The sequence below is a fragment of the Conexibacter arvalis genome (genome assembly GCF_014199525.1).
Lineage (GTDB): Bacteria > Actinomycetota > Thermoleophilia > Solirubrobacterales > Solirubrobacteraceae > Conexibacter > Conexibacter arvalis.
Map to the genome: position 1 here is coordinate 1,405,500 of NZ_JACHNU010000001.1, position 109,915 is coordinate 1,515,414.

At 72.3% G+C, this 109,915-nt stretch carries 112 protein-coding genes, 2 tRNA genes and 1 pseudogene (2 of these 115 only partly in view); 79 read left to right on the top strand and 36 right to left on the bottom strand.

Going from position 1 to position 109,915, the window contains the following annotated elements:
- Both BDZ31_RS06560 and BDZ31_RS24480 read left to right on the top strand, forming a co-directional pair.
- Window positions 1-39 carry the final stretch of a hypothetical protein gene (locus BDZ31_RS06560; RefSeq protein ID WP_246344452.1) on the top strand. 276 nt of this gene lie to the left of the window's left edge, so 39 of the gene's 315 nt are visible here — the last part of the coding sequence; the start codon falls outside the window, past its left edge; its stop codon occupies window positions 37-39.
- Window positions 40-170: 131 nt separating this feature from the next.
- Window positions 171-2,702 (top strand): esterase/lipase family protein, encoded by a 2,532-nt coding sequence (locus BDZ31_RS24480; protein WP_221242830.1) that lies wholly within the window; start codon window positions 171-173, stop codon window positions 2,700-2,702.
- Window positions 2,703-2,747: 45 nt separating this feature from the next.
- Here BDZ31_RS24480 and BDZ31_RS06570 read toward each other — a convergent pair whose 3' ends face one another.
- Complete coding sequence (locus BDZ31_RS06570; RefSeq protein WP_183340149.1) at window positions 2,748-3,023, bottom strand: DUF4235 domain-containing protein; 276 nt, start codon at window positions 3,021-3,023, stop codon at window positions 2,748-2,750.
- A gap of 89 nt (window positions 3,024-3,112) precedes the next feature.
- Between BDZ31_RS06570 and BDZ31_RS06575 the strand changes: the two genes are divergently transcribed.
- The 3 genes from BDZ31_RS06575 (at window position 3,113) to BDZ31_RS06585 (ending at window position 6,458) form a co-directional block, all read left to right on the top strand.
- Entirely contained in the window at window positions 3,113-3,832 is a 720-nt protein-coding gene (locus BDZ31_RS06575) for a hypothetical protein (RefSeq protein WP_183340151.1), read from the top strand.
- 62 nt (window positions 3,833-3,894) lie between these two features.
- Window positions 3,895-4,344: a hypothetical protein gene (locus BDZ31_RS06580; RefSeq protein ID WP_183340153.1), complete on the top strand. Its 450-nt coding sequence runs from the start codon at window positions 3,895-3,897 to the stop codon at window positions 4,342-4,344.
- A gap of 146 nt (window positions 4,345-4,490) precedes the next feature.
- Window positions 4,491-6,458: a glycoside hydrolase family 2 protein gene (locus BDZ31_RS06585; RefSeq protein WP_183340155.1), complete on the top strand. Its 1,968-nt coding sequence runs from the start codon at window positions 4,491-4,493 to the stop codon at window positions 6,456-6,458.
- 48 nt (window positions 6,459-6,506) lie between these two features.
- On the opposite strand, the gene BDZ31_RS06590 is transcribed toward BDZ31_RS06585, so the two are convergent.
- Entirely contained in the window at window positions 6,507-6,842 is a 336-nt protein-coding gene (locus BDZ31_RS06590) for a hypothetical protein (protein WP_183340157.1), read from the bottom strand.
- A gap of 104 nt (window positions 6,843-6,946) precedes the next feature.
- Here BDZ31_RS06590 and BDZ31_RS06595 point away from each other — a divergent pair, with 104 nt between their 5' ends.
- The 8 genes from BDZ31_RS06595 to BDZ31_RS06630 all read left to right on the top strand — a co-directional run bounded on the left by BDZ31_RS06595 (window position 6,947) and on the right by BDZ31_RS06630 (window position 16,021).
- A complete protein-coding gene (locus BDZ31_RS06595) occupies window positions 6,947-7,603 on the top strand; it encodes a 50S ribosomal protein L25 (protein ID WP_183340159.1) in 657 nt (218 codons plus the stop codon).
- 6 nt (window positions 7,604-7,609) lie between these two features.
- Complete coding sequence (gene pth / locus BDZ31_RS06600; RefSeq protein ID WP_183340161.1) at window positions 7,610-8,209, top strand: aminoacyl-tRNA hydrolase; 600 nt, start codon at window positions 7,610-7,612, stop codon at window positions 8,207-8,209.
- Window positions 8,210-8,344: 135 nt separating this feature from the next.
- Entirely contained in the window at window positions 8,345-11,692 is a 3,348-nt protein-coding gene (gene mfd / locus BDZ31_RS06605; protein WP_183340163.1) for a transcription-repair coupling factor, read from the top strand.
- 92 nt (window positions 11,693-11,784) lie between these two features.
- The gene (locus BDZ31_RS06610; RefSeq protein WP_343075529.1) at window positions 11,785-12,936 is read left to right on the top strand and encodes a peptidyl-prolyl cis-trans isomerase; all 1,152 of its coding nucleotides are present in this window, start codon (window positions 11,785-11,787) and stop codon (window positions 12,934-12,936) included.
- A gap of 46 nt (window positions 12,937-12,982) precedes the next feature.
- On the top strand, window positions 12,983-13,834 hold the full coding sequence (mazG, locus tag BDZ31_RS06615; RefSeq protein ID WP_183340167.1) for a nucleoside triphosphate pyrophosphohydrolase: 852 nt from the start codon (window positions 12,983-12,985) through the stop codon (window positions 13,832-13,834).
- Entirely contained in the window at window positions 13,831-15,108 is a 1,278-nt protein-coding gene (gene eno, locus BDZ31_RS06620; protein WP_183340169.1) for a phosphopyruvate hydratase, read from the top strand. Before mazG ends, eno begins: the two co-directional genes overlap by 4 nt.
- 130 nt (window positions 15,109-15,238) lie before the next feature.
- Window positions 15,239-15,595, top strand: a complete 357-nt coding sequence (locus BDZ31_RS06625) for a septum formation initiator family protein (protein ID WP_183340171.1) — start codon at window positions 15,239-15,241, stop codon at window positions 15,593-15,595.
- Between the two features lie 66 nt (window positions 15,596-15,661).
- Complete coding sequence (locus BDZ31_RS06630) at window positions 15,662-16,021, top strand: hypothetical protein (protein ID WP_183340174.1); 360 nt, start codon at window positions 15,662-15,664, stop codon at window positions 16,019-16,021.
- Between the two features lie 38 nt (window positions 16,022-16,059).
- On the opposite strand, the gene BDZ31_RS06635 is transcribed toward BDZ31_RS06630, so the two are convergent.
- Window positions 16,060-16,644 (bottom strand): hypothetical protein, encoded by a 585-nt coding sequence (locus tag BDZ31_RS06635; RefSeq protein ID WP_183340176.1) that lies wholly within the window; start codon window positions 16,642-16,644, stop codon window positions 16,060-16,062.
- A 186-nt stretch (window positions 16,645-16,830) separates the two neighbouring features.
- Between BDZ31_RS06635 and csrA the strand changes: the two genes are divergently transcribed.
- On the top strand, window positions 16,831-17,070 hold the full coding sequence (gene csrA, locus BDZ31_RS06640; protein ID WP_183340178.1) for a carbon storage regulator CsrA: 240 nt from the start codon (window positions 16,831-16,833) through the stop codon (window positions 17,068-17,070).
- 69 nt (window positions 17,071-17,139) lie between these two features.
- Here csrA and BDZ31_RS06645 read toward each other — a convergent pair whose 3' ends face one another.
- The 3 genes from BDZ31_RS06645 to BDZ31_RS06655 form a co-directional block, all read right to left on the bottom strand.
- On the bottom strand, window positions 17,140-17,379 hold the full coding sequence (locus tag BDZ31_RS06645; RefSeq protein ID WP_183340180.1) for a hypothetical protein: 240 nt from the start codon (window positions 17,377-17,379) through the stop codon (window positions 17,140-17,142).
- 147 nt (window positions 17,380-17,526) lie between these two features.
- The gene (locus tag BDZ31_RS06650; RefSeq protein WP_221242831.1) at window positions 17,527-18,054 is read right to left on the bottom strand and encodes a thermonuclease family protein; all 528 of its coding nucleotides are present in this window, start codon (window positions 18,052-18,054) and stop codon (window positions 17,527-17,529) included.
- Window positions 18,055-18,189: 135 nt separating this feature from the next.
- The gene (locus BDZ31_RS06655) at window positions 18,190-19,110 is read right to left on the bottom strand and encodes a 2-deoxy-5-keto-D-gluconate 6-phosphate aldolase domain-containing protein (protein WP_183340182.1); all 921 of its coding nucleotides are present in this window, start codon (window positions 19,108-19,110) and stop codon (window positions 18,190-18,192) included.
- A 37-nt stretch (window positions 19,111-19,147) separates the two neighbouring features.
- Between BDZ31_RS06655 and BDZ31_RS06660 the strand changes: the two genes are divergently transcribed.
- The 7 genes from BDZ31_RS06660 (at window position 19,148) to BDZ31_RS06690 (ending at window position 24,867) form a co-directional block, all read left to right on the top strand.
- The gene (locus BDZ31_RS06660) at window positions 19,148-20,314 is read left to right on the top strand and encodes a carboxylate-amine ligase (RefSeq protein ID WP_343075530.1); all 1,167 of its coding nucleotides are present in this window, start codon (window positions 19,148-19,150) and stop codon (window positions 20,312-20,314) included.
- A 64-nt stretch (window positions 20,315-20,378) separates the two neighbouring features.
- A complete protein-coding gene (locus BDZ31_RS25860) occupies window positions 20,379-21,158 on the top strand; it encodes a rhomboid family intramembrane serine protease (RefSeq protein WP_183340184.1) in 780 nt (259 codons plus the stop codon).
- A 60-nt stretch (window positions 21,159-21,218) separates the two neighbouring features.
- Entirely contained in the window at window positions 21,219-21,554 is a 336-nt protein-coding gene (locus BDZ31_RS06670) for a hypothetical protein (RefSeq protein WP_183340186.1), read from the top strand.
- A gap of 5 nt (window positions 21,555-21,559) precedes the next feature.
- Window positions 21,560-22,234 (top strand): metal-dependent hydrolase, encoded by a 675-nt coding sequence (locus BDZ31_RS06675; protein WP_183340188.1) that lies wholly within the window; start codon window positions 21,560-21,562, stop codon window positions 22,232-22,234.
- Window positions 22,231-22,506 (top strand): Lrp/AsnC family transcriptional regulator, encoded by a 276-nt coding sequence (locus BDZ31_RS06680; RefSeq protein WP_183340190.1) that lies wholly within the window; start codon window positions 22,231-22,233, stop codon window positions 22,504-22,506. Before BDZ31_RS06675 ends, BDZ31_RS06680 begins: the two co-directional genes overlap by 4 nt.
- A 7-nt stretch (window positions 22,507-22,513) precedes the next feature.
- Window positions 22,514-23,671, top strand: coding sequence for a glycosyltransferase (locus BDZ31_RS06685; RefSeq protein ID WP_183340192.1), 1,158 nt, complete (start codon window positions 22,514-22,516; stop codon window positions 23,669-23,671).
- A complete protein-coding gene (locus BDZ31_RS06690; RefSeq protein ID WP_183340194.1) occupies window positions 23,668-24,867 on the top strand; it encodes a glycosyltransferase family 4 protein in 1,200 nt (399 codons plus the stop codon). The genes BDZ31_RS06685 and BDZ31_RS06690 overlap by 4 nt, the downstream gene beginning before the upstream one ends.
- Window positions 24,868-24,973: 106 nt before the next feature.
- Here the strand turns inward: BDZ31_RS06690 and BDZ31_RS25865 are convergent, their stop codons facing one another.
- Together BDZ31_RS25865 and BDZ31_RS06700 are read right to left on the bottom strand one after the other, a co-directional pair.
- Window positions 24,974-26,020, bottom strand: coding sequence for a glycosyltransferase (locus BDZ31_RS25865; protein ID WP_183340196.1), 1,047 nt, complete (start codon window positions 26,018-26,020; stop codon window positions 24,974-24,976).
- A 58-nt stretch (window positions 26,021-26,078) separates the two neighbouring features.
- Window positions 26,079-27,338, bottom strand: a complete 1,260-nt coding sequence (locus BDZ31_RS06700) for a glycosyltransferase (protein WP_183340198.1) — start codon at window positions 27,336-27,338, stop codon at window positions 26,079-26,081.
- Window positions 27,339-27,401: 63 nt separating this feature from the next.
- Between BDZ31_RS06700 and BDZ31_RS06705 the strand changes: the two genes are divergently transcribed.
- Complete coding sequence (locus BDZ31_RS06705; protein WP_183340200.1) at window positions 27,402-27,968, top strand: cupredoxin domain-containing protein; 567 nt, start codon at window positions 27,402-27,404, stop codon at window positions 27,966-27,968.
- Between the two features lie 108 nt (window positions 27,969-28,076).
- Here the strand turns inward: BDZ31_RS06705 and BDZ31_RS06710 are convergent, their stop codons facing one another.
- Window positions 28,077-29,684, bottom strand: coding sequence for a sigma-70 family RNA polymerase sigma factor (locus tag BDZ31_RS06710; protein ID WP_183340202.1), 1,608 nt, complete (start codon window positions 29,682-29,684; stop codon window positions 28,077-28,079).
- A gap of 81 nt (window positions 29,685-29,765) precedes the next feature.
- Window positions 29,766-30,560, bottom strand: coding sequence for a hypothetical protein (locus BDZ31_RS06715; RefSeq protein ID WP_183340204.1), 795 nt, complete (start codon window positions 30,558-30,560; stop codon window positions 29,766-29,768).
- 318 nt (window positions 30,561-30,878) lie between these two features.
- On the opposite strand from BDZ31_RS06715, the gene BDZ31_RS06720 reads away from it, so the two are divergent.
- Together BDZ31_RS06720 and BDZ31_RS06725 are read left to right on the top strand one after the other, a co-directional pair.
- A complete protein-coding gene (locus BDZ31_RS06720; protein ID WP_183340206.1) occupies window positions 30,879-31,886 on the top strand; it encodes a thiamine pyrophosphate-dependent dehydrogenase E1 component subunit alpha in 1,008 nt (335 codons plus the stop codon).
- Window positions 31,883-32,914, top strand: coding sequence for an alpha-ketoacid dehydrogenase subunit beta (locus BDZ31_RS06725; protein ID WP_183340209.1), 1,032 nt, complete (start codon window positions 31,883-31,885; stop codon window positions 32,912-32,914). Before BDZ31_RS06720 ends, BDZ31_RS06725 begins: the two co-directional genes overlap by 4 nt.
- Before the next feature lie 71 nt (window positions 32,915-32,985).
- Here BDZ31_RS06725 and BDZ31_RS06730 read toward each other — a convergent pair.
- Window positions 32,986-33,069: transfer RNA gene (locus BDZ31_RS06730), tRNA-Leu, on the bottom strand.
- 42 nt (window positions 33,070-33,111) lie between these two features.
- Between BDZ31_RS06730 and BDZ31_RS06735 the strand changes: the two genes are divergently transcribed.
- The gene (locus BDZ31_RS06735) at window positions 33,112-33,378 is read left to right on the top strand and encodes a DUF167 domain-containing protein (protein ID WP_183340211.1); all 267 of its coding nucleotides are present in this window, start codon (window positions 33,112-33,114) and stop codon (window positions 33,376-33,378) included.
- Between the two features lie 177 nt (window positions 33,379-33,555).
- On the opposite strand, the gene BDZ31_RS24485 is transcribed toward BDZ31_RS06735, so the two are convergent.
- Window positions 33,556-34,245 (bottom strand): winged helix-turn-helix transcriptional regulator, encoded by a 690-nt coding sequence (locus tag BDZ31_RS24485; protein WP_343075548.1) that lies wholly within the window; start codon window positions 34,243-34,245, stop codon window positions 33,556-33,558.
- Window positions 34,246-34,472: 227 nt separating this feature from the next.
- On the opposite strand from BDZ31_RS24485, the gene BDZ31_RS06745 reads away from it, so the two are divergent.
- From BDZ31_RS06745 to BDZ31_RS06755, 3 genes are all read left to right on the top strand, one after another.
- Complete coding sequence (locus BDZ31_RS06745) at window positions 34,473-35,114, top strand: DsbA family protein (RefSeq protein ID WP_183340213.1); 642 nt, start codon at window positions 34,473-34,475, stop codon at window positions 35,112-35,114.
- A 77-nt stretch (window positions 35,115-35,191) separates the two neighbouring features.
- A complete protein-coding gene (locus BDZ31_RS06750) occupies window positions 35,192-36,874 on the top strand; it encodes an adenylate/guanylate cyclase domain-containing protein (RefSeq protein ID WP_183340215.1) in 1,683 nt (560 codons plus the stop codon).
- Between the two features lie 334 nt (window positions 36,875-37,208).
- Complete coding sequence (locus BDZ31_RS06755) at window positions 37,209-38,858, top strand: acetolactate synthase (protein WP_183340217.1); 1,650 nt, start codon at window positions 37,209-37,211, stop codon at window positions 38,856-38,858.
- A gap of 357 nt (window positions 38,859-39,215) precedes the next feature.
- Here BDZ31_RS06755 and BDZ31_RS06760 read toward each other — a convergent pair whose 3' ends face one another.
- Together BDZ31_RS06760 and BDZ31_RS06765 are read right to left on the bottom strand one after the other, a co-directional pair.
- Window positions 39,216-40,151, bottom strand: coding sequence for a Ppx/GppA phosphatase family protein (locus tag BDZ31_RS06760; RefSeq protein ID WP_183340219.1), 936 nt, complete (start codon window positions 40,149-40,151; stop codon window positions 39,216-39,218).
- A gap of 30 nt (window positions 40,152-40,181) precedes the next feature.
- Window positions 40,182-41,120 carry a 2-hydroxyacid dehydrogenase gene (locus BDZ31_RS06765; protein ID WP_183340221.1) on the bottom strand — a complete coding sequence of 313 codons (939 nt, stop codon included), beginning with the start codon at window positions 41,118-41,120 and terminating at the stop codon, window positions 40,182-40,184.
- A gap of 101 nt (window positions 41,121-41,221) precedes the next feature.
- On the opposite strand from BDZ31_RS06765, the gene BDZ31_RS06770 reads away from it, so the two are divergent.
- Window positions 41,222-41,295 (top strand) — tRNA-Met (locus BDZ31_RS06770).
- Here the strand turns inward: BDZ31_RS06770 and BDZ31_RS06775 are convergent.
- From BDZ31_RS06775 to BDZ31_RS06790, 5 genes and pseudogenes are all read right to left on the bottom strand, one after another.
- A complete protein-coding gene (locus BDZ31_RS06775; protein WP_183340223.1) occupies window positions 41,293-43,068 on the bottom strand; it encodes a recombinase family protein in 1,776 nt (591 codons plus the stop codon). The two genes, BDZ31_RS06770 and BDZ31_RS06775, sit on opposite strands and share 3 nt — an antisense overlap.
- A gap of 217 nt (window positions 43,069-43,285) precedes the next feature.
- Complete coding sequence (locus BDZ31_RS06780) at window positions 43,286-43,771, bottom strand: XF1762 family protein (RefSeq protein WP_183340225.1); 486 nt, start codon at window positions 43,769-43,771, stop codon at window positions 43,286-43,288.
- A gap of 90 nt (window positions 43,772-43,861) precedes the next feature.
- Window positions 43,862-44,923 (bottom strand): hypothetical protein, encoded by a 1,062-nt coding sequence (locus BDZ31_RS06785; RefSeq protein ID WP_246344454.1) that lies wholly within the window; start codon window positions 44,921-44,923, stop codon window positions 43,862-43,864.
- A 213-nt stretch (window positions 44,924-45,136) separates the two neighbouring features.
- Window positions 45,137-45,211: pseudogene (locus BDZ31_RS25870) on the bottom strand (SEC-C metal-binding domain-containing protein); the annotation flags it as partial.
- 29 nt (window positions 45,212-45,240) lie between these two features.
- Complete coding sequence (locus BDZ31_RS06790) at window positions 45,241-46,845, bottom strand: hypothetical protein (protein WP_183340227.1); 1,605 nt, start codon at window positions 46,843-46,845, stop codon at window positions 45,241-45,243.
- A 570-nt stretch (window positions 46,846-47,415) separates the two neighbouring features.
- Between BDZ31_RS06790 and BDZ31_RS26185 the strand changes: the two genes are divergently transcribed.
- Together BDZ31_RS26185 and BDZ31_RS06800 are read left to right on the top strand one after the other, a co-directional pair.
- Window positions 47,416-48,105, top strand: coding sequence for a very short patch repair endonuclease (locus BDZ31_RS26185; protein ID WP_183340229.1), 690 nt, complete (start codon window positions 47,416-47,418; stop codon window positions 48,103-48,105).
- A gap of 492 nt (window positions 48,106-48,597) precedes the next feature.
- Window positions 48,598-49,980: an ApeA N-terminal domain 1-containing protein gene (locus BDZ31_RS06800; RefSeq protein ID WP_183340230.1), complete on the top strand. Its 1,383-nt coding sequence runs from the start codon at window positions 48,598-48,600 to the stop codon at window positions 49,978-49,980.
- 12 nt (window positions 49,981-49,992) lie between these two features.
- On the opposite strand, the gene BDZ31_RS06805 is transcribed toward BDZ31_RS06800, so the two are convergent.
- On the bottom strand, window positions 49,993-51,453 hold the full coding sequence (locus tag BDZ31_RS06805; protein WP_183340232.1) for a type I restriction enzyme HsdR N-terminal domain-containing protein: 1,461 nt from the start codon (window positions 51,451-51,453) through the stop codon (window positions 49,993-49,995).
- A gap of 315 nt (window positions 51,454-51,768) precedes the next feature.
- On the opposite strand from BDZ31_RS06805, the gene BDZ31_RS06810 reads away from it, so the two are divergent.
- A complete protein-coding gene (locus BDZ31_RS06810; RefSeq protein WP_183340234.1) occupies window positions 51,769-52,248 on the top strand; it encodes a hypothetical protein in 480 nt (159 codons plus the stop codon).
- Window positions 52,230-52,649 carry a hypothetical protein gene (locus BDZ31_RS06815; protein WP_183340236.1) on the top strand — a complete coding sequence of 140 codons (420 nt, stop codon included), beginning with the start codon at window positions 52,230-52,232 and terminating at the stop codon, window positions 52,647-52,649. The genes BDZ31_RS06810 and BDZ31_RS06815 overlap by 19 nt, the downstream gene beginning before the upstream one ends.
- Before the next feature lie 81 nt (window positions 52,650-52,730).
- Here BDZ31_RS06815 and BDZ31_RS06820 read toward each other — a convergent pair whose 3' ends face one another.
- The 6 genes from BDZ31_RS06820 to BDZ31_RS06845 all read right to left on the bottom strand — a co-directional run bounded on the left by BDZ31_RS06820 (window position 52,731) and on the right by BDZ31_RS06845 (window position 55,899).
- On the bottom strand, window positions 52,731-53,483 hold the full coding sequence (locus BDZ31_RS06820; protein ID WP_183340238.1) for a hypothetical protein: 753 nt from the start codon (window positions 53,481-53,483) through the stop codon (window positions 52,731-52,733).
- A 508-nt stretch (window positions 53,484-53,991) separates the two neighbouring features.
- Entirely contained in the window at window positions 53,992-54,219 is a 228-nt protein-coding gene (locus tag BDZ31_RS06825; protein ID WP_221242833.1) for a hypothetical protein, read from the bottom strand.
- A 2-nt stretch (window positions 54,220-54,221) separates the two neighbouring features.
- Window positions 54,222-54,506, bottom strand: coding sequence for a DUF4258 domain-containing protein (locus BDZ31_RS06830; RefSeq protein ID WP_183340242.1), 285 nt, complete (start codon window positions 54,504-54,506; stop codon window positions 54,222-54,224).
- Window positions 54,507-54,920: 414 nt separating this feature from the next.
- Window positions 54,921-55,109, bottom strand: coding sequence for a hypothetical protein (locus BDZ31_RS06835; RefSeq protein ID WP_183340244.1), 189 nt, complete (start codon window positions 55,107-55,109; stop codon window positions 54,921-54,923).
- Between the two features lie 104 nt (window positions 55,110-55,213).
- On the bottom strand, window positions 55,214-55,465 hold the full coding sequence (locus BDZ31_RS06840; protein ID WP_183340246.1) for a hypothetical protein: 252 nt from the start codon (window positions 55,463-55,465) through the stop codon (window positions 55,214-55,216).
- Window positions 55,466-55,509: 44 nt separating this feature from the next.
- Entirely contained in the window at window positions 55,510-55,899 is a 390-nt protein-coding gene (locus tag BDZ31_RS06845) for a hypothetical protein (RefSeq protein ID WP_183340248.1), read from the bottom strand.
- A 53-nt stretch (window positions 55,900-55,952) separates the two neighbouring features.
- Here BDZ31_RS06845 and BDZ31_RS06850 point away from each other — a divergent pair, with 53 nt between their 5' ends.
- The 4 genes from BDZ31_RS06850 (at window position 55,953) to BDZ31_RS25880 (ending at window position 57,702) form a co-directional block, all read left to right on the top strand.
- Window positions 55,953-56,372 (top strand): MerR family transcriptional regulator, encoded by a 420-nt coding sequence (locus BDZ31_RS06850; RefSeq protein ID WP_183340250.1) that lies wholly within the window; start codon window positions 55,953-55,955, stop codon window positions 56,370-56,372.
- A gap of 212 nt (window positions 56,373-56,584) precedes the next feature.
- Window positions 56,585-56,950 carry an ArsR/SmtB family transcription factor gene (locus BDZ31_RS06855; protein ID WP_183340251.1) on the top strand — a complete coding sequence of 122 codons (366 nt, stop codon included), beginning with the start codon at window positions 56,585-56,587 and terminating at the stop codon, window positions 56,948-56,950.
- Window positions 56,947-57,090 carry a hypothetical protein gene (locus BDZ31_RS06860; RefSeq protein WP_183340254.1) on the top strand — a complete coding sequence of 48 codons (144 nt, stop codon included), beginning with the start codon at window positions 56,947-56,949 and terminating at the stop codon, window positions 57,088-57,090. Before BDZ31_RS06855 ends, BDZ31_RS06860 begins: the two co-directional genes overlap by 4 nt.
- A 3-nt stretch (window positions 57,091-57,093) precedes the next feature.
- Entirely contained in the window at window positions 57,094-57,702 is a 609-nt protein-coding gene (locus BDZ31_RS25880) for a methyltransferase (protein ID WP_183340257.1), read from the top strand.
- A 254-nt stretch (window positions 57,703-57,956) separates the two neighbouring features.
- Here BDZ31_RS25880 and BDZ31_RS06870 read toward each other — a convergent pair whose 3' ends face one another.
- Window positions 57,957-59,264: a ferric reductase-like transmembrane domain-containing protein gene (locus BDZ31_RS06870; protein ID WP_183340259.1), complete on the bottom strand. Its 1,308-nt coding sequence runs from the start codon at window positions 59,262-59,264 to the stop codon at window positions 57,957-57,959.
- A gap of 263 nt (window positions 59,265-59,527) precedes the next feature.
- Between BDZ31_RS06870 and rph the strand changes: the two genes are divergently transcribed.
- Window positions 59,528-62,164 carry a rifamycin-inactivating phosphotransferase gene (gene rph, locus BDZ31_RS06875; RefSeq protein WP_183341053.1) on the top strand — a complete coding sequence of 879 codons (2,637 nt, stop codon included), beginning with the start codon at window positions 59,528-59,530 and terminating at the stop codon, window positions 62,162-62,164.
- Here rph and BDZ31_RS06880 read toward each other — a convergent pair.
- The 3 genes from BDZ31_RS06880 to BDZ31_RS06890 form a co-directional block, all read right to left on the bottom strand.
- Window positions 62,161-63,567, bottom strand: a complete 1,407-nt coding sequence (locus BDZ31_RS06880; RefSeq protein WP_183340261.1) for a DHA2 family efflux MFS transporter permease subunit — start codon at window positions 63,565-63,567, stop codon at window positions 62,161-62,163. The genes rph and BDZ31_RS06880 overlap by 4 nt on opposite strands.
- A gap of 183 nt (window positions 63,568-63,750) precedes the next feature.
- A complete protein-coding gene (gene fmdA, locus BDZ31_RS06885) occupies window positions 63,751-64,992 on the bottom strand; it encodes a formamidase (protein ID WP_183340263.1) in 1,242 nt (413 codons plus the stop codon).
- Window positions 64,993-65,025: 33 nt separating this feature from the next.
- On the bottom strand, window positions 65,026-65,304 hold the full coding sequence (locus BDZ31_RS06890; protein WP_183340265.1) for an FmdB family zinc ribbon protein: 279 nt from the start codon (window positions 65,302-65,304) through the stop codon (window positions 65,026-65,028).
- 170 nt (window positions 65,305-65,474) lie between these two features.
- On the opposite strand from BDZ31_RS06890, the gene BDZ31_RS06895 reads away from it, so the two are divergent.
- Window positions 65,475-66,041, top strand: a complete 567-nt coding sequence (locus BDZ31_RS06895; RefSeq protein ID WP_183340267.1) for a dihydrofolate reductase family protein — start codon at window positions 65,475-65,477, stop codon at window positions 66,039-66,041.
- Between the two features lie 29 nt (window positions 66,042-66,070).
- Here the strand turns inward: BDZ31_RS06895 and BDZ31_RS06900 are convergent, their stop codons facing one another.
- Window positions 66,071-66,715, bottom strand: a complete 645-nt coding sequence (locus tag BDZ31_RS06900; protein WP_183340269.1) for a histidine phosphatase family protein — start codon at window positions 66,713-66,715, stop codon at window positions 66,071-66,073.
- Window positions 66,708-66,953: a cupin domain-containing protein gene (locus BDZ31_RS25885; RefSeq protein WP_221242835.1), complete on the bottom strand. Its 246-nt coding sequence runs from the start codon at window positions 66,951-66,953 to the stop codon at window positions 66,708-66,710. The genes BDZ31_RS06900 and BDZ31_RS25885 overlap by 8 nt, the downstream gene beginning before the upstream one ends.
- 97 nt (window positions 66,954-67,050) lie before the next feature.
- Here BDZ31_RS25885 and BDZ31_RS06910 point away from each other — a divergent pair, with 97 nt between their 5' ends.
- On the top strand, window positions 67,051-67,965 hold the full coding sequence (locus tag BDZ31_RS06910) for an alpha/beta fold hydrolase (RefSeq protein WP_343075532.1): 915 nt from the start codon (window positions 67,051-67,053) through the stop codon (window positions 67,963-67,965).
- A gap of 30 nt (window positions 67,966-67,995) precedes the next feature.
- Here BDZ31_RS06910 and BDZ31_RS06915 read toward each other — a convergent pair whose 3' ends face one another.
- The gene (locus tag BDZ31_RS06915; RefSeq protein WP_183340274.1) at window positions 67,996-68,898 is read right to left on the bottom strand and encodes a bifunctional helix-turn-helix transcriptional regulator/GNAT family N-acetyltransferase; all 903 of its coding nucleotides are present in this window, start codon (window positions 68,896-68,898) and stop codon (window positions 67,996-67,998) included.
- A gap of 99 nt (window positions 68,899-68,997) precedes the next feature.
- Between BDZ31_RS06915 and BDZ31_RS06920 the strand changes: the two genes are divergently transcribed.
- A complete protein-coding gene (locus BDZ31_RS06920) occupies window positions 68,998-69,351 on the top strand; it encodes a DUF488 domain-containing protein (protein WP_183340276.1) in 354 nt (117 codons plus the stop codon).
- Window positions 69,352-69,915: 564 nt separating this feature from the next.
- Window positions 69,916-71,304, top strand: a complete 1,389-nt coding sequence (locus tag BDZ31_RS06925) for a UbiD family decarboxylase (protein ID WP_183340278.1) — start codon at window positions 69,916-69,918, stop codon at window positions 71,302-71,304.
- Between the two features lie 108 nt (window positions 71,305-71,412).
- Here the strand turns inward: BDZ31_RS06925 and BDZ31_RS06930 are convergent, their stop codons facing one another.
- A complete protein-coding gene (locus tag BDZ31_RS06930; protein ID WP_183340280.1) occupies window positions 71,413-72,105 on the bottom strand; it encodes a GntR family transcriptional regulator in 693 nt (230 codons plus the stop codon).
- Window positions 72,106-72,208: 103 nt separating this feature from the next.
- Between BDZ31_RS06930 and BDZ31_RS06935 the strand changes: the two genes are divergently transcribed.
- From BDZ31_RS06935 to BDZ31_RS06950, 4 genes are read left to right on the top strand one after another with little or no spacing between them, the layout of a single operon-like run.
- Window positions 72,209-73,090 carry an FAD binding domain-containing protein gene (locus BDZ31_RS06935; RefSeq protein WP_183340281.1) on the top strand — a complete coding sequence of 294 codons (882 nt, stop codon included), beginning with the start codon at window positions 72,209-72,211 and terminating at the stop codon, window positions 73,088-73,090.
- Window positions 73,083-73,586 (top strand): 2Fe-2S iron-sulfur cluster-binding protein, encoded by a 504-nt coding sequence (locus BDZ31_RS25890; protein WP_183340283.1) that lies wholly within the window; start codon window positions 73,083-73,085, stop codon window positions 73,584-73,586. The genes BDZ31_RS06935 and BDZ31_RS25890 overlap by 8 nt, the downstream gene beginning before the upstream one ends.
- Window positions 73,579-75,957, top strand: coding sequence for a xanthine dehydrogenase family protein molybdopterin-binding subunit (locus BDZ31_RS06945; protein WP_183340285.1), 2,379 nt, complete (start codon window positions 73,579-73,581; stop codon window positions 75,955-75,957). Before BDZ31_RS25890 ends, BDZ31_RS06945 begins: the two co-directional genes overlap by 8 nt.
- On the top strand, window positions 75,954-77,156 hold the full coding sequence (locus tag BDZ31_RS06950; RefSeq protein WP_183340287.1) for an NAD(P)/FAD-dependent oxidoreductase: 1,203 nt from the start codon (window positions 75,954-75,956) through the stop codon (window positions 77,154-77,156). Before BDZ31_RS06945 ends, BDZ31_RS06950 begins: the two co-directional genes overlap by 4 nt.
- 166 nt (window positions 77,157-77,322) lie before the next feature.
- Here BDZ31_RS06950 and BDZ31_RS06955 read toward each other — a convergent pair whose 3' ends face one another.
- The gene (locus BDZ31_RS06955) at window positions 77,323-78,096 is read right to left on the bottom strand and encodes an SRPBCC family protein (RefSeq protein WP_183340289.1); all 774 of its coding nucleotides are present in this window, start codon (window positions 78,094-78,096) and stop codon (window positions 77,323-77,325) included.
- 42 nt (window positions 78,097-78,138) lie between these two features.
- Between BDZ31_RS06955 and BDZ31_RS24490 the strand changes: the two genes are divergently transcribed.
- The 29 genes from BDZ31_RS24490 to BDZ31_RS07100 all read left to right on the top strand — a co-directional run bounded on the left by BDZ31_RS24490 (window position 78,139) and on the right by BDZ31_RS07100 (window position 104,553).
- A complete protein-coding gene (locus tag BDZ31_RS24490) occupies window positions 78,139-78,522 on the top strand; it encodes a hypothetical protein (RefSeq protein ID WP_221242836.1) in 384 nt (127 codons plus the stop codon).
- A complete protein-coding gene (locus tag BDZ31_RS06965) occupies window positions 78,519-79,712 on the top strand; it encodes a Rieske 2Fe-2S domain-containing protein (protein WP_183340291.1) in 1,194 nt (397 codons plus the stop codon). Before BDZ31_RS24490 ends, BDZ31_RS06965 begins: the two co-directional genes overlap by 4 nt.
- A complete protein-coding gene (locus BDZ31_RS06970) occupies window positions 79,709-80,233 on the top strand; it encodes an aromatic-ring-hydroxylating dioxygenase subunit beta (protein WP_183340293.1) in 525 nt (174 codons plus the stop codon). Before BDZ31_RS06965 ends, BDZ31_RS06970 begins: the two co-directional genes overlap by 4 nt.
- A 166-nt stretch (window positions 80,234-80,399) precedes the next feature.
- Window positions 80,400-81,101: an FCD domain-containing protein gene (locus BDZ31_RS06975; RefSeq protein WP_183340295.1), complete on the top strand. Its 702-nt coding sequence runs from the start codon at window positions 80,400-80,402 to the stop codon at window positions 81,099-81,101.
- A gap of 243 nt (window positions 81,102-81,344) precedes the next feature.
- On the top strand, window positions 81,345-81,923 hold the full coding sequence (locus tag BDZ31_RS06980) for an amino acid synthesis family protein (RefSeq protein ID WP_183340297.1): 579 nt from the start codon (window positions 81,345-81,347) through the stop codon (window positions 81,921-81,923).
- Window positions 81,920-82,603 (top strand): EthD domain-containing protein, encoded by a 684-nt coding sequence (locus tag BDZ31_RS06985; RefSeq protein WP_183340299.1) that lies wholly within the window; start codon window positions 81,920-81,922, stop codon window positions 82,601-82,603. The genes BDZ31_RS06980 and BDZ31_RS06985 overlap by 4 nt, the downstream gene beginning before the upstream one ends.
- A gap of 43 nt (window positions 82,604-82,646) precedes the next feature.
- Window positions 82,647-83,660, top strand: a complete 1,014-nt coding sequence (locus BDZ31_RS06990; RefSeq protein ID WP_183340301.1) for a dihydrodipicolinate synthase family protein — start codon at window positions 82,647-82,649, stop codon at window positions 83,658-83,660.
- A 41-nt stretch (window positions 83,661-83,701) separates the two neighbouring features.
- Window positions 83,702-84,730, top strand: a complete 1,029-nt coding sequence (locus BDZ31_RS06995) for an ornithine cyclodeaminase family protein (RefSeq protein ID WP_183340303.1) — start codon at window positions 83,702-83,704, stop codon at window positions 84,728-84,730.
- Window positions 84,731-84,866: 136 nt separating this feature from the next.
- Window positions 84,867-85,757 (top strand): VOC family protein, encoded by an 891-nt coding sequence (locus tag BDZ31_RS07000; RefSeq protein WP_183340305.1) that lies wholly within the window; start codon window positions 84,867-84,869, stop codon window positions 85,755-85,757.
- Window positions 85,754-86,494, top strand: coding sequence for an SDR family NAD(P)-dependent oxidoreductase (locus BDZ31_RS07005; RefSeq protein ID WP_183340307.1), 741 nt, complete (start codon window positions 85,754-85,756; stop codon window positions 86,492-86,494). The genes BDZ31_RS07000 and BDZ31_RS07005 overlap by 4 nt, the downstream gene beginning before the upstream one ends.
- A gap of 26 nt (window positions 86,495-86,520) precedes the next feature.
- On the top strand, window positions 86,521-87,471 hold the full coding sequence (locus BDZ31_RS07010; protein WP_183340309.1) for an alpha/beta fold hydrolase: 951 nt from the start codon (window positions 86,521-86,523) through the stop codon (window positions 87,469-87,471).
- On the top strand, window positions 87,468-89,201 hold the full coding sequence (locus tag BDZ31_RS07015) for a thiamine pyrophosphate-dependent enzyme (RefSeq protein WP_183340311.1): 1,734 nt from the start codon (window positions 87,468-87,470) through the stop codon (window positions 89,199-89,201). Before BDZ31_RS07010 ends, BDZ31_RS07015 begins: the two co-directional genes overlap by 4 nt.
- Before the next feature lie 25 nt (window positions 89,202-89,226).
- Window positions 89,227-90,747, top strand: coding sequence for an aldehyde dehydrogenase family protein (locus BDZ31_RS07020; protein ID WP_183340313.1), 1,521 nt, complete (start codon window positions 89,227-89,229; stop codon window positions 90,745-90,747).
- A gap of 23 nt (window positions 90,748-90,770) precedes the next feature.
- Window positions 90,771-91,658, top strand: coding sequence for a polysaccharide deacetylase family protein (locus BDZ31_RS07025; protein WP_183340317.1), 888 nt, complete (start codon window positions 90,771-90,773; stop codon window positions 91,656-91,658).
- A complete protein-coding gene (locus tag BDZ31_RS07030) occupies window positions 91,655-92,131 on the top strand; it encodes an ester cyclase (protein WP_183340319.1) in 477 nt (158 codons plus the stop codon). Before BDZ31_RS07025 ends, BDZ31_RS07030 begins: the two co-directional genes overlap by 4 nt.
- Window positions 92,128-92,994, top strand: coding sequence for an SDR family NAD(P)-dependent oxidoreductase (locus BDZ31_RS07035; RefSeq protein WP_183340320.1), 867 nt, complete (start codon window positions 92,128-92,130; stop codon window positions 92,992-92,994). The genes BDZ31_RS07030 and BDZ31_RS07035 overlap by 4 nt, the downstream gene beginning before the upstream one ends.
- A 44-nt stretch (window positions 92,995-93,038) precedes the next feature.
- Entirely contained in the window at window positions 93,039-94,343 is a 1,305-nt protein-coding gene (locus tag BDZ31_RS07040; RefSeq protein ID WP_183340322.1) for an aromatic ring-hydroxylating dioxygenase subunit alpha, read from the top strand.
- A complete protein-coding gene (locus BDZ31_RS07045) occupies window positions 94,340-94,879 on the top strand; it encodes an aromatic-ring-hydroxylating dioxygenase subunit beta (RefSeq protein ID WP_183340323.1) in 540 nt (179 codons plus the stop codon). Before BDZ31_RS07040 ends, BDZ31_RS07045 begins: the two co-directional genes overlap by 4 nt.
- Complete coding sequence (locus tag BDZ31_RS07050) at window positions 94,876-95,070, top strand: ferredoxin (RefSeq protein WP_221242837.1); 195 nt, start codon at window positions 94,876-94,878, stop codon at window positions 95,068-95,070. Before BDZ31_RS07045 ends, BDZ31_RS07050 begins: the two co-directional genes overlap by 4 nt.
- Window positions 95,071-95,074: 4 nt before the next feature.
- Window positions 95,075-95,818 carry an SDR family NAD(P)-dependent oxidoreductase gene (locus BDZ31_RS07055; RefSeq protein WP_183340325.1) on the top strand — a complete coding sequence of 248 codons (744 nt, stop codon included), beginning with the start codon at window positions 95,075-95,077 and terminating at the stop codon, window positions 95,816-95,818.
- Window positions 95,815-96,960 carry a type 2 isopentenyl-diphosphate Delta-isomerase gene (gene fni, locus BDZ31_RS07060; RefSeq protein WP_183340327.1) on the top strand — a complete coding sequence of 382 codons (1,146 nt, stop codon included), beginning with the start codon at window positions 95,815-95,817 and terminating at the stop codon, window positions 96,958-96,960. The genes BDZ31_RS07055 and fni overlap by 4 nt, the downstream gene beginning before the upstream one ends.
- Entirely contained in the window at window positions 96,957-97,430 is a 474-nt protein-coding gene (locus BDZ31_RS07065) for a pyridoxamine 5'-phosphate oxidase family protein (RefSeq protein ID WP_183340329.1), read from the top strand. The genes fni and BDZ31_RS07065 overlap by 4 nt, the downstream gene beginning before the upstream one ends.
- Before the next feature lie 87 nt (window positions 97,431-97,517).
- Window positions 97,518-98,117, top strand: coding sequence for a UbiX family flavin prenyltransferase (locus tag BDZ31_RS07070; RefSeq protein ID WP_183340331.1), 600 nt, complete (start codon window positions 97,518-97,520; stop codon window positions 98,115-98,117).
- 158 nt (window positions 98,118-98,275) lie between these two features.
- On the top strand, window positions 98,276-99,100 hold the full coding sequence (locus tag BDZ31_RS07075) for an ABC transporter ATP-binding protein (protein WP_183340332.1): 825 nt from the start codon (window positions 98,276-98,278) through the stop codon (window positions 99,098-99,100).
- Window positions 99,097-99,900 (top strand): ABC transporter permease, encoded by an 804-nt coding sequence (locus BDZ31_RS07080; protein WP_183340335.1) that lies wholly within the window; start codon window positions 99,097-99,099, stop codon window positions 99,898-99,900. Before BDZ31_RS07075 ends, BDZ31_RS07080 begins: the two co-directional genes overlap by 4 nt.
- A gap of 1 nt (window position 99,901) precedes the next feature.
- Window positions 99,902-100,681 (top strand): ABC transporter permease, encoded by a 780-nt coding sequence (locus BDZ31_RS07085; RefSeq protein ID WP_183340337.1) that lies wholly within the window; start codon window positions 99,902-99,904, stop codon window positions 100,679-100,681.
- Between the two features lie 51 nt (window positions 100,682-100,732).
- Complete coding sequence (locus BDZ31_RS07090; protein WP_183340340.1) at window positions 100,733-101,821, top strand: ABC transporter substrate-binding protein; 1,089 nt, start codon at window positions 100,733-100,735, stop codon at window positions 101,819-101,821.
- Window positions 101,822-101,835: 14 nt separating this feature from the next.
- Window positions 101,836-103,071: an MFS transporter gene (locus BDZ31_RS07095; protein ID WP_183340342.1), complete on the top strand. Its 1,236-nt coding sequence runs from the start codon at window positions 101,836-101,838 to the stop codon at window positions 103,069-103,071.
- Between the two features lie 108 nt (window positions 103,072-103,179).
- Window positions 103,180-104,553 carry an NAD-dependent succinate-semialdehyde dehydrogenase gene (locus BDZ31_RS07100; RefSeq protein WP_183340344.1) on the top strand — a complete coding sequence of 458 codons (1,374 nt, stop codon included), beginning with the start codon at window positions 103,180-103,182 and terminating at the stop codon, window positions 104,551-104,553.
- A 75-nt stretch (window positions 104,554-104,628) separates the two neighbouring features.
- On the opposite strand, the gene BDZ31_RS07105 is transcribed toward BDZ31_RS07100, so the two are convergent.
- Window positions 104,629-106,731, bottom strand: coding sequence for a methyl-accepting chemotaxis protein (locus BDZ31_RS07105; RefSeq protein WP_183340352.1), 2,103 nt, complete (start codon window positions 106,729-106,731; stop codon window positions 104,629-104,631).
- A 146-nt stretch (window positions 106,732-106,877) separates the two neighbouring features.
- Here BDZ31_RS07105 and BDZ31_RS07110 point away from each other — a divergent pair, with 146 nt between their 5' ends.
- The 4 genes in view from BDZ31_RS07110 to BDZ31_RS07125 are tightly spaced (at most 14 nt apart) and all read left to right on the top strand, a layout consistent with a single transcriptional unit that may run on beyond the window.
- On the top strand, window positions 106,878-107,900 hold the full coding sequence (locus tag BDZ31_RS07110; RefSeq protein ID WP_183340353.1) for an ABC transporter substrate-binding protein: 1,023 nt from the start codon (window positions 106,878-106,880) through the stop codon (window positions 107,898-107,900).
- 2 nt (window positions 107,901-107,902) lie between these two features.
- Window positions 107,903-108,706: an ABC transporter permease gene (locus BDZ31_RS07115; protein WP_221242839.1), complete on the top strand. Its 804-nt coding sequence runs from the start codon at window positions 107,903-107,905 to the stop codon at window positions 108,704-108,706.
- On the top strand, window positions 108,703-109,473 hold the full coding sequence (locus BDZ31_RS07120) for an ABC transporter permease (protein WP_183340355.1): 771 nt from the start codon (window positions 108,703-108,705) through the stop codon (window positions 109,471-109,473). Before BDZ31_RS07115 ends, BDZ31_RS07120 begins: the two co-directional genes overlap by 4 nt.
- Before the next feature lie 14 nt (window positions 109,474-109,487).
- A protein-coding gene (locus tag BDZ31_RS07125) for an ATP-binding cassette domain-containing protein (protein ID WP_183340357.1) crosses the window boundary here: on the top strand, window positions 109,488-109,915 show its 5' portion. It continues 346 nt past the right edge of the window; 428 of the gene's 774 nt are visible here — the first part of the coding sequence; the start codon lies at window positions 109,488-109,490; its stop codon lies beyond the right edge, outside the window.

The window sequence follows — 109,915 nt, forward strand, 5'->3', positions numbered from 1 at the left end:
GCGCAGCACGGCTTCGTGCTGCGCGGCGGCGGCGCCTGACTCGCCCGCGCCGCCGCCGGCCGGGGTGCGTCGACCGGACCCGCTCGACGCACCCCGTCGGCCGGGCGCCGGGCAAATGCTGGGGTGGCGCCCCGATGCGGCAGGGGCCCACCGCCGCCAAGCTCGCCGGCATGTTCCGACCGACTTCCAGAGCGCGGCGGCGCGGCCGGTCGGCCGCCGCGCTGATCGCCACCCTCGCCGCGCTGCTGCCCGCGCTCGCCGCCGTCTCCGCCGCGCCGGCCGCGGCCGCCGAGGCGCCGCTCGTCCCGCTCCTGACCGGCGGCCTGTTGACCTACCGCGGCGTCGCCGACGTCGACTACCGCTGGGAGTGGGAGACGCCCGGCTACGTGAAGGCGTTTCAAGGCGCGGAGGCGACGGCCGCCCGCACCGCCCACGTCGACTTCGAGACGGCGTGGCTGGTCGAGGGCCGCTACGCCGACGCGCCGGTCGTCAGACCGATCGAGGAGATCGCCCGGGCGTGGGAGCACCGCGCCGAGATCGGCAGCGGCACCGCCCGGCGCACCCAGCAGGTCTACGACAGAGGCAGGCTCGTCGCGACCGTCGACGCCTCCTGCGCGTGGGAGATCGCGCTCGACGCCGAGCCGCTCTCCGCGCCGCTCGACGAGACCGGCCGCGCGCTCCAGCTCGAGCCGATCCTCGAGCGCGAGGAGACCGAGCGCGGCGGCTGCGGCCCCGAGGAGGGGACCTTCGACCTCTTCACCTCCTTCGACGACCCGATCTCGCAGCTGTACGTGCTCCCGCCCGAGCCGGCGCGGGCGAGCAGAGCGACGACGCCCGTCGACCTCACGCGCGACAACCCGCGCTGCGACGTGCCCAACGCCGTCACGCTGCTGTGCCGCAACAGCATCTCCGGGGCCGGCGAGATCGAGCTGAGATGCGCGCTCTGCGTCGAGGAGATCAGATACGAGCACCACGTCCCGCGGGGCGGCGTCGAGGTCGTCGGAGCCGACGGCACGTGGGACGGCAACAGAGTCCGCATCACCGCGAAGGTGACCAACACGACGAGCAAGCCGATCGCCGCGCCGGTCAGGTTCCGCGACTTGACGCACAGAAGGGACCTGACCGGCGAGGGCCCGCGGGAGCCGATCGCGTTCGCCCCCGGCCAGACGGTCGAGGTCGTCTTCGAGTGGGACAGCGACGGCTACGCCTGGGAGCACGGCCCGGCCGAGGCGACGCTCGACCACGACATCGGCGTCGTCACGCCCTACGGCGGCGCGCAGAGACAGATCAAGGTGATGCCCAAGCCGGTCGTGCTCGTCCACGGCTGGAACAGCGACGCCGCGACGTGGGCGCCCTATCCCGGCTTCCTGAGAGCGCAGAGCCCGCGCTGGCTGTCGCTGGCCGCCAGAACGCTCGACACCGATCCCTTCGGCACCCGTTCGGTCTTCGACAACGCCCAGGCGCTCGCGCACGAGGTTCGCGGCCTGCGCGAGCGGCTCGGCGCCGACCACGTCGACATCGTCGCCCATTCGATGGGCGGGCTGATCGCGCGCGCCTACGTCCATCGCCACGTCGGCAAGGGGGCTGACGGCCGGCCGTGGGTCAGACACCTCGTGATGCTCGGGACGCCGAACATGGGCTCGCCGTGCGGCACGCTGATCTACGCCGCCGCCTCCGGCCGCCCGACGCTGGAGCTGTCGCCGGCCTACGTGAATGGGCCGTTCAACCGCTCGGTCACCGATCGCAAGGGCGTGCGCTTCTCGATCCTCGCCGGCACGATCGTCAACTCGACCTGCGGGGTGCCCGGTCCGAGCGACCTCGTCGTCCAGCAGTCGAGCGCGTACTGGCAGATCGCCGACCGCGACTGGCGCGTGATCGAGCACACGCACATGACCGGCTCGCGGCCGACCTTCGAGCGGTTCGTCAGACCGCGCCTGGCCGTCGGCCCGGGCGGCCTCGGCGGCCCGGGCGCGGGCGCGGCGCGCTCGGACGGGGCGCCCCGCGCGGCCGCGGGTGCTGCCGCCGCGGTTCGCGCGGGTCGGAAGCGGGCCGGGGCCGGCGCGAGCGGCCGCGCACGCGCCGCCGCCGGCGCGGCCGCGAAGGGGGCCGCCTCCGCCCAGCTGCTGGCGGCGCGGCGCGCGGCGCTCGCGGCCGGGCGCACGCTGCGCGTCCCGCTGTCGCCGGGGCGCGGGGCGGTCCTCCGCGCGACGCTGATCGCGCCCGCCGACGTGACCAGCGAGCTGGTCGCGCCCGGCGGCAAGGTGCTGGCGGCGGTCAGAGCCGGGTCGAGCGCCGCCGCCCAGCCGCTGCGCTCGCTCGCCGCCATGGCCGGCCGCGGCGGTCGGTTGACGCTGCGGCTGCGCGGCGGCAGACGGGCGGCGACGGTTGCCTGGACGGCGGCGGTCAGCGGCTCGCGCCTGCGGCTGGCGGCGACCGCGCGGCAGGCGAGGGCCGGCGCGAAGGTGGCGATCTCGGCCCGCTTCACCGCCGCGGGACGGGCGGTGCGCGGCGGGCGGCTGGTCGCGACCGTGCGCGGCGCCGGTGGGCGCGCGGCGCGCGTGACGCTGCGGCGCGATCGGCGCGGCGGCTGGCGGGGGACGACCCGCCGCGGCGTGGCGGGCGCGGGCGCCGGCGTCGTCGTGCGCGCCTCTGCGCCCGGCGCCGGGGAGCGGATCGCCGCGCTCGTGGCGGCGCCCCGCTGAGCGAGACGCGGACGGGCGCGGCGACGTCGCCGCGCCCGTCCGCGCTCACTTGCGGTCCGGCCGCTTCTCGCCGGGCCAGACTCCGAACAGGTGCTCGAAGCCTCTGGCGCCGGCGCGATCGACGACCGCCTTGGTGACCGCGAAGGTCAGGCCCTGGACACCGGCCGCGGTGACGACCTTCGTCCAGGTCGCCTCCTCGGTCGTCGGTCCCGGCGGCTCCTCGTCGTCGATCTTGCTCCAGATCGCGTCGAAGATCCGGCGTGCGAGCAGGCCGGCGATGATGCCGACGACGATCCCGATCGGCTTGTAGGCGAGCTTCATGCCGGCAATCTACCCATGCGCCGCCCGCTCGATCCCGCTCGACAGGCCCACTATGCTGAAACGAGGAACGTCGAGGGACAGGTGGTCGCATGAGCGGCGAAGGGGCACGGCACGAGGACGGCGCGGAGGAGCTGCTCCGCCGGGCCCTGTTGGACGCCTCGGACGCCGCCGCCGTCTCGCTCGCGATCGGCGACCTCCCGCTCAGCGAGGTCGTGACCGTCATCTTCCACGGCCGCCGCGACCTCGGCACGATCCAGACCTACGTCGCGCGCGGCCGCCACGGCGCCGGCACCACCGTCTCGGCGCGTGAGCTGATGCGCGTCCCGTGCGACCTCGACCTCGGCGACGCGGCCGACCGCGAGCAGGCGCAGGAGCTGTACCTGCAGCAGGCGACCGCGCTGCGCGAGGCGCTCGTCGGCGCCGACACGGTGCTCGACGTCTGGCGGGAGCCGCTCGGCGACGTCGCCGGCGGCACGATCACGATCGAGCGCTCGGTCGAGCTGGACGTGCCGCTGCCGGCCCATCGCGTGCTGCCGGTCGCGCTCGTCGCGCCCGAGCGCCAGCTCGTGGTCGCGCCGGTCTGCGGCGCGCGGACGCTGGCGGAGGGGCGGCCGCCGCTCGGGATCGCCTGCGCCCAGCAGGACCTCGCGCGGATCTACCCGCTCCCGGACGATCCGGTGCGCTGCCTGGAGGAGTTCCTCGACGCCGCGGCCGGCCACGCGCGCGAGCTGGCGGAGCGGCTCGCCCACCAGGAGGCGTCGGTCGCCCGCTTCCTCGAGCTGAGCGGCGAGGAGCCGCCGCTCCACTGACCGGCGGCGGCGCCCGCTCCCACTGGCGTGCCCACCGGCCGATCGGCGATGATGGCGCGGCGATGAGCCGCTCCCGGAGGATCCTCGTCATCGCGGTCGCGGTGGTCGCGTTCCTGCTCGTCAGCGCCGCGCTCGCGCGCGTGCTGAGTGCCAACGGCGCCGAGCGCGCCGCGATCCGCGACGTGCTGGAGGCGCAGGCCAGCGGCGACGCCGCCGCGCTGGCCGAGCGGATCGACGGCTGCGCCGAGGACCCGGCCTGCCGCGCCACGGCCGCCCGCAACGCCGCGCGGCTGAGATCGGAGGGCGAGCTGGAGGTCGTCCGCCTCGACCTCTCGACCGACTTCTCGCTCGGCGGCACCACCGGAACCGCGCGGGTCGTCTGGAAGACGCCGACCCGCCTGACGGTCGTCCAATGCGCCCGCGTCCGCCGCGGCGGCGACGTGATCGGCGGCCTCGACGTCCGCGTCCTCGCCCTCAGCCGCCCGATCGACCGCGAGAGCAGCTGCCCGTAGCGCCGCCGGCAAGCGCCTGCCGATCGGCGTCGTCGGAAGCGGCGAGCGACGAGCGTCTGTCAGATTGCTGACGTCACTCTGGTCGCGCCGCAACTGTCGAGTGCCTCCCGTACTCTCCACCAGCGTCGATGCGGATCCGCCAGTCGTTGCCTGCCATCCTGAGCGTCCTGCTGCTCGCCTTCGCGGCGGCGCTGCTGCCCGCATCCGCGGGTGCCGAGGAGACGCCTGACGGCGGCGGCCCCGGCGGCGCGATCACGCCGGTCGGGTCGACGGCGCCGCCCTCGACGCAGGTCACCGTCCCCGGCGGCAGACCGCTCTTCCTCGACGGCCAGGACGGCCGCCGCCTGATCGACGGTCCCTGGCTGTTCCGCTTCGACCCGACCGACGTCGGCGTCGCCCAGCGCTTCTTCGCCCAGACCTCCGTCAGCGGCTGGTTCGGCACGACGGCGCCGAACGTCTGGAACGTCGGCGGCACCTCGAAGGTCTCCTACGAGGGCGCGATCGGCTGGTACCGCAAGGACTTCCGCCTGCCAAGAGGCGCCAGAGCCGACGCCTGGATCGCCCGCTTCGAGGCGGTCAACTTCCGCGCCACGGTCTGGCTCAACGGCCGCAAGCTCGGCGAGCACGTCGGCGGCTACACGCCGTTCGAGGTCGTCCTCAGGGGGATCAGGAGAAACGGCGTCAACCGGCTCGTCGTCCGCGCCGACAACCGCCGCGCGATGCCGCCCGGCGTCGCCAGCCAGCCGATCCCGCCGACCGGCTGGTGGAACTACGGCGGCCTCCAGCGCGAGGTCTACCTGCGCGGCGTCGAGCGCGTCGATATCCAGGACGTCTTCGTCGACCCGAGATTGTCGCCGTCGCGCGCGACCGCCGTCGTCAACGCGACCGCGACCGTCCGCAACTTCACCCGCACCAGCCAGCTGGTGACCCTCACCGGCCGCTTCGGCAGACAGGCGATCGCGTTCGGCTCGCTCTCGGTGCCGGCCGGCCAGAGCGCGACCTTCGCCGGCAGAGTGACCGTCAGACGGCCGAAGCTGTGGTCGCCGGCGAAGCCCAACCTCTACCGCGTGCGGCTCGCCGCGAGCGCGATGGCGCCGAGAGAGAGAAGAGCGACGCCGGTCGCCGGCTACACGCTCGAGACGGGCATCCGCTCGCTCGTCGTCTCCAGATCCGGCCAGCTCCTGCTCAACGGCCAGATCGTCCGCTTCCGCGGCGTCGCGATCCACGAGGACACGATCGCGCGCGGCTCGGCGATGACGAACGCCGACCGCGCCAAGCTCGTCGACCTGGTGCGCGACTCCGGCTCGACGCTCCTGCGCGCGCACTACCCACTCCACCCGCACTTCCAGGAGCTGGCCAATCGCAGAGGCCTGCTGATCTGGTCGGAGATCCCCTCGACCTACCAGCTGATGGAGCCCGACCTCGGCCGCCCCGTCTTCAGACGGCTGGCGCTGCAGGAGCTGAGAGAGGACGTGCTCGCCAACCGCAACCACCCGTCGGTCGCGGTCTGGTCGGTCGGCAACGAGATGGCGAGCAACGCGGGCCGCAACCAGACCTGGTACCTGAGAGCGGGCGCCGACCTGATCAAGCAGCTGAAGCCCGGCGCGCTCGTCGGCCTCGCCTTCGCCGGCCACCCCGAGACCGCCTGCCAGCCCGGCTACGCCCCGATCGACGTGATCGGCATGAACGACTACTTCGGCTGGTACACGGGCTACAACGGCAACATCGCCGACCGCGAGCTGCTCGAGCCCTACCTCGACTACCTGCGCAAGTGCTACCCGCGTCAGGCGCTCGCCGTGACCGAGTACGGCGCCGAGGCCAACCGCGACGGCCCGGCCGACGAGAAGGGCACGTACGAGTTCCAGAGAGAGTTCCTGCAGTACCACCTCGCGACGTTCGCCCGCAAGCCGTGGCTCAGCGGCAGCGTCTACTGGGCGCTGCAGGAGTTCCGCATCCGCAACGGCTGGGGCGGCGGCAACCCGTGGTCGTCCCCGCCGATCCACCAGAAGGGGCTCGTGCGGCTCGACTTCTCGCGCAAGCCCGCCTACGACGTGCTGCGGACCAGCTCCCGCTCGGCCCGCCAGTACGTGCCGCGCGGCCGCGCCGGCAAATAGCGGCCGGGCCGCTCGCCGGCAGCGCTCGCCGCCGCGGCGAGCGGCCGGCTACGGCACCTGCTCGGGCGTCCGCTCCGGCGCCGGGACGTGCTCGCGCCGGCGGGCCGGCGGCGGCGTCAGGTCGCCGAGGCGGACGGTGCCGCGCAGGCGCACGCGCGCGGGAACCGCGTCGGGAAGCGGCAGGCCGCCCGGCGTCGGATCGCGCGGCGGCTCCGGCGTGACGCGGTCGTTGCCGCCGCCGCCGCTGTCGTCCTCCTCCGGCGGCGCCCAGGTGGAGACGACGCGCTCGTCGCGCAGCAGCGGGAGCAGCAGCAGCATCGCGAAGCCGATGCCCAGCAGATGCAGTCCTCCGAAGATGACGACGATCAGCGTCTCTTCGCCCATGCATGCAGGGTACCGCCGTGGAGCGGCCCGCGGTGGCTTTTGGGACGCGGCGCATGAAGGGCGCGGCCCGCGATGTCCGAATGCTCTACCCTTGTTCGCCGCTCATGGCTGCTGAAGAGACCACACTCACCGTCGCTCCCCGCGAGATCGAGGGCTCACGCGCTGTCCGCCGCCTCCGTCGCAGCGGGCTCGTGCCGGGCATCGTCTACGGCGGGGACGCTGACCCCGTCCCGTTCCAGGTCGACGCCCGCGAGCTGCGGAATGCCCTGGCTCACGGCGGCGCCGTCATCCAGCTGACGCTCGATGGCGCGAAGACCCCGGTCGTCCTCAAGGACCATCACCGCCACCCGGTGTCGGGGAACATGCTGCACGTCGACCTGCTCCGCGTCGACCTCTCCCAGAGAATCACCGCGACCACGATCGTCGAGCTGATCAACGCCGAGGACGCGCCGGGCATCAAGACCGGCGGCGTGCTCGAGCAGGTCACGCGCGAGATCAACATAGAGGCGCTGCCGACCGAGATCCCCGAGGTCATCGAGCTGGACGTCTCGCATCTCGCGATCGGCGACAGCGTCTACCTGTCGGACCTGAAGCCGCCGGAGGGCGTCGCGCTGCTCGACGACCTCGACGAGACGGTGCTCGCCAGCGTCCTCGCGCCGCGGCTGTCGGTCGAGTCCGAGGACGAGATCGAGACGGAGACCGAGGTCGCGGGCGAAAAGCCGGCCGAGGCGGCCTCCGAGGGCGAGGGCTCCGAGGGGTAGCCGACGATGCGCCTGGGGCGGTCCGCCGCGGGCGCGTCGCCGGTCGACTGGCTCGTCGTCGGGCTGGGCAACCCCGGCTCGCAGTACGCCGCGACGCGCCACAACATCGGCTTCGAGGTCGCGAACCTGCTCGCGCAGCGCTGGCAGCTGCCGCGCGCGAAGAGAAAGTTCGCCGGCCTCGTCACCGACGGCCGGATCGGGGCGGGCGGAGGCGTCTCGCCGCGCGTCGCCGTCATCCTGCCGCAGACCTACATGAACGAGTCGGGCCGCTCCGTCGGCCCGGCCCGCGGCGCCTACAAGGTGCCGCTGGAGAGAGTGCTCGTGCTGCACGACGAGATCGATCTGCCGTTCGGCGACATCCGCGCCCGCGTCGGCGGCGGCCTCGCCGGCCACAACGGCCTCAAGTCGCTCAAGCGCGAGCTGGGCAGCGCTGACTTCGGACGCGTCCGGATCGGCGTCGACCGGCCCGACAGCACCGATCCCGACCGCGTCGCCGCCTACGTGCTCGGCAGATTCCGCGAGCCGAAGGCCGACGTCGAGTCGCTGATCGAACGCTCCGCCGACGTCGCCGAGCGGATCGTGCTCGGCGAGACCGAGCTGGGATAGCGGCGGCGCGCCCTCCGCAGGCCCCGCGCCGGCGGGGGCCGCGGTCCGGTTGCTTAGCCCCGGATGAGAATCACGCCCTAGACTTAGCGCAAGGCGCCGGCCGCTCCTCGCGGTCGCTGCGCCTGTCCTCGTTCAATGCTGAAGCCACTCCTCGCATACGCCGCCGACGACCCTGCGGCGACCGCGCTCGGGCGCGACGGCGGTCGCGCCTTCGTCTCGCAGTCGCTGCGCCCGTACGTCGTCGCGGCGCTCGCCGAGCAGGACGCCGCCCGCCCGCTGCTCGTCGTCGCGGGTGACGACCGCCAGGCGCGCGACCTCGCCGCCGACCTGCGCACGTGGCTCCATCCCCGCCCGGTCCGCATCTATCCCTCCCGCGGCGTCGCCTACGAGTCCCACCTCGCGCCGCCGCCGCACCTCGTCGGCCTCCGCGTCGCGGCGCTCGACGCGCTCGTCGGCGAGCGGCCGGCCGACGCGGCGGCGCCGGTCGTCGTCGTCTCCGCGGTCGCGCTGTCGGAGAAGGTCCCCGACCCGGCGCTGCGCCCGCACGGCTTCACGCTGACCGTCGGCGAGCTGCTCGACCTCGACGAGACCGCCGAGGATCTCGTCGCGGCCGGCTACGAGCGCGTCGACCAGGTCGAGGACCGCGGCCAGTTCGCGATCCGCGGCGGCCTGCTCGACCTCTACCCGGCGACCGAGGACCGCGCGGTCCGCGTCGACCTGTTCGGCGACGAGATCGAGTCGCTGCGGTGGTTCTCGACCTTCACGCAGCGCTCGCTCGGCGACGCCGAGACGGTCGAGGTCGCGCCGGCCGCCGAGCTCGCCGCCGAGCATCGCGAGCTGGCCGAGATCGCCGCGCTCGAGGACCCGGACGCCCGCCCCGACGTCGCCGAGCTGCTGCCGGTCAAGGACTTCCACGCGATGCTCGAGCTGGTCCCCGACGCGGCCGTGCTGATCGCCGCCGAGGAGGAGATCGCGCCGGCGCTGAAGGACCACTGGCAGGACGTCTGCACCGCCTTCCACGCCGACGACGCGCACGACCTCTACGTCGCGCCGGAGGCGGTCGAGGCGGCGCTCGGCGAGCGCGCGAGAATCCACCTCTCCTCGATCGACTCCGGCCAGTCGCTCGCGTTCCGCGGACAGACCGCCGACGTCGCCGCGCGCGGCGTCAAGGAGGCCGAGCCGGAGCTGGAGAAGCTCGTCCGCTCCGGCTACCGCACGGTCGTCGCGTTCGGCCGCAGAGGGGAGGGCGAGCGCGCCGCCTACAACCTCGGCCGCATGAAGGTCCGCTGGGTCGACGGCGATGCCCCGCGCGGCGCCGACCTCGCGTTCGTCGAGGCGCGGCTGCGCGACGGCTTCGTCGCCCCCGGCTTCAGACTGGCGGTGCTGCCCGAGCACCGGCTGTTCCACCGCCGCCCGGCCCGCACCGCCGGCCGCGGCGCCGCCGGCACGCGCCGCGGCGCGCTGCGCTCCTTCACCGACCTGCGCACCGGCGACATCGTCGTCCACGAGGACCACGGCCTCGCCCGCTTCGCCGGCTTCGACACCAAGACGGTCGCCGGCGTCACGCGCGACTACCTCGAGCTCGAGTACGCCGGCAGCGACAAGGTCTTCATGCCGGTCGACCAGTTCGCGAAGATCTCGCGCTACGTCGGCGCCGGCGGCGACCACCCGCCGCTCTCGAAGCTCGGCGGCAGACGCTGGGACACGCTCAAGGCGCGGGCACGCAGGGCGGCGCAGGAGATGGCCGGCGAGCTGCTCAACCTCTACGCCGAGCGCAAGCGCCGCGAGGGCCACGCCTTCCCGCCCGACAGCGACTGGATGCGCGAGTTCGAGGACGCCTGGCCCTACCGCGAGACACCCGACCAGCGCGAGGCGATCGACCAGGTCAAGGCCGACATGGAGACGGCCCGCCCGATGGACCGCCTGATCTGCGGCGACGTCGGCTACGGCAAGACGGAGGTGGCGCTGCGGGCCGCCTTCAAGGCCGCCAACGACGGCAGACAGGTGATGGTCCTTGTCCCCACGACGATCCTCGCCCAACAGCACTACGGCACCTTCTCGGAGCGGTTGAAGGACTACCCGTTCACGATCGAGCACGTCTCGCGCTTCCGCCCGGTGGCGGAGCAGAGAGCGGCGATCAACGCCTTCGTCGAGGGCAGGGTCGACATCCTCGTCGGCACCCACCGGCTGCTGTCGCGCGACGTGCGCCCGAAGGACCTCGGCCTGCTGATCGTCGACGAGGAGCAGCGCTTCGGCGTCAAGCAGAAGGAGCTGCTGCGCCAGCTGAAGCTGAAGGTCGACGTGATAGCGATGTCGGCGACCCCGATCCCGCGCACGCTGCAGATGTCGATCGCCGGCATCCGCGACATCTCGGTGATCGAGACGCCGCCGGAGGGGCGGCGGCCGGTCAAGACCTACGTCGGCGAGTACGACGAGCAGCTCGTGAAGGCGGCGATCGAGCGCGAGCGAACGCGCGGCGGCCAGGCGTTCTTCCTCCACAATCGCGTCGAGTCGATCGACGAGACGGCCGAGCGTCTGCGCGGCCTCTGCCCGGAGGCGACCTTCGAGGTCGCCCACGGCCAGCTCGACGAGAGGGAGCTGGAGAAGCGGATGCTGCGCTTCCTGCGCGGCGAGGCCGACGTGCTCGTCGCCACCTCGATCATCGAGTCCGGGATCGACATCCCGCAGGCGAACACGTTGATCGTCGAGCGCGCCGACATGTTCGGCCTCTCGCAGCTCTACCAGATCCGCGGCCGCGTCGGCCGCTCGCGCGAGCGCGCCTACGCCTACCTGCTCTACCCCTCCGCCGCCTCGCTGACCGCCGACGCGGCGCAGCGGCTGTCGGCGCTGTCGGACTACACCGAGCTCGGCGCCGGCTTCAAGGTCGCGATGCGCGACCTCGAGATCCGCGGCGCCGGCAACCTGCTCGGCGACGAGCAGTCCGGCCACGTCGCCGCGCTCGGCTTCGAGCTGTACATGCAGATGCTCGACGAGGCCGTCGCGGAGCTCGACGGCGACGGCCGCCGCGAGGAGGCGCCGGAGCCGGTCCGGCTCGACGTCAACGTCGACGCCTACGTGCCGGCCGACTACATCCCCTACGAGCAGGCGAAGATCGACGTCCACCGCCGGATCGCGGGCGCGCGCGAGGTCGCCGAGCTGCACGAGCTCAAGTCCGAGCTGGCCGACCGCTTCGGCGAGCCGCCCGAGCCGCTGCACAACCTGCTGCTGCTGCAGCAGGCCCGCATCAAGCTCGGCGAGGCTGGCGCTCGCGCGGTGAGCTTCCGAGCCGGTAGGCTCGCCGTCACGCCGATCGAGCTCGACTCGCGCAGGGCGAAGCGGATGCGCGAGGAGATCCCGGAGGCGTTGTACGAATCGGGGAAGTCGCAGTTGTCTGTGCGCGTGCCGGACGATCCGGCCGCGCGTTTTCCGGCGGTCGTGCGCGCTGCCGACGTGCTGCTCGCGGTCACTCGCGAGGCAGCCTGAATGGCACGTCAGCGGGCAATCACTAAAGATCGTCTAATAATCGGTTGAACTGACGCAACGAGCAAGGAGAGTCCTGTACAGTGCTCACGCCCGTGACCAAGACAGTGCGCATCTTCCTGGCGCTCAGCGCCTTTTTCATGCTCTCGTTCACCGTCGCCGCCTGCGGCGGTGACGACGACAGCAACGACATTCCCAGCAACGCCGTCGCTTCAGTCGACGGCACGCCCGTCACCAAGGCTGAATACGAGCGCTGGGTCGGCATCATGGCCAGAAGCAACGGTGCGCCGGTCGTCCCGGATCCGCCCTCCTACGCGAGATGCGTCGCCGGCATCCAGGAGCAGGCGAGAAGAGTCAGAGGACAGAGAGTCCCGAGCGACTCGGCCGCCAGAGCGCAGTGCAGACAGCTCGACGAGCAGGTCAGAAACCAGGTCATGGCGACGCTGATCCAGGCGATCTGGTTCGAGGACGAGGCCGAGGAGCTCGGCATCAGAGTCACCGACGCCGAGGTTCAGAGAAGACTCGACGAGGCCAAGAGAGCGCAGTTCCCGAGAAGAGGGGACTACGAGAGATTCCTCAGAAGCAGCGGCATGACGGAGGAGGACCTGCTGTTCCAGATGCGCCTCCAGGAGCTGCCGGCGAGAATCACCGAGAAGATCCAGAGAGAGGCCGGCGACGTCACGCAGGCCGACATCACCGAGTACTACAACAGAAACAGAGAGCAGTTCGCCGTTCCGGAGCGCCGTGACCTCGAGATCGTCCTGACGAGAACCGAGGCGCAGGCCGAGGAGGCCAAGAGAGCGATCGAGGGCGGCATGAGATGGGCCGAGGCGGCGAGAAGATTCTCGACCGACGCGCTCTCCAGAGGCAACGGCGGCAGACTGCTCGGCGTCGCCAGAGGCCAGCAGGACAGAGCGCTCGACACGGCCGCCTTCAACGCCAGAGTCGACACGATCGTCGGTCCGGTGAGAGGTCAGTTCGGCTGGTACATCGTGCGCGTGACGAGAGTGACGCCCGCGAGACAGAACTCGCTGGAGGACTCCAGAGAGGCGATCAGAGCGCAGCTCGAGCAGACCAAGGGCCAGGCCGAGCTGACGAGATTCGGCAGAGAGTTCCAGGAGCGGTGGTCGGAGAAGACCAACTGCCGCACCGGCTACGTGATCCCGCAGATCTGCGGCAACGCTCCGAGACCGAGAACCACCTCGACGGCCGGCGGCGAAGTCGTCCCGTCGAGAGAAGACAGATAGCCCTCGCGGCGACGGCGCGGCAGGCCGCTGGGTAGTCTGCCGCGTCGTGAGCCGATCGGAGATCCAGGAGGCGCTGCTGCGCCTCGACGAGCTGACCCGCCGCCTGCGGCGGGAATGCCCGTGGGACCGCGAGCAGGACGAGCGCTCGATCGTCCCGCACACGGTCGAGGAGGCGTACGAGCTCGCCGACGCCGCCAACCGTCGCGACGACGGCAAGCTGCTCGACGAGCTCGGCGACGTCCTCTTCCAGGTCCACTTCCTCTCGCTCCTGCTCGAGGAGCGCGGCGCCGGCGACCTCGCCGCGGTCGCCGACAACACGCGGCGGAAGCTGATCCGCCGCCACCCGCACATCTTTCCGCCCGACAGCGATGAGACGGCCGCCGCGCTGGCCGTCGACGCCGACAGCGTCAGCACCGCCGGCGAGGTGCTGCGCAACTGGGACAAGATCAAGCAGGGCGAGGAGGGGCGCGAGCGGGGCATCTTCGCCGAGGTGCCCGAGAACCTCCCGTCGCTGCTGCACGCGCGCAAGGTCCAGCGCCGCGCCGCGACGAGCGGCTTCGACTTCCCCGGCGTGGAGGGGCCGCTGCAGTCGGTCCGCGACGAGCTCGACGAGCTGGGCGAGGTCGCCGGCGCCGAGGGCGAGCGGGCGCGCGACGCGCGCTTCCACGAGGTCGGCGACGTGCTGTTCGCCGCCGTCAACGTCGCCCGCAAGCTGAAGGTCGATCCGGAGCTGGCGCTGCGCGCCGCGAGCGAGCGGTTCCGCGGGCGCGTCGAGCACGCCGCGGCGCTGGCGGAGCGCTCCGGGCACGACTGGAACGAGCTGACCCCCGACGAGCAGCTCGCCCTCTACGCGCGGGCGCGCATGAACGAACATCAACCAGGAGACCGAGACGCATGAGCCAGATCGAGCACGTCCACGCTCGTCAGATCCTCGACAGCCGCGGCAACCCGACGGTCGAGGTCGAGCTGAGCCTCCGCTCGGGGGCGTGGGGCCGCGCCGCGGTCCCCTCGGGCGCCTCGACGGGCGAGTACGAAGCGACCGAGCTGCGCGACGGCGGCGACGCCTGGGTCGGCAAGGGCGTCTCCAAGGCGGTCGCGAACGTCAACGGCGAGATCGCCACCGCCGTCCGCGGCAAGGACGCGACCAACCAGGCGGGCATCGACCGGCTGCTGATCGACCTCGACGGCACGCCGAGCAAGTCCCGCCTCGGCGCCAACGCGACGCTCGCGGTCTCGCTGGCGGCGGCCCACGCGGCCGCGGCGGAGGAGCGCCAGCCGCTGTGGCGCTACCTCGGCGGCGACGCCGCGCACATCCTGCCGGTGCCGATGATGAACGTCCTCAACGGTGGCGCGCACGCCGACAACAAGGTCGACTTTCAGGAGTTCATGATCGTGCCGTGGGGCGCCTCCTCCTTCGCGGAGTCGCTCCAGTGGGGGACCGAGATCTACCACCACCTGAAGAAGCAGCTGCACGACCGGGGCCTGAGCACCGCCGTCGGCGACGAGGGCGGCTTCGCGCCCGACCTCGGCTCCAACGAGGAGGCGCTGCAGGTGCTGGTGCGCGGCATCGAGGCGGCCGGCTACACGCCGGGCGAGCAGGTCGCGATCGCGCTCGACCCGGCGACCAGCGAGATCTACTCCAACGGCCGCTACGTGCTCGAGCACGAGAACCGCAGCCTGACCGCCGAGGAGATGGCCGCCTACTGGGCCGAGATGGCCGGCCGCTACCCGATCGTCTCGATCGAGGACGGCATGGACGAGGGCGACTGGGGCGGCTGGTCGACGCTGACCGACCGGCTCGGGGCCAAGATCCAGCTCGTCGGCGACGACCTCTTCGTCACCAACAGCCAGCGGCTCAAGCGCGGCATCGACGCCGGCGTCGCCAACTCGATCCTCATCAAGGTCAACCAGATCGGCACGCTGACCGAGACGCTCGACGCGATCAAGCTCGCGCGCGAGAACGGCTACACGGCGGTGATGTCCCACCGCTCCGGCGAGACCGAGGACGTGACGATCTCCGACCTCGCCGTCGCGACCGGCTGCGGCCAGATCAAGACCGGCGCGCCGGCCCGCTCCGACCGCGTCGCGAAGTACAACCAGCTGCTGCGGATCGAGGAGGCGCTCGGCGCCGACGCCGTCTTCCCCGGCCGCACCGCGTTCAAGGGTCAGTAACCGAGCGCATCGCCGTGCGGCGGCGCATCGCGCGCCGCCGCGTCGGCGCTCGGACGGGCGGCCCGTTGCATCGTCCAGGCGCGGGAGGAGATCGCGGGAGGCGGGCGAAGGGTGGGGGATGCCGCCCGCCGTGCCGCCCCGCCGAGACCGTCGCCGCGCCGAGCCGCGCCCGCCCGCCCAGACCGCGATCGGCGCCGCCGCGATGCGCGTCCGCTGGGACCGCGTCGGGCGGGTCGCGCTCCTGCTGTTGCTCGTGGCGGTGGTGGCGCTGTACGTGCAGCCGGCGCGCTCGTACGTGTCGACCTGGCGCGACTCCAACGCCAAGCAGGCGGAGCTGGAGCGGCTCGAGCGCGAGCACGAGGCGCTCGTCGAGCGCACGCGCGAGCTGAAGGACCCCCGCACCGTCGAGACCGAGGCGCGGCGCCTCGGGATGGTGAGGCCGGGCGAGCGGCCGTACGTCGTCAGCGGCCTGCCCGACGACGAGTGAGCGTCCGGCGCGCCGGCGTCTGAGACCGCCGGTCGCCGACGCGGCGGCGCGGGTACCCTGGAGCCGATGGAGACCGACACCGCTCTGCAGCTGTGGGACGAGGGCCAGCGCCGGCTGCGCGCGGCCGACCCCGCGGAGCGCGCGAAGCTCGAGCGGGTGACCGACGCGGTCGTCGACGAGCTGCGCCGGCGCCTCGGCGGGGCCTTCACGACCGACGAGCTGGCGGCGCTCTACAGCGCCGGCAGCGACTGGGTGCTCGACGTCGCGATGCGCACCGTCCCGCACGACCCCGACGCGTGGGATGCGCAGACGGTCGGCGGAGCCGCCTTCTCGCGCTACGTGCGCGAGGCGGTCGACTGGTCCGGCGGCCGGCGCCGCACGCGCGAGGAGCTCGACGAGCAGGCTGAGCCGCTCGACCGTGGATGAGGGTTGGCGGGGCTCCCCAGAGCCCCGCGCGCCCTGTGCTACTCGTCGTCGTCTTCGCCGACGCGGCGGATCACGATCTGATCTTCCTCGATCGTGATCTCGATCGGGCGGTGACCCGCCCAGTGCTCGGCGTAGACCGGATCGTCCTGGACGGCGGGATCGAGCCACAGACCGTAGCCCTCCTCGCCGTGGTCGAACGTTCCCTCGAGCGGGCCCGTGTGCGCCTTGCGGCGCCCACGCCCGCCACGGCGACCGCGGCGACGCGACGGCTTCTCGCCGTCCTCGTCGTCGGACGCCTGCTGCTTCCGGGCCTTGGCCTTTGCGGCCTCTTCCTTGGCCTTCGCCTCGGCGGCTTCCGCCTCGGCCTTGGCCTTGGCGGCCTGCGCGGCTTCGAGTTCAGCGGCGATCAGCGCGTCGTCCTCCGCGCGGAGATCGATCTCGTCGTCGAAATCGGCACCCGCTTCGGTGTCGACCTCGTCGGCGACGAGTTCGTTCTCCTTCTTGAAGGAGGCGATCTGCTGCGTCGTGACTTCGAGCTGGTGCGCGATCCACGCATCAGTGCGGCCCTGACGGACCCACTGGCGGATCTGATTGAGCTGGGGACGAAGTGAACGTCGTGCCATCGCGCGCGGACACTAGCGGAAAGTGCGTTGCGGACGACCCGCCCCGAGGCAGAAGGAAAGCGGGAGGAAATGTCAAGAGCGCTGCATCTGCTCGTTATGCTTGGTTCCTGAGCGACCGGTTGTCACGTTTGACTCGCCCTCCCCGGTCGCGTCCGGCCACCATGCAGCAGGGAGGCAGAGAGCGCAATGCTGGTCCTTACGCGCAAGTCCAACCAGAGCATCATGATCGGCGACGACATAGAGGTGTCGGTGCTGGCGATCATGGGAGAGAAGGTCCGGATCGGAATCCAGGCGCCGCGTGACGTCCCGGTCTTCCGCAGGGAGGTCTACCTCGAGATCCAGCAGGAGAACCTGGCGGCGGGCGAGGGCGCCAAGGCCGAGGTCGACGCTGCATTGAGGAAGCTGGGAGACGGCGACGACTCCTGAGCTGCGGCACCGCGCGGGCGGGTCAGCACTGCCTGCGGTGACGGTGACGGGCGGGCGGCCGCGAAGCGGTCAGCCCATCACCAGGTACAGCGTCTCGAACATCGCGATCGTGACGACGACGGCCGTCGCGATCAGCGTGAGCACGAGCAGCACGTAGCGGATCGAGCCGCGCTTGTGGATCTTCTCCAGTTCCCGCTGGCGGGTGCGGTGGGCGGCCTTGGAGGCGAGGCGCTCCCGGCGCGAGCGGTCGAGCGCCGCCTCCTCGTAGAAGGCCTGCTCGAACTGGGCGAGGCTTTGACGCACTTTCATGAAGGGCAGAAGCCTAGCATTCGCTCTGACGCCGACGGCTCCGATCGGCAGGATCTCGGCGGCCCGCGTCGACGGTCCCGCATGATGCGCCGAAGGGGCTGCCGGCGCGCCCGCTTGCGAGCGCCGGCGTGCCGACTGCGGCGCCGCTCAGCAGGCGCCCCAGAGGCCGCGCCCGGCGGCGCGGGCGTCGGCCTGCAGCCGCGCGAGCTCCGTCGCGTGGCTCGTGTTCGGGCTGATCTTCAGCGTGCGCGCGGCGCCGGCCGCGACGAGCCGGGCGTTGACCGACTGCGCCTGCCCGTCGCGGTAGACGTAGGCGAGCAGCCGGCCGTACCGGTCGCGCAGCTCGCGATCGAAGCGCAGGACGACCTGCGAGGCGCCGGCGAGCAGACGGGCGTTGAGCTGGTGGGCGGCCTTGCCGAAGCACTCGACCGGCGCATTCGGCTTGACCGTCTCCGGCGTGTCGACGCCGATGTAGCGGACGCGCTCGTCGCGGCCGTCGAGATCGACCGCGATCGTGTCGCCGTCGACGACGCGCGCGACCCGCGCGACGGCGCTGCCGCCCGGTCTGAGGTCGCTGTCGCCGCCGCCGAGCCAGCCGGGGAGCGCGACGTCGCCGAACACGAGCGCGGCGGCGAGCAGGAGGGCGATCCAGGGGAGGGCGCGGGGCCAGGTCACGGCGCCCGAGCCTAATGGGCGTCAGGCGGCCGGAGCGCGACGGCGGCGATCGCGTGCGCGGATCGCCGCGAAGTCGCGCGCAACCCGGCGCACGGCTCCGCGCTTGGGGAACCGGGCGCCGGGGAACGGCGGTACCTAGTGGACTTCCTGCTGCTCGTAGACCTTGATGAAGCGGAGGTAGTTGTCGGCGATCTTCGACGCGGCGTCCTCGCGCGAGACCGAGCCGTCGAGGAAGCCTCTGAGGCTGTCCCACCAGATCGAGCGGCCGATCGCGAAGCCGACGAAGCCGTCGACCGGCGCCGCCTCGCGCAGCCAGTGGTCGACCTTCGCGTCGCTGGCGCCGCGGCCGAGCAGGACGCAGACGACGCCCTCGCGGCCCTCGCCCTTGCGCGTCTGCTCCGCGAGCGTGCGCGCGTCGGCCTGGGCGTCGACGCCCTCGATCTTCCAGATGTCGACCTCGATGCCGAACTCCTGGATCTCCTCGATCGCGCGGCGCATCAGCTCCGGGCGCAGCTCGGCGTCGTAGCGGTCGGTGTCGCCGCCGACGGCCGCCAACTGCGCCTCGGTCGCGGGGACCAGCAGCTCGAACAGGAACTTGCGGCCGTTGGCGTGGAGCCAGTCGGCGAGCGTCTTGAGACGGTCGAGCTGCCGCTTGTTCATCTCGACGTCGGGGTCCTCGGGGTTGTAGCGGACGAGGACCTTGGAGAAGTCGGGGTCGAACTTCTCGATGTGCGCGCCGAACTCCTCGCCGTACTCGAAGTCGAACTCGTTCTGGCCGCTCTTCTCGACCGGCATCGCGAGCTTGAGGCCCTTCGCCTTCGCCTCGGCGGGGATGTCGCCGCCGAACTGCTCGTCGACGAGGACGCCGACCGCGGTGGCCTCGACGCCGCGCTCGGAGGCGAGCGCCATGCCCTCGTAGATCAGCTGCTTCGCGTCGGCGATCGTGGCGGTCTGCTCCGGCGTCGGATCACCCTCGATGCCGAACATCTTCTTCTGGAAGGAACCGCGGTGGTCGAACGCGAGGATGTAGAGCTTGCCGTCGTAGCCGAGAGCCATGAAACCGTCCTCAGTGTCGGTGGAGGAATTGCGCGAAGTGACAGTTGAGTCTAAAGCTCCTGACGGCTCCGAGCAGATCGGTCGCGTTTCGGCTCAGCCGGCCGTCGCGGCGCATTTCACCGGGCCCAACTACACGATCGGCATCGAGGAGGAGCTGATGATCCTCGACGCCGAGACGCTGGAGCTGGTGAACGCGATCGAGGGCCTGCTGGAGGACTCGGCGAGCGAGCAGGTCAAGCCCGAGCTGATGGAGTCGGTGCTGGAGATCGCGACCTCGCCGCAGCCCGACGCGGCCGCCGCCGAGCGCGAGCTGCGGGCGCTGCGGCGCAGAGTGATCGACGCCGCCGCCGGCCGCGGGCTGGCGATCGGCTCGGCCGGCACGCACCCGTTCGCGATGTGGGAGGAGCAGCGGATCGTCGCGCGGACCCGCTACCGCGACCTGATCAGCGACCTCAAGTTCGTCGCGCGCCAGGAGATCATCTTCGGCCAGCACGTCCACGTCGGCCTCGACGACGCCGACAAGGCGATCCACGTCGCCAACGGGATGCGGATCCACCTGCCCGTGCTGCTGGCGCTGTCGGCCAACTCGCCGTTCTGGCGCGCCGACGCGACCGGGCTGGCCTCGACGCGCACGCCGATCTTCCGCGCCTTCCCGCGCAACGGGATCCCGCCGACCTACGACGACTGGGACGACTACGCGGCCAAGATCGCCTTCATGATGCGCTCCAGAGTCATCGAGGATTACACCTACCTCTGGTATGACGTGCGGCCGCATCCCAACCTCGGCACTGTCGAGGTCCGCGTGATGGACGCGCAGACGCGGGTCGAGCACACGATCGGCTTCGCGGCGCTGATCCAGGCGATGGTCAAGGAGCTGGCCGAGCACTTCGAGGCCGGCAAGCGGCTGTCGAAGTACCCGCACCAGATGATCGACGAGAACAAGTGGCTGGCGGCGCGCCACGGGCTCGACGGCGAGCTGGTCGACCTGCCGCGGACCGACCGCGTGCGCACGCGCGACCTCGCGCGCCGGCTGCTCGATCGCCTCCGCGAGCATGCGCAGGACCTCGGCTCGGCGCGGGAGCTGGAGGGCATCGAGGACCTGCTGGAGCGCGGCAACGGCGCCGCGCGCCAGCTGGTCGTGCACGAGGCCAACCAGGACCTGCGCGAGGTCGTCGGCGAGATCGTCGCCGCGACGGCCGTGTGAGCGTTCCGCCGCGAGCGGTCGAGTGAGCGCCCCGGAACCCCCTCCGGGGACTAGACTTGATCGCGTGAGCAGCGGCGGTCCTGACCTGTTCGTCATCTGCAAGAGCTGCGGGTCGGAGGTCAGCCCGTACATCACCGAATGCCCGTACTGCGGCAACCGGCTGCGCAAGCGCGCGCCGAAGCTCGACAGAGGCGGCCGCCCGAAGGAGAAGCCGAGAAAGGCGCGGCGCGCGCCGTCGCCGTCGCTCGGACCGCTGCGGCGGGGCGAGATCCCCGGGATCCGCATCGACTCGCGGCCGTACGCGACCGCCGCGATCGTGCTCGCCAGCGCCGTCCTCTTCATCCTGCTGCGCTCCGACGTCATCTCGCCGCGTCACTTCGTCGTCGCCGGCGACGCCGTCATCGGCGGCCCGAGCGAGTGGTGGACCGTCCTCACCGCCGCGTTCTCCTACGAGAGCACCGGCTACGCCTTCGTCACGATCGCGGCGATCGCCGTCTTCGGCTGGCTGCTGGAGCGCCGCCACGGGCCGCTCGTCGTGCTCGCGCTGTTCCTGCTCGGCGCCGCCGGCGGCCTCGCCGTCGTGTGGGCGACCGACTCGTCGCTGATCGCGATGGGCGGCAACGGCGGCGCGCTCGCCCTCGTCGCGGCGTGGGCCGTGCCCGACATGCTCGACCTGCGGCGCGGCCGCGAGATCGAGGGCGACCTGCTCGGCGCCGCGACGATCGCCGTCGTGCTGCTGCTCCTCCCCGTCGTGGTGACGACCGCCGACGCGCTCGCCGGGGCGACGGGGCTGCTCGTCGGCCTGCTGCTCGGCCTGCCGCTCTCGCGCCGCCGCGCCGGCTGACGGCGCCGCCGCGCCGGACCGGACGCGGCGCGAGGGCGCCGCGACGCTACGATGCTCGCAATGGCCGACCGCGCCTACACCGATGCCGAGATCGACGCCGCGGTCGCATCGCTGACGGACGAGGAGCGCCTGCGCCACGCGCAGGAGCTGGTCACCCGCGCGGCGCCGCAGCTCCAGAGAGTGCTCAACGAGGCGCTGTCGCAGGGCGGCTGGTTCGGCGACGTCCACGACCAGGCGGTCGGCGCCGCGGCCGGCGAGCCCGACGTCGAGCAGCGCAAGGTCGCGATCAGCACGCTCGTGGCGGAGGAGACCCGCCTCGGGATGCTCGTCGGCGTCGCGGTGGGCTTCGAGCTGGCGCGCACGCTCGAAGCGAACGAGAACTCCGACGAAGGGTGAGTGAGATGGAGCTTCGATTCCTCGGCCACGCCGCGATCTCGCTGCGGGAGGGCGACACGACCGTGCTCGTCGACCCGTTCCTGAGCGGAAACCCGAGAGCCGCCGTCAGCGCCGACGAGCTCGACGCGACGGCGATCCTGCTGTCGCACGGCCACGGCGACCACCTCGGCGACGCCGTCGCGATCGCGCAGCGGACCGGGGCGACGGTCGTCGCGATCGTCGAGCTGGCCAACGAGATCGGCGGGCAGGGGGTCGACGTCCGCGACCCCAACCTCGGCGGGACGATCGCCTTCGACTGGGGCTCGGTCAAGCTCGTGCCGGCGTGGCACACCGGCGTCAGCCCCAGCGGCACCGCCCACACGCCGGCCGGCCTCGTGATCGAGCTCGGCGGCAAGACGATCTACCACCTCGGCGACACCTGCCTCTTCTCCGACCTCGCGCTGGTCGGCCGCAACCGCGAGATCGACGTCGCGCTCGTGCCGATCGGCGGCCACTACACGATGGACCGCCACGACGCCGTCGAGGCCGTCAAGCTGGTCGGCGCCAAGACCGTGATCCCCGTCCACTACGACACCTTCCCGCCGATCGAGACCGACGTGCAGGCGTTCAAGGCCGACGCCGAGGCGGCCAGCTCCTCGCAGGTCGTCGTGCTCGCGCCCGGGGAGTCGTGGTCGGCATGACGCACGCGATCGTCCTCGTCCAGGCCGAGCGCACCGCGCTCGCCGACCTCGGCGGCCAGCTCGCCGAGATCCCCGGCGTCGCGGAGGCGTACTCGGTGACCGGCGAGTGGGACTTCGCCGCGATCCTGCGCCTGCGCGAGCAGGACGACCTCGCCCACGTCGTCACGGAGAGGCTGTCGCGCCTGCCGGGGATCGTGAAGACCCAGACGATGGTCGCCTTCGAGGTCTACTCCAGACACGACCTCGAGGCGCTCTTCTCGGTCGGGGAGTAGCGCGGGGGTGTCGCGCCGGGAGCGCGTGCTCCTGCTGCACAACCGCTATCGCGCCGCCGGCGGCGAGGAGCGGGTCGTCGACGAGCTGGAGGCGCTGCTGCGCGACCGCGGGCACGCCGTCGCGCGCTGCGAGCGCGACAGCGCCGAGAGCGGGCGCGTGACGGCCGCGCGGGCGCTCCTGCGCGGGGGCGTCGGGGAGGAGCAGGTGCGCGCGGCGATCGCGGCGCACGGCGCCGACGTGCTCCACGCCCACAACATCCACCCGCTGTTCGGCTGGCGTGCGCTGGCGGCCGGGCGCGACGCCGGTGCGCGGGTCGTCCTGCACCTCCACAACTATCGCTTCACGTGCGCGATCGGGGTCGCCTACCGCGAGGGCCGGCCGTGCCATCGCTGCCACGGGCGCGACACTCGTCCCGGCCTGCGCCACAACTGCCGCGGCTCGCTGCCGGAGGCCGCCGTCTACGCGGCTGCGCTGTCGGCGCAGCAGCCGCGGCTGCTGGAGCTGGTCGACCGCTTCGTCGCCGTCGGCGCGGCGCAGGCCGAGATCCTCGCGGCGTTCGGCGTCCCGCGGTCGCGCGTCGACGTCGTCCCCAACGCCGTCGCCGCGGTCGCGGCTGCGTCGGGCGCGGCGGAGGGCCGCTACGCGCTGGCGTCGGGGCGGCTGGTCGAGGAGAAGGGCTTCGACATGGCGATCGCGGCCGCCCGCGCGGCCGGCGTCCCGCTGCGGATCGCCGGCGAGGGGCCCGACGAGCGGCGTCTGCGGGGACTCGCCGACGGGGCGGAGGTGACGTTCCTCGGCCGGATCGACGGCGAGCGGATGGCGGCCGAGCGACGCGGCGCGGCGGTCGTGCTCGTGCCGTCGCGCTGGGAGGAGGCCTGCCCGATGGCGGTCGTCGAGGCGCTCGCCGACGGCGTGCCGGTGCTCGCGAGCGACCTCGGCGGCCTGCCGGAGCTGGTCGGCCCCGGGGCGGCGCTGCCGGCGCGCGACGAGGCGGCGTGGGCGCGGGCGCTGCGGGCGCTGTGGGACGACCCCGCCGAGCGGGCGAGGCGCGGCGAGGAGGCGCTGGCGCGGGCGCGCGCGCGGCACACGCCGGAGGCGCAGTACGCCGCGCTGGTCGACGCGTACGCCGCGGCGGAACGGGCGGCGCGGGAGCGCGGGCGATGACCCGCGTCGCGGTCGTGCCGCCGGTGCCGATGCCGTACCGGGAGCCGCTGTTCGCGGCGCTGTCGCGCGTCGACGGGATCGATCTGCGGGTCGTCTACCAGGCCCGCCGCCAGCCGGGCTGGGACGCGCCGGGGGAGTGGTTCCCCGAGCGCCACGTCTATCCGGCCGAGCACCTGCGCTCGTGGCAGCGGGCGCGGCCCGGCCGCACGCCGGTCGTCTGGCCGCGCGGACTGGAGCGGGCTCTGTCGCGCTTCGGCGCCGACGCGGTCGTCGCGTGGGAGTACGGGCCGACCTCGCTGCGGACGCTCGCCTGGTGTCGGCTGCGCCGCCGCGGCTACGCGATCTTCTCGGAGCTGACCCCGGAGGCGGAGCGGTCGCTCTCGGACAAGCACCGGCGGCTGCAGCGGCTCGTCGCCGGGCGCGCCGACGTCTGCATCGCCGCCAGCAGCCGCGCCCGCGACCGCTTCCTCGCCCTCGGCGTGCCGCCCGAGCGGGTCTTCGTCAGCGTCCAGAGCGCCGACAGCGCGCCCCTGCGCGCGATCGAGCGACCGCGCGGGGACGCCGGGACGGGGGACGGCGGCGGGGCGGCGGAGGGAGCCGGCGCGGCGGGTGGCGGAGCGGCGCGAAGCGGCCCCGGCGGCGGTGCGGCGCCGGTTCGCTTCGTCGCGGTCGGGCGGCTGGTGCCCGACAAGAACTACGAGCGGCTGATCGACGCCTTCGCCGTGGCGGGGCTGGGACCCGAGCGGGCGCTGCTGGAGGTCCACGGGACGGGGCCGCTGCGCGCCGAGCTGGAGGCGCGCGCGATCCGCGCGGGGGTCGACGTCCGCTTCGCCGGCCACACCGACGCGGCGGCGCTGCCGGCCGCCTACGCCCGCGCCGACGCCTTCGTGCTCGCGAGCAGCTACGAGCCGTTCGGCGTCGTCGTCCGCGAGGCGGCCGCTGCCGCGCTGCCGATCGTCTGCAGCCGCGTCGCCGGCGCGGCCGGCGACGTCGCGCTCGACGGCGAGAACGCGCTGCTCGTCGACCCGCTCGACGTCGACGCGATCGCCGCCGCGCTGCGCCGCCTCGCCGACGACGCGCCCCTGCGCGCCCGCCTCGGCGCCCGCGGCCGCGAGCTCGAGGCGCGGGTCGCGCGCGACGGCGTCGCCGCCTTCGCCGCCGCCGCCCGCCTCGCCGCCGAGCGCGCCGCGAGATGACCGACCGCCGCGGATCGCCCGCCGCCGCCGATCCCCGCGCGATGGCATCGGCGCCGGCCGGGCGGCCAGCTGGCGGAGCAGGCGCAGACGGACGTCGGCGACTGAGCTAGCCGAGCAGGCGCGGGAGGACGTCGGCGGCGAGGCGGGCGACGACGCGGTCGGGGGCGTAGTCGCGCAGCGCCGCGGCGGCGCGGACGCGCAGCCCGGCGGCGGCCGGCTCGGGCAGCGAGAAGGCATGGCGCAGCGCCGCTGCCAGCGAGGCCGGCGCGAGGTCGGCGGCGACGAGCGCGGGGTCGAGCGCACGCGCCAGCGGCAGCGCCTCGTACGCGCCGCCGGCGGGGGAGAGGACCGGCAGCGTCCCGTCGGCCATCGCCTCCAGCGCCGCCTGCCCGTAGTCCTCCCAGCGCGCGGCGCTGACGAACGCCGCGGCCGAGCGCAGCGCCGCGCGGAACTCGCCGGCGGGCACCATGCCGCGCCAGCGCAGCGACCGCGGGGCCGTGACGCCGCGCCGCGCGAGGAACTCCCGCGCGCTCTCCGGCGGGATCCCGTAGACGTCGAGACGCGCGTCGGGGAGGGCGGCCTCGGCCCAGGCGGCGCAGAGCAGGTCGAGGCCCTTCGCGCGCGGGTCCGGGGCGTAGGCGACGGCGACCCGCTCGCGCGGCGCGGCCGGCTCGTCGCTCGTCGCGCGCACGGGGATCGGCACGACGACCGTCTCGGTCGCGACCGTCAGCGGCGCGGCGGCCGCGGTGCTCGCCGGCAGCAGCATCGCGGCCCGCTCCATCGCGCGACGCTCCAGCGGGTGGAGGAGCGCGTTGCGCGCCCCGGTGCGGTTGAGGACCGCCGGCGAGTCGAAGCGGATCGCGAACGGCACGCCGAGCGACGGGGCGAGCAGCGCGGCGGTCGTCGTCGAGATCACGGCCGCGCGCGGCCGCTCGCGCGCGACGGCGCTCGCGATCGCGCGGCGGGCCGCGAGCGCCTCGACGAGGTCGTTGACCGGATAGCCGCGCCGCAGCCCGTCGGTCAGGCCGATTCCCGTCGCGGCGAGCGCCACGGTCGCGCCAGCCTCCCGCAGCTGCTCCGCGAGCCCCTCGTCGGCGACGCGCAGCCCCTTCGTCGTCCCGAGCGAGACGATCAGGACGTCGGGCGCGCTCACGCCGCCGCCTCCGCTCCGGGGCGGGCGGCGTCGCGGGCGAGGTGGTCGGGGGCGGCGCTCATGCCGCCGCTCCCGCGGCGCGGGCGGCCGCCTCGCGGTAGAGGTCGACGGTCGCGGCGCCGCACCGCTCCCACGTGAAGCACCGCTCGACCGTGGTGCGGGCGGCGGCGCCGAGGCGGGCGGCCGCCGCGCGGTCGGCGGCCAGCGCCGCGAGGCGCTCGGCGAGCGCGTCGACCGCCGCCTCGCCGTCGCGCGGGACGAGCTCCAGCCCCGGGCCGGCGGCGGCGATGTCCTCGGGACCGCCCTCGCCGGCGGTGCCGATCGCCGGCAGGCCGGCGGCCATCGCCTCGACGAAGGCGACGCCGAACGGCTCCTCGACGCCGGGCATCGCGAACAGGTCGCAGGCGGCGAGCGCGGCGAGCGCGTCGGGGTGGTCGAGCTGGCCGCGGAAGCGGACGCGGTCGGCGATCCCCAGCTCGGCCGCGAGCGCCTCCAGCGGTGCTCTGCACGGCCCCTCGCCGATCACCTCGTACGCCCACGGCCGCTCGCGCGGCAGCCGCGCCAGCGCCCGCAGCACGAGCGCGTGGCGCTTGCGCTCGACGAGGTGGGCGACGGTCGCGACGGTGAACGGCTCGCCGGAGCGCGCCTCGGGCTGGCGCGCCGGCGGCAGGTCGGCGCCGAGGTGGAGCACGCGCGCCGGCAACGGGCCGCGCGCGATCTGCTCGCAGCGGTTGGCGGCCCAGGCGCTGTTGGCGGCGACGACGTCGGCGGCGCGCAGGGCGCGCTCGGCGTCGCGCCGCGCCCAGCGGCTGCGCCGGTAGACGTGGATCATGTCCGGGCCGTGCGCGGAGACGACCAGCGCGGGGCGCCCGGGCGCCCCGCGGCGCCGCTCCAGCCAGCGGGCGGCCGCGTAGCCGGGCGGCGTGACGCAGTGGGCGTGGAGGAGGTCGAAGGGCCAGCGCGCGTGCAGCGCGTCGAGCGCGCGCGCGAGCGGCGGCGCCATCCAGCGGCCCCAGACGCCGTAGCTGAGCGGCCGCGGCGGCGCCGCCCACGCGACCGGCTCGATCGGGACGCCGTCGAGCTCCCACGGCCGCAGGCTCGAGCCGACGCCGGCGGCCCACTCCCGCAGCGGCCCGAGCCGCGGCGGCAGCGACAGCGCGGCCCGCGCCGCGGCCAGCGGCGGAAGCGGCCGGCGCATCGCGAGCACGCGCACGTCGGCGCCGGCCGCGCGTGCCGCCTGCGCCTGCCGATGCGCCCAGATGCCGAGCACCGGGTCCGCGGGCGACGGGTACCACTCGGCGACGACGGCGACGCGCATCGCGGTGAGGCTAGCGGGCGCGACCGGCCGACGACGCCCGGCGCGATCACTAGGCTCAGGTCGATGCGCCGCCCCCTCACTCCTATCCTCCCGCTGGCTGCCGCCGCGCTCCTGTGGAGCGGCTGCGGCGACGACGCGTCGACGACGAGCACGACGGCCGCGGAGCCGGCGCCCGCCGTCACCGGCGAGGGCCCGGTCGCGAGCACCCCGGCCGCCACGACCCCGCCGCCCGACGCGACGGCGCCGCTGCCGCCGGAGACGACGCCGACGGCCCCGCCCGGCGACGGCTCGGGGCGGCCCGGCGGTGACGACCGCGGCGGGGACCGAGGCGCCGAGAAGCCGCAGGAGGAGCCGGTCCGCGTCCCCGCCACCTTCACGATCGCGGACGGTCGCCTCGAGCCGCCCACGATCACCGTCCCGCCCTTCCTCGCGATCGAGGTCTCGGTCGCCAACCCCGACGCCTCGGCCCGCGAGGTCGTCGTCCAGGCGCCGAGAGCGCAGCGGCTGATCGTGCCGGCCGGCGGACGCAGAGCGATCCGCCTCCCGGGCCTGAGAGCCGGGACCTACGCGGTCACGCTCGACGGCAGACGGGTCGGGCAGCTCGTCGTCGGCGGCGAAGCGGGGCCGTAGCCGGCCCCACGCGGCGCGCGCGCTGACGGCGCGGGCCGGACGCCGCTCGGCGCGACGGAGCTGCGGTGCGGCTCGATCGCGTCGGGACGGATGCCAGCTGACGTCCCGTTACGGCGCGGGCGTCGGCGCGCTGGGCGTCGTCTCGCCGGCGGGCGGCGGGGCCGGCGTCGTCGACGCCGGCGGCTCCGTCGGGGTGGTCGTCGCCGGCGGCTCGGCCGGGGTGGTGACGGCCGGCGGCGGCTCGACCGGAGTGGTCGTCGCGGGCGGCGGCGTGATCGCGGTCGTCGGCGGCGGAGCGGGGGCGGTCGTCGTCGGCGGCTGGGCGCTGACGACGGTCTGCGGCGGCTGGTCGGCCGGCAGCTCGGCCGGGAGCGCGGTCGTCCCCGACTCGACCTGCGTCTGGCCGGGCGGCGGCGCCGGCGTCGTCGCTGCCGGAGCGGTCGGGGTCGTCGTCGCCGGAGCGGTCGTCGTCGGCGCCGGCGTCGTCGTGGTGGTCGTCGCGGCCGGCTCCGTCTCGGTCGCTCTCGCCGCGGCCGCGGACTCCCCGCTCGGCGCTCTTCTCGCCTCGCCGGTCGCGCCGCTCGCGGGCGCTCTTCTGACCGGTGCGTCGAGCGCGCGCTGGACGTGGCTCGGGGCGGCGTGGACGGTCGGCTCGGCGGTCACGCCGGCCGGAGCCTGCGCGTAGACCGGCGCCGGCGGCGAGCTGTCGCCGCGCGGGACGCGATGCTCGATCTCGACGGCGCCGGCGGTGACGAGCGCAGCGGCGGCGAGGCCGGCGGCGGCCTTCGTCGCGACGGTGCTCATGCCGGCGGAGATCAGGCCGCCGGTCGCGGTGCCGGCGACGGCCGATCCGGCCGCGGCGCCGGCGGCGCCGGTCGCGCTCGCGCCGCCGCCCGCGCCGGCCGAGATGCCGAGGTTGGCGAGGACGACCTTTCTCAGCGCCAGCACGAAGCCGACCGGCATGACGGCGGCGAGCGCCTTGTTGGTCGACTTGAGCTGCTGGCGGAAGCCGGCGCAGCCCGCGCACGTGCGCAGATGGCGGCGGACGGGCGGGCTCGTGCGCCGCTTGAGGCCCTCGGCGATCTCGCCGAGCTCGAGCCGCACCTCGTCGCAGGAGAGCTGACGCGCCTCGGCCGCCTCGGCGAGCGAGACGCGGGCGCGCACCAGCAGCGACTTGACGCTCGGGATCGTCGTCTCCATCGCCTCGGCGATCTGCTCGTAGGAGAGCGCGTCGATCTCGCGCAGCAGCAGCGCGGTCCGCTGCGTCTCGGGCAGGTCCTGCACGTCCGCGATCAGCTCGCGGAACTCCTCGCGCTTGTGGACCTTGTCCGCCGTCGTCGTGCCGTGCTCGGCGAGGTGGACGTCCATCGAGTCGACGCCGATCGGCTGCTGGCGGCGGAGATGGTTGAGGCTGCGGTTGCGCGCGATCCGGTACAGCCACGGACGGGCGTTGATCGGCCGGTCGTCGGCCAGGATCGCGTTGAAGGCCGCGGCGAAGACCTCCTGCAGGACGTCCTCGGCGTCCTCCCTGGAGCCGAGCATGTGGCGGCAGAACGAGAGCAGCCGCGACTGATACCGGCCCACCAGCGTCTCGAAGGCGCCGTGGTTGCCACGGCGCACGAGCGCGATCAGGCGCTCGTCCGACTGGAGACGGAGCAAGGGCGAGCGGCCGTGGATGCCGGCGACGCCGGCGTGCTTGAGGGCAGAGACTTCCACAGGGCGAATCCTCGACAGTTGGGACACCGTAGCAGCGCCCGAGTTGCGGATTTCCCCTTGAAACCCGCCTCGCGCGGGCCCTTACTGGCGCGTTCGCGCGCGTCTGCGGCGGCTCGCCGCCTCGGTCGCGAGCAGCGCCAGCGCGACCGGAACGGTCGCCGGGAGCGTGTCGAGCCAGATGAAGAGCACGTCGAAGCAGAGCGCGAAGGCGAGCGTCATCAGCGCGATCCGTCCCTGGCGCCGCCCCTCCGCGGCGACGAGCGCGCCGAAGACGCCGGCGATGAAGTAGTCGCCGTAGCCGATCACCGCGTGGCCGAAGTGGGCCCGCTGCAGCTGCGGCAGCTCGGCCGGCGGCGCGGCGGCGTTCAGGACGGTGCTCGCCGGCTGCAGGGTCTCGGCGCCGATCAGGATCGCGTCGGCGACCGCCATCAGCACGATCCCGACCTTCAGCCAGCCGTGGGGCGCGACGGAGACCAGCAGCACGCCGAGCGTGACGCACGAGAGCATCACCAGCAGCGACGCGGCCGCCTCGCCCGGGAGCTCCTCGCGCGCCTGCCAGGCGAGCGCGAACAGCGGGATCGCGAGCAGCGCCAGCGACGGTCGGCCGCCGTGCATCGTCCAGCCGAGCGCCGCTGCCGCCAGCGGCGGGATCGCGATCAGCGCCAGCCACGTGAGCGCGTCGGCGGTCTGCCCCTCGGCGTTGACGGCCCACACGACGAGCGCGATCGAGGCGAGCGGGACGAGCGCCCACCACGGGCTGCGGAGCCGCGCGGCGAGACGCTCGAGCGCCGGCAGCGAGTGGCCGCGCGGAAGCGCGACGGCGGCGGCCTGGAGGCCGAGCAGGCAGATGTTCGAGGCCCAGAACTCGCGCGTCATCGGCCTCGAATGATCGCTCAGCGGGCGCGCGGGCGAAGGGTGAGCGCGCGCTTATCAGATTCTCGCGAGAGACGCCGCCGGTTCCGGCTGGCGGAGGGGGATTTCCACCGGCACACGAACGCCTCAAGACGACCCCCCCGAACGGAGGGAGCTGCCTATCCTGGCCTTTGAAATGCCCGTCGCTACCCTCAAGGTGCGCCCATGTCCTCCTCCGTATCCAGCTCCGTAGCCAAGCCCCGAGCCACACCTCGCCGCGATCGGCGACGAGGCGGGGGAGGGGCGCCGGAGACCGGGCACGGACTCGACCTGTACGAGCAGATGGTGCTGATCCGCCTGTTCGAGGAGGAGGTCGAGCGGCAGTACAAGCGGGCGAGAATCGGCGGCTACTGCCACCTCGCCTCGGGCCAGGAGGGCGCCACCGTCGGCGCGGTCCACTCGATGAGAGACGAGGACCTCCTCTTCTCCTCCTACCGCACCCACGGCCTCGCGCTCGCCAAGGGCGTCGACCCCGACGAGGTGATGGGCGAGCTGTTCGGCCGCGAGGGCGGCTCCGCGCACGGCCGCGGCGGCTCGATGCACCTGCTCGACTACTCGAAGGGCTACCTCGGCGGCTGGGGCATCGTCGCCGGCCAGCTGCCGCTCGCCGCGGGCGCCGCGCTCGAGATCTCCTACAAGGACAAGAGAGCGGCCGTGATGTGCGAGATGGGCGACGCGGCGACCAACATGGGCGCCTGGCACGAGGCGCTCAACCTCGCTGCGATCTGGGACCTGCCGCTCGTCACCGTCGTCTTCAACAACAAGTACGGCATGGGCACCTCCGTCGAGAAGGCCTCCGGAGAGCCCGACCTCTACAAGCGCGCTGCCGCCTTCCGCATGCACGGCGAGCGCGTCGACGGGCAGGACGTCGAGGCCGTGCTCGAGGCCTCCGAGCGGCTGCTGGAGATGGCCCGCGAGGAGCGCAAGCCCTCCGTGCTGGAGATCATCACCTACCGCTACCGCGGCCACTCCGTCGCGGACGCCGGCACGGCGTACCGCACGCAGGAGGAGATGGAGGAGTGGAAGAAGCGCGACCCGATCGTCCTCTTCCGCGAGCGCCTCGTCGAGGAGGGGCGCGCGACCGCGGCCGACCTCGACGCGATCGACAAGCGCGTCGAGGAGCGCGTCGTGCAGTCGGTCGAGGCGGCCGAGGCGAGCCCCGAGCCGCCGGTCTCCTCGCTCGCACAACACCTCTACGGCGACCCGGAGAGCGCTGAGCAGTTCTCGCGCATGGGTCCCGGCAGCCCGTTCGGCGAGCGCGAGCTCGTCCTGGAAGGACTCGGCAGATGAGCGCCACCGCACCCGCACCGTCCACGACCACGATGACCTACCGCGAGGCGGTCCGCCTCGCGCTGCGCGAGGAGCTGCTGCGCGACGAGGACGTCTTCCTGATGGGCGAGGAGATCGGCGTCTTCGAGGGCTCCTACAAGGTCACCGCCGGCCTCTTCAGAGAGTTCGGGCCGATCCGCGTGCGCGAGACGCCGATCTCCGAGGAGGGCTTCGTCGGCGCCGGGATCGGCGCGGCGATGATGGGCCTGCGCCCGGTCGTCGAGATCATGACGCTCAACTTCATCCTCGTCGCGATGGACCAGGTCGTGAACCACGCGGCGAAGATCCGCTACATGTTCGGCGGCGAGGTCGGCTGCCCGCTCGTGATCCGCACGCCCAACGGCGGCGGCTCGCAGCTGACGGCCCAGCACTCGCAGAGCTTCGAGGTCTTCTTCGCCCACACCCCCGGCATGAAGGTCGTCGCGCCGAGCACCCCGGCCGACGCCCACGGCCTGATGAAGGCCGCGATCCGCGACGACGACCCGATCCTCGTCGTCGAGAACCTGCAGAGCTACAAGGTCAGAGGCGAGGTCCCCGACGATCCCGACCGCGTCGTCGAGATCGGCAGGGCCGCCGTCACGCGCGAGGGCTCCGACATCACGCTCGTTGCCCACTCGTTCGCGGCCACGCGCGCGCTGAGAGTCGCCGAGCGGCTGAAGCGCGACCACGGCGTCGACGCCGAGGTGGTCGACCTCCGCTCGCTGCGCCCGCTCGACACCGAGACGGTCGCGAAGTCGATCCAGAAGACCAACCGCGCGCTCTGCGTCGACGAGGGCTGGGCGACCTACGGCGTCAGCGCCGAGATCGCCAGCCGCATCCAGCGCGCCTGCTTCGACGACCTCGACGCGCCGATCGAGCGCGTCGGCCTCGCCGAGGTCCCGATGCCGTACGCCAAGCAGCTCGAGAGAGCGGCGATCGTCAACGACGACAAGATCATGGCGGCGGCGCTGAGCGTCCTGGACCTCGGGCCGGACGTCTTCTCCTACTGAATCGAGTCCGCGGGTTCCCGCACGGCGGCGAGCGTCGGCTCGCCGTCGCGGGGCTCGCGACGCGAAGCGCATGCCCGGGGCGGGGCTCGAACCCGCACGTCCGCGAGGACAGCCGATTTTAAGTCGGCGGCGTCTGCCAGTTCCGCCACCCGGGCGGGCACGCCGACCATCCTACGCGCGGCCGGTACGGTGGGGCGATGGGTGAGCTGACAGTCAGAGTCCAGCCACGCGCGAAGCGGAGCGAGATCGCCGGGGTCCGCGACGGCGCGCTGGTCGTCCGCGTCAACGCGCCGCCGGTCGACGGCAAGGCCAACGCCGCCCTCTGCAAGCTGCTGGCGAAGCGGCTCGGCGTCCCTCCGAGCACGGTCTCCGTCATCCGCGGATCGTCCGCGCGCCAGAAGGTCGTCAGCGTCGCCGGCATCGAGACATCGGAGCTGATGCACCGGCTTGTTGACGCGCCGTGAACGTCTGAGTCCGGACCGGGCTTGACGTGGGGGCGTAGCGTAGGACGGGTGAGGTGCAGCGACGAGCTGAGTTCCTGCGGGGGAACGAGTCGTTCCCTTCGCGAAACGGGAGGCGCGGCGGCGCGCCGCGCAGCCGGTTCGATCCGGCTGCGCGGGCGGCCTCTCGCTGCGGGCGCCTCAGGCGGCCGCCACGGCGCGCGTGACGGTCGGCGTGAGCCCGTCGAGGACGGCGTCGGTGATCTTCGCGTCGCCCGAAATCTCGAGGCCCTTGCGGGTCCCCTCGGGCACGAGCGCGTCGATCCACGCGCGCTCGGTCCCGCTGATCTGGGCGCTGGCATCGGCCTCCTCGCGCTCCTCGAGCGTCACCTCGCCTCTCTTGATGGTGATGAGGTAGTGCCTGTCCTCGCCGTCCTTGGAGCGCTGCAGGACGGTGAGGGCGAGCGTGCCCTTGAGCGACTTCGGGACGGTCAGGAGGCCCGGCGCCAGCCGGAAGACCGCTCCGATGTCGATCGCCTCGCCGCGGCGCGGCTCGGTCCAGGACCACTCGTAGCCCCAGCGCGCCAGCGCGGCGAGCACGGGGATCAGGTCACGGGCGCGCTCGGTCAGCTCGTAGTCGACGCGCGGCGGGACCTCGCGGTACCGCTGCCGCGTGAGCAGGCCGTCGGCGACCATCCGGTTGAGCCGCGAGCGCAGCTGCTCGGTCGAGATGCCCGGAAGCGTCCGCTGCAGCTCGACGAAGCGGCGCGGGCCGCTGACGAGGTCGCGGACGATGAGGAGCGTCCACTTGTCGCCGACGAGGTCGAGCGCCCGGGCGTCGGGCGACCACTGGTCGTAGGGATGCCGTTTGGGCGGGGGAGCGGGTGAAATGGGGAACCTCCGATGGGACGAGAGCGGGGCGACCTACCTACCGTGATGCAGATTAACCGACTGACGGGTAGCCGAGGAGCCTTGATGCGCAAATTGCGCCTCGAACGCGCCAGGTTTCGCCTTCCTGTCGAATGCACCGGTGAAAAGAGCGACGGACTGTCCAGTGCTGCCGCGCCGCCAGAGCGCGTCGGCGCGCACGATGCAGGTTCGAAGGGAGGTCTGGCTCGATGGGAGATCTGATCCAGCTCGCGACTCGTCGGACGGTCGCGGTCGAGCGGGCGACGGCGCCGCCGCGGGTGACCTTCTTCTTCGACCTCGCGTCGCCGTACACGTACCTGGCGGCAGAGCGGATCGACCGCCGCTTCGCCGGCGCGCAGTGGCGGCCGGCGATCGGCCGTCGCCTCGACGCCGGCCCGCTCGCGCGCGGGATGGTCGACACGCGCGAGCTCGACGCGGCCGAGCGCCGCGCGCGCGAGCTGCACATGCCGCTGGTGTGGCCGGAGCGCTTCCCCGGCGCCGTGCCGTTCGCGATGCGGGCGGCGGCCTACGCCGCGAGCCGCGGTCGCGGCCCGGCCTTCGCGATCGCGGTCGGGCGGCTCGCCTTCTGCGGCGGCTTCGACGTCGAGGACCCGCGCATGCTCGCGGAGGCGGCGGCCGCGGCCGGGCTCGACGTCGACGAGACGCTCGACGCGGCCGAGGATCCCCGGCGCGATCGCGAGCTGGAGGCAGCCGGCCGTGCGCTGTGGGTCGGCGGCGGCGGGGTGCTGCCGGCGGTCCGTCACGGGAACGGGCTCTTCAGCGGCGAGCAGGGCGTCACGGCCGCCATGTTCGCGCTGCCGGCGGTCGTATCAGCTCAGCGCGGGCGCTGAGCCGGTCGGCGCGTGAGCGCTTCCTCATCCGCGCCGACCTCAAAACGGGTGCCGGCGCTGTCACAATCCAGGGAGGGATGGACCGAGTACTGCGATATGCGTATCGCCGGCTCGGCCGGCGCTATCCGCTGACCGTCGTCGTCCTCCAGTTCCAGATCGCGCACCTGCTCGCGCTCGGCGGGATCGTGCTCCTCCGGCTCTACCAGCCGATGAGCAACGAGACCTTCGTGCTCCTGCTGGTCGTGGCCGAGGTGCTGGTGGCGCTCGACAACGTGAGCTCGACCCTGCTCGCGCGGCGGCTGCTGCGTCCGGTCAGAGCTTGGCTGGACGGGGCGCGCGACCGCTCCGCGACGACCGCTGCCTGGCGGGCGCTGACCAGCCTGCCCAGCGACTACACCCGCCGCGTGCCGACCGTTCCGATCGCGCTCGTGATCATCCCCTTCGCCGTCTTCGCGACGCTGAAGCTCGACCTGCCGCCCTGGTCGGCGCTGGCGATCCTGCTCGGGATGCTGCTGACGCTCTCCTACGGCGCCCTGCTGCGCTTCTTCTTCCTCGAGTCGCTGCTGCGTCCGGTGCTGGAGGACGTCGCGCTGCAGATGCCCGAGAGCTTCGAGCCCGGCCGCGCCGGCGTCTCGCTGCGGCGGCGGCTGCTGATCGGCCTGCCGGCGATCAACATCCTCACCGGCGTGATCGTCGCCGGGATCGAGATGAACCGGCACGGGGCGAAGCTCGACGACCTCGGGCCGGCGGTCGTGATCGCGGTCGCGACCGCGTTCGTGATCTCGCTGGAGCTGACGATCCTGCTGTCGCGCTCGATCTTCGACCCGATCGATCAGCTGCGCTCGGCGACCGAGCGGGTCGGCCGCGGCGACCTCAGCACGCGCGTGCCGGTCGTCTCCAACGACGAGACCGGCCGCCTCGCGCAGTCGTTCAACGACATGGTCGCCGGCCTGGAGGAGCGCGAGCGGCTGCACGAGGCCTTCGACGCGTACGTCGGCCCTGACGTGACCGAGATGGTGCTGCGCGACGGCACCCACCTGCACGGCGAGGAGCACGAGGTCTCGGTGCTCGTGCTCGACATCCGCGACTTCACGGCGATGGCCGAGCAGGCCTCGGCCGGGCGCATCGTCGACTTCCTGAACGAGTTCTACGGGCTCGTCGTGCCGATCATCGAGCGGCGCGGCGGACGGGCCGACAAGTACGTCGGCGACGGCCTGCTGGCGATCTTCGGGGCTCCGGAGCCGCTCGCGGACCACGCCGACCGGGCGGTCGCCGCGGCGCTCGAGATCGCCGTCGCGATCCGCGACCGCTACGACGACGTCCACGTCGGCATCGGCGTCAACTCCGGCCCGGTCGTCGCCGGCACCGTCGGCGGCGGCGGCCATGTCGAGTACACGGTCATCGGCGACGCCGTCAACACGGCCGACCGCGTCGAGCAGGTGACCCGCCAGACCGGCGACACCGTGCTCGTGACGGAGGCGACGCGCGCGCTGCTGCGCGAGGAGCACGGGCGCTTCGAGAACCGGCCCGCGGTCAAGCTGAAGGGCAAGAGCGAGCGCGTGCAGCTGTGGGCGCCGAAGGCGGTCAGCGCCACCGCCGCCGGCTCGCCGGACGGGACCGAGCCGAGGACCGGGGAGCACGCGCGCCAGGAGCAGTCCCGTCCGGGGACCGAGCCGAGGACCGGCGAGCATGCTCCGGTCGAGCCGGCGACGGGCGAGCATCCGACCGATCCCCGCGGCGAGGCCGTCCCCGCGTCGTAGCATGAGAAGAGGCCCGGATTCCTTCCGGGCCTCTTCCTTGTCGACGGCTCCTATGGGGACGGGCGAGGTCGGGGGTCCATGCCCGCCCGGAGCGATGCGTCGCGGACCGGGTGTTGGGAGGCGCCGAGGTCGGTCGGCTCACCCGGTCATCTGTCGGGATCGAAGGAGGTCGTGCCATCTCCTCGCCCCAGCCGCACTATGCGCGCTCCCAGCGCCGTGCGCAACCCCCCGGTCCGCCGTCATACGAAGCTCATACAGGCTCATCAAGTTGTACGAAAGGTCGCGCATCCTCGTACCAGCTCATCGGCGCTGCCGCGCGGTTTAGCATCGGCCCATGTCAACGGACACGCAGCAGGAGACGCGGTTGCACGGCGGTCGACTGATCGCGCGCCGCATCAAGGCCCACGGCGTCACGAAGCTCTTCACGCTCTCCGGCGGTCACATCTTCCCGATCTACGACGGCTGCCGCGAGGAGGGCATCGACATCGTCGACGTCCGCCACGAGCAGACGGCGGCGTTCGCCGCGGAGGGGTGGGCGAAGGTCACGCGGACCCCCGGGGTAGCCGCGGTCACGGCGGGTCCTGGCGTGACGAACGCGCTCAGCGCGCTCGCGTCCGCGCAGTCGAACAACTCGCCGATGCTGATGCTCGGCGGTCGTGCGCCCGCGCTCCGATGGGGCCGCGGCTCGCTGCAGGAGATCGACCATATCCCGTTCGTGCGGCCGCTCGCGAAGCTGGCGACGACCCCCGACGGGACCGAGGAGATCCCCGGCCTCGTCGACGACGCCCTGCGCGCGGCGATGACGCCCCACTCGGGGCCGACCTTCCTCGACTTCTCGATGGATCACGTCTTCAGCGAGGCGGCCGAGCCAGAGAGCGACGCGAGACTGCTGCAGCCCCATCTCGGCCCCGGCGCCGACGGCGACGCGATCGAGCGCGCCGGGCGGCTGCTCCAGCAGGCCGAGCGGCCGGTCGTGATGGCGGGCACGAACCTCTACTGGGGCCACGGCGAGCAGGCGCTCAGAGCGCTCGCCGAGGAGCTGGGGATCCCGGTCTTCCTCAACGGGCTCGCGCGCGGCTGCCTCTCGGCCGACCACGAGCTGTTCTTCTCGCGGTCGCGCGGCGCCGCGCTGAAGGGCGCCGACGTCGCGCTGGTGATCGGCGTCCCGATGGACTTCCGGCTCGGCTTCGGCGAGTCGTTCGGCGCCGACACAGAGCTGATCGCGATCGACGTCGCGGAGCCGGTCCGCGAGCACCCGCGCGCGGTCGCCGCGGAGCTGTACGGCGCGCTGCCGGCGACGCTCGACGCGCTGCGCGTCGCGGCCGCCGGCGGTCCCGACCGCTCGCGCTGGCACGAGCAGCTGCGCGCCGTCGAGGAGGAGAAGCATGCGGCGGAGGCGGCCGAGCTGAACGACGAGCGCGCGCCGCTGCACCCGATGCGGCTCTACAAGGGGCTCGCCGAGGTGATCGACCGCAACGCGATCGTCGTCTGCGACGGCGGCGACTTCGTCTCCTACGCGGGCCGCGTCGTCGACTCCTACGAGCCGGGCTGCTGGCTCGACCCGGGTCCGTTCGGCTGCCTCGGCAGCGGACCGGGCTACGCGCTCGCGGCGAAGATGGCGAGACCGGAGCGGCAGGTCGTGCTGCTCTACGGCGACGGCGCCTTCGGCTTCGCCGGGATGGAGTACGACACGCTCGCGCGCCACGGCGTCGACGTCGTCGGCGTGATGGGCAACAACGGCATCTGGGCACTGGAGAAGCACCCGATGGAGTTCCTCTACGGCTACTCGGTCGCCGCCGAGCTGCGCCCCGCGACCCGCTACGACGAGGTCGTCAGATCGCTCGGCGGACACGGCGAGCTGGTCGAGCGTCCGCAGGACCTGCGCGGCGCGCTCGACCGCGCCTTCTCGGCCGGGGTGCCGGCGCTGGTCAACGTGCTCACGGACCCGACGGTCGTCTACCCGCGCAAGTCGAACCTGGCCTAGCGATCGTGGCCCGGCGCGCGTCGCGCCGGCGCGGGCGCGACGCGGTCCCACGCGACGAGACGACTCCGTACCCAAAAAGAGGAAACCGCCCGCATCATGCGGACGGTTTCCTCAAAGCGGCCCAATCAGGACGGGCAGGGGTACGTGCCTTGAAAGGGCCTATCAATGGTCCGGACGGCGGGAGGCGCCGTGTTCATGCGGCTTCGCCCGGACCTATGGGTCGGGCAGCCGACTCGCTTGCACGAACCCGATGCCCGACAGGCCGAGTTTGCCCGAGTGGTTCGAGCGCAAACAATCGAACATCCGTCCAGGTCGGTTTGGCACCTGAACCGCATCGGGTAGGGGTGGTGGTTTGCGCTACGGCCTGGCGCGCGCACGTTCCAGCAGCACTCCGTGGAGGATGTCATGTTCAGACACCTCGGTGCGCCGGAAACCGAAGGCTCGAAGGACCTCGATGAGGATCACGAGGCCGGCGACGATCACCGGCGCGCGATCGGGATGGAGGCCGCGGATCTGCTGGCGTGCGGTGAGCGGGAGCTGCGCCAGGCGGGCGAGTTGGAGCTCGGCCGTCCCGAGCTCCGCGACGTAGCCGTGGACGCGGGCGGGGTCGTAGGGCTCCAGCTCCTGGTCGATCGCGGCCAGCGAGGTCGCCGTGCCGGCGACGCCGATCGCCGCCTGCGCCCGCGAGCGCACCTCCTGCGGGACGAGCGCGTCGAGGATGCGGCGGATCTCGGCGGCGAGCGACTGCAGCTCGTGCGGGCGCGGCGGGTCGTGGCGGATGTGGCGCTCGGTCTGGCGCACGACCCCGGCCTGGGTCGTGACGTGGAAGTCGACGTCGCCGGCGTGCCCGACGACCAGCTCGGTCGAGCCGCCGCCGATGTCGTAGACGAGCAGCGGCGTCGCGTCGTCCGGGTCGCGGTCGTGCGTGGCGCCGAGGAACGTCAGCTGCGCCTCGCGCTCGCCCGCGATCGTCTGCGCGTCGAGGCCGTAGCGGTCGCGCACCTGGGTGGCGAAGTCGGCGCCGTTGGCGGCGTCGCGGACGGCGCTGGTGAGGACGGCGAGGCGCGCGTCGGCCGGGACCTCGGCGGCGTCGAGCGCGTCGCGGTAGGCGTCGAGCGTCGCGAAGACGCGGCCGACGGCGGCGTCGTCGAGGCGGCCGCTGAGGTCGACCCTGTCGCCGAGGCGCGTGACCTGCGAGCGGCGGTCGAGCTCGACGATGCGGCCGTCGGGCGCGACGTCCGCGATCAGCAGGCGGGTCGAGTTGGTGCCGATGTCGACGGCTCCGATGCGCATCCGGGCTGATCCTACGAGCTGGCGGTGCGGCTACGCGCGGGGTGCCGGGACGGCGTGGGGCAGCGGCTCGCCGGCGAGGCCGGCGAGGACGTTGCCGACGGCCAGCTCCGTCATGCGCCCGCGGGTACGGGTCGTGGCGGATCCGACGTGCGGCAGCACGAGCACGTTCGGCGCCGCCAGCAGCGGATGGTCGGCCGGCAGCGGCTCGGGGTCGGTGACGTCGAGCGCCGCGCCGCCGATCGCGCCGGCGTGGAGCGCGGCGATCAGCGCGTCGGTGTCGACGATCGGGCCGCGCGCCGTGTTGACGAGGATCGCGGTCGGCTTCATCCGCTCCAGCGCCGCCGCGTCGATCAGGTGGCGGGTCGCGGGCGTCAGCGGGACGTGCAGCGAGACGAAGTCGGAGCGCTCGAGCAGCTCGGGCAGCGGCGTGCCGCCCCGGCTGGTGCCCTCCAGGACCTCCATGTCGAAGCCCGCGGCCCGGCGCGCGACCGCCGCGCCGATGCGACCGGCGCCGACGATCCCGAGCGTCGCGCCCGCGAGGTCGCGGCCGAGGTGGCCGTCTGGCTTGAAGGCACCCCAGCGGCCCTCGGTGACGATGGCCATCGACTCGGGCAGGCGGCGCGCGGCGGCGAGCAGCAGCGCGAACGCGAGGTCGGCGGTCGCGTCGGTCAGCACGTCGGGCGTGTTGCCGACCGCGACGCCGCGCGCATGGGCGGCGGCGACGTCGACGTTGTCGTAGCCGACGCCGTAGTTCGCGACCGTTCTGATGCGCGGGCAGGCGTCGAGCAGCTCGCCGTCGACCGTGTCGGTCAGCGTGCAGAGCAGCGCGTCGGCCTCGCGCGCCCGCTCGAGCAGCGTCGCGCGGTCGATCGGCTGGTCCTCCTCCCACACGTCCATCGTGTGTCCGGCGGCGGGAATGCGAGCGAGCGCGCCGCCGGGATAGCGGCGCGTGACGAAGACGGTGGCCATCCCCGGATCGTAGGCCCGCGACCCCGTTCGCGCCGGTTTGGCACGCCGCCACGACCCCGCCCGCCACATCTCGAGCGAGTGCGCTAGAATCATTCGTCCGCCGCGGGGTGGAGCAGTCTGGTAGCTCGTCGGGCTCATAACCCGAAGGTCGCGGGTTCGAATCCCGCCCCCGCTATATACGAAATCCCCGACCTGCCCTCTCGGCGGTCGGGGATTTTGTTTTTCCGGGACCAGCTCCGGCGTGATCGTAGCCGCGAGCGTCAGCGTCCGATTGGGCTTGTCGTAGGCGACGTTCACGTCGAACGCCTCGAAGATCTCGGCAAGCTCCTCGGGGTCGGCTGCGCGGAGCGTCGGCCGTAGGTCCGGGATGGCGTCGAGCATCGCCTCGATCTCGGCGGGATCGGGACCGTCGGGACGCTGTTCGGCGAGCACGGCGAGCGCGTCGTCGATCTCGACGCGGCGGCTGCTCAGCTCCGCGATCCGCTCCTTGGCGACCACGACGACGGGGTGGTGGGGGTCGTCGTGCTCTTCGAGGCGAAGCGTCTGCCGGTAGAGAGCGCGGTCGACCTGTTCGCGCTCTCTGCGCAGCGCCCGCGCCTGCTCGTCGTGCTCGGCGCGCGGCCCGTCGGCGGCCCACGAGTTGCTTGCGCAGGAGCCGCAGCCGCTCAGGGCCGAACAGTTGACGACCCATGAAGTCGATCAGGTGGTCGAGGATGTCGGACTCTCTGATGCCGAGCGCGCGCGGATGGCCGGCTCTGTCGGCGGCGATCCCGCCGCGCGTCCAGACGAAGCGGCAGCGGTACCAGTTGGCGTGCCTCTGGTGGCTGCCCTCCATACGGCGTCCGCACCGCGCGCAGCGGACCCGGCCGCGCAGCGGGTAGAGGCGGCCGGCGCGGCGGCCTGTGCGCTGCGGGTACTCGACTTGCGCTCTGCGGCCCGGCTGGATCGTGTTGCGCCGCGCGCGGCCGTCGACCTCATCGAACAGCTCTCTCGGCACGATCGGCTCGTGGGCGGGTTCGGCGCTCCAGGCCCACTGCTCCTTGGGGCGGATCAGCGGTCGGCCGCGCCGCTTGTCGTGGCGGTTCCAGACGTTGAACCCGGTGTACTTCGGATTGCGCAGCATCGACTGGATTTGCGCCTTGCTCCACGTCTGCGGAAGGTCGTTGTCGTCCTTGCGGTTCCGCTGCGGCGGCGGATAGCGGTCGAGGTCGCGGTTCAGCCGGTCGCAGATCTCGCCGATGCCAAGCTTCCGCACGACGTACCACGAGAAGATCATCAGCACGATCGGCGCGCGCTCGGGATCGGGAACGAGCCGGTGCTTCTTCTTGCCCTCGCGCGCTTTGTGTGGGTTGGGGTGGCGGTGTGGTTCGAGCGTGTAGCCGTAGGGGACCGGTCCGCCCGTGTGCCAGCCCTGCTTGACGCTCTTCTCCATACCGCGACGGCTCTTCTCCATCAGGTCGCACACGTACCACTCGGCGACGCCCTGCTTGACGCGGCGGGTCAGGATCGCGGTCGCGTTGGCGACCATCGGCTCGTCGGAGGCGAAGAGGCCGATGTCGAGGTGTTCGAGTTCGCGCTCGATACCGGTAGCGTCGGCGGTCATGCGCGACAGGCGGTCGATGCTCTCGACGATTACGGCGTCGAACGAGCGGCCCTTCGATGCGTCCGCGCGCAGGTCGGCGATGCCGCCGTCGCGCCGGACCGGCACGCCAAACGGCGTGCTGTTGGCGCCGCGTCCCCGCGTCAAGAGTTCCTTTCTGCCGCTCTCGATGTCCCAGTAGAACGCGACGATCGTCCCGCCGACCTCGCGCACGACCCGCTCGCAGGCGGCGAGCTGGCGCGGGATCGACAGCGACGGGTCCTGCTGGTCCTCGGTCGAGACGCGCCCGTAGAAGGCGTATCTGACGGTGGCCGGTGCGATGGGGGTGGGCGAGACGATGACGCTCATGTCCACCATCTAGATCAAGGTCGCCGTGGTCGTCGCAAGATCGCAGCCTGACCTGGCTGCTCCCGCGCCGCACGCCGAAGCAGGCGCAGGATCACCCGAACCTGCCGACCGCGCTGATGGGCGTCGGCCGCCTTCAAAGGGCCGATCTCGACGCGCAGCTCAGGGCAACCGACGGCGGCCCGCTCTCCGTCGGCGGACGGCACATCTCGCTCGGCCGTCACGTCGGCAGCTCCCAGCGGCATCTGTAGCCGAGCGGGTGGGTGTCGGCGGCTCTGCGTCCGCCGCTGCTCCATCTGCCGCCGCCGGCTCTGTCGGTGACGAGCTTGAAGCCTGCCGCACGCAGCGAAGCGCCGCCCTCCTCTCTGAGCGTGTAGGTGATGACGTTGCGGTACCCGAGCGCCTTCGCGGCTCGCCACGCGGCGCGCAGGAGCATGGAGCAGGCGTTGGGCGTGCCGTCGGTGCAGACGCGCCGGACCTCGGCGGTGAAGCCGTCCTCGAGCTTGCGCGCGACGGGACGGCCGAGGATCGCGACGCCGCACAAGCGGTCATCGGCCTTGACGGCGACGACGCAGACGCCGGCGGCCACCGGGCGGTTGTGACGATGGTGCTCGGCGACGAAGGCGTTCGCCTCTCTGAGCGAGGTCGGAACGATCGCGAGGCGCGGTCGATCGTCGTGCGAGCGAGCGGATCGATCTTTCGTCAATGGGTGGTTGGCCGGCGAAGGCGCATCCCATCGACGAAACGTCTATGGCTCGGTGATGGCGGTACAGCGGCGCCGGGCGCCGCTTTGGTTTCAACCTGGCCAGAGTCTTCGCGCAGCGGCAAGCTCCTTTTCGGAGAAACCGAAGTCTCCGGAGACAGCCACGACAGTGGTGTCCCAAGGGCGTCTGAACCGTACGCTCGGAGTCAGCAGGAGGCCGACGGTCATCAGCCCATCGACATCTCTAGTTGCGGCAAGAACGTCGTGGTGCCGGAGTTGCACCCAGGTGCGGAAGCCGGCCTGGATGTTCTCGTCGTGAGGGTGCGAGCAAGCGCCAAAGCCGAGATGGGCGTGACCAGCTGCACCACGGATGCTTCTCAGCCGCCACAGTATGCCGCCGCGATCGTCGGTGCTGACTTCCTGGAACGCTCTCAGGACGAAGCGACCGAAACCGGTCCGTTCGCCTACGGGCAGTCGGTCGAGTTCGGCGAGGACTCTCAACCGGTCCTCGATGCTCATTCTCTCGGCGAGCGTCGTCGCGAAATCCTCGAAGAGGGTGCGAACGATTCCGTGGGCGTTGCGGTCATCCGATGCGGCAGGAAGAAGCGGCAGCACCGGGGAGTGAATCGGTGTTCCGTTCCCGACAAGTTGCGGGTCGAGTCTCGTCGGGAGCGCGTCATGGTCCGCGAGCGCGAGTTCGTGATAGCGCACCGGTTCGGACCCGAGTACCGCCGGTTCATCCGCGACTCGTTCCAGGTAGCGCACGACTGCGTTCGTCGACTTGAGCTGATCGAACAGAAAGTCCCAGTCACGCCGCAGCAGAACGACAGCGGGGTGCTTCGAGCCGGTCAGCGTCGGCGTGACGTCGTCTGGCGGGTCGGCGTGATCGAGCACGACCACGACGAGCCAGCGGTACTCCTTGCCGTCGACCCGCATGGACGCCCCGCGCAGGTTCGTCAGCTCCGTCGGTTGCAGACACAGGCGGCGGATACTGCCGTTGCCCTGCCCCAAGCCTTCGATGGCCTTCTTTTCGAGCCAGCGGCGCTCTTTTTCAGGGTCCGAGGAGGGCGTCTCGCGGCTCTTCACCTGAACCGCCACGCCGAGGTCGCCAACCAACAGCGTGCCATCGCCGAGTTCACGAGTGCCCGAGCCCACGGAAGTAAGTTGGGGCTGAAACACGAAGTCGGGAAGACCCCATACTGACGCTGCGTCGTGCGTCGCAATCTCGGCGGCAAGTCCCTGTCTGACATCTCCACGCAGCGGTGACGCGCTTGGGATGTGTCGTACGAGCGGGCCGCGAGGCGTCTCTACCACCAGAGTGAGTTCGCCTTGATCAGACGAAGCCGTGGCCGGCGCCTCATCTTGGTCCAAGCAGCACCGCTTGTATTTTTGGCCGCTCCCGCAGGGGCAGCGGTCATTGCGTCCAGCACGCCTCTTCGTCACCGGGCCATGATCCCAAGCGGCTCGGAGGGTCAGATTTCCTCGGCCGCGCTGGGCTCGGGGGCGGCGGCTGCGGCGGGCAATGCTGGCAGGTCCCCGAGAAGAAGTCGGGTGCCGCGCCTCTGGTCACTCAGCAGTTCGGGGAAATCGGAGTAGAGCCGTCGAAGAGCAGCCACGGCGGTTTCGGTGGCGATGCGTCGCATCTTCGCCAACGAGGTGTTGGCTGGGAGCTGCGCGCCGTGCACAACCTTTGAACGGCAGTTGTAGACGGCTCTGAAGGTTCTGAGGGCGACTGCGCGTCTCGCCGGGTCCGTTTCGAGGAGTAACGCGAGTGCGGCAGTCACCCGGAAGGTGGTCTCGTTCTCGGCCCCGACGAGGTTCTCCCACACCATCACGGCGTCGATAAGGCCGTCTTCGGCGTCGTCGCGGGCGAGCGAGCTGAGGAGACGACGTACCGAGATCGCGACTGACTCGTGGTGGTGCTGGCGGAGACGGCTGGCGAATCTCTCGATGGCGACGATCTCCTCGTCGGTGAGGACGTTCGAGCGCCAGCCGGTCCCGCGTTGGAGCGCGCTAGGAAACCCGTTGCGCAAACCGAGCGGGTAGAGCGTGATGGGGTAGAGGACCGTTGCCGAGCAGGGCACTTCTCGCTCGGGCGCGACGACGCAAGCGAACGCGGCAAGTTCGGCTGCCTGAACGTCCGGATGCTCGTTCCAATGCTCGGGGTTGAACTTCATGCCGCTGCCCGGGGGTTGCACGACGACGAGCCCAACCTGTCGGGTGCGTTGGAGCATCACGGTCGACCGACCGGCGGTCATGTCGTTGGGGACGGTTGCCTTTTCTCGTGCGTGCGGCGGTCGAAGGATTCCGTACGTGTTCAGGTCGGCACGCTGATCTTCAGCGAGCCCAACGCCACGAATGACAACGACGACGGGGATGTTTCGCCGTCTCCCCGCAGCGAGATCGCGAAGCTCGTCGATGTCGTGCGCGACCTGCTCGTAGAGCTCTCCTGGCGTGAGCGTTCCGCCTCTCGCGATGACGCGCTTGGTTGATGTCTCCAGGACCCGTAACGGGAGTCTCCAGGCGTCGAGCTGTTCCCCGACTCCGTCTAAGGTTTCGACATTCGCGCGGCGACCTGCGTCATCGGTGGGGCGGTCGTCGGAGGGGATGAATCTCAACTCGTATGCGAGCAGGCTTACCGCGTTCGAGAATGCTGGCGCTGACTCGGCGGCTGTCGCCAGCGCTTCTCTGTGAACCTCGACGTAGAGGCCGGGCCAGCGCGCGAGAAGGCCCGGATAGAGGTCACGCGCAAGCTCGAACAGCGCCCGCACCAGTTCGTCATCGGTGTCAGGGCACTCATGTGCGAGGCCGGTGAACCGCTCTCGGGCCGCGACGGCTCGGACGTCCCCGTTGTCATCTCGCGCCACCGCCTGGGCGATGAGATCTCGATGACTGTCGAGAGCAACGTCGCCCGTCAGCTCGAAGGCATCATGAAGCGCACGTCCTTCATCGTCGCCCAGGGCGAAGGGCTCGTAGGCCAGGACCGAGACAAGAGCAGAGCGTTCGATGCCGAGCACCCAGGCTGGCAGTTCCCACCCGACACGGCTCCCCAGGACATTGAACACGCGCTCGTCCATCGGGGGAGGACCGTAGCGGCATCAGTTTCGCTGGGCGCCAGCAAAGCGGTATCCCGCGTCAGCGCAGGGAGTCGGCGACGCCGCGCGGACTAAGCCAAGCAGAGGCGTCTGCCGATTCGGCGACCATATGACGACGCGAAGCCGAGCCGTTCTCGGACCGGTGAGAGCGCCTGCGATCCCCTCCGCCCGTCGTTCGCCCGGTGCAGCGAACAGCACCTGCGGGTCGGCGTCGGCCAGCTCTGACCGTGCGATCGCCTTACCGTCGGCGCAGGAACAAGATTCCGACTGTTCAGTCAGGAGTTGCGTCGTGTGACTGATGAGGGCTCTCGCCCCTCGCGGATCTCCTGTGTCATGGTCGTGACGATCCCTGCTGCCAACGATCGCACGCGGTAGCTCGCGTGACCGGCTCGCGCACTGTCATCGAACGCCGCCGCGAGTGAAAGCGATGGAAGAATTGGCCGGTTGACGGCCGAGACGCGAGGCAACCGGAAGCCCGCAGAGCGGAGGTGATGCGGCGTCGTTTGCAGCAGTTCGTTTGCTCGCCTGAGAACGACCACGCAGTTCAACAACGTGACGACGGGCTGTTTCACACACCCCTATTACGACCGGGCGCTCACCGCGCGAGAAGCCGCCCGACTTCAGACTTTTCCTGACTGGTACGACTTCGTCGGAAACGCTTCGTCGGTTTGTCGCCAGATCGGCAATGCGGTTCCTCCACTCCTGGCGCATGCCTTGGCGTCTGCCATCGCCCGCGCAGTACTCGGCGAGTCGGATGCAGAGCGGCTGCACCCGAAACCAAGACCCATTAGGCCCGCGTCAAGGCTTCCGGCCCCGCCCGCGTTGGACAGCGCGACACAGTTGCGCATGAAGCGGCAAGCAAGACGCGATACGAAGCCCGAGATCCTGTTGCGCCAAGCGCTCACACGTCGAGGGCTGCGATATCGGATCGATCATTCGCCAGTCCCGGAGGTTCGGTCCAAGGCGGACGTCGTCTTCCAGCGCGCGAGAATCGCCGTGTTCGTCCACGGCTGTTTCTGGCACGGATGCCCTGAACATTCGCGACCCACGAAGTCGAATACGAAGTGGTGGGCCGACAAAATCGCGGCAAACCGCAGACGCGATGCCGAGACGACTGCGGCGCTCACAGCCGCGGGGTGGACGGTTGTGCAGGTTTGGGAGCACGAGCAGCCAGAGGACGCCGCGGCACGCCTCGCGGCACTGGTGCAACAAGCTGACGAAGCTGTCAGCTGCGCGTCGTAGCTCGTTCGCGCCCGTAGATCGGCTGGGGCGGTCAGCGTCGGCGGGCACGTTGGAGGCTCGGTGTCTCCGGACCACAAGGATTGCTAGCGTCGGGACGCCGGAACCTCGTTGAGCCGTTGGCACTCACGAACCGAGCCCGTGGCGAGCCCCCCACGCTGCTCACCCTCGAATCTCGATGTGGTGGTGCCGAACGTGGGTTTGACCCCCGTCGCTCCCGCGACCTACGGCAACTCGCGGACCTCGACGAACCGGTAGCCACGGTCAGGGATATCCGTCAAGAACCCGCCTCGTAGATGGATCTGCGACCGCACAGCGTCAGCTAAGCGCTCTCATCCTGGCCCTGGGCGGACGTGCGGCGAGCGCGCAGCGTCTCGATCATCGTCAGGTCGGACTTGTCGTAGTCGACGTTCACGTCGAAGGCTCTCCAAGATCTCGGCAAGCGTCTCGGACTGGCGGCGCGTCCGTCTCCCGTCTGCAGATAGCGTCCCTTGGGTGGTCAACACCCATGAATATCGGGGGCGTTGGTGGGTGCCTAGCGACGAAGCCAACCAGGTGGCTGGGACGCTCACGATTGCCAAGGGTGAGGCATCTCTGGAGCTGATCGGGCATTTCGGTCACCAGCTGCTTTCCGAGACCGAACAGCAGAAGGTCTACTCGTTCGACTTGGCCGAGCACCCACGCCTCGTGGGACTGACCACGAGTGGGAAGCCGGTCACGCTTGAGGGCCATCAGGCTGCTGCCTACACAGAGAGCTGGCCGGGGGTCCCGACCGCCACCTACAGATGGAAAGTCGCGCTCATTGGCAAGAAGTTCGTCGATGCGGAAGAGATCGGCTTTGACGAGATCGCTCTCCAGGTCAGCGATCTCAATAGCTGGACTCAGATGTCGGGCTTCAAGACTCAGCTCGGTATGGAGAAGCACGAGAAGGGCTACACAGTCCCCGCCAGCGTCGAGGTCCGCTACGAAGTGCCCGACGACATCGAGATCCCGTTGGCTCGCGGAGAGAGAGCTTTCATACGGTTCAGGGCGACAAGTCAGGGCCTCGGCGCACGAACGGACGCTATCGCGCTCACGCAGCAAGCATCGCTCCACCTTCGGTTTCGTCGGCGCGCGAGCCTGAGAGAGGTCTTCACCCGCGTCGCCGAGTTGCGCAACTTCTTCACGTTTGCCGCCGGTCGTCCTAGCACCATCCTTGCCGTCACGGGGTTCCAAGACGACTTCGTACGCGCCCAGGCAGACGAGCCAATCCCTATCGAGATCTTGTGGGGCATCCCGCACAATCCCGATCCTCCCTCCAAGCGTCGCGATCCATCGGAGATGCTCTTTCCGCTCGCCGAGGCGACCCCGGACATCTCGACCGTGATGAGAAAGTGGTTCGCACGACAGGCCCGCCTCGAGCCGGTCTTCAACCTCTTCTTCGGGACCCTTCACCACCCCGATCTCTACTTGGAAGTGCGCTTCTTGTCCTACGCACAAGCGGTTGAGACATACGACTTCCGGCGTCGACGCCAGCCTGGGAACAAGACGCTGGCTGAACGCGTGCGCGACGTTCTCGATCAGTGCCGGACGGTCTCAGCGCAGATCGTCGGCTCGACATCCGCTGACCAAAAGGCGTTCATCGCCGCCTTCAAGGACGCTCGGAACTACTACACCCACTACAACCCCAAGCTCGAAAGGCGAGCAGCCCGCGGCGCTGCGCTTGTTCTGCTCACGATCCAACTCCAGGCCATCATCGAGATGTCGCTGCTCCGGCAGCTTGGCTTCCGCGCCCGATCGATCGACGCCATCCTTGCGCGCGTGCGCCGGTACGAGAAGATCGAACAGTTCAGACAGATCCTCGCCGAGGCGCAGGCGCCCCAGCGTCGCTCGATCTAGGTCACGCTGCCGTCAGGATGTGGTGACCTCCTCCTCGAAGTGCTCAAGGAGTTCGGTCGCCAAGGCGAGGACGAGTGGGTCATCGGCGTGTCGGGGGATACCTTGCAAGATCGCCTTGGAGAGGTCTCGGAGAGGGTCTCGCTGCCATGAGGCCAGCCACGGATCGCCCGCAGGCTGGAGGCGTTCGAGGCCGTTGGGTCTTGGCAGGCGATCGAGCCGTTCTTCAGTCTGGACTGCAACGCGCTCGACCTGCTCGGCCGTCCACGGCTTGATCTGGGCCTGGATGATCCGTGGGCTGAGGAGCGCGACGCGCTTGTACTGGTCTGCGGACGTGATCCCGATCTCCCCATCGCGGCGCAGCCATTCCTCGACTTCAAGCGCTCGGACGAGTTCGGCAGCTTGGGCGTCGAGTTGGGGCTTGGCGATCGCCGCAAAGCGCCATCCGAACTGCCCCAAGGCTCGCTGAAGGCGATAGGAGGCTGCGAGCAACCGGTCGTCCACGAACGCAGTGGCGTGATGATGAGCCGCTCGTCGCGCCTCAGCTATGCAGTGTTCAGCGCATCCGTCGGTCTGGGAAAGCAGAACGGCGGCTCCCATGCGCACGGCGCGCAGACCGAACCACATGCGTGTCTCGTTCTCGCCAGTCGGCGTAGTAGCTCGCTCGATCTGGTCGAACTCGCGCACGCGCACAATCGGCGCCGTGCGGCGGACGATCTCTGCGGTGTCCTCGATGTTGCGCCAACTGGCGACTGGAGCTGGCCCGTCGAGATGCTGTGCCTGGCGCCACATACCGGCCTTCTCTGTCGCGGCACGCCCTGCGTTGTGAATACGCTCGCGGGCCTCGTTTCGAATTTGGCGCCGGCGCTCGACTACGGCCGGTCGGACCTCCTCGACCATCGACTTGACCTCGGCGACCGTCTGATTCAGCGCTTCGAGGTCAACCTGCGCCTCAAGCGCATTGCGCAGGTGACCGAGATGCAACTGCCGGCCGCGCTCGGCAACGCGTGGTGCGCCCAGCCAAGAGAAGACCTCGTCAAAGCGCTCAGCAAGTTGCGACTTTTGCACGTCGAGCACCGGCGTCGTCCACTCGGGGGTCGTCACATCGAACATGCCGAGTCGCGTGCCGTCACACAAGACGATGAGCGGGACTGCGATCCGCGGGTCGGTCGCGTAAGACCATGCTTGGCCGAGATGTTCGTCCGCGAACAGATTTTCTTGCGGCCGTTTGGCCTCGATGATCCACAGTCGTCGGTTGAAGACCGTCGGGACGAAGTCGATTCTGTGCCGCGAGGAGCCGAGCATTCGGACCGGTGGGTCCAAGATCAGCTGGGTCTCGCGCAGAATGCGATGGCGAGTTCCGAGCCCGTAGCCGAGAAGACGCAGCAGCGGCTCGATCCAATCGCCTCGAATCTCTTCCTCGTTGCGGCCTGAAAAGTTGTAATCGGCGAGGAGCTGTAGATCAGAAGGAGCCACGGCGGGATGGTACGTCAGGCGGACGACCAGACTCCAGGGAGCCGCACCGGTCGTGATCGGTCCGCGGCCATAGGGCGCTTGAATCTCGGTCCGAGGTGGAAAGTGGAGTCTTGGAGTCCTGCTCCGTTCGCGAGCTCAGGGCAGTTCGATTGCTTCCACGAACCGGTAGCCGGTCGCGGGATGGTGTTCAGAACCCGCCCTGTAGATGCGCCTGCGACGTCAGACGACTCGTGGTAGTTGGCGTGGAGAGAGGCCGGCACAGTGGTCTGTCCGCGAGCCGGCGCGCCTGACTGCGCCGGACGGCAACCTATGGACATGATTGATCCACATGCGGAGGACGATGCCACGCGGACGTTGGGCGAGCAGCAACTCCGCAACGCCCGAAGCGATGCTCGTCTCGGCCATGGACGCGAGGCGATCGTCGCCGACTGGTGGGGAGCGGTCGAGGCCGCCGAGCGAACCCGAACGACCGCGATCAACAGCATCTACGAGATGGCGCAGACTTCTTTGGACAGACCCGATGACTCACCGGGTTCCGAGTCTTATGCCAGGTGGGAGCGTGCCGAGCTCGCGCGGTTCGATTTGGCGGCCGACAACGTCGAGTTGAATGCCATGACCCTGATCGCCCTGCTGAGCGCGCTCGATGCACTCGTGGAGGCGATCGTTCCCAGCGCACGCGAGGCTATTGTGCGCATGCATTTCGCTGAGCGCGTCAGAGTCGTAAAGAGGAGCAGCCGGAGCTGTTCACTCGCGTCAACGACGAGATGCACCAGGCGATGGCCGACGCATTCGTGAAGGTGATGATCGAGCAACTGCCCAAGAAGGCCCGGCAACCGCGCCCTGCCGGGGCTGGCTCTCAGCGGTGGGAAGAGGCGCTTCGGCACATCCGTCTTCATGCTCCCGACGCCCGTCCGATCCCCGATGATCTCGATGAGGCGCTGTGCGAGGCCGTGATGATCCGGAACGCTCTGGTGCATCGCGCGGGGCGAATCAGCGAAGACGACCTGACGACGGCGCCAAGCCTGCGCGTTCGCTACGAGGATGGGCAACTGATCCGTGTTACGCGACTGGACTTCAGAGCCTATTCCGCGGCCATCGTGGCCTACGGATCCGAGGTGATCTACCGCCTGATGGGGTCGCTCGCCACGCCCGTAGACCTGTCGGCCTGGAGAGGCTACGCCGCCCTCAACACCTGAGCGAGAGAGCCTCAAACAGAGCCTCCACGTAATGGGAAATCCGACCGTCCGGGCAAGCGATCCCAGTGTCGATTGCCCGATCTACCATCCACGTCCGTCGCGTTCATCTTGGAGTCCGACGACGAGGGACGTCTGCTGAGTTGGGTCGGAGCGTAGGGCGCGATCCTCGAGCCAGTCGCACCAAGCCTCGATTCGGGTGCGCTCGGCGGACTCCAGGTCGGGGATCCTCCTACGGAGGGCAGCGGCGTATTTGACCAGTTCCTGAGATTGGCGCCAGGCAGCGATTTCCGCCGTCGCCCGAGCGAGGCGTGCCTCCTCAATACGGGCCATACGTGCGCGTTCCACGCGAATCCGTTCCTGTCGCTCCCATTCCTCGCGCTGTCGGCGCGCATGCTCGGCTGCGAGGTCATCGGCGATGACGCGTTGTTCCAATACCTGGAAGATCTGATCCAACGCGTCGTTGAGCGAGCGGGGGCTATCTGTCCACATCGCTCGGCCGCCGCCATAGCCGGTTGGCAGCACGAGGCGAAGTCTGCCCGTGGCCTTCTTGCGCTTGTGCTGGACTGGGGGCATCTCGTGGGCGCGACGCTCCCTGTCCCACGTGTACTCGTTGCGCCAAGCGTCGATTTCCTGCTGCGTGAAGGGAAGGGTTTCGGTCTCTTCGTGGACTTCGATGGGGTACCGGTGCTCACCGACCACGATGGCGATGCCCGGGTGCGACCCGTGCCCCTCCTTTGTGTAGGGCTGGACGTTCCAGCCACGTCGAACGGCGCCTGCGGTAAGGCTATGCGCGAGCAACAGCGCTCGTTGAAGCCGATCGCGAGTGACGAACATCCGGACGAGGCCGGAACCGTTGATGGCGAGCCGGCCGTCTGGACCGGGCCGCCGGCCGCGCGCTGCTTCTCTGGTGGCACGGATTAGACGGTGCGCCCCACGGAGGTCGGCAGCAATCGGGTCGGTGCGAGCCGGCGCATCAGCAAGCGTGCCCTCAGTCTCGTCTGCCTCGACTGGAGGCTGCGCGTGAGAGGGCTGGGGCGGGTGGTTGGCGGCTCTCGTGGTCGGGAGTTCTGCTGGCCCGGTCGGAGCCGCTTCCGGTGCGCTGTGCTGACACGGCGGAGATCCGAGGATTGCGCGCCCGGCAGGCGTGATGGTGGCGCGCCACGTACGTCCCCGGCCCGAGATTCGGACGAAGCCGCGGCTTCGGAGTGCGGCGGCCGAGATGCGATGCGTCGACCCCTGCATGTGCCCTTCTGGACAGCCGTCGGCCACCCATCTAAGGACCTCGAGTTGGGCTGCGTTCAGCGACTGGTCCATCCGAACGCGTGCGCAGCGCGATGCGCGGTCAGGCGCTGCGCAACAGCGAGCTGATGACCTCGGCGGGGCGCTGTCTGCGGCGCGCGGCGAGCTGTTGCAGGCGCTCCGCGTCTTCGCCCTCGACGCCCACGACGATGGTCAGCTTGGCGTCGGGGTCGCCAGGGTGTGCTTCGACGTAGCGCGGATCGATCGCGTCGAGGTCGGCGTCGAAGTCGCCGGGCTGCGGGTCGGGGTCTGTCCAGGGATCGCGCGCCATGTTCACCTCGGAATGAGTCTACGCTCGCGCGGAGAGGATTCCCAGCCGGTCACGATCAGCCAGGTGGTCGGGTCGATCGTGCGCTCGACGACGAGCGTCAAAGCGCGCCCGCCGTTCGTTCGGCCGACGACGATCCGTCGCTTGCCGGGCGGCTCCTCGCGAGGATTGCGGACGATCGTGTGGGCGTTGCGCGGGAGCTGACGCGCTTCGTCGGTCGTGATGTCGCGGGCACCGAGCTTGGAGATCGCGGCTTCGGTCGCGAGCAGTTCGACGATCGCGTCGGGCATTGCACAGGTCTAGCGAAGACAGGAGCGGCGGTGCGCCACTCGGCGATCACGCCAGTTCCCGCACCTCGACGAACCGGTAGCTGCGGTCGGGGATATGCGTCAAGAACCCGCCCCCGCTATGAATCGAAGGCCCTGCGAGAGCGGGGCCTTCGGCGTTGTAGGAGTGGTTGAGGCGGCGCGCTCAGCTTTTCGATGTGTCGGGTCGCGAGGCGATCGCGCACGCCCAGCGCCGCTGCCATTCCCCTGCCCGGTTCCTCGGCGCGCAGCTCGGCGAGGAGGTCGGCGTCTACGTCGATCCGCGTGGTGCAGCTGACCGCACATGGGATCACGTAACGCTCGTCGCGGCGATGTCGCGGCATTCTGCGCGCACCAACCGGATCCGACCCCAGCACCCGCGCTACTTCGAGTGATGCGTCAGCGGGCGCTGGTGGCTGCTGACGAGCTGCGCCCGTCATGTGCGGCGACGATGTAGACGGCGTCGTCTGTCTCGTCGTGGAGGTAGATGAGGATCAGCCAGGGCCAAGGGCCGATGATGAAGCGCGTGCCTTTCCAGGCGCCGGTCAGCGCGCGGCCGGCGAGCCGGAAAGGCTGGAGGGTGCGCACGGAGGTCTGGATGCGTCGGAGTGCGTTGGCGGGCAGGCCGAGCGTCTCGATCAGCTCGCCGAGATCGGCGACGGCGTGCGGCGTGACGATGACGCGGACCTCGGCTACGCGAGGTCGTCGAGCGAGGTGCCCTCGCCGCGCCGGGCCTGCGCGATGCCCTCTTGCGTGCGCTCGTACGCGCCGGGGGTGCCGTCGAGCAGTTGGACGATGTGCGCGGCGTCGGGATCGGCGCCGTCGAGGGCGGTCGACAGCAGGGACTTGGCGAGCGTGCCCTTTTGAACGTGCATCCGTTCTGCGAGTCGGGAGAGCTTCTCCGAATACTCGGGATCGAGCGAGACGTTGATCCGGCTGGCCATGAGGATCACGCTAACGGAAGCCGCTCCCGTCGTGACCGTTGTCCTCACCCGGGGCCGGCGCGCAGCCCGAGCCGCCGAGGCACTTCCGAGGGGCAGGGTCTACAAGGTGCGCGCAAGCGGCTCGCGAAGGCGTCGGCGAGCTCGTCGAGCATCGTCCGGGCGGCCGCGTCGGCGGGAGAGGTGATCGTCAGCACGATTGCGTCGGTCTCGTCGTGGAGGTCGAACGAGAGGAAGCCGCAGCAGCGGGACTCGGCGGCGACGATCGCGGCCAGCTTGTCGCGGGTGTCCTGGGAGGCGCGGAAGCGCAGCGCGGCGGTCGTGTCGGTGCGGTCGGCGGTCAGGAGCGCGGCGGCTCCGATCGCTCGCATCTCGGCGAGCCGCTTGGGCATCTCGGCCGCTGACAGCGAGCAGGCGATGGGGGCGTGAGTGGTCATGCGGCTACTGTGGGGGTTGAAGTCGTGTTGAAGTCAAGGCGGTGATCTCGGAGATGGATGACGCGCTCACGATCGGCGACGTCGCCAGGCAGGCCGGCGTCAAGACCTCGGCGATCCGCTACTACGAACGCGTCGGCGTGCTGCCCGAGCCCGACCGGATCGCCGGCCAGCGCCGCTACAGCGCCGAGACCGTCCGCCGCCTTCACGTGATCGACGTGGCCAAGCGCGCCGGGTTCTCGCTCGACGAAGTGCGCGAGCTGCTGGATAGCGACCGCGCCTCGGACGCGCTGCGCGAGCTGGCGCGGCGCAAGCTGCCCGACGTGCGGGCGCTGATCGAGCGCGCGACCGCGATGCAGGCGTGGCTGGCGACGGCCAGCAGCTGCGGCTGCCCGACGCTCGAGGTGTGCGAGCTCTTCGGCCCGAACGCCGCCGGACGCCCTGCAGCGGCCGACCGCGCGGCGCTCTTCCGCTGACCCGCGTCGGCGGATGGCGAACGCACGCCACGCTGGGTGCCGCGACCGCGCTGGGAGGCGGCTGGCTCGCGCGCGAAGCCGCCGCCCGTCGCGACCGGCGGCGACTTCGAGCGCCGGTGCGATGAGCCGACCATGCCGCGGTCGCTCCCATGTGAAGGCGCGACCGTCTACCCACACATACAAAGGTTTGTTTGTATGTATCATCGACGTCGATGGCCGCGGAGCCTGACACCTGCGACCTGCTGTGCCTCGACGTGCCGAAGGCCGAGCGCGTGCGCGCGTCGATGCCGTCGGTCGAGGAGCTGGAGCGTCGCGCCGCCGCTGCGAAGGCGCTGGGCGACCCGACGCGGTTGGGGCTTGCCGTCGCCCTCGGCGAAGCCGGCACGGCATGCGTCTGCGACCTCGCGTGGATCGCGGGGCGCAGCGAGCGGCTGGTCTCCCACCACGCCCGTCAGTTGAAGGCGGCCGGCGTCGCGCGCTCGCGGCGTGAGGGGAAGATGGTCATGTACGAGCTGACCGAGCATGGCGCGGCGCTGCTCGCGACCGTGCTCGGACATCGGGACGAAGCGGTCCGGTGAGCGGTCCGATCGAGCTGCCGATGGCGCCGTTCGCGCTCGTCACGCGTGGGCTCGCCGTCTCCGCCGACCTGGGCATGTCGCGGCCCGTCACGCTCAACGGCGTGCGGCTGCTGCGCCGCAGCCGCGACCGGGAGGCGTGAGCGGTGGCCGCACTCGCGCTGATCCTCTACGTCGCCTATCTCGCGCTCGCGTTCGGGCTGCGGACCGTGATCCAGCTGCGTCGCACCGGCGCGACCGGCTTCCATGGCATCGGCGGGCGCCCCGGCTCGCCCGAGTGGATCGCAGGCGTCTGCTTCGCGCTCGCGCTCCTGCTCGGCATCGCCGCGCCGATCCTCGCGCTCGCCGGCGCGGTCGAGCCGATCGCAGCGCTCGACACCACGGCGCTGCACGCGGCCGGCGCCGTGCTCGCCGTCGCCGGGATCGTCGCGACGCTGCTGGCGCAGTTCGCGATGGGCACGAGCTGGCGGATCGGCGTCGACCCCGCCGAGCGCACCGCGCTTGTCACAACCGGCCCGTTCGCGCTCGTGCGCAACCCCATCTTCGCCGCGATGCTCCCGACCGCACTCGGCCTGACCCTGCTGGTCCCCAGCGTCATCGCGCTGATCGGCCTCGCCGGCCTCGCGGTCGCGCTCGAGTTGCAAGTCCGAGTCGTCGAGGAGCCGTACCTGCGCAGCGTCCACGGCGACGCGTACACCGCCTACGCAGCCCGCGTCGGCCGCTTCGCGCCGCGCCTGGGCCGGCTCGATCGCTGAGCGCCGGCCAATCCCCGCACGCCACGAACCGGTTCCCGGTCGCGGGTCGGTGTTCAGAACCAGCCCCTCGCCGAGTCGAAGTCCGACGGCGCGCGGCGTGATGACGCTCCTGAAACGCCCACCGTCGTCGGCATCTCAGGCGGTCCGACGGTCAGCTCTGCGCCGCCGCGAAGACGAGGCACGCGACGAGGATCAGCGCGGCGATCAGCCAGACCAGTCGGACGATCAGGGTGTGTCGCATGGGGATCGCTCGCTCATGCCATGTCGAAGCGTTCGGTGTGGACTCGCTCGGCGGGCACGCCCAGCTCGGCGAGCGCCGCCTCGGCGGCGTCCATCATCGCGCCGGGGCCGCAGATGAAGTACTGGAACCGCTCGAAGGAGCGTGGGAGGTGGCGGCCGAGGACGTCGGCGGTGATGTAGCCGGTCTCGCCGTGCCACTCGGCCGGCGGTCGCTCGAGCACGTGGACGAGCGTGAGGTCGAGCCGGTCGCGCAGCCGGTCGAGCTCGTCGCGGAAGGCGACCTCGTCCCACGCGCGGTTGCCGTAGAAGAGCAGCACCGGGCGCACGTCGTCGCGGTCGGCCAGCGTCCGCAGCATGCTGATCAGCCCGGAGATGCCGACGCCGCCTGCGATCAGCACGAAGCCCGGCCCCTCGTCCTGGTCGATCGAGAAGACGCCGTGGGGGCCGTCGACGTAGGCCGTCGTCCCGGGCTCGAGATGCTTGACGGTCGAGGTGAAGTCGCCGAGCGCCTTGATCGCCACCTCGACCTCGCCGGTCTCGGCGCTGGAGGAGAACGAGAACGGGTGCTGCGTCAGCGAGAACGGCGAGCGGTCGAACGTGAACCACGCGAACTGGCCCGGTTGGAAGCGGAAGTCGACGCCGTCAGGCGGCGACAGGCCGACGACCGTCGTGTCGCCGCGCTCGGCGCGCACCCCCGCCACCCGCCACGGTCTCGCCGCCGCGCGGCTCGGCTTCACCAGCCGCACCCAGATCAGCAGGCACAGGAACGCTGCCGCCATCGCGCCCCACAGGAGCTGCTTCCACAGCGCGCTGACGTACTCGTCGACGAAGTAGATGTGCCCGACCGCGCCGACGATCAGGACCGTCGCGAGCACCGCATGGGCGACGTGCCACGCCTCGTAGGAGAGCCGCAGCTGTCTGCGCCAGGTCGACGAGGCGACGAGCAGCACGAGCGCGAACAGCGCCGCCATCCCGAACCAGACGAGCAGCGGCGCGCGCAGGGCGTTGTGCAGCGTCAGCGCGTCCCAGCGCGCCGACAGCGCGAAGTGGGTGAGCACGAACGCGAGGCCGACGTAGCCGATCTGGCGGTGGAACTGCAGAAGCCCGTCCTGGCCGAACGCCGATGCCACGGTCTGGAACCGCGCGACGAGCGCGAACTCGAGCCCCAGCATCGCCAGCCCGGTGAAGCCGAGCGCGACGGAGAAGTCGGTCCAGAAGTCGTGGTCGGGCTGGCTGGCGCCGATCGCGGCGAACACCAGCGGCGCCAGCACGACGCCGAGGTAGACGAACGTCCAGGCGATCGCGCGGGCTGCGAGCGTCACGTGCGCCTGCCGATGCGCCTAGCCGACCGGAACCGGGCGGTGAAACGAGTCAATCACGCCCCGCGAGTATCGCACAGCGAGGGCTGATGCATCGGTTTTCTGTCGTTCGGCGCAGATCGCGCACGCCAACCCCCCTGCGGCCCCCGCCACATCCAAAGTATCGCCGGTAGGGGGGCTTGATTCAAGCCCCCGGGTGTGCTCCATACTCGCTCGCCGCACAGCGACGAAGGAGCGACGGAATGGGCACGAGCGAGCATGCGGCGATGGTGACTGGAGGCGGTTCGGAGACGGCGGACTCGCCTCGCGCCGACGCCTACGTGTTGGACTTCCACGAGATCGACGCGACGCAGGCGGCGGTCGTCGGCGGCAAGGGCGCGCACCTCGGCGAGCTCTCGCGGATCGACGGCATCGACGTGCCGCCTGGCTTCTGCGTGACGACGGCCGCCTTCCGGCGGATCCTGGCCGAGGCTCCGTCGATCGGCGATCGCCTCGACCGGCTGTCGCGGCTGGACCCGGACGACCGCGAGGCGATCCAGACGCTCAGCGCGGAGGTTCGCCGCACCGTCGAGGAGACCGCGGTCCCCGACGACGTGACGGCGGCGATCGCCCTCGCGCTCGCCCGGCTCGACGAGCATGCCGCCTACGCCGTCCGCTCGAGCGCGACGGCGGAGGACCTGCCGTCGGCCTCGTTCGCCGGCCAGCAGGACACGTACCTGAACGTCGTGGGAGCGGCGGCGATCGTCCGGCACGTCAGCCGCTGCTGGGCCTCGCTGTTCACCGAGCGGGCCGTGACCTATCGCCTGCGCAACGGCTTCGACCACAGCAAGGTCGAGATGGCGGTCGTCGTCCAGCGGATGGTCTTCGCCGACGCGGCCGGCATCCTCTTCACCGCCGACCCCGGCACCTCCAACCGCAAGGTCGCCTGCGTCGAGGCGAGCTTCGGCCTCGGCGAGGCGCTCGTCTCAGGCCGCGTCAACGCCGACAGCTACCAGGTGCGCGACGGCGCGGTCGTCGCCAAGGCGGTCGGCGACAAGCAGCTCGCCGTCCGCGCCCTGCCGACCGGCGGGACGGAGGAGCGGCCGATCGACCCGGCGCAGCGGGAGCGGCCGGCGCTGACGGATGCGCAGGTCGTGCGGCTCGCGCAGCTGGGCCGGCGGATCGAAGCGCGCTTCGGCCGCCCCCAGGACATCGAATGGTGCCTCGTCGACGACGGCTTCCAGATCGTCCAGAGCCGACCGATCACCACGCTGTTCCCGATCCCCGACGTCGGCGACGGGAAGAAACACGTCTACGTCTCCGTCGGTCACCAGCAGATGATGACCGACGCGATGAAGCCCCTTGGGCTCTCCCTCTGGCAGCTGACGGCCATGCCGCGGATGTACGAGGCCGGCGGGCGGCTGTTCGTCGACGTCATCCAGCACCTGGCCTCGCCGGCGATGGGCGACGCCGTCGTCGAGGCGCTGGCGACCTCCGACCCGCTGATCGGGGACGCGCTGCGGACGCTCGTCGAGCGCGGCGACTTCGTGCCGTCGCTGCCAGACGAGGATCCCGTGAACGTCCCGCCGCGCGAGGCGCCGGCCCCGGTCCCGACCGATCCGGCGATCGTCACCGAGCTGATCGAGCACGGCGAGGCGTCCAACGCCGCCTTGGCACGCGAGATCCGGTCGAAGTCCGGATCGGCGCTGCTCGACTTCATCGTCGAGGACGTCCACGAGCTGAAGCGGATCCTCTTCGATCCGCGCAGCTACCAGGTGTATGCGGGAGCGATGGATGCCGCGAGCTGGCTCAACGACCAGCTGCGCGAGTGGTTGGGCGAGAAGAACGTCGCCGACACGCTCACGCAGTCGGTCCCGCACAACGTCACGTCGGAGATGGGGCTGGCGCTCCTGGACGTCGCCGACGCGGTCCGCCCGCATCCCGAGGTGGTGGCCTTCCTGGAGGAAACCGAGGACGACGGCTTCCTCGACGAGTTGCCCGGCCTCGCGGGCGGGGTGGAAGCGCGGGCGGCGATCGTCGCCTTCCTCGATCGGTACGGCATGCGCTGCGTCGGCGAGATCGACATCACGCGGCCCCGCTGGAGCGAGCGCCCCAGCACGCTCCTGCCGATGATCCTCGGCAACGTCAGGAACTTCGAGCCGGGCGAGGCCGAGCGGCGCTTCGAGCGGGGGCGGCGGGAGGCGCTGCAGAAGGAGCAGGAGCTCCTCGAGCGCTTGCGGGCACTGCCGGACGGGGAGCGGAAGGCCGAGGAGACCAAGCGCAAGATCGACCGCGTGCGGACCTTCATCGGCTACCGGGAGTATCCGAAGTACTTCATGGTCAGCCGCTACTTCATCTACAAGCAGGCTCTGCTCGAAGAGGCCGAGCGGCTCCTGCGCGCCCGGGTGCTGCGCGAGCGCGACGACATCTTCCACCTCTCCTTCCAGGAGCTCGACGAGGCCGTCCGCGGCGGCAACGTCGACGACGAGCTGATCGCGCGGCGCAAGGAGGCGTTCAGGTCGTACCAGGCGCTCATGCCGCCGCGGGTGATCACCTCCGACGGCGAGGTCGTCGTCGGCGAGTACCGGCGCGACGACGCGCCGCCCGGCGCGTTGCTCGGTCTGGCCGTCTCCGGCGGGACCGTCGAGGGGCGGGCCCGCGTCATCCTCGACCCGGCGAAGGCCGAGCTCGAACCGGGCGACATCCTCGTCACCGCCTGCACCGATCCGAGCTGGTCCCCGCTGTTCCTCGCGATTGGCGGCCTCGTGACGGAGGCGGGCGGCCTGATGACCCACGGCGCCGTGATCGCGCGGGAGTACGGCCTGCCGGCCGTCGTGGGGGTGGAGCGCGCGACCACGCTGATCCGCGACGGCCAGCGGATCCGCGTGCACGGGACCGACGGGTACGTCGAGATCCTCTCCTAGCGCTCGCGCCGGCGACGACCCGGGAGCAGCGGCGCGCTCAGCACGCCCAGCGCGGCGACGACGCCGACGGCGGCGAACGCCGTGCCGTGACGAGGTGCGGCGTTCGCGTCGTCGCCCAGCAGGACGGTGGCGACCGCGATGCCGACGGCGCCGCCGATCTGGGAGCTCATGAACGTGACGGCGCTCGCGCGCGCCGCGCTCCGCGGCGGCACCGTCCCGTAGACGGCGCCGAGCACGGAGCCGCCCGACACGCCGAAGCCGAGGCCGGCGACCGCGAGTGCGATGGAGAGCGGGACGTGCGCCGTCGTCGCGTCCGCGAGCGCGAACGGGACGAGCGCGACCGCGTACACGGACAGCCCGATCGCGACCAGGCGACGCACCCCGTGCGCGGCGACGAGCCGGCCGCCGAGGTTGAAGCCGGCGGCCGCCCCGAGCGCCTCCGGGACGAGCAGCGCGCCCGCCTCCAGAGGCCCCGTGCCGTGCGCCTGCTGGAAGAACAGCGGCACGAGGAACAGGAGCGGGTAGAGGACCGTGCCGTGCAGCAGGTTGGCCCCGGTCAGCGCGAGGAAGCCGCCGTGGCGGAAGAGGCCGAGGTCGACGACGGCGCGGGATCCGCGCCGGCGCGCCCAGCGCAGGTAGGCGAACGCCAGCGCGAGCGCGCCGCCGAGGCTCGACACCACGGCGGCCGTGCCGAACCCGTGCTCGGCGGCCTGCGAGAAGCCGAGCACGAGGGCGGCGGCGGCGCCGGTCAGCAGCGCGATCCCGAACGCGTCGATCGGCGCCGGCGCGCCCTCGCTCCCGCGATCGTCGGGGACGACGCGCAGCGCGCAGACGATCAGCGCGAGCCCGAGCGGGACGTTGACGAGGAACATCCACTGCCAGGCGAGGCGTTCGAGGATCACGCCGCCGACCAGCGGTCCCAGCGCCGGTCCGAGCATCAGCGGCACCCCGACCAGGCCGACCATGCGGCCGGCGCGCTCGCGGCCCACGGCACGTGCCAGCACGGTGAACATCGTCGGCTCGAGCGCACCGCCGCCGAGACCCTGCAGCGCGCGGAACGCGATCAGCGACTCGGCCGACCAGGCGAGCGCGCACAGCGCCGAGCCGGCGACGAACAGCATCAGCGCGCCGACGAAGACGGTGCGGCCGCCGAAGCGGTCGGTCAACCAGGCGGCGGTCGGCATCGCCACCACGAGCGCGAGCAGGTACGCGGTCGTCGCCCACTGCATCGTCGCCAGCTGCGCGTCCAGCTCGCGCGAGAGCCGGTCGATCCCGACGTTGACGATCGACGCGTCGAGCAGGGCCAGGATCGGGCCGACGACCATCACCGTCAGCAGCGACAGCGTGCGAGCGTCGAAGCGATCGCCCGGCGCGCGGCCGGGCGTCAGGGCGGAGGGAGCCATCTTGGAGCACCTCAATGTCTGAGGGCGTCCTTGACCTGTCTCCGAGGCCGAGCGTCGCGGATGCCTCCGCTGCAACGCCCCTCGACCCCGGCAAGCCGCCGTGGCGGCCCGCCGATGTGACGCGCGTTCCTCGACGCGCCGACGCCTTATATCAAGCCTGCGGGCGCCGCGGCGGTCCCTCGCTCACGCCTTCGGGCAGCTGCCGCGGTCGGCGCGCTGGGGGCCGTCGGCCGACGGGTGGATGTCGAAGTCGAAGATCGCGGTCGGGAGGTAGACGGTCGCGCAGGAGTTGGGAATGTCGACGACGCCGCTGAAGCGGCCCTCGATCGGAGCGGCGCCAAGGATGAGGTACGCCTGCTCGGGCGCGTAGCCGAACTTCGTCAGGTACGCGATCGCGTTCAGGCAGGCGCGGCGGTACGCGAGCTGGGAGTCCAGGTGGTGCTGTCTGCCCTCCTCGTCGACCGAGAAGCCGACGAAGGTGAGGAACTCGCTGTAGCGTGGCTCGACGCGGCCGGGGAAGAAGACCGGGTTGGTCGTGACGCCGTAAGTCTCCATCCCGCCCTTGATCAGGTCGACGCCGAGGTCGAGGAAGCCGCCCATCTCGATCGCGCCGCAGAAGGTGATCTCGCCGTCGCCCTGGCTGAAGTGCAGGTCGCCGGCCGACAGCTTGCCGCCTTCGACGAAGACGGGCAGGAAGATCCGCGCGCCGCGGGTGAGGTTCTTGATGTCCTGGTTGCCGCCGTTCTCGCGCGGCGGGGCGGTGCGCGCCGCCTCGCGCGCGGCCGCCTCCGCCTGCTCGCCCTCCAACGCGCCGAGCAGCGCGTTCTCCGGGTTGGGCGGCAGCGCCAGCGGCGGGACGGCGTCGGGGTCGGTCGCGATCAGCTCCGCCTCGCGGCTGTTCCACGTGCCCAGCAGGTCGTGCGAGGGGGCGGTGCCGATCAGCCCCGGGTGGGTGATCCCGGTGAAGCGGACGCCCGGCAGGTGCCGTGAGGTCGCCTCCTGGCCGTGGAAGTCCCACACCGCCTTGTAGGCGTCCGGGAAGTGGTCGGTCAGGAAGCCGCCGCCGTTGACCTTCGCGAAGATGCCCGTGTACCCCCATCCCTGGCCGGCGACCGGGCCCTCCTCCTGCGGCACCGGTCCGACGTCGAGGATGTCGACGACGAGCAGGTCGCCGGGCTCGGCGCCCTCGACCGCGATCGGCCCGCTGAGCTGGTGGACGATCGAGAGGTCGACGCCGCGGACGTCCTCCGCCGAGTCGTCGTTGCGGATGTCGCCGTCGAACCACTCGCGGCACTCGAGCCGGAACTCGCTGCCCGGTCTCACCGTCGCGACCGGCGGGATGTCCGGATGCCAGCGGTTGTGCCCCAGTCTCGCCTGCTCGCGGAAGCGCTTGGACTGGTCGACGCTGAAGAGCACCTCGGGCATCGTTCCTCTCCTTGAACCGGGTTGGCCGGACGGTCACGGCCGCGGCAGACGCGCATGCCGCGGATCGCGGCTGCGCGGCCCCGCGGGCCGCGGCGGCAGGTGCTTCACGACCGTCGGCTCGTGCGCGCTGCGGTCGGCCGCCTCCTGCGCGCGCCGCCGCAGACCGCTCGGGGCGGTCAGCGCCGGCGCCGCGAACCTCCGTGCTGCCTCGGCACCGCACGACGGGCAGGCGATCGACGGCGGCGCCGTCCCGATCGGCCGCGCCAACTCGACCACCCCGCACGCCCCGCACTCGTAGTCGTAGAGCGCCATGGGCGGCTTGTGCCCAGCCGGCGGCGCGATGAACCTTCGCCGCCGCCGGGAGCGCTCGCGCGCTCGGGTTCGCTGGCGCGCAGGCGATCGTCGAAGATGCGATGAGTTCTCGGGACGCCGCCGGTCTGAGCTGGCGAATGGATGCCCGGCAACAACCAGAGGAGCAAGCGATGCGCACACTGATCGTCACCGCGTTCGTGTCACTCGACGGCGTGATGGAGGCGCCCGGCGGGGAGCCCGGCTACCGCAACAGCGGGTGGACCTTCAAGGACGTGGAGTTCGACGAGGCGGCCTACGAGCTCAAGGGCCGCGAGCAGGAGGAGGCGGCCGCGCTGCTGCTCGGGCGCCGCAGCTACGAGGCGTTCGCGCCGGTCTGGCCGAGAATGACGGACGAGTTCCCGCGCTACAACGCGATGCCGCGCTACGTCGTCTCGACCACGCTCGACGGCGACGACCCGCGCTGGCCGGCGACGGTGCTGCGCTCGCTCGACGACGTCGCCGCGCTGAAGCAGACCGACGGCGGGCCGATCATCGTCCACGGCAGCGCCACGCTCGGCCACGGCCTCGCCGACGCCGGCCTCGTCGACCGCTACAACCTGCTCGTCTTCCCGCTCCTGCTCGGCGCCGGCAAGCGGCTGTTCAGCGACGCCGACAAGGACACGACGAGACTGAAGCTGGTCGAGCACGAGGCGTACGCCAACGGCATCCAGAAGCAGGTCTTCGACGTCGCGCGCTGAACGCCGCCCGCTCCCGCGGCGCACGCCGCTCAGCGCCGTGGCGCCGCCGTCTCCAGATGGTCGGTGCCGGCGCGCGTGACGACGCTGCGGTTGCGCCAGTACGGGTCGTGCCGCAGGTGGGTGATCGCGCCGGGCACGGTCGCGAACGAGGCGAAGCCGGCCGCCTCGGCGGGGATCCGCAGCCAGGTCGTGATGACGAACGTCTGCGCGAAGCCGTGCGTCACGACGACGTGGTCGTGCTCGCGGTCGGCCATCAGCTCGTCCACGCAGGCGCCGACCCGGACCGCGACCTCGCGGCGGGTCTCGGCGCCGGCGACGGGGCCGCGATGGTCGAGCCGGTCGTCGTCGGGGGCGGGCACCTGGCGCTCGGCGAGCCAGGCGTTCGGCCGGCCCTCGGCCTCGCCGAAGCTGATCTCGCGCAGCCGACGATCGCGCGTGACCGGAGCGCCGAGAGCGGTCGCGACGATCTCCGCCGTCTCGGCGCAGCGGGCGAGGTCGGAGGTGGTGACGCGCACCGGCCGGCTCGCGTCGCGGCGGCGCCGCTCCAGCGCCGTCGCGACGCGGCCGGCGTCGCGCCGTCCGTTCGCGGTCAGGCGCGAGTCGTGCCAGCCGCCGACGAGGTCGCGCTCGGTGTGCTCGGCGTGCGGGTGGGTGACGACGTAGAGGTCATGCATCGGCGCCCTCCGGATCGCGTCGGCGCAGCGGGTCGAAGGTCGCGAGCAGCCCGACCGGCTCGTCGACGACGCCCGACCAGTGCGGCAGCCAGGTGCTGAACTCGATTTGCTCGCCGGGCGCGAGGAGGTGCTCGCGGTCGCCGAGCACGAGCCGCAGTCGGCCGCTGAGGACGTGGAGCCGCTCGCGGCCCTCGTGCGTTCTCGGCGCGTCGCGGAGGCGGCGCAGGCGGGCGCGCACGCGCGACCCGACCTCGTCGGCGGACGGGGCGACGGCGGTTGCCGATGCGGCAAACGGGCTTGTCCGACGCGAGCGCTCGACCACACTGGTGAGCGTAGTGACCTCGAAAGGACGCGACATGACCGACACCCGCTCCGCCGCCGCTGCCGCCGACTTGCCGCCGCGCCGGCTGGTCGAGCTGCCCGCCGTCGCGATCGACCTGCGCGGCTGCGGCCGCTCGGCGCGGCCGGCCGCCGTCGAGCAGTGCCGCATGCTGGCCCACGTCGCCGACAACGTCGCGCTCGTGCGCGCGCTCGGCGAGGAGCGCGCGGTCGTGATCGGCCACGACGTCGGCGCGACGATCGCGGCCGACTCGGCGCTGCTGCGACCCGACCTGTTCACGGCGGTCGCGATGCTCGGCGTCCCGTACGCGCCGCGCGGCGGTGCCCGCCCGACCGAGCTGTTCGCGCGGCTCGGCGGCGAGGAGGAGTTCTACGTCAGCTACTTCCAGCAGCCCGGTCGGGCCGAGGCCGAGATCGAGCGAGATGTGCGCGGCTGGCTGGCCGGCTTCTACGCCGCGCTCTCCGCCGACACGATGGGAGAGGCCGCGGGCGCCCACGCCTTCATCGCACCCGGCGGCGAGATGCGAGACCGCTTCCCGGACGGCGCGCGGCCGCGCTGGCTGTCGGAGGAGGAGCTCGACCGCGACGCCGCCGAGCTCGAGCGCGGCGGCCTCGCCGGACCGCTCGCCCGCTACCGCAACATCGACCGCGACTGGGAGGACCTGGCGCCGTGGGACGGCGCGCCGATCCGGCAGCCGTCGCTGTTCGTCGGCGGCGCGCTCGACCCTTCGACGACGTGGATGGCCGACGCGATCGCCGCCTTCCCGGCGACGCTGCCGGGCCTCGTCGCCTCGCACCTGCTCGACGGCTGCGGCCACTGGCTCCAGCGAGAGCGGCCCGAGCAGTTCAACGAGATCCTCGTCGACTGGCTCGCGCGGCTGCCGGCGGCCGGCTGCGGGCGGTCTCGCTAGCGGGCCCGCGCGACGCGGCCGGCGCCGGGATCAGCGCCGCGCGTCCGTGCCGTCGAGCCGCTTCTCGAACCAGTGGTCGGCGAACGGCTCGTCGTTGAAGGCGGCGACCTCGCGATAGCCGGAGGAGCGGTAGAGCGAGATCGCCTCGGCCAGCGCGCGGTTCGTCTCCAGCCGCGCGACGCGGGCGCCGCGGGCGACCGCCCACGCCTCCAGCTCGCCGAGCAGGCGGCGGCCGACGCCGAGCCCTCGCGCCGCCTCGGCGACCCACATCCGTCTGATCTCGGCCGGGCCGTCGCCGTGGAGACGGACGGCCCCGCAGCCGATCGGCTCCGCGCGCAGGCGCGCGAGGAGCAGCACGCCGGCCGGCGGTCGCAGCTCGCGCGGGTCGAGCTGGATGCCGGCGGCTGGATCGAAGCCGCTCTCCGAGCGGCGGTCGAGCTCGTCGAAGTAGGAGCGGATGCAGAAGCGGGCGTCGGGCTCGGCCGGGTCGGCCGGGCCGAGCTCGACCAGCGCGGCGGTCAGCAGCCGCTCGACCTCGCCCATCGCCCCGACGAGCCGCTCGCGCTGGCGGGCGCTCAGCGGCGCCAGGAACGCGCGCGCCAGCTCGTCGCTGCGCTCGTCGAGCAGCGCCCGCTCGGCGCGGCCGGCGGTCGTCAGCCGCGCCGTCCGGACGCGTCCGTCGCGCGCGCCGGCGACGACCTCCACCAGCCCGTCGCGCTCGAGCGCCCGCAGCAGGCGGCTGGCATGGCCGGAGTCGAGGCCGAGGCGGGTCCGCAGCGCGCGCACCTCGCAGCCGCCAGGGCCGATCTCCCACAGCAGCCGCGCCTCGCCGAGCGGGCGGTCGCGGGCGAGGTAGCGGTCGTCGAGCGCGCCGACCCGCTGCGTGACGCTGCGGTTGAAGCGGCGGACCTGCTGCACCGACGCGTCGTCCATTCTCTGACTCTAGTCAGAGAATCGCTCGGCGGTCCAGGGGAGAGGTCATCGTGGCGCGCCGGTGTTTCGCCGCGCCGTCGTCGAGGAAATCGGTCGGAGATGGGGCTCGACGTCCATCTCGCGCGCGTGTACGACCCGCCCGCGCCCGGCGACGGCTACCGCGTGCTGGTCGATCGGCTGTGGCCGCGCGGGATCTCCCGCGAGCGGGCGAGACTCGACGAATGGGCGAGAGAGCTGGCGCCCAGCGACGGGCTGCGGCGGTGGTTCGGCCACGATCCGGCCCGGTTCGACGCCTTCCGCGACCGCTACCGCGCCGAGCTGGTGGAACGGCGCGAGCAGGTCGAGGCGCTGCGCCGGCGCGCGTCGAGCGGCCGGGTGACGCTCGTCTACGGCGCGCGCGACCGCGAGCACAACGACGCCGTCGTACTCGCCGAGCTGCTGCGCGAGGGGTGAGCGCGCTCGCCCGGGGCGGGCGGGCCGGAGCGATGTGGCGAGGCCGCCGCGACCGCGGCGCGATCGGGGCATACGGAAGGGCCGCCCTCGTTGTCTTCACTAGGAAGATTCGATTGACGACCCTTCTGACAGAGCAGTGTCGTCTCATGCGCCGCCGGGCGCATCCGTAGAAAGTACGGATCGTTACAAGGGTGGCGCGTCGGCGGGGTGGCTGGTGAGGTGCGCGCGCGGTTGGCGAGGCGGGCGCGGAGGTGGGGGTGTGGTCTGGCGGGGCGGGCGCGGAGGTGGGGCGAGGTGTGTGCGCGGTTTGGCGAGGCGGGCGCGCGCGAGGGTCGCGGGTCGGCTCGCGGGGCGCGCTCCGGGAGGTGTGCGGCGGTCGTCGGCGGCGCGCTCGGATCGCGTGCCGATCGTCACGATCCGGAAAAAAGAGCGATCTGCGGGTAGAGGCAGTCCGCGTGCGCACGCGGGCGCCATACCGATCCCCAGACCCCCCAAATGTACTAGTTGACGGGAGGGATGCAAGTTGAGAAGACTGTAGACAGTAACCCGCATACAGGAGTGAGAATGCCCAAGGATCTTCGGACGTTCATCAAGCAGGTGGAGGAGGCCTACCCCTCCTCGTACCTCAAGACCTCGAAGGAGGTCGACCCCCATCTCGAGCTGACCGGGGTCCTGCGCAAGTTCCAGGACGACGGCCAGTTCCCGATGGTCCTGTTCGAGAACGTCAAGGGCTGCGACGTCCCCGTCCTCGGCAACGCGCTCGGCCACCGCGACCGCCTCGGCCTGCTGTTCGACACCGACAGCGCCGGCCTCGCGCACGCCTATGACGATCGCCAGGGCACGCTCATCCCGCCGGAGCGCGTCGAGACCGGCCCGGTCAAGGAGGTCATCCAGACCGGCGACGACGTCGACGTCACGAAGATCGCCAACATCTTCCACTGCGGCGAGGACGGTGGCGAGTACATCTCCTCCGGCGTCACCGTCGCGCAGGACCCCGACAACGGCGCCTACAACGCCGGCATCTACCGCATCCAGGTGATCGGCCCCAAGGAGCTGCGGCTCGACCCGGGCGCCTACTCGCACATCTGGCACATGCACCACAAGCAGGAGCAGCGCGATCAGCCGCTCGAGGTCGCGATCGTCATCGGTCACTACCCGACGATCTACATGGCCTCGCAGTACCGCGGCCCGCTCGAGGTCGACGAGATCGAGGTCGCCGGCGGCCTCGCCGGCGAGGCGGTCCGCATGTGCCCGTCGGAGACGCTCGGGATCGACGTCCCGGCCGACGCCGAGATCGTGATCGAGGGCAAGCTGCTGCCGCACGAGCGCAAGTGGGAGGGCCCGTTCGGCGAGTTCTCCTGGTACCTCGGCCCGGCGCACGACACGCTCGTCGTCGAGGTGACGGCGATCACCCGCCGCAGAGACGCGATCTACCAGGACGTCTTCAACGCCCACCCGGAGCACAACCTGATCGGCATGGTCGGCCGCGAGGCCAACCTGCTGAGCAAGGTGCGCGCGGTCGTGCCGTCGGTCAGAGCGGTCTCGATGCCGTTCTCGGCCTGCTGCCGCTTCGCCTGCTACGTCTCGATCGGCAAGGAGTACGACGGCCAGGCGCGCAACGCGGCGCTGACCGCGCTCGGCGCCGACCCGTTCGTGAAGCTCTGCGTCGTGGTCGACGACGACATCGACCCGTACGACGAGATGAGAGTGATGTGGGCGGTCGCGACGCGCGTGCGCGCCGACAAGGACGTCATCGTCATCCCCGAGGCGTACACCTGCGAGCTCGACCCGACCGCGTACAGCATCGAGGACGACACGAGAAACGGCGCCCTCAACGCGAAGTGGATCATCGACGCGACGAAGCCGGTCGGGCTGCCGTTCCAGCAGGTCGCCGACGTCCCGGAGGAGGTCTGGAAGAACGTCAGACTCGAGGAGTTCTTCCCGGTCGGCTAGCGCCCTCCGGCGTGCGCGGCCCGCGTCGCCGTTTGGCGGCGCGGCCGCGCCTGGAGCGGGGCGGCAGACGGGCGGGGCGGCCGGTGGCCGCCTCGCCTCGGGGGAGCTCTATCTGCTGCCGTCGCCGTTGCCGGCGGCGGCGCGGTGGAGCTTGAGGACCGCGTCGCGGGTGTGCTCGATGTGAGCGACGATCGCGTCGCGCGCGCCGGCGGCGTCGCCTCTTCTGACGCAGCGGACGATCGCGGTGTGCTCCTTGGCGACCTGGGAGGTGCGCTCCAGCCCGCGGCCGCCGCTCCACATCTGGACGTAGCGCTCGCCCCGCTGGCGCAGCGAGTCGACCAGCTCCAGCGCGGTCGGCCGCCCGGCCGGCGCGTAGAGCGTCTCGTGGAAGGCGGCGTTCAGCTCCAGCCAGCGGGCGTGGTCTCTCTCCTCGCGCAGCTGTCTGTTCAGCTCGTTCAGCCGCTCGACGTCGGCTCTGTCGAAGTTGGGGACGGCCTGCTCGGTCAGGTGGCCCTCCAGCAGCGCGCGCAGCTCGTAGACCTCGGCGATCCTGTCGAGGCTGAGGCCGCGCACGACGGCGCGGCGGTGGGCGGCGGCCTCGACCAGACCCTCGGCCTCCAGGCGGCGGATCGCCTCCCGCACCGGGACGCGCGAGACGCCGAAGTGCTCGGCGAGCTCGACCTGGTTGAGGACGGCGCCGTCCTCGAGCTGGCCGCCGTTGATCGCGTCGCGCAGTGCGTCGGCGATGTAGTCGGAGCTGGTGCGGCGATGTCGCAGCTCCGGCGCTTCCCCTATCTGCAAGTTCTGCACATACCGCAGGATACGCCTCGATGCGGTCGGATGGCGCTTGCAGGCAACTGGATGAATGTATACAGTAGTCCCGCTTTCGGCTCCCCGAGATGAGATGAAGCCAGCCTCCTTCGAATACCGCGCTCCCGAGCAGCTCGACGAGCTGTTGGAGCTGCTCGCCGACGACTTCACCGACGTGCGCGTGATCGCCGGCGGACAGTCGCTCGTGCCGATGATGAACTTCCGCCTCTCGACGCCCGAGCTGCTGCTCGACCTGCGCCGCGTCGACGAGCTGGGCGCGCTGGAGCACCGGCCCGACGGCGCGCTGTCGGTCGGCGCGACCGTCACGCAGGCGCGGCTGCTGCGCCAGCTCGAGCAGCAGGGCGGCTGGCCCGTGCTGGCGGAGGGGATCCGCCACATCGGCCACCCGCAGATCCGCAGCCGCGGCACCGTCTGCGGCTCGCTGGCCCACCACGACCCGACCGCCGAGCTGCCCGCGCTCGCCGTCGCGCTCGACGCGCGCATGACGGTCGCCGGGCCGCAGGGGCGGCGGACGGTCGCCGCCGCCGACTTCTTCACGACCTACTACGAGACCGTTCTCGAGCCGGGCGAGCTGCTGGCCGAGGTCGTCTTCCCGGCGTGGCCGGCCGCGCGCGGCTGGGGCTTCCGCGAGCTGGCGCGCCGGCGCGGCGACTTCGCGCTCGTCGGCGCCGTCGCGACCGTCGACCGCGACGCGGCCGGCGCGACGGCGGAGGCGGTCGCGCTCGTGCTGTTCGGCGTCGGCGAGCGGCCGGTGCGGCTCGGCGGCGTCGAGCAGGCGCTCGCCGGCAAGCCGCTCGACGCGGCGGCGCTCGCCTCCGTCGAGCCGCTCGTCGCCGAGGCGATCGATCCGGTCGACGACCTCCACGCCAGCGCCGACTACCGGCGCGAGATCGCCGTCCAGCTGTCCGTCGGCGCGCTCGCCGACGCCTGGGAGAGGAGCAGCGCCCGTGTCTGAGCACGCCGTCCAGCAGGTGCCGATCCGCGTCACCGTCAACGGGCGCGAGCTGGCCGCCGAGGTCGAGCCGCGCCTGCTGCTGAGCGACTTCATCCGCCACCACGCCGGCCTGACCGGGACCCACGTCGGCTGCGAGCACGGCGTCTGCGGCGCCTGCACCGTGCTGGTCGACGGGGCGCCGCAGCGCTCCTGCCTCGTCTTCGCCGCCCAGGCCGACGGCGCCGAGATCCGCACCGTCGAGGGGCTGGCCGAGCCCGGCGCGCCGCTCCACCCGGTCCAGCAGGCCTTCCACGAGGAGCACGGGATGCAGTGCGGCTTCTGCACCTCCGGCTTCCTGATGACGACCGTCGCGCTGCTGGAGGAGACGCCGCACCCGAGCGACGAGCAGCTCGTCGACGCGCTCAGCGGCAACCTCTGCCGCTGCACCGGCTACCGCAACATCGTCGCGGCCGCCCGCTCGGCCGAGCGCAAGCTGGCGGAGGCCGGCGATGAGTGAGCTGATCGGCCGCTCGGTCCCGCGCGTCGAGGACGAGCGCCTGCTGCGCGGCGAGGGCGCCTACGTCGACGACCTCCACCCGTCAGGCTGCAGCGAGGCCGCCTTCCTGCGCAGCCCGCAGGCGCACGCCCGGATCGTCTCGATCGACGTCGAGGAGGCGCGCTCGGCGCCCGGCGTGATCGCCGTCCTGACCGGCGCCGACCTCGCCGGCGAGCTGGAGCCGATGGTCTTCCAGATCGCGCGGGTCGTGCCCGAGACGGTCAGAGCGTCGACCGGCGCCGTCTCGCGGGTCCACCCGATGCCGGCGATCCCGGCCGACCGCGCCACCTACGTCGGCCAGCCGCTCGCGGTCGTCGTCGCGGAGTCGCGCTACCTCGCAGAGGACGCGCTCGAGCTGATCGAGCTGGAGCTGGAGCCGCTGCCGGCCGTCGTCGACCCGGAGGCGGCGCTGGAGCCCGGCGCGCCGCTGGTCGAGCCGGAGTGGGAGGACAATCTCGCGCTCGAGTACCGCTACAGAAGAGGCGACGTCGACGCCGCCTTCGAGCAGGCCGCGGTCGTCGTCGAGGAGGTCTTCCACTCGCACCGCCACGTCGCCTCGCCGATCGAGACGCGCGGCGTCGTCGCGACCGTCGACCCGCTCGACGGCACGCTGGCGGTCTCGGCCTCGACGCAGACGCCCCACCAGCTGCGCGACTTCCTCGCCGGCGCGCTGAGACGCGCCCCCGAGACGCTGCGGGTCCGCGCCCCCGACGTCGGCGGCGGCTTCGGCCCCAAGGGCGCGATCTACCCCGAGGACCTCGTGATCCCGTACCTGGCGACGCGCGTCGGCCGCCCGGTCAAGTGGATCGAGGACCGCTCCGAGCACTTCGCCGCGACGACCCACGGGCGCGAGCAGGTCCATCGCATCGCGCTGGCCGCCGACGCCGACGGGCGGATCCTCGCCGTGCGCGACAGCATCGTCCACAACTGCGGCGCGTACCACACGCTCGGGCTGGTCGTCCCGTACAACACGCTCACGCACCTGATCGGCCCCTACGACGTGCCGGCCGTCGACGTGCGCCTGCGCGCGGCGATCACGAACACCGGCGTCGTCGCGCCGTACCGCGGCGCCGGCCGTCCCGAGGCCGTCTTCGCGATGGAGCGCGCCGTCACGCGGCTGGCGCGCGCGGTCGGGATCGACGCCGCCGAGCTGCGCGCGCGCAACCTGATCGCGCCCGAGGCGATGCCGTACGCGACCGGGATGATCTACCGCGACGGGACCGAGCAGGTCTACGACTCGGGCGACTATCCGAAGCTGCTCGCACGGGCGCGGGCGCTGGTCGAGGAGGAGCCGTGGGCCGAGCGCGCCGCCGGGCGCCGCGTCGGTGTCGGCTACGCCGCCTACGTCGAGGGGACCGGCGTCGGCCCGTTCGAGAGCGCGGCGCTGACCGTCCTCGGCGGCGGGCGCGTGCGCGTCGCGACCGGCGCCTCCTCGCAGGGCCAGAGCCACCGCACGACGCTCGCGCAGATCGCAGCCGACGCGCTCGGCGTCCCGTTCGAGCGGATCGAGGTCGTCGGCGGCGACACGGCCGCGATCGCGGCCGGCTTCGGCACGATCGCCAGCCGCAGCCTCGTCGTCGCCGGCAACGCGGTCGCGAAGGCGGCCGCCGAGCTGCGCGCCGCCGTGCTCGACGCCGCCGGCAGCCTGCTCGGCGCGCCGCCGGAGTCGTTGACGCTCGCCGACGGGACGATCCGCCCGCTCGACGGCGACGGTCCCGAGCTGCCGCTCGCCGACCTCGCCGGAGCGCTGTCGCCGTTCAACCCGCGGCGGCCGGCCGGCGCGCCGACCGAGCTGCACGCCAAGGCGATCTTCAACCCGGGACCGGTCACCTACGCCGCCGGCGTCCACGCCGCCGTCGTCGCGGTCGACCCGGCGACCGGCGCCGTCGAGATCCTCCGCTATGCCGTCTCACACGACTGCGGCCGACCCGTCAACCCCGCGATCGCCGAGGGCCAGGTGCTCGGCGGCGTGATGCAGGGGATCGGCGGCGCGCTCTACGAAGAGCTCGTCTACGACCCCGACGGGCAGCTGCGCACCGGGAGCTTCATGGACTACCTCCTGCCGACCGCGGGCGAGATGCCCGAGATCAGACTCGTGCACGTCGACTGCCCGACGCCGCTCAACCCGCTCGGGGTCAAGGGCCTCGGCGAGGGCGGCGCGATCGGGCCGCCGGCCGCGATCGCGAACGCCGTCGAGGACGCGCTCGCCGATCTCGGCGTCGTCGTCCGCGCCTGCCCGCTGACGCCCGACCGCGTGCGCGCGCTGATCCGCGCCGGCGGCGGCGACGGGGGCGCGACGGCCGGTGCCGGCGCCACCGAGGTGGCGGCATGAGCGCGCTCGACCGGATCCTCGTCGTCGGCGCCTCGCTCGCCGGCCTGCGCGCCGCCGAACGGCTGCGGGCCGACGGCTTCGAGGGGACGCTGACCGTCCTCGGCGACGAGCCGCACGCCCCCTACGACCGCCCGCCGCTCTCCAAGGAGCTGCTGGCCGGCACGAGAACGGCCGCCGACGTCGCCTTCCCGGTCGCGCCCGAGCTGGGCGTCGAGTGGGTCCTCGGCGACGCCGCCGTCGGGCTCGACCTCGACCGTCGCGTCGTCGCGACCGCCGCGGGCGAGCAGCTCGCCTTCGACGGGCTCGTGATCGCGACCGGCAGCGGGCCGCGCCGGCTGCCCGCCTTCGACCTGGAGCTGCCGAACGTCTTCGAGCTGCGCACGCTCGACGACGCCGCCGGCCTGCGCGCCGCGCTGACCGCGAACGCCAGACCGCATCTGCTGATCGTCGGCAGCGGCTTCATCGGCGTCGAGGTCGCGGCGACCGCGCGCGAGCTCGGCGCCGAGGTGACGATCGTCAGCCTCGACCCGCCGCTGAAGGTCGCCGGCGAGCTCGTCTCCTCCGTCTGCGCCGAGATGCTCGCCGACCACGGCGTGCGCACGATCGTCGGCCACGGCGTCGCCTCGACCGTCGAGAGCGACGGGCGGCTGGCGGCGGTCGTGCTCGACGACGGCCGGCGGATCGAGGCCGACCTCTGCGTCGTCGCCGCCGGCGCGGTGCCGGCGACCGGCTGGCTGGAGGGCTCGGGCCTGACGCTCGACAACGGCGTGTTGTGCGACGCCTCGCTCGCCGCCGTCGGCGCGGAGCGGGTCGTCGCCGCGGGCGACGTCGCGCGCTGGCCCAATCCGCTGCTCGAGGGCATGCCGATGCGGATCGAGCACTGGACCAACGCCGTCGAGGGCGGCGCCGCGGCGGCGCGGACGCTGCTGCAGGGTCCTGGCGCCGAGACGGAGTACGGCACCGTGCCGGGCTTCTGGTCCGATCACTTCGGCATCCGGCTGCAGTCGGTCGGCCTGCCCGTGCTCGCCGACCGCTTCGAGGTCGTCGACGGCTCGGTCGCCGAGCGCAGATTCGCCGCCGCGGCCTACCGCGGCGACCTGCTGGTCGGCTGCATCTCCTACGCGAACCCGCGCACGCTCGTCCAGTACCGCCTCCGCCTCGCCAGAGGCGGCTTCATGCAGCCGGCCCCGGTCGCCTGAGCGCCGCCGGCCGGCTCCCGGCGCGCCGCCGCCCGGCGCCGCGCCCGGGAGGAGTGGCGGTCTGGGGGTGATATGCGCCCCCAGACCGCCACTCCTCCGCGCGGCGGCGCTCACAAGCGGCGGCACGGAGAGGAGTGCGGCGAGCGGGGGAGCCCCGAGGCGGCGCTCAGGGGCGGCGGCGGAGGAGGAGCGCGGCGAGCAGGAAGCCGAGGAACGTGCCGAGGAAGGCGCCGCCGAAGGCGCCGACGGCCGGTCCGCTCGGGAGCAGCGCGGCACCGGCGACGCGGCCGAGGTCGACCGGCTCGGCCTCGACGGGGGCGGCCGCCGGGGCGGCGCCGGGCGCTGCGTTCGCGCCGCTGGCCGCGCCCGTGGCGCCGGCCGCGTCGCCGGCGCCGGTCCCGGCGCCGGTCGCGCCGGCGGGCTGAGCGGCGCCGGCGGCCGGAGCAGCACCGGGCGCGGTCGCGTCGGCAGCGGGGCCCGCGGCGTCGGCGGCCGGCTCCTCTGCGAGCTGCGCCTCGAGTCTCTGCGCGAACTGTCTCAGCAGGCGGTCGGCGACCTCCTTCATCACGCCGCCGCCGAACTGCGCGACGCGGCCGGTGACGGCGAGGTCGGTGGTCAGCGCGACGGCGGTCTGCTCGCCGTCTGCGCGCAGTCTGGCGGTGACGGTCGCGGCGACCGTCCCCTGGCCGCGCGCCTCGCGGCCGCTCGCGCGCAGGACGGCGACGTGGGTCGCCTCGTCCTGGGAGACCAGCTCGACTCTGACTCTGTACGCGACCGAGATCGGGCCGACCTTCACCTTCATCGTCGCTCTGATCCCGTCAGGCTCGACCGCGGTGACGGTCGCGCCGGGCATCGCGGGCGCGACGCGGCCGAGATCGGTCAGGAGCGGCCACGCCGCGTCGAGGGGAACGCTGAGTGAAAACTCGTTCGCGATTTCCATGGCAACAGTATACACTCGCCACATGTGGTCGAAAGGCGAGGGATGAGCGCGGATCGGGCTGATCGAGACGACGCGCTCGACCGGGCCGGCGCCGCCGGCGGCAGCGATGCCGCCCGCGCCGGCGACGCGGCTGGCGATGGCGGTCGGACCGGCGCCGCCGACGCCCTGCCCGCGAGCGCGAACGGCGGGCCGTCCGACGGGCGGGCGCGGCTGCGACTCGCGAACGAGTTCGGCACGGTCGCCGTCGAGGTCGACGAGCGGGCCAACGGGCCGCGGTTGCGGATCGAGGATCTGCGCAGCGGTCGCGTCATCCACCTCGACCCGCTCGAGCTGGCGAGCCTCACGTGGCTCACGCACGAGCGGCTCGGGCCGTTCCTCGACCCGAGCCAGACCGGTTGGCGCAGCGACGAAGGAGCATGGGAGTGAGCACGACGACGGACCCCGCCGGCCTCATCACCGAGGACTGGCGCATTCACGGAAGCATCTACACGTCGCAGGCGATCTTCGAGGAGGAGCAGCGCAAGCTGTTCCACGGCCCGTGGCTGTACGTCGCGCACGAGAGCGAGCTGCGCGAGCCGGGCGACTACAAGACGACGCACGCCGGCATCCAGCCCGTGATCGTCACCCGCGGCGCCGACGACGGCGAGCTGCACGTGATGCTCAACCGCTGCCGCCACCGCGGTGCGACCGTCTGCCAGGCGACCCGCGGCAACGCGAACTTCTTCCGCTGCGCGTACCACGGCTGGACGTACAGAAACGACGGCCCGCTGCGCGGCATGACCTACGACGACGCCTATCCGGAGCTCGACCGCTCCAAGCTCGGGCTCGTCAAGCTGCCGCGCGTCGACACCTTCGCCGGCTTCGTCTTCGCCAGCTTCGCCGAGGAGGGCCCGTCGCTCGAGGAGTACCTCGGCAACGCCAAGCCCTACCTGAAGATCATCTCCGAGCAGGGACCGGAGGGGATCCGCCTCTCGGCCGGCGCCCACCAGCTCAGCTACGGCGGCAACTGGAAGCTGCAGGTCGAGAACACGATCGACAACTACCACTTCGGCTTCGTCCACCGCAGCTTCCTCGACGTGCTCGCCGATCGCATCGGCCAGGCGCCGCCGATCATGCAGAGAATCATGTTCGACGAGAGCTACCGCACGATCGACCTCGGCAACGGCCACTCGGTCCACGAGTTCGGCGACCCGCGCACGGGCAACAACGGCGGGCAGCTCGGCGACCTGCCGTTCAACCTGATCGTCTTCCCCAACCTCTGCTTCGTCGGCGCGCAGCTGCGGCACGTCCTGCCGAAGGCGGCCAACCGCACCGAGGTCCAGCTCTACCCGATGCTGCACGAGGGCGCCAGCGACGACTACAACGAGGCGATCCTGCGCACCCACGAGGGTTTCTACGGCCCGGCCGGGATGGGCGGCCCCGACGACGTCGAGATCGCCTTCGAGCGCGTCACCGACGGCATGCAGGCGACGGAGGAGGACTGGCTTGTGATGAGCCGCGGCATGCACCGCGAGAGAGAGGGCGAGAACGGGACCCTGATCGGCCACTCCGCCGACGAGGTGCCGCAGCGCGCCTTCTACCGGCAGTGGCGCCGGCTGATGGGGGCCGCGGCATGAGCGCCTCCGAGACGGTCCGCCCCGTCGCGGGCTCCCAGGACCCGGCGCTGCTCGCGGACGTCGCCGCCTTCCTCTACCACGAGGCCGAGCTGCTCGACGCGCTGCGGCTCGAGGAGTGGCTCGAGCTGTACGCGGAGGACGCGGTCTACTGGATCCCGCAGGGGCCCGACGCCGACCCGCGCGTCGACGTCCAGCTGCTGCTCGACGACCGCACGCGGCTGCGCGAGCGCGTGCTGCGGCTCAGCAGCGGCTTCGCCTACTCGCAGGATCCGGCGTCGCGCACGATCCACCTGATCGGCAACGTGCGGATCGCCGGCGACGGCGAGGTCGAGCCGCCGGCGCTCGACGTCCGCTCGGTCCAGCAGGTGACCGAGGTCCGGCGCGGCCGCCAGCTCCAGTACGTCGGCCACTTCCGCCACGTGCTCTCCCCGAGCGGCGACGGCGGCTGGACGATCCGCCGCAAGGAGGTCCGGCTCGCCAACAGCGACCTCCCGCTCGGCAACGTCACCTTCCTGATCTGAGGAGGGGGCGACCGGTCGCGCCGGGGCCGGCGCGACCGGGCGGCATCGGCGCGCGGCCCGCGAGCGGCCGCGCGCCGGCCGGCGCCGCCGGTCTCCCGGGCCGGTGCCGGCCGCAGCCGCGCGAAAACTGCGCGGTCGCAATAAGTGGAATCTGTATACTGTCGCCGTGCGAGAGACGGATCTGAGCTCGATCAAGCCGCAGGCGCAGTTCAACGAGCGGCGCATCACGGCCGACTACGTCGCCGACGCGCTGCGCGACGCGATCCACCGCGGCGAGCTCGCCGACGGCGCGACGCTCAACCAGGCGGCGATCGCGACCCACTTCGGCGTCTCGCGCGTCCCCGTCCGCGAGGCGATGCGGCAGCTGCAGGCGGAAGGGCTGATCGACACGAGAGCCCACCGCCTCGCGGTCGTGCGCGCGCTCGACCTCGACCGCATCGTCGAGATCTACGACCTGCGCGCGATGCTCGAGGGGTTCGTGATCGAGCGCGCGGTCCCGAATCTCTCCGCCGGCGACCTCGCCGCCGCGCACAGGCTCGCCCGGCGCATGGAGGAGGAGGGCGACCACGTCCGCTGGCTGGAGCTGAACGCCTCCTTCCACGCGCTCCTCTACGCCCCCTCGGGCGCCGAGACGACGCTCGAGCTGATCGAGCAGCTGCGCGCCCGTGGCGAGCGCTACGTCCGCCTGTGGAGCCGCGGCTCCGGGATCCACCGGCCCGTCGAGGCCGGCGCCGAGCACGCCGAGATCCTGCGGCTGGTCGAGGCGGGGGAGGGCTCCGCGGCCCGGCTCGCCGTCGAGCGCCACATCGGCCACACCCGCGAGCGACTCGTCGCCCAGCGCGGCGCCGGCGAGCCCCAGGCCGTGTAGCGGCGCCCTCGCGGGGTCGCCCGCTGCGCGATCGCCTGCGCGCTCCGGTCGCGCCGCGACCAGGAGTCGCACCTGATGCCGGTGCGGGCGGGTCGTGAGGGTCGCACGGGCTGAATGGCGGCCGTTCTGCGCCGGGTGGCCTTGCGCGCTTCAGGAGTTGTGTATACAGTTGTCAGTAGCTTCTATGCACCTGGCAGGGAGCGGTCTGTCGGCCGCTCAGGGAAACGGAGAAGAACCGTCACCATGACTCCCCTCACCGTCCGCAAGTGGGTCACGTTCGCGGAGGAGATCTCCAGCGACGGCGGGCCCGCCGTGGAGGAGCCGCTCGTCAAGGCGGCGGTCGCCGCGGTGATCCGCAACCCGTACGCGGGCCGCTGGTCGGAGAACCTCGACGAGCTGATCGAGCCGAGCGTCCCGCTCGCCCGCGAGCTGGTCGCGCGCTGCCACGCCGCGCTCGGCGGCCGCCAGGCGGAGAGCTGCGGCAAGGGCGCGATCGTCGGCACGCTCGGCGACCAGGACCACGGCGTCGCGTGCATCACGACCCCCTTCGGCGACGCGATGCGGGCCGAGATCGACGGCATCACCTGGGTCACCTCGACCTCGAAGGTCGCCGCCGCCGGCACCTCGATCGACATCCCGCTCGCCTACCGCCGCGCGCTCTTCGTGCGCGAGTTCTACGACACCGTCACGATCACCGTGCCGGACGGCCCGAGACCGGACGAGATCCTCGTGATCGCCGCGATGGCCTCGCGCGGCCGCGTCCACCACCGCGTCGGCGGACTCGCCAAGGACGAGGTCAGCGTCGGGGACGGCCTGCGATGAGCGGCGGCCTGCTGTTCTCCCAGATGCAGCCGCCCGCCGGGGCGGAGGCCGACTTCCACGACTGGTACGAGAGCGAGCACATCCCGGCGCGGATCGCGATCCCCGGCTTCGCCGAGGCGGTCCGCTACGAGCTGACCGGCAGCGAGGGCGGCCCCGACGCCGCCAGATGGCTCGCCTGCTACTTCCTCGACGACATGGCGGCGCTCGAGACGCCCGAGTACGTCGCGCTCAAGCGCGACCCGGGCGAGCGCACCGCGCGCATGCTCGGCTCCGTCGAGGGCTTCACGCGCTACATCGCCGACGAGATCTCCGACACCGGCGCGGTCGACGAGACGCCGCAGACGCTGCTGGCGATCGCCTTCGCCGTCCCCGACGAGGACGTCGCCGAGTTCGACGGCTGGTACGAGGAGGAGCACGTGCCGCTGCTGATGCGCGTGCCCGGCTGGCTGCGCGTCCGCCGCTACCGCGTCCGCCCCGGCTCCGACGGCCCGCCGTGGACCCACCTCGCGCTCCACGACCTGCGCGGCCCCGAGGCGCTCAGCGCCCCCGAGCGCGCGGCGGCGCGCGACACCCCGCGCCGCGACGCGCTCGCGCAGCGCGACTGGTTCTCCAGCGGCCGCTGGGTCTATCGACCGATCCATCGCGCGACCGCGAGCGCGACCGCGAGCGCGACCGCCTGACCTTCTTCCCCAGACCCGCGACACCGAGAGGACCCCGCGCCAGATGGCACTTCCCTACACCCGCGCCGAGATCAAGGAGCGCGCCCGCGAGCAGTGGGCCGGCGCCTGCAACGTCACGCTGCCGTCGTTCACGGAGGACTTCAGAGGCCTCAACGAGGCTGGCATCGCCCACGACGTCAAGCTCGCCGCCGAGCACGGCTACTGGGGGACGCTCGTCGCGTCGGAGTCGGGCACGACCCTGGAGGAGTACAAGCGCTTCCTCGAGGTCGCCGCCGAGGCCGCCCCGGAGGGCTTCAAGCTCGTCGCCCACCTCAGCTTCTCGACCGTCGAGGAGTCGCTGGAGGCGGCGAAGGTCGCCGAGGGCGTCGGCGCCGAGGCGGCGCTGCTCTCCTACCCGCCGATCTTCCGGCCCAAGAGCGCGGCCGAGATCGTCGAGCACACCAAGTACGTCGCCGACAACACCGATCTGGCGCTGATCCTCTTCGGCGTCGGCACGTGGGGCTTCAAGCCGCTCCACCCGGCCGGCTTCCCGATCGACGCGCTCGTCGAGATGTCGCAGCTGGAGACGGCCGCGGCGCTCAAGTACGAGGGCGGCGGCGGCGCGCTCTTCTCCGCCTTCAACGAGGCCCACGAGCGCTGCAGCCCGTACCTGATCGTGCAGAACCCGATGGAGATGCACATCCCCGCGCTGGTCGCCAACTACGGCGTCAGATGGTTCGGGACCAGCGGCTACGAGTCGTACGGCCCGCGCGTGCCGCAGGTGCTCGCCGCCGCCTCCGCCGGCGACAACGCCCGCGCGATGGAGATCTTCTGGAGCTACCACCCGGCCCGCGAGGCGAAGGGGCAGTTCCACGCGACCTTCCCCGGCGCCGGTCTGATCCACCGCACCGGCTGGAAGTACCTGAGCTGGCTGCACGGCTACAACGGCGGCCTCCTGCGGATGCCGCAGATGCGCCTGCAGCCGGGCCAGATGAGAGCGCTGCGCGGCGGCCTCGCCGCGTCGGGCTTCGAGCTGCCGGCCGACGACGCCGGCTTCTACGCGGGGCGGACGTCCTAGATGGATCGCTGCGGACGAGCGGTGAGGGAGGTGGAGAGCCGATGACGCTGTTCCTGGATGGCGACGACGTGCGCGCGCTCGCGACGCACGACGTCACGATGGCGGCGGCGCAGGCCGCCGTCACCGCCGAGCGGGCCGGTCGCACGGTCGTGCCGCCGCGGCTCGACGTCGACCTGGAGCGCGGCTTCCTGCGCGTCATGCCGGCGGCCTTCGACGACGTCATGGGCCTGAAGGTGATGACGCTCGTGAGAGGGCTCGGTACGCGGTACCTGATCCTGCTCTACAGCCAGACCGACGGCTCGCTGCTGGGCATGCTCGACGCCGACGAGGTGACGCGCCTGCGCACGGCCGCGACGACCGCGGTCGCCGGCCAGCTGCTCGCGCCCGAGGGCACCGAGACGCTCGGCCTGATCGGCAGCGGCTTCGAGGCCGAGGGCCACCTGCGCGCCTTCGCGCGCCTGTGGCCGCTGCGGCGCGCGCTCGTCTACAGCCGCTCCCAGGACCGCCGCGAGGCGTTCGCGGCGCGCATGTCGCAGGAGCTGGAGCTGAGCGTCGAGGCGGTCGCCGAGCCGGCGGCCGCGCTCGGCGTCGCGCCGGTCTCGGTGCTGGCGACGAAGGCGACCGAGCCGGTCGTCGACGGCGCCGACTTCCGTCCCGGCGCCGTCGTGCTGTCGATCGGCTCGACCCGGCCCGACCTGCGCGAGCTCGACCGCGCGACGCTGCGCCGCGCCGCGCTGCTGCTGGTCGACGACCCGCGCCAGGTGGCGCTCGAGTCCGGCGACGTGATCGACGGGCTCGGCAGCGGCGCGATCGACCGCGCCCGAATCGTCGGCATGGCCGACGAGCGGGCCGTGCCCGGCGGCTCCTGCCTGGCCCGCGACGGCGAGCGCGACCTGCTCGCGTTCAAGTCGGTCGGGACGGCGATCCAGGACCTCGCGCTGGCGACGACGCTGCTGGCGGCGGCGCGGGAGGCCGGGCGCGGACGCGAGATCGGCGAGCTGACGCGGCTGAAGCCGTTCGCGGCGCCGCCGCCGGACACGCTGACGGCGATCACGGGCGGCACGCAGTGAGCGCCGCCGCCCTCGTCGGCCGGCGCGGGCCGAGCGCCGGTCCGGGCGCCGCGGCGCTGTCCATGGCGTCGAAGCGGACTCGACGAAATGCACAAAATTCTCCCGATCCCTCACCAAAGCTGAGAGGCTGCGCACGATGAGCGGTGTCGGCAGTGCCTCCACGTTCTCGGCGGCACGCCTCGGTCGGCTCGCCGGCGTCACCGTGACGGTCCCCGACCCCGCCGCGACGGCGCGCTTCCTGACCGAGGGGATCGGCTTCCCGCTCGCCGAGACCGTCGGCGACGCGATCGCGATCCGCTGCGCCGGCGACTACGGTCCGCACGGCCAGACGGCGATCACGCTGCTGGAGGGAGAGGCGCTGGCGCTGCGCGCGATCACGTGGGAGGTCGCCGACGACTACGACCTCGGCGCGCTCGCCGACCGCCTCGCCGCGCGCGGTACCGAGACGCGCGAGACGGCCGCCGGCGGGCTCGCGTTCGCCGACCCGGCCGGCAATCCGCTCGCGCTGGAGCGGACCGCGACGGTCACCGTCCCGACGCCGCCGCACGGCCCGGTCGGGCCGCGCCGCCTCGGCCACCTCAACGTCAAGAGCCCGGCGCCGCCGGAGACGGCGGCCTTCTACCGCGAGGCGCTCGGGATGCTGCTCTCCGAGCAGATCGGCGACGGCCTCTGGTTCCTGCGGATCGGCGCCGAGCACCACAACCTCGGCCTGCGGCCGGGGGCGCGGGGCGAGCTCCACCACCTTGGCCTCGAGGTCAACGGCTGGCACGCCTACGAGCCGATCCTCGACCGGCTCGCGGCGCAGGAGCTGAAGGTCGAGTACGGCCCCGGCCGCCACGGTCCGGGACGCAACATTTTCACGTATGTCTGCGATCCCTCTTCCGGACTGCGAGTCGAGCTGTTCGCCGACATGGCGCAGATCCCGGACGAGACGACGTACGTGCCACCGCGATGGGAGGCGGGCGACCGCATGACGAAGACGATCAACCGCTGGGGGCCGACGCCCCCCGAGAGCTTCCTCGCATGAGCGACCCGCACGGGAAGGTCCTGCTCGTCGTCGGCGGCGCCTCGGGGATCGGCCTCGCGGCCGCCCGGATCGCCGCCGCCGACGGCGCCCGCGTCGTGATCGCCGACGTCGACCCGGCCGGCGCCGAGATCGCGGCCGGCCTCGACGGCGACGTCGCCTTCGCCGCCTGCGACAGCACCGACCTCGGCTCGCTCCAGCGGGCGGTCGACCTCGCCGTCGACCGCCACGGGCGGCTCGACCGGCTGTTCGCGACCGTCGGCGGCGCCGTCCTCGGCGAGATCGACGCGCTCGACCCGGAGACGTGGGAGCGCGAGCTGACCTTCAACCTCACCTCGGCCTACCTCGCCGCGCGCGCCGCGCTGCCGGCGATCACCGCCAGACGCGGCGGGGCGATCTGCTTCACGAGCAGCGGCCAGGCCGTGATGGCCGCGACCGACCGCGCCGGCTACGCCGCCGCGAAGGCCGGCCTGATCTCCTACACCCGCTCGCTCGCCGCCGCGGTCGCGGCCTCCGGCACGCGCGTCAACTGCATCGCGCCCGGCCCGACCGACACGCCCCGCTTCCGCGCGATGAACGGGGGCGACGAGGGCGTCGAGCGCGTGCGCGCGCAGATGCCGCTGGGAGAGATCCCCAGACCGGAGGACTGCGCCGAGGTCGCGCTCTTCCTGCTGTCCGACGCCGCCCGCCAGGTGACCGGACAGACCGTCCACGTCAACGGCGGGCTGCTGATGCCGTGAACCAGTCGAGCGAGAGAGGAGCGGCGATGAGCGCGACCGCCGGGAGAGCGGGCGGCGCCCGCGTCGGCCACGAGCCGAGAACGGGGCTGTACTGGGAGCTGCTCGGCCCGGACGAGCCGGGCTTCGACCCGCCGCTGCTGTTCATCCACGGCGGCGGCGCGACCGGCGCCTGCTGGCGCGCGACGCCCGACGGCCGCCGCGGCTGGGCCGACCTGCTCGCCGAGCGCGGCCATCGCGCCTGGGTCACCGACTGGCCCGGGACCGGCCGCTCCGGCAACCGCAACGGGCTGGAGATCGCCTACGCCGACGTCGTCGAGGGCTACCTGACGCTGCTGCGCGAGACGATCGGAGAGCCGGTCGTCGTCGTCTGCCACTCGATGGGCGGCGCCGTCACCTGGCAGCTGGTCGAGCACGCGCCGGAGCTGGTCGCCGGCGTGCTGTCGATCGCCGGCGCCTACCCGGCCAACGCGATGACGGGCAGATCGGAGGTCGTCTCCGACGACGGCCAGGTCGCGGTCGTCGACTTCGTCGACACCGGCGTGCGCAACAGCGTCGACCGCCGCGTGATGAACCTCTACGGCGACGGCTACGTCTACAAGCAGGGGATCGCGACCAGCACCCGCTTCCCGATGGACCAGGTCGACGCGATGCGCGCCGGCTTCGTCGGGCTGCCGCCGCGGATGCTGCTGCAGCGGCTCGGCGTCGAGCCGGGGCTGCCGCGCGTGGAGGACGGCGCCGGCTTCGTCGGCAAGCCGATCCGCCTGCTGACCGGCGGCGAGGACCCGGCCCACACGCGCGAGATCGAGGAGCGGACCGTCGCGATGCTGCGCGGCTGGGGCGCCGACATCGAGCTGGTGTGGCTGCCCGACCGCGGCATCGACGGCAACGGCCACTTCATGTTCTTCGAGGAGAACAGCGACGAGCTGCTCGAGATCGTCGCCGAGCAGCTGACCGCGGTCGGCGTGGCGGCGCGATGAGCAGGTACGGCTCCGACGCGATCGTCGATCTGCTGACGCAGGCGGGGATCGAGCAGGTCGCCTTCAACCCGGGGGCGAGCTTCCGCGGGATCCACGACTCGCTCGTCCACACCGACGGCGCGCCCGAGATCACGCTCTGCATGCACGAGATGGTCGCCGTCTCGATCGCGCAGGGCTACGCGAAGGCGGCCGGCAAGCCGATGGCGGCGCTGCTGCACAACGTCGTCGGCCTGCAGAACGCCTCGATGGCGATCTACAACGCGTGGTGCGACCGCGCGCCGATGCTGCTGCTCGGCGGCACCGGCCCGAAGGCCAAGCCCAACCGCCGTCCGTGGATCGACTGGATCCACACCGCCTCGGTGCAGGCGAACATCGTGCGCGACTTCGTCAAGTGGGACGACGAGCCGCACGACCTGTGGAGCGTCGAGGAGTCGTTCGCGCGCGGCAACGCGGCGGCGCGCGCCCTTCCCGGCGGCCCGGTCTACCTCTGCTACGACGTCGACCTGCAGGAGGATCCGCTGCCGGAGGGCTTCGCCGTCGGCGACCTCTCCCGCTACCCGATCCCGAGCGCTCCGGCGCCCGCTCCGGCCGACGTCGCCTGGCTGGCCGAGCGGCTGCGCGCGGCGCGGCGGCCGGCGATCCTCGCCGGCTACGTCGGCGAGGCGCCCGAGCAGTTCGCCGCGCTCGTCGCGCTTGCCGAGGCGCTCGGCGCGCCCGTGATCGACACGGGCGTCCGCCACGCCTTCCCGACGACCCACCCGCTCGCCGGCGCCGGCGTCGACGGCCTGCTCGACGAGGCCGACGTCGTGCTCGCGCTCGACGTCGAGGACCTGCACGCGCCGCTCGGCGCCCGCCTCGGCACCGCGCAGGCCGGACCGCCGGCGGCCGCCGGCGCCGCGCCGCTGGAGCTGCTGAACGTGACGCTCTCGACGCTGAAGCTGCGCGCCTGGGCCCACGACTACCAGCCGATGGCGCCCGGCGCCCGGCAGGTGACGGCCAGCGCCGACCTCGTCGTCGCGGCGCTGCTCGACGCGCTGCGGGCCGAGCCGCTCGATCCCGAGACGGTCTCCGCGCGCACGCGCGAGGTGAGCGAGCGGGTCCGCGCCGCGCGCGCCGGCTGGCAGGCGAGCGCCGCCGCGGCGAGCGCCGACGGCGTCGTCCCGCTGGAGCGGATGCTGCACGAGCTGGCGCAGGCGCTCGACGGCGAGCGTTACGTGCTCGGCGGGGGCACCAACGGGCGCCTCGAGCACCGTCATCTGGCGCTCGACCGGCCGCGCCAGTACGCCGGCTGGGCCGCCGGCGGCGGCCTCGGCTACGGCGTCGGCGGCGCGCTCGGCGTCGCGCTGGCGCAGCAGCCCGGCGACGGCACGATCACCGTCGACGTCCAGGCCGACGGCGACCTGCTGTTCCTGCCCTCCGCGCTGTGGACGGCCGCCCACAAGCAGCTGCCGGTGCTGATCGTCGTCAACGACAACCGCCAGTACGGCAACACGGTCGAGCACGCCGGCAAGATCGGCCGCCACCGCGGCCACGGCGACGCGCGCCGCTACGCCGGCGCCGGCCTCGCCGATCCGCCGGTCGACCTCGCCGCGATGGCGCGCAGCTTCGGCGTCTGGGCCGAGGGCCCGATCGGCGATCCGGAGCAGCTCGCCGAGCGCCTCGCCGAGGCGGTCGCGGTTGTGCGCTCCGGCCGCCCCGCGCTGCTCGACGTGCTCACGCCGGGCTTCTGAGAGTGAAGAGAGAGAGGACACGACGATGACCGAGACGCTCGTGCAGGACCCGATCGCGACGTACGTCGGCGGGCGCGAGTTCAAGATGCTGATCGGCGGCGAGTTCGTCGACGCGGCCGACGGTGCCGAGATCGAGGTCTTCGACCCGTCGACCGGCGCGGCGCTGACGCGCGTGCCGTCGGCCGGCGCCGCCGACGTCGAGCGTGCGGTCGCCGCCGCGCAGGCCGCCCAGCCGGCGTGGGAGGCGCTCGGCGTCGCCGGGCGCAGCGCCTGCTTCGCCCGCTTCGACGAGCTGCTGACCGAGCATCGCGAGCGGCTCGCGATGCTCGACGCGATCGACTGCGGCAACCCGGTCAAGGCGATGCGGATCGACGTCGACATCTGCCACGCCTACGTGCGCGGCTGGCCGTCGCTGGCGGCGGCGATGACCGGCGACGTGATCCCGGCCAGCCCCGGCAACCTCCACTACACGGCGCACAGACCGTACGGCGTCGTCGGCCGCATCACCGCGTTCAACCACCCGCTGATGTTCGCGGCGACCCGCCCGCTGCCGTCGCTGATCACCGGCAACACGCTCGTGATGAAGCCCTCGCCCGACACCTCGCTGTCGACGCTGGCGCTCGCCGAGCTGTTCCACGAGGCCTTCCCGCCCGGCGTCGTCAACATCGTCAGCGGCGGCGGCGACGCGGGCGACGCGCTCGTCACCCATCCCGTCGTCAAGCGGATCGCCTTCACCGGCTCGGTCCCGACCGGCCTGCTGATCCAGCGACGCGCCGCCGAGTCGGGCCACGTCAAGCAGCTCTCGCTCGAGCTCGGCGGCAAGAACGCGATGGTCGTCTTCCCCGACGTCGACCTCGACGAGGTCGTCGAGGGCGCGATCTACGGGATGAACCTCGACGTCTGCCAGGGCCAGTCGTGCGGCTCCAACTCGCGCGTGCTCGTCCACCGGCGGATCTACGACCAGTTCGTCGCGAAGATGGCCGACCGCCTCGGTGAGTACCGCGTCGGCGTCGCCTACGAGGAGTCGACCGACGTCGGCCCGCTCGTCTCCAGAGCGCACTACGACCGCGTCGCCGGCTTCGTCGAGTCGGGCGTCGCGGAGGGCGCGACGCTCGTGCGCGGCGGCGACCGCCCCGGCGACGCGCCGGAGGGCGGCAACTTCATCGTCCCGGCGCTGTTCGCCGACGTGCGTCCGGAGATGAAGATCGGCCGCGAGGAGATCTTCGGCCCGGTCGTCTCGGTCTTCCCGTGGGACGACTACGACGCGATGATCGAGCAGGCCAACGGCCTCGACCTGGGGCTGACGGCGAGCGTCTGGACCCACGACCTCGACGTCGCGCACAAGACGGCCGACCGCCTCGACGCCGGCTACGTCTGGGTCAACGACTCGACGCGCCACTACTTCGGCACGCCCTTCGGCGGCTCGAAGAACAGCGGCACCGGCCGCGAGGAGTCGCCCGACGAGCTGCTCAGCTACCTCGAGCAGAAGGTCGTCCACACGCGGCTGCGCGACCCGCAGGCCGCGCTGGCGCGGATGCTCGGCTGAACCCACCGACCAAGGAGCGGACCATGGATCACCAGCTGTTCGACCACTCGCCGATCATCCGCCGGCCGCGCGTGGAGCTGCCCGACGGCAAGCGGCTCGCCGTCTGGGTCGGGGTCAACGTCGAGCACTACCGCTTCGGCCAGCAGGCGCTCAGCCTCGCGCCGTTCACCGCGCAGCTCGTGCCCGACCCGCTCAACCACGGCTGGCGCGACTACGGCGCCCGCGTCGGCCTGTGGCGGCTGGCCGACCTGCTGGCGCGCCACGGCTTCCCGCTCAGCGCGATCACGAACGCGGCCGTCTTCGAGCACTACCCGGAGATCGCCGAGGAGGGCCGCGCGCGCGGCTGGGCGTGGGTCGGCCACGGCGTCGACAACTCGTCGTGGTGGGTCGGCATGGGCCCCGACGACGAGCGCGCCGCGCTGCAGGGAATCGTCTCCTCCTTCCGCGACGCGACCGGCGCCGCGCCGAGAGGCTGGCTCGGCCCGGCGCTGACGTCGACCGAGAACACGACCGCGCTGCTCGCCGAGCTGGGCTTCACGTACAGCCTCGACTGGGCCAACGACGACCAGCCCTACCCGCTCAACGTCCCGAGCGGCCGGCTGCTGGCGCTGCCGTACGCGAGCGAGGTCAACGACATCCCCGCGTTCGTGCTCCACCACCACACCGGCGAGCAGTTCGCGCAGTCGGTGATCGACCAGTTCGACCAGCTCTACGAGGAGGGCGCCGACAGCCTGCGCGTGATGGGGATCGGGCTGCACCCGTTCCTCGTCGGCCAGCCCTTCCGGGCGCGGCCGTTCGCGCGGGCGCTGGCGCACATCGCCAGCCACGACGACGTCTGGCTGGCGACCAGCGACGAGATCGCCGACTGGGCGCTCGGCGCGCTCCCCGCGCCGGAGGCGACGACGGCATGAGCGCCTCGCCCACCGTCGCCGCCGTCCGCGCGCACCTCGCGGCCGAGGACGCCGGCGACGCCGGGCGGGCGCTGGAGCAGTTCGCCGACGACTGCTGGTACGCGATCCCGGCGCAGGGCGTCGAGCTGCGGGGGAAGGCGGCGGTGCGCGACCACCACGAGCGCCTGCTGCGCGCCTTCCCCGACCTGCGCAACGTCGTGCTCGGCTGCCACGACGCCGGCGACCGCGTCTTCGCGCGGCTGCGCGTCGAGCGGACCCACCGCGGCGCGTGGGGCGGCGTGGCGGCGACCGGCCGCAGGCTGGCGACCGCCGCGCTGGCCGAGTTCGTGATCGCGCCCGACGGGCGGCTGGAGGCCGAGGTCGTCCACGCCAACCCGCTGGAGGCGCTCCACCAGCTCGGCGCCGTCCCGACGACGAACGCCTTCGAGCTGGCCGCCGCCTGGCGCGAGCTGGCGGGGGAGGGGGCGCGATGAGCGGCGCGGCCGGGGCGGGCGCGAGCGGCGCGGCGCCGGCGGGCGAGAGCGGCGCGGCGCGGGCCGGCGGGAGCGCGAGCGCCTGCGCGGCGCCGCGCGGGCACGGCCTGCTCGCCGGGCGGCGGGCGATCGTCACCGGCGGCTCGCGCGGGATCGGCGCGGGGATCGCGGAGACGCTCGCGCGCGAGGGCGCCGCGGTCGGCCTGATCGGCCGCGACGCGGCGGCGCTGACGCAGGTCGCCGGCAGGCTGCGCGTGCGCGCGGGCGCCGAGGTCGAGATCCGCGCCGCCGACCTCGCCGGCGGCGACGAGGTCGCCGCCGCGGTCGACGAGCTGGCGGGCGCGCTCGGCGGGGTCGACCTGCTCGTCAACAACGCCGGCACGACCGTCCGCGAGGACGCGCTCGCGCTGTCGGCCGACGACTGGGACCGCGTGCTCGCGGTCAACCTGCGGGCGGCCTTCGTCGCCTCGCAGGCGGCGGCGCGGGCGATGGTCGCCGGCGGGACGGGCGGCGCGATCGTCAACATCGCCTCGCTCAGCGCCCATTTCGGGATCCGCCGCGCGCCGGCCTACGCCGCCTCCAAGGGCGGCATCGTCCAGCTGACGAAGGCGCTCGCGCTCGAATGGGGCGTCCACGGGATCCGCGTCAACGCCGTCGCGCCGGGCTACGTCGCGACCGAGCTGACGCGGCCGCTGACCGACGACGCCGAGCGGCGCGAGGCGATCTCGCGGCGGATCCCGCTCGGCCGCTGGGGCTCGCCGGAGGACGTCGGCGGCGCCGTCGCGCTGCTCTGCTCGCCGCTGGCCGGCTACGTCACCGGCCAGGTCCTGTACGCGGACGGCGGCTATGCAACCGATGGCTGACGACTGTATACTGTTGCCTTGCCGGTCTCGATTGGAGGGATGAGTTGACGCACGTCGCGATCAATGTCGAGGAGCGCTTGCGGGCGACCGTGCGCCCGGAGACGGGAGAGATCCCGCTCTTCACCTACGCCGACCCCGAGGTCTACAAGCTCGAGCTCGAGCGCATCTTCGGACGCGTCTGGCTGTTCGTCGCGCACGAGTCCGAGCTGGAGGAGGAAGGCGCCTTCGTCGTGCGGCAGATGGGCGAGCAGTCGGTCATCGTCGCCCGCGGCGACGACGGCGAGATCCGCGTCTTCCTCAACGCCTGCCGCCACCGCGGGATGAAGCTGACCTGCGAGGACCGCGGCGTCACGTCGTACTGGCGCTGCCCGTACCACGGCTTCACGTTCGCCAACCACGGCAACTTCATGGGCACGCCGTTCGAGCGCGCCGCCTACCCGCCCGACGGGCTCGACCGCGAGCGCCTCAGACTGATCGAGGCCCGCTGCGACAGCTACGCCGGGCTGATCTTCGCCACCTGGACCAGAGAGGGCGAGGGCCCGTCGCTGCCCGACTTCCTCGGCGACATGCGCTGGTACCTCGACATCTTCGCCGGCCGCGCGCGGATGGAGCTGCTCGGCGAGGCGCAGCGGTGGGTCGTGCCGTCGTCGTGGCGGCTGCCGTCGGAGAACTTCGCCTCCGACGCCTACCACACCGCCACCGCCCACGCCTTCCTCTCCAGACTGGGACTGGTCAGAAGCGTCGACTTCGGCAAGGACGGCTACCACGTCGACGCCGGCGGCCACGGCCTCGGGATGGGCGTCCACGACGACGACCCGGGCTCGTACTTCCCCGACGAGCTGGAGGCGGAGTACCGCTCGCGGCTCGACGACGACCAGCTGGCGCTGCTGCACCGGATCAAGAACTTCCACGGCAACGTCTTCCCGAACCTGTCGTTCCTGATCCCGAACTTCATCCCGGTCGACGGCAGACTGGTCACCGGCATGATGCTGCGCGTCTGGCAGCCGATGGGGCCCGACAGGATGCAGGCCTGGTCGTGGTTCCTGGTCGAGAAGGACGCGCCCGAGTGGTGGAAGACGCTCGGCCGCAGAATGTACGTCCAGACCTTCAGCTCCGGCGGCATGTTCGACCAGGACGACACGGAGGTGTGGGAGGCGCAGACGGCCGTCGCCGTCGCCGCGCGCTCGCGCTCCGACGAGGTCATGCTCGATTACACGATGGGCCTGGACGCGGAGCCGCTGACCGACTTCCCCGGCCCCGGCACCGTCTACGCCGGCAAGTTCAGCGAGGCCGCCGGCCGCAGCTACTACCGCAGATGGCTCGACCTGCTGCTGGAGGAGGGGAGATGAGCGCCGGTTCGATCTGGGTGCTGCCCGCGGAGGCCGTCTCGCCGGCGGCCCGCCTGGCGGCCGAGGACTTCCTGATCGCAGAGGCGGCGATGCTCGACGAGCGCCGCTTCGACGAGTGGATCGAGCTGTTCACCGACGACGTCGAGTACATCGTGCCGGTGCGCACGATCCGCCGCGTCGGCAACGGCTCCGACATCGACTGGGAGAGCCGCCACTACGACGACAACAAGGCGTCGCTGAGCCTGCGCGTGCGCCGGCTGTCGACCGACGTCGCGTGGTCGGAGGATCCGCCGTCGTTCACCCGCCGCGTGCTCGGCAACTTCCGCTACACGCCCGGCCCGGCGGCGACCGAGCTGACCGTCAAGACCAACCTCCTGCTGTTCCGCAGCCGCGGCACGACCGGCGATCACGACCTGATCGCCGGCGAGCGCACCGACGTGCTGCGGCTGGTCGAGGGGGAGCTGAAGATCGCCAAGCGCCACGTCGTCCTCGACCAGGCGATGCTCGGCACGAAGAACCTGGGAGTGTTCCTGTGAGAGTCACCGTCGACCTGACGAAGTGCAACGCCTACGCGAACTGCCTGATGGAGGCGCCCGAGGTGTTCGACCTCGACGGCGCCAGCGGCCTCGCCGTCGTCACGCAGGAGCAGCCGCCTGAGGAGCTGCGCGCGAGAGTCGAGGCGGCCGCGCGCGTCTGCCCCGTCCAGGCGATCACGGTCGAGGACTGAGCCGATGTCCGGCGACGCCGTCGACCGCCCCGATCCGCTCGCGGCGCTGCGCGGCGCGCCGGTCGTCGTCTCCGGCGGCGCCGGCGGCATCGGCGTCGCGCTGCTCGGCGCGCTCGAGCGGGCCGGTCTGCGGACCGCCTCGATCGACCTGCGCGCCAGCGGCGCCGCGACGCTCGACCTCGTCGCCGACGTCGCCGATCCGGCCGCCGTCGAGCAGGCGGTGGCGCAGGTCGCGGAGGAGCTGGGCGCGCCGGGCGCGCTCGTCTCCGCCGCCGGCGTCGTCTCCGAGCACCCGCTCGGCGAGCTGGCGCCCGAGGAGTGGCGCCGGGTCGTCGACGCCTCGCTGACGAGCGGCTTCCTGCTCGCGCGCGCCGTCGCGCCCCACCTCGTCGCACGCGGCGGCGGACCGATCGCGATGGTCTCGACCGGCTACGCGACGAAGGGGATGCTCCACGGCCCCCACTACGCCGCCGCGAAGGCCGGCGTCGAGGCGCTCGTGAAGTCGCTCGCGCTCGAGCTCGGGCCGAGCGGCGTGCGCGTCAACGCGGTCGCGCTCGGGCCGGTCCGCACGCCGATGCTCGACGCCAAGCCCGGCTTCGACGAGGCGGCGGTCGCCGCGACGCTGCCGCTGCGGCGGGTCGGCACGGTCGCCGACGCCGTCGACCCGCTGCTGTTCCTGCTGGGCGAGGGGAGCGGGTGGGTGACCGGCCAGGTGCTGCACGTCAACGGCGGGATGCTGATGCCATGAGCGCCGCCGCGGGCACGACCCAGGGGGCGACGCTGCGCGCCCGCAAGGAGGAGCATCAGCGGCTGGCCGCGACCGACGCGGTCCAGACGCGGACCCCGCCCGGGTGGGGCGACATCCACCTCGTCCACGAGGCGCTGCCCGAGGTCGACCTCGACGCCGTCTCGCTGGAGACCGAGCTGCTCGGCAGGACGCTGCGCGCTCCGCTGGTGATCGCCGGCATGACCGGCGGCCATGACGGCGCGACCGCGGTCAACGCGGCGCTGGCGCGCGCCGCCGAGCGCCACGGCCTCGCGATCGGCCTCGGCAGCCAGCGGGCCGCGCTCGTCGACCCGACGCTGGAGCCGACCTATGCGGTCGTGCGCGAGCACGCGCCGAGCGCGTTCGTGATCGGCAACGTCGGCGCCGCGCAGCTGGTCGAGCAGGGGGGCAAGGGCCCGCTGACCTTGGCGCAGCTGCGGCGGACGGTCGAGATGATCGACGCCGACGCGCTCGCGATCCACCTCAACGTGCTGGAGGAGAGCGTCCAGCCGGAGGGCGACCGCCGCGCCCGCGGCGTCGCCGACGCGATCGCCGAGCTGGTCGGGACGCTCGGCGTGCCGGTGATCGTCAAGGAGACCGGCGCCGGGATCGCGCGCACGACCGCCGAGCGCCTCGCCGCCCTGGGGGTCGGCGCGCTCGACGTCGGCGGCCTCGGCGGCACCAGCTTCGCGCTCGTCGAGCGGCTGCGCGCGCAGCTCCAGCACGACCAGCGCGGGATCGAGCTCGGCGAGGACCTCGCCGAGTGGGGGATCCCGACCGCCGTCTCGCTTGCCGGGGCGCGCACCGCCGGGCTGCCGCTGATCGCGACCGGGGGGATTCGCTCCGGCCTCGACGCGGCGAAGGCGCTGGCGCTCGGCGCGACCGCCGTCGGCGTCGCACGGCCGCTGCTGCTGGCCGCGCTCGACGGCGACGCGGCGCTCGACGCCTGGATCGGCCGCTTCCTGGAGACGTTGCGGACGGTGCTGCAGCTGACCGGCTGCACGACCGCCGCGCAGCTGCGCGAGCGCCCGCTGGTCGTCGGCGGCGAGACGCGCGCCTGGATCGACGACCTTGGCTACGGCCCGCTGCGGCCGGCACCCGCGGCCTCGGAGCCCGGCCGATGAGCCGCGCGCTCGACCCGGTCGTTCCGCCGCCGCTGCGCGCGCTGCTCGACGCCGACCCGGGCGCCGAGGCGGCCGACGGCTTCACGCTGCTGCTGCTGACGACGCGCGCCGACGGCTGGCCCCACCAGGCGATGCTGAGCGTCGGCGAGGTCGCCTGCGCCGGCGACGATCGGCTGGCGCTCGCGGTCTGGCCGTCGTCGAGCTCGACCGCCAACCTGCGCGAGCGCGGCCGCGCGACGCTCACCGCCGTCGTCGACGGCGTCAGCTACCTGCTGCGGCTCGACGTGCGGGAGGCCGGCGAGCTGGCGACCCCGCTGGGCGGCACGCTCGCGCGCTTCGACGCGCGCGTCGTCGCCGCCGTCGCCGACGAGGCGCCGTACGCGCGCCTGGAGGACGGCGTCCGCTTCACGCTCAACGACCGCGACGCGACGCTGACGCGCTGGCGCGAGGTGAAGGAGGCGCTGCGCTGATGAGCGCGCAATCGCTCGGCCTGAGGCCTCGGATTGCGTCGGAAGAACTCGCCGGAGGCTCGTTCTTCCCGGCTGGAAGGTCGCCGAATGAGCGCCTCTGAGCGTCCGAGGCGCCTGATCGTCGGGATCAGCGGCGCGAGCGGCCCGCAGCTCGGGGTGCGGATCGTCGAGGTGCTGCGCGAGCGGACCGACGTCGAGATCCACCTGATCCTCAGCAGAGGGGCGCGCGCGACGATCGCCTACGAGACCGACCGCGACCCCGACGAGGTCGTCTCGCTCGCGCACGTCGTCCACGACGAGCGCAACCTCGCGGCGTCGATCGCCAGCGGCACGTTCGTCACCGACGGGATGGTGATGGCGCCGTGCAGCATCAAGACGCTCAGCGCGGTCGCCAACAGCTTCAACGACAACCTGCTCGTGCGCGCCGCCGACGTCTGCCTGAAGGAGCGGCGGCCGCTCGTGCTGCTCGTGCGCGAGACGCCGCTCCACGCCGGCCACCTGCGCCTGATGGCGCAGGCGACCGAGCAGGGCGCGGTCGTGCTGCCGCCGGTGATGGCCTTCTATCACCGGCCGGCGACGGTGCAGGAGCTGATCGACCACACGGTCGTCAAGACGCTGGACCAGTTCGGGATCCATCTCGACCTCGTCCGGCGATGGGAGGGGCCGCAAGGCCAGCAGGGGGCGTAGGGGCCGCGCGCGGGCTCGTCCCACCGGACGGGCGCGCGGATTTCTCTCGCACGGGAGGGCGGGAGCCGGCTTGACAGGGCGGCAGTACGCTGCCTATCGTAATCTGTATACAGTCGTCAGGACCCGCGAGACAGTGGGAGACGGTGAGGAGAGAAGAGATGACTGAGGCCGCGACGGCCCCACATGACCACGGCCCGGTGCAGGCGCGACCGACCGCCGTCGCCGTGCGCGGGGTCAGCAAGACGTTCGGCAACGGCGCCTCGGCGGTCACCGCCCTCGACGACGTCTCCTTCGACGTCCCGCAGGGCAGCTTCCTCTCGGTGCTCGGCCCCTCCGGCTGCGGCAAGTCGACGCTGATGCGGCTGGTCGCCGGCCTCCAGCCGGCCAGCACCGGCACGATCGAGGTCGCCGGCGGGACGCCGGACGAGATGCGCCGCGCGCGCGAGTTCGGGATCGTCTTCCAGCAGCCGGTGCTGTTCGACTGGCGCACCGTCGAGCAGAACGTCGGCCTGCCGCTGCAGATCATGGGCAGACCGAAGGGCGAGGCGCGCGAGCGGGTCGAGCACATGCTCGAGCTGGTCGGCCTCTCGGACTTCCGCAAGCACCGCCCGTGGCAGCTCTCCGGCGGCATGCAGCAGCGCGTCTCGATCGCCCGCGCGCTCACCTTCGCGCCGCCGTTCCTGCTGATGGACGAGCCGTTCGGCGCGCTCGACATGATGACGCGCGAGAGAATGCAGACCGAGCTGCTGTCGATCTGGGCCAGCAACCCCGGGACGACGGTGATCTTCATCACCCACTCGATCTCCGAGGCGGTGCTGCTGTCGGATCGGATCGTCGTGATGAGCGCCCGCCCCGGCCGCGTCCTGAAGGTGATCGACGTCGACCTGCCGCGCCCGCGCACCGACGAGACGCGCGACTCCAAGGAGTTCGTCGACGTCGAGGCCGAGATCCGCCAGCTGATCTTCTCGCAGGAGGGCAGATGAGCCTCGCACCCGGCACGAAAGGGCGCGAGCGCCTGATCACCGCGGCGGTCGTCGTCGGGGTGCTGGCGCTGTGGTACGTCGCCGCCCTGCTGGTGCAGTCGGGCGACGACCCGCTCGCCGCCTCGAAGCTGCCCTACCCGCACGGCGTGATCGAGCAGATCGTCGACAACCGCTCGGTGCTCGCCGAGGCCGGCTGGACGACGCTCAAGCAGGCGCTGATCGGCTTCGCCGTCGGCGCGGTCGTCGGCATCTTCTCCAGCGTCGTGATGGCGCAGGCGGCGTGGCTGGAGGCGGGCGTGATCCCGTTCATCCTCGCCGCGCAGATGATCCCGATGATCGCGCTCGTCCCGATCGCGCAGAACATCTTCAAGAACGACGACGTGACGCGCATCTTCATCGCCGCGTTCATCACCTTCTTCTCGGTCTCGATCGCGGTCCTGCGGGGGCTCAAGTCGGCGCCGCCGCCGGCGTACGAGCTGATGTCCTCCTACAACGCCGGGCGCGCGAAGACGCTGCGCTACCTGCGGCTCCCGGCGGCCGTGCCGATGATGTTCACCGGCCTGCGGATCGCGGCGCCGCTCAGCCTCGTCGGCTCGGTGCTGGTCGACCTCTCCGGCGCCCAGTCGGGCCTCGGCTACCTGATGCTCGCCGCGATCACCTTCGGCTCCGAGGGGGCCGCCGTCCTGTGGGGCGCGATGATCGTGCTGCTGGCGCTCGGCTTCCTGATGACGCAGGCGGTCGTGCTGGTCGAGCGGATCGTCGCCCCCTGGCAGCCCGACCTCCGTCACGGGAAGGCCTGAGATGAGCACCGCAACCGCCACGCGCGTGCGCAACGTCGTCGCGCCGCTCGTCATCTTCGTCGTCTTCGTCTCGCTCTGGCAGGCGCAGGTCTTCAACGACCTGTTCGGCCTCGAGACGTTCGCGATCCCGCTGCCCGACCAGATCGTCGAGGCGGCCGGCGACAACACCGCCGAGCTGTGGAGAGCGTTCGGCCAGACCTTCACCGCGGTCCTGCTCGGCTACTCGCTCGGCAACGGCCTCGGCTTCGTGCTCGCGCTGCTGCTGCTGGCGCTGCCGCACGGCGCCGCCCGCCGCGCCGGCGCCGCCTTCACCGCATTCCAGGCGCTGCCGATCATCGCGATCGCGCCGCTGGTCGCGCTGTGGGTCCCCGACAGCCTCTGGTTCAAGGCCTGCGTCGTGACGATCATGGTCTTCCCGTCGATGCTCGTCTACGCCTGGCGCGGGATGAGCGGCGTGCCGCCGGAGTCGCTGGAGCTGATGGCCTCCTACCGCGCCTCGACGCGGCAGATCCTGACCGGCCTGCGGATCCCCGCCGCGGTCCCGCAGATCTTCACCGCGCTCAAGTACACGACCGTGCTCGCGCTGATCGGCGTCGTCGTCTGCGAGATCCTCAAGTCCCACGACGGCCTCGGCTACGAGATCCACGACGCGCTGCAGCTGTTCAGCACGCCGCTGGCGTGGGCCGCCGTCGGGATCCTCGCGCTCGTCGGCATAGCGACGTACACGGTGCTCGTCGTGCTCGAGCGCGCGCTCTTCCCCTGGGCGGCCCGGCGTGGTTGAGGGCCGCGCCGGCTCGCTTGTCGCACTCCGTACATCCACAAGGAGGGTGCTGTGAGATCTATCCACTGGCTGCTGGCCGGCGCCGCGGCGCTGGCGGTCGCCGTCGGCGGCTGCGGGAGCAGCGACGACGACGGCGGCGGCAGCGCGACGGCGGCCGCCACGTCGGCGTCGACGACGGCCACCGCGACGGCCGAGAGATGCGAGAACGTCAAGGCGACGTACCAGCTGAGCTTCTTCCCGAACGCGCAGTACGTCGGTGCGCTGGTCGCCTTCGACAGGGACTACTTCGCCGAGGAGGGCCTCGACGTCGAGATGAAGCCGGGCGGTCCGACCGTCAACCCGGCGCTCCAGCTCGCGCAGGGCAACGTCGACTTCGCCTCGATGCCGCTCAGCGACGCCTACAACGCCGCCGCCAACGGCGGCAGAATCGTCCAGATCGGCCAGGCGACGCAGCAGAACCCGCTGCGCTACATCTCCTTCAAGGACGAGGTCAGACTGGAGTCCCCGGCTGACCTGAAGGGCAAGTCGGTCGGCGCTCAGCAGGCCGGCAACCTCTCGCCGGAGCTGAAGGGCATGCTCGACGAGGCCGGGCTGTCGGACTCCGACATAACGATCAGACAGATCTCCTTCAACGTCGACGACTTCGTCGCCAGACGGGTCGAGGTCTTCCCGGCGCGCGTCTACGCCCACTTCTCGATGCTCGAGGCGAAGGGCTTCAGATACCCCGACGACTTCGACACGCTCGACCCGAACGAGTACGGCGCCGGCGTCGCCGACGAGGGCGAGTACGTCAACGCCGGCTTCCACGCCGAGCACCCGGAGGCGGCCGCCTGCTTCCTGAGAGCGGTCAAGAGAGGCTGGGCGACGGCGCTCGCGGACGAGGCGGCGGCGGTCGCGGCCGTCACGAGATACTCGCCGAGAGGCGCGTTCACCGCGCGCGACATCGAGGTCGGCGTCAGAGAGATGCTGAAGCTCGGGTCGACGACCGCCGACGGCGAGAGAGCGGAGCCGCTCCATCTCGACGTCGACTACATCACCGAGTCGGTGAGACTCCTGCACGACGCGGGCGTCGTCAAGGGCGATGTCGACCTCGACACGTTCATCGACGTCGGCCCGCAGGAGGCGGTCGAGGGCAACTGAGCCCGCACCGTCGGATGACGCGCCGGCGCAGCTCGCGCCGGCGCGTCGAAGCGCGGCCGCGGCGGGTCGTCGCCAGCCTCACGCTGGCGGCGCTCGCCTACTCCGTGATGCAGATGATGGTCGTGCCGGCGCTCCCGGCGATCCAGCGCGACCTCGACGCCAGCGCCGACGCCGTCGCCTGGCTGATCTCGGCCTTCCTGCTCAGCACGGCGATCTCGACGCCGCTGCTCGGCCGCCTCGGCGACCGCTTCGGCAAGGGCCGCATGCTGATCGCGGCGCTCGTGATCTTCACGCTCGGCTCGCTGCTGGGCGCGCTGGCCCCTTCGCTGGAGGCGCTGATCGTCGCGCGCGTCCTGCAGGGCTGCGGCGGCGCCGTCTTCCCGCTCGCCTACGGGCTGGCGCGCGACACGCTGCCGCCGGAGCGGGTCGCGGTCGCGATCGGCACGGTCTCGGGCAGCTTCGGGATCGGCGGCAGCGCCGGCCTGGTGCTGAGCGGGCCGCTGGTCGACCACGTCTCGTGGCATGCGATCTTCTGGGTCGGGATCGCGATGTCGGTGGTGGCGATCCCGCTGGTCGCCGCGACCCTGCCGCTCGGCGGCCGTCGTCCGCCGTCGCCGATCCTCGACCTGAGGCTGCTGGTGCTGCCGGCGGTCTGGCCGGCCAACGCGATCGGCGTGCTGGCCGGCTTCGGCATGTACGCGACGGGCTACCTCGTGCCGCAGCTGGTCCAGGCCGATCCCGCCCACGGCGACGTCGGCTTCGGCGCCGGCGTGACGGCGACCAGCCTCTTCCTGCTGCCGGCGCTGCTGAGCGGGCTCGCCGCCGGCATATGGGCCGGGGCGCTGACCCGCCGCTTCGGGCCGCGCATGCCGCTGATGCTCGGCGCGATTGGGATGGTCGCCGGCTACGCGCTGCTGGCCTTCGCCCACGACATCCGCTGGCCGGTCTACGTCGGCACGCTGCTGGCGCACGGGATCGGCCTCAACCTGCTGCTGGCCGCGATGGCCAACGCCGTCGTCGCGGCGGTGCCGGCGACGCGGACGGGGGAGGCGGCCGGCGTCAACACGATGCTGCGGACGGTCGGCGGCGCGCTCGGCGGCCAGGTCGTCGCCGCGGTCGCGCTGGTCGGCGCCGGCGCCGCCGGGCTGCCGACCAGCCGCGGCTTCATGCTCGCGTTCGGGCTGTGCGCGGCGCTGCTTGCGCTCGCGGTCGTCCTCGCCGCGCTGATCCCCGCGCAGAGACGACTGTAAACTGGCGACACTTCTTCCGCCGCGACGACCGCGGATCGCCGCCCCTCGGGGACGGCGAGATCCGCGGTGGTCGGCGGCGCGCCACCCACACCACCGGAGGACGCACCGATGACCGACCGCCACGCGACCAGCGTCGACCCCGCCACCGGCGCGCTGCTGGAGCGCTACCCGCTGCACGACGACGCCGCGGTCGACGCGGCGCTGGGGCGGGCGCGCGCCGCGCAGCTGCGCTGGTGGGACGCCGGCTTCGAGCACCGCGCCGAGGTGCTGCGCGCGATCGCGCGCGAGCTGCGGGCCGAGCAGGAGCCGCTCGCGCAGCTGATCTGCGCGGAGATGGGCAAGACGCTGCGAGAGGCGCGCGCCGAGGTCGAGAAGAGCGCCTGGGTCTGCGAGTACTACGCCGACAACGGCGCCGACCAGCTCGCCCGCGAGCCGATCGCGACCGAGTGGAGCGAGACCTACGTGCAGTTCCCGCCGCTCGGCGTCGTGCTCGCCGTGATGCCGTGGAACTACCCGGTCTGGCAGGTGATGCGGGCGGCGGCGCCGGCGCTGATGGCCGGCAACACGTTCGTCCTCAAGCACGCCTCCAACGTCACCGGCTGCGCGCTGGCGCTCGGCGAGCTGATCGCGAGAGTCGAGGCGTCGCTGATGGAGGTCGTCGTGATCGGCGGCCGCGACGTCGCGCGCGTGATCGCCGACGACCGCATCGCCGCGGTCACGCTGACCGGCTCGGAGGGCGCCGGCGTCGCCGTCGCGACCGCCTGCGCGCAGGCGCTGAAGCCGTCGGTGCTCGAGCTGGGCGGCTCGGATCCGTTCGTCGTGCTCCACGACGCCGACATCGACGCCGCCGCCGACATGGGCGTCAGAGCGCGCTTCTCCAACACCGGCCAGAGCTGCGTCGCGGCGAAGCGGTTCATCGTCGTCGAGCAGGTCGCCGACGCCTTCGAGGAGGCGTTCGCCGCGCGCGCGGCCGCGCTCGTGATGGGCGACCCGCGCGAGGAGGTCGACCTCGGCCCGATGGCGCGCGTCGACCTGCGCGACGAGCTCGCCGACCAGGTCGCGCGCGGGGTCGCCGCCGGCGGCCGGGTGCTCGCCGGCGGCGAGGTCCCCGACGGGCCGGGCGCCTACTACGCGCCGACGGTCGTCGGCGGCGTCGCGCCCGACAGCCCGCTCGCGCGCGAGGAGACGTTCGGGCCGGCCGCCGCGGTGCTGCGCGTGCCCGACGAGGAGGCGGCGATCGCGCTCGCGAACGCCTCACCCTACGGCCTCAGCTCGAGCGTCTGGTCGCGCGACGTCGAGCGCGTGAAGACGCTCGCGCGCAGAGTCGAGGCCGGCGCCGTCTTCGTCAACACGATGACGGCCTCGGACCCGCGCGTGCCGTTCGGCGGCGTCAAGCGCTCCGGCTGGGGCCGCGAGCTCGGCGCCTTCGGCATCCGCGAGTTCGTCAACGTCCAGGCGATCACGGTCGCGCCCAGACGCTGACCCGCCCCGCAGGCCGGAGGAGTGGCGCTCCGGGGGTGCATATCACCCCCGGAACGCCGCTCCTCCGGGTGCGGGCTAGGCGTTGAGGATCTCGACGTCGATGCGGAAGCCGGAGACGAGCCGCTCCAGCTCGTCGGCGGTGCGCGCCAGCTCCTGCGCGGCGGCGGCGACCTCCTGCGTCGAGGCGGAGGTCTGCTGGGTCGAGGCCGAGACCTGCTCGGTCGAGCTCGACGACTGCTCGGCGACGGCGATCACGTCGGCCATGCTCGCCTGCATCCGCGTCGCGCGGGTCGAGATCTCGCCGACCGCGTTCGCTATCTCGCCGACGCGCGTCGTCATGTTGTCGACCGCCGAGGCGATCTCGAGGAACGAGCCGCGCGCCTCCTCGACCGTCGCCGCGCCCTCCTCGGTCTGGCGCGAGCCGGTCTCGACGACCTCGACGGCGCGGCCGGTCTCCTCCTGGATCTGCTCGATCAGCCCGGCGATCGACGAGGCCGCCTGCTGGGACTCCTCGGCGAGCTTGCGGACCTCCTCGGCGACGACGGCGAAGCCGCGGCCCTGCTCGCCGGCGCGCGCCGCCTCGATCGCGGCGTTGAGCGCGAGCAGGTTGGTCTGCTCGGCGATCCCGGTGATCGTGTCGACGATCCCGCCGATCTCGCCCGACTTCTCGCCGAGCGTGCGGATCGTCGCCGTCACGTCGGCGGAGGAGGCGCGCACCGACGCCATCGCCTCGGTCGCCTGCGCGACGGTCGCGGCGCCGTGCTCGGCGACGGCGCGGGCCTGGTCGGCGACGCGCGAGGCCTCCTCGGCGCTCCCGGTCGAGCTGTCGGTCGCCGAGACGACGTCGGCGGTCAGGCGCCGGGCCTCGCCGACGGTGCGGACCTGCTGCTCGGCGCCGGCCGCGACCTCGCCGACGGCGCTCGCGATCTCGCCGATCGCGCGGCCGGTCTCCTCGGAGGTCGTCGCCATCTGCTGCGACGCGCTCGCGACCGCCTGCGACTCGCGCGAGATCTGGCGCAGGGTCGCCGACATGCGGCCGCGCATCTCCTCGTAGCCGTCGACGGAGGTGCGCAGCTGGCCGAGCATCGTGTTGAAGATCTCGCCCAGGCGCCCGAGCCGCGCGTCCTCCTCGGCGGTCAGCGGCGCCGTCGTCGCGTGCGCGGCGACGGTCAGGTCGCCGGCCGCGACGGCCGCCAGCGCGCGGTCGAGCTCGGCCAGCTCCTCGCGGCTGAGCTGCTCCATCCGCGCGACCAGCGACTCGAGCGAGGAGCGGTCGCCGAGCGCCTCGCGCAGCTCGCGGCTCATGCCGGCGAAGGCGATCCCGAGCACGTCCCTGTCGGACTTCGGCTCGACCTCGACCGACAGGTCGCCGGCCGCGATCGCCTGCGCGGCCGCGGCGGTCTCCTCGAGGTAGGCGATCATCTCGCGGAAGGCGGCGGCCATCTCGCCGATCTCGTCGCGCGAGCGCACCTCGACGCGCTGGCTGACGTCGCCGCGGGCGATCCCGCGGGCCGCGGAGAGCATCTGCCGCAGGCCGCCGGCGATCCCGCGCGACAGCCAGGCCGCGAGGCCGATCGCGATCAGCGCGAGCGCGCCCAGCAGCACGAGCACGATCGTGCGCGTCTCGGCGACGGCGTCGCTGTTGCGGGCGACCTCGGCGAGCGCGAGCGTCTTCTGGTGGTCGAGCACCGGCTGGGTGTTGGCGCGGACGGCGGCGGCCGCTCTGCTCGCCTCCGCTCCGGTGAGCGTCTCGCCGGCGCCGGCGAGGTCGCCGGCGCGGACCTGGCCGGCGAGCGGTCTGGTGACGGCGAGGTAGGCCTGGAAGGCGTCGTCGAGTCTGCCGGCGTTGGCCTTGTCTCTCTCGTCGCTGCCCTCGGTCCGGCCGGTGTGGAGGATGCCGGAGATCATCTTGGCGCTCTCCTCGATTCTTCTCTCCAGCGCGGCGCGGCGGTCGGGTGAGGAGGTCGCCAGCAGCGTCAGCTGGTCCTCGCGGAAGTCCTTCAGCATGCCGTCGAGCCCGTAGACGATCACGAGCGAGTCGAGGCTCTCGTTGCCGAGATGGCGCGTGACGTCGTTGACGTCGTCCAGGCGCGTGATCGCGATCGCGCCGACGACGCCCATCAGCGCCACGAGCGCCAGGAAGGCGCCCAGCAGCTTGGTCCTGACGTTGAGCTTCACTCCGGTCCCCTCTGTCTTTCCGTGTGGATCGACCAGGGTGATCGGCCGCTTCGCTCCAAGCTTCAGCGTGCCAGGAAATTCTGTAGCCATTTGACCTTGTGTATACAGTAGGCTTCCCGTCGTAACCGCATCGAGAGAGGTCTTCCATGGCAAGTCGGTCACTTCTGCGAGCCCGCGCGCGTCGCGCGGTCGCTCTTCTCGCGGCGCTGACCGCGACAGTCGCCGTCGCCGCCTGCGGCTCGTCCGACGACGGCGGCTCCTCGACGTCGTCGAACACGAGCGCATCCGGCTCGGACGGCGGCGTCGCGACCGTCAAGATGGGCGTGGTTCCGGCGGCAACCTTCGCGCCGGTCTTCGTCGGCCTCGAGCAGGGGATCTTCGAAAGACACGGCATCGACCTTCAGATCGAGGTCGGCGGGCTCGCCCCGACCGTCTTCCCGCGCATCCTCAAGAACCAGATCCAGCTCGGCGCGAACACGTGGGGGACGCTCGTCACCGCGCGCGAGCAGAATCTGCCGCTGACCGGCATCGGCCCGGTCGACCGCGGCGGCGAGACGGCGGACGATGACTACCAGGGGATCATCGCCAAGCCCGGCGGCGTCAGATCGCTGGAGGAGCTGAACGGCAAGACCGTCGCCGTCCCGACGCTGAAGTCGTTCACCGACGCGCAGGTCCGCTCGGTGCTGAAGGAGGCCGGGGTCGACATAAGCTCGGTCAGATTCATCGCGATCCCGTTCCCGGACATCCCCGCCGCGCTGAAGGCCGGCCGCGTCGACGCCGCCGGCGTCGTCGAGCCGTTCTTCTCGCAGGCGAAGGCCGAGGGCAGCACGCCGCTGGCGTCGCTCTCGCGCGGGCAGCTGATGGGCTCGATCGTCGCTGCCGAGAAGTGGGTCGAGGACGAGCCCGACACCGTCCGCAGATTCCAGGAGGCGTGGGCCGAGACGCTGAGATACGCGACCGACAACCCCGACGCCGTCCGCGCCGCGCTGACGAGAGGGCTGAGAATCCCGGAGGCCGTCGCGAGCAGAATGACGCTGCCGATCTGGGTCGACGAGATCGACGAGGCGAGAGTCCAGGAGATCTCGGACATGATGCTCGACGTCGACACGATCTCGGGTGAGATCGCGGCGAGCGACATGATCACGCCGTTCCCGCTGCCGGCGTCGTGACGATGGCCGCGCGGCTGAACGCTCTGCCGCGCACGCGCTCGGGCTCGCTGCTGCTCGGCGCGGTCGGGATCGCGCTGGCGCTGCTGCTGTGGCAGCTGGCGCCGGCGCTCGGCCTCGTCGACAGCGACAACCTGCCCGGCGCGAGCGCCGTGCTGTCGGAGCTGGCCTCGCTGGCCGGCACCGACGCCTTCTGGAGCGCGGTCGGCAGCACCCTGGCCGGCGCCGGCCTCGGCCTCGCGATCGCGGTCGTCGCCGGCGTCGCGCTCGGCGTCCTGATGGGCTCCAGCACGATCGCCTGGCACGCGCTGCGGCCGACGGTCGAGTTCCTGCGCCCGGTGCCCGGCGTGGCGCTGATCCCCGTGGCGATCCTCGTCTTCGGCCCGAGCATGCAGAGCGACGTCTTCCTCGTCGCCTTCGGCTGCGTCTGGGTGATGTTGATCCAGACGCTCTACGGCGTCCGCGACGTCGACGAGGTCGCGCTGCAGACGGCGCGCTCCTACGGGCTCACCCATGCCCAGCGGATCCGCTGGGTCCAGCTGCCGAGCTCGCTGCCCTACATCGCGACCGGCCTGCGGATCTCCTCGTCGATCGCGCTGATCGTCGCGGTCACCGCGGAGCTGGTCGCCGGCAACGCCGGCCTCGGCAAGTCGATCTCGCTGGCGCAGTCGGTCGGCCAGACGGAGGAGATGTACGCGCTGATCGTCGCCGCGGGCATCCTTGGCATCGCCGTCCACGTCGTCTTCGGCGGGCTGGAGCGGCGCTTCCTCCACTGGCACCAGTCGCAGCGGGCGGGAGGCGACCGATGACGCGCTCACGACTCCGCTGGTTCTCCGTCGAGGTCGGCGCGACCGCCATCATCATCGCCCTGCTGTGGGCGTACACCAGCTCGAACGAGAGCTACGCCGTCGCGCCGCTCGGCGACGTGCTGGAGGCCTTCCGCGCGACCTGGCTGTTCGAGCACGTCGGCAGCGACGTCGTGCCGAGCCTCGTGCGGATGACGCTCGGCTACGCCGCCGCGATCGCGATCGGCGTCGCCGGCGGCTTCCTGCTCGGCTCCTCCGCGGTCGTCAACGCGGTCGCCTCGCCGGTCGTCGGCTTCCTGCGCTCGATCCCGGCGGCGGCGCTGCTGCCGCCCGCGATCGTGCTGTTCGGGATCGGCGGCGGCACGAAGGTCGCCGTGATCGCGTTCGTCTGCTGCTGGCCGATCATGCTCAACACCAGCGACGGCGTGCGCGAGCTCGACTCGACGATGCTGGCGACCGCCCGCGTCTACGGCATCCGCGGCCTGCAGCGCTTCCGGCTCGTGGTCCTGCCGGCGGTCTCGCCGCGGATCTTCGCCGGCATGCGCACGAGCCTCTCGATCGCGATCCTGCTGCTCGTCACGAGCGAGATGATCGCGAGCACGAACGGGATCGGCTACTTCGTCTTCCAGGCGCAGCAGCAGTTCTCCGTCGACGACATGTGGGCCGGCGTCCTGCTGCTGGGGCTGCTCGGCTTCACCCTCAACCTCGCGTTCGGCGCCGTGGAGCGCCGCGTTCTCCACTGGAACGCGCGCGACGACCGCTCGAAGTGAAAGGAAGCATCGACGTGCTGGAAGTCGTCGGACTGTCGAAGAGCTACGGAACGGGGGCGAGCGCGACCCACGCGGTCCAGTGCCTCGAGTTCGCGGTCGAGGAGCTGGAGTTCGTCGGGATCGTCGGCCCCTCCGGGGCCGGCAAGACGACGCTGCTGAAGTGCATGGCCGGCCTGCTGGCGCCGACCAGCGGGCAGACGCTGCTGCGCGGCAAGCCGGTGACGGGGCCGCCGCCGGAGCTGGCGGTCGTCTTCCAGGACTATAGCCGCTCGCTGTTCGCCTGGATGACCGTGCGCCGCAACGTGCTGCTGCCGCTGACCAACAAGCCCGAGATCAGGGATCCGGCGCGGGTCGCCGACGAGGCGCTCGCCGCCGTCGGCCTCAAGGGCTTCGAGGAGCACTACCCGTGGCAGCTGTCGGGCGGCATGCAGCAGCGCGTCGC

Bases quoted from the DNA above. Each gene is read 5' to 3' on its own strand.
- BDZ31_RS24480 (WP_221242830.1), top strand. From the start codon at position 171: ATGTTCCGACCGACTTCCAGAGCGCGGCGGCGCGGCCGGTCGGCCGCC.
- BDZ31_RS06570 (WP_183340149.1), bottom strand. From the start codon at position 3,023: ATGAAGCTCGCCTACAAGCCGATCGGGATCGTCGTCGGCATCATCGCC.
- BDZ31_RS06575 (WP_183340151.1), top strand. From the start codon at position 3,113: ATGAGCGGCGAAGGGGCACGGCACGAGGACGGCGCGGAGGAGCTGCTC.
- BDZ31_RS06580 (WP_183340153.1), top strand. From the start codon at position 3,895: ATGAGCCGCTCCCGGAGGATCCTCGTCATCGCGGTCGCGGTGGTCGCG.
- BDZ31_RS06590 (WP_183340157.1), bottom strand. From the start codon at position 6,842: ATGGGCGAAGAGACGCTGATCGTCGTCATCTTCGGAGGACTGCATCTG.
- BDZ31_RS06595 (WP_183340159.1), top strand. From the start codon at position 6,947: ATGGCTGCTGAAGAGACCACACTCACCGTCGCTCCCCGCGAGATCGAG.
- pth (WP_183340161.1), top strand. From the start codon at position 7,610: ATGCGCCTGGGGCGGTCCGCCGCGGGCGCGTCGCCGGTCGACTGGCTC.
- mfd (WP_183340163.1), top strand. From the start codon at position 8,345: ATGCTGAAGCCACTCCTCGCATACGCCGCCGACGACCCTGCGGCGACC.
- eno (WP_183340169.1), top strand. From the start codon at position 13,831: ATGAGCCAGATCGAGCACGTCCACGCTCGTCAGATCCTCGACAGCCGC.
- BDZ31_RS06630 (WP_183340174.1), top strand. From the start codon at position 15,662: ATGGAGACCGACACCGCTCTGCAGCTGTGGGACGAGGGCCAGCGCCGG.
- BDZ31_RS06635 (WP_183340176.1), bottom strand. From the start codon at position 16,644: ATGGCACGACGTTCACTTCGTCCCCAGCTCAATCAGATCCGCCAGTGG.
- csrA (WP_183340178.1), top strand. From the start codon at position 16,831: ATGCTGGTCCTTACGCGCAAGTCCAACCAGAGCATCATGATCGGCGAC.
- BDZ31_RS06645 (WP_183340180.1), bottom strand. From the start codon at position 17,379: ATGAAAGTGCGTCAAAGCCTCGCCCAGTTCGAGCAGGCCTTCTACGAG.
- BDZ31_RS06655 (WP_183340182.1), bottom strand. From the start codon at position 19,110: ATGGCTCTCGGCTACGACGGCAAGCTCTACATCCTCGCGTTCGACCAC.
- BDZ31_RS06670 (WP_183340186.1), top strand. From the start codon at position 21,219: ATGGCCGACCGCGCCTACACCGATGCCGAGATCGACGCCGCGGTCGCA.
- BDZ31_RS06675 (WP_183340188.1), top strand. From the start codon at position 21,560: ATGGAGCTTCGATTCCTCGGCCACGCCGCGATCTCGCTGCGGGAGGGC.
- BDZ31_RS06680 (WP_183340190.1), top strand. From the start codon at position 22,231: ATGACGCACGCGATCGTCCTCGTCCAGGCCGAGCGCACCGCGCTCGCC.
- BDZ31_RS06690 (WP_183340194.1), top strand. From the start codon at position 23,668: ATGACCCGCGTCGCGGTCGTGCCGCCGGTGCCGATGCCGTACCGGGAG.
- BDZ31_RS06700 (WP_183340198.1), bottom strand. From the start codon at position 27,338: ATGCGCGTCGCCGTCGTCGCCGAGTGGTACCCGTCGCCCGCGGACCCG.
- BDZ31_RS06705 (WP_183340200.1), top strand. From the start codon at position 27,402: ATGCGCCGCCCCCTCACTCCTATCCTCCCGCTGGCTGCCGCCGCGCTC.
- BDZ31_RS06715 (WP_183340204.1), bottom strand. From the start codon at position 30,560: ATGACGCGCGAGTTCTGGGCCTCGAACATCTGCCTGCTCGGCCTCCAG.
- BDZ31_RS06720 (WP_183340206.1), top strand. From the start codon at position 30,879: ATGGTGCTGATCCGCCTGTTCGAGGAGGAGGTCGAGCGGCAGTACAAG.
- BDZ31_RS06725 (WP_183340209.1), top strand. From the start codon at position 31,883: ATGAGCGCCACCGCACCCGCACCGTCCACGACCACGATGACCTACCGC.
- BDZ31_RS06735 (WP_183340211.1), top strand. From the start codon at position 33,112: ATGGGTGAGCTGACAGTCAGAGTCCAGCCACGCGCGAAGCGGAGCGAG.
- BDZ31_RS06745 (WP_183340213.1), top strand. From the start codon at position 34,473: ATGGGAGATCTGATCCAGCTCGCGACTCGTCGGACGGTCGCGGTCGAG.
- BDZ31_RS06750 (WP_183340215.1), top strand. From the start codon at position 35,192: ATGGACCGAGTACTGCGATATGCGTATCGCCGGCTCGGCCGGCGCTAT.
- BDZ31_RS06755 (WP_183340217.1), top strand. From the start codon at position 37,209: ATGTCAACGGACACGCAGCAGGAGACGCGGTTGCACGGCGGTCGACTG.
- BDZ31_RS06760 (WP_183340219.1), bottom strand. From the start codon at position 40,151: ATGCGCATCGGAGCCGTCGACATCGGCACCAACTCGACCCGCCTGCTG.
- BDZ31_RS06765 (WP_183340221.1), bottom strand. From the start codon at position 41,120: ATGGCCACCGTCTTCGTCACGCGCCGCTATCCCGGCGGCGCGCTCGCT.
- BDZ31_RS06775 (WP_183340223.1), bottom strand. From the start codon at position 43,068: ATGAGCGTCATCGTCTCGCCCACCCCCATCGCACCGGCCACCGTCAGA.
- BDZ31_RS06790 (WP_183340227.1), bottom strand. From the start codon at position 46,845: ATGGACGAGCGCGTGTTCAATGTCCTGGGGAGCCGTGTCGGGTGGGAA.
- BDZ31_RS06810 (WP_183340234.1), top strand. From the start codon at position 51,769: ATGATTGATCCACATGCGGAGGACGATGCCACGCGGACGTTGGGCGAG.
- BDZ31_RS06815 (WP_183340236.1), top strand. From the start codon at position 52,230: ATGGCCGACGCATTCGTGAAGGTGATGATCGAGCAACTGCCCAAGAAG.
- BDZ31_RS06820 (WP_183340238.1), bottom strand. From the start codon at position 53,483: ATGTTCGTCACTCGCGATCGGCTTCAACGAGCGCTGTTGCTCGCGCAT.
- BDZ31_RS06825 (WP_221242833.1), bottom strand. From the start codon at position 54,219: ATGGCGCGCGATCCCTGGACAGACCCCGACCCGCAGCCCGGCGACTTC.
- BDZ31_RS06830 (WP_183340242.1), bottom strand. From the start codon at position 54,506: ATGCCCGACGCGATCGTCGAACTGCTCGCGACCGAAGCCGCGATCTCC.
- BDZ31_RS06840 (WP_183340246.1), bottom strand. From the start codon at position 55,465: ATGGCCAGCCGGATCAACGTCTCGCTCGATCCCGAGTATTCGGAGAAG.
- BDZ31_RS06845 (WP_183340248.1), bottom strand. From the start codon at position 55,899: ATGACCACTCACGCCCCCATCGCCTGCTCGCTGTCAGCGGCCGAGATG.
- BDZ31_RS06850 (WP_183340250.1), top strand. From the start codon at position 55,953: ATGGATGACGCGCTCACGATCGGCGACGTCGCCAGGCAGGCCGGCGTC.
- BDZ31_RS06855 (WP_183340251.1), top strand. From the start codon at position 56,585: ATGGCCGCGGAGCCTGACACCTGCGACCTGCTGTGCCTCGACGTGCCG.
- rph (WP_183341053.1), top strand. From the start codon at position 59,528: ATGGTGACTGGAGGCGGTTCGGAGACGGCGGACTCGCCTCGCGCCGAC.
- BDZ31_RS06880 (WP_183340261.1), bottom strand. From the start codon at position 63,567: ATGGCTCCCTCCGCCCTGACGCCCGGCCGCGCGCCGGGCGATCGCTTC.
- fmdA (WP_183340263.1), bottom strand. From the start codon at position 64,992: ATGCCCGAGGTGCTCTTCAGCGTCGACCAGTCCAAGCGCTTCCGCGAG.
- BDZ31_RS06890 (WP_183340265.1), bottom strand. From the start codon at position 65,304: ATGGCGCTCTACGACTACGAGTGCGGGGCGTGCGGGGTGGTCGAGTTG.
- BDZ31_RS06895 (WP_183340267.1), top strand. From the start codon at position 65,475: ATGCGCACACTGATCGTCACCGCGTTCGTGTCACTCGACGGCGTGATG.
- BDZ31_RS06900 (WP_183340269.1), bottom strand. From the start codon at position 66,715: ATGCATGACCTCTACGTCGTCACCCACCCGCACGCCGAGCACACCGAG.
- BDZ31_RS06915 (WP_183340274.1), bottom strand. From the start codon at position 68,898: ATGGACGACGCGTCGGTGCAGCAGGTCCGCCGCTTCAACCGCAGCGTC.
- BDZ31_RS06920 (WP_183340276.1), top strand. From the start codon at position 68,998: ATGGGGCTCGACGTCCATCTCGCGCGCGTGTACGACCCGCCCGCGCCC.
- BDZ31_RS06925 (WP_183340278.1), top strand. From the start codon at position 69,916: ATGCCCAAGGATCTTCGGACGTTCATCAAGCAGGTGGAGGAGGCCTAC.
- BDZ31_RS06935 (WP_183340281.1), top strand. From the start codon at position 72,209: ATGAAGCCAGCCTCCTTCGAATACCGCGCTCCCGAGCAGCTCGACGAG.
- BDZ31_RS06945 (WP_183340285.1), top strand. From the start codon at position 73,579: ATGAGTGAGCTGATCGGCCGCTCGGTCCCGCGCGTCGAGGACGAGCGC.
- BDZ31_RS06950 (WP_183340287.1), top strand. From the start codon at position 75,954: ATGAGCGCGCTCGACCGGATCCTCGTCGTCGGCGCCTCGCTCGCCGGC.
- BDZ31_RS06955 (WP_183340289.1), bottom strand. From the start codon at position 78,096: ATGGAAATCGCGAACGAGTTTTCACTCAGCGTTCCCCTCGACGCGGCG.
- BDZ31_RS24490 (WP_221242836.1), top strand. From the start codon at position 78,139: ATGAGCGCGGATCGGGCTGATCGAGACGACGCGCTCGACCGGGCCGGC.
- BDZ31_RS06970 (WP_183340293.1), top strand. From the start codon at position 79,709: ATGAGCGCCTCCGAGACGGTCCGCCCCGTCGCGGGCTCCCAGGACCCG.
- BDZ31_RS06980 (WP_183340297.1), top strand. From the start codon at position 81,345: ATGACTCCCCTCACCGTCCGCAAGTGGGTCACGTTCGCGGAGGAGATC.
- BDZ31_RS06985 (WP_183340299.1), top strand. From the start codon at position 81,920: ATGAGCGGCGGCCTGCTGTTCTCCCAGATGCAGCCGCCCGCCGGGGCG.
- BDZ31_RS06990 (WP_183340301.1), top strand. From the start codon at position 82,647: ATGGCACTTCCCTACACCCGCGCCGAGATCAAGGAGCGCGCCCGCGAG.
- BDZ31_RS06995 (WP_183340303.1), top strand. From the start codon at position 83,702: ATGACGCTGTTCCTGGATGGCGACGACGTGCGCGCGCTCGCGACGCAC.
- BDZ31_RS07000 (WP_183340305.1), top strand. From the start codon at position 84,867: ATGAGCGGTGTCGGCAGTGCCTCCACGTTCTCGGCGGCACGCCTCGGT.
- BDZ31_RS07005 (WP_183340307.1), top strand. From the start codon at position 85,754: ATGAGCGACCCGCACGGGAAGGTCCTGCTCGTCGTCGGCGGCGCCTCG.
- BDZ31_RS07010 (WP_183340309.1), top strand. From the start codon at position 86,521: ATGAGCGCGACCGCCGGGAGAGCGGGCGGCGCCCGCGTCGGCCACGAG.
- BDZ31_RS07015 (WP_183340311.1), top strand. From the start codon at position 87,468: ATGAGCAGGTACGGCTCCGACGCGATCGTCGATCTGCTGACGCAGGCG.
- BDZ31_RS07020 (WP_183340313.1), top strand. From the start codon at position 89,227: ATGACCGAGACGCTCGTGCAGGACCCGATCGCGACGTACGTCGGCGGG.
- BDZ31_RS07025 (WP_183340317.1), top strand. From the start codon at position 90,771: ATGGATCACCAGCTGTTCGACCACTCGCCGATCATCCGCCGGCCGCGC.
- BDZ31_RS07030 (WP_183340319.1), top strand. From the start codon at position 91,655: ATGAGCGCCTCGCCCACCGTCGCCGCCGTCCGCGCGCACCTCGCGGCC.
- BDZ31_RS07035 (WP_183340320.1), top strand. From the start codon at position 92,128: ATGAGCGGCGCGGCCGGGGCGGGCGCGAGCGGCGCGGCGCCGGCGGGC.
- BDZ31_RS07045 (WP_183340323.1), top strand. From the start codon at position 94,340: ATGAGCGCCGGTTCGATCTGGGTGCTGCCCGCGGAGGCCGTCTCGCCG.
- BDZ31_RS07055 (WP_183340325.1), top strand. From the start codon at position 95,075: ATGTCCGGCGACGCCGTCGACCGCCCCGATCCGCTCGCGGCGCTGCGC.
- fni (WP_183340327.1), top strand. From the start codon at position 95,815: ATGAGCGCCGCCGCGGGCACGACCCAGGGGGCGACGCTGCGCGCCCGC.
- BDZ31_RS07065 (WP_183340329.1), top strand. From the start codon at position 96,957: ATGAGCCGCGCGCTCGACCCGGTCGTTCCGCCGCCGCTGCGCGCGCTG.
- BDZ31_RS07070 (WP_183340331.1), top strand. From the start codon at position 97,518: ATGAGCGCCTCTGAGCGTCCGAGGCGCCTGATCGTCGGGATCAGCGGC.
- BDZ31_RS07075 (WP_183340332.1), top strand. From the start codon at position 98,276: ATGACTGAGGCCGCGACGGCCCCACATGACCACGGCCCGGTGCAGGCG.
- BDZ31_RS07080 (WP_183340335.1), top strand. From the start codon at position 99,097: ATGAGCCTCGCACCCGGCACGAAAGGGCGCGAGCGCCTGATCACCGCG.
- BDZ31_RS07085 (WP_183340337.1), top strand. From the start codon at position 99,902: ATGAGCACCGCAACCGCCACGCGCGTGCGCAACGTCGTCGCGCCGCTC.
- BDZ31_RS07095 (WP_183340342.1), top strand. From the start codon at position 101,836: ATGACGCGCCGGCGCAGCTCGCGCCGGCGCGTCGAAGCGCGGCCGCGG.
- BDZ31_RS07100 (WP_183340344.1), top strand. From the start codon at position 103,180: ATGACCGACCGCCACGCGACCAGCGTCGACCCCGCCACCGGCGCGCTG.
- BDZ31_RS07110 (WP_183340353.1), top strand. From the start codon at position 106,878: ATGGCAAGTCGGTCACTTCTGCGAGCCCGCGCGCGTCGCGCGGTCGCT.
- BDZ31_RS07115 (WP_221242839.1), top strand. From the start codon at position 107,903: ATGGCCGCGCGGCTGAACGCTCTGCCGCGCACGCGCTCGGGCTCGCTG.
- BDZ31_RS07120 (WP_183340355.1), top strand. From the start codon at position 108,703: ATGACGCGCTCACGACTCCGCTGGTTCTCCGTCGAGGTCGGCGCGACC.